Genomic DNA, 112,428 nt, shown 5'->3' with positions numbered 1-112,428 from the left:
CCCCCCCCCCCCCCCCCCCCCCCCCCCCCCGCGACCGTCGGCGCAGGCCGCACGAGCGGCGCAGCGCCACCCCCATGACGCGGGAGGGAACCCGTGTCGTACGACTACGGAGGCTCGATGTCCGCCCCACAGCTCACGCCCACCGACACCGCCGTCGGCGCACCGGAGGACTCCGGGTCGCCGCAGGGGCCGCGCAAGCGCCCGCGACGGGACCGCGACGGGTCGCACGCCCGCAACTACAGCCCCGGGTTCTTCGCCAAGCTGGCCCTCATGGCCGTCATCGACGCCCTGGGCGTGTACGTGGTCTGGTCCGCCTGGACCGCCGAGTCGTACGGGATCCTCGCCGCGTCGCTCGCGATGCTGATCGCGGCCAACTGGGTCTACTTCTCCAAGCGCGCCCTGCCGCTCAAGTACATCCTGCCGGGCCTGATCTTCCTGCTGGCCTACCAGATCTTCGTCGTGGCCTACACGGGCTACATCGCCTTCACGAACTACGGCACGGGCCACAACTCCACCAAGGAGCAGGCCATCGAGGCCCTGCTCGTCCAGAACGAGCGCCGCGTCGAGGGGTCGGAATCGGCCCCGCTCACGGTCGTCGAGGATGGCGGTGACCTCGCGTTCGCGATCGTCACGCCGGACGGCGACGTCCAGGTCGGCTCGGCCGAGCGTCCCCTGACGGTCGTCGAGGACGCGACGGTCGAGGCCGGGCGCGCGACCGAGGTCCCCGGCTACACGGTGCTCGAGCGCGGTCAGGTGCTCCAGCGGCAGGAGGAGGTCACGAACCTCCGCGTGCCGGTGTCCGAGGATCCGGAGGACGGATCGATCCGTACCCCCGACGCGATGACGGGGTACGTGTACACGTCGACGCTCGCGTACGACGACGCGAGCGACACCATGACGGACACCACGACCGGGACGGTCTACTCGCCGAACGACGACGGCCAGTTCGAGGCCGCGGACGGTTCGACGCTGACCGTCGGTTGGCGGGTCGGGGTCGGTTTCGACAACTTCGTGACGGCCTTCTCCGACGGGCGCTATGCGCAGCCGTTCCTCAAGATCCTGGTGTGGACGTTCGTCTTCGCGATCGGGTCCGTGGCGACCACGTTCCTGCTCGGTCTGTTCCTGGCGATCACGTTCAACGACGCCCGTATGCGCGGTCGCAAGATCTACCGCGTGCTGATGATCCTCCCGTACGCCATCCCGGGCTTCCTCGCGGCGCTGCTGTGGTCGGGTCTGCTCAACACACGGTTCGGCTTCGTCAACGAGGTGCTGCTGGGCGGCGCGGAGATCCCGTGGCTCACGGACCCGTTCCTCGCGAAGCTCGCGGTCCTGTTCGTGAACCTGTGGCTGGGCTTCCCCTACATGTTCCTGATCACGACGGGCGCCCTGCAGTCGCTGCCCTCGGACGTCATGGAGGCCGCGAAGATCGACGGCGCGGGCCGCTGGCGCACCTGGCGCTCGGTCACGCTGCCGCTGCTGCTCATCTCGACGGCTCCGCTGCTGATCTCGTCGTTCGCGTTCAACTTCAACAACTTCACGCTCATCTACATGCTCACCGGGGGTGGTCCACGCTTCGGGGACGCCTCGGTCCCGCTGGGGCACACCGACATCCTGATCTCGATGGTCTACCAGATCTCCGGGGTCGACGGCTCGGCGCCGAAGAACTTCGGGCTCGCGAGCGCGTTGTCGATCGTCATCTTCGTGATCGTCGGCACCATCTCTGCCCTGGCCTTCCGGAGCACCCGCAAGTTCGAGGAGATCAACTGACATGGCGACCACCTCTGTCTCCGCCTCCGCCGGCAAGCAGGCCGGCACGTCCTCGGACGGCTCGTCGGCTCCCCTGGGGCGCGCGCGCATGAAGCCCGGCCGGTGGTTCAGCGAGCTCGGCTGGCGCCACCTCGTGGGGCTCGTCGCGGTCGTGTTCGCGGGGTTCCCGCTGGTCTACGTCCTGTCGGCCTCGCTGTCGGAGAACGGCACGCTCACGGGCTCCAACACCCTCTTCGCGGAGGTGAGCACGGCCAACTACGCCGAGCTGGGCGAGTCGATGTTCTGGACGTGGATGGGCAACACGCTCGTCATCGCGATCGCGACCTCGGTCGGCACGGTGCTCATGGGCGCGGCCGCGGCCTACGCCTTCTCGCGGTTCCGCTTCACGGGGCGTCGCGCGGGTCTGACGTCGCTGCTCATCATCCAGATGTTCCCGCAGATGCTCGCGTTCATCGCGATCTTCCTGCTGCTGCTGAGCCTCGGCGACGTGGTCCCGGCGCTGGGCCTCGACAGCAAGCTCGCCCTGATCTGCGTGTACCTGGGCGGTGCGCTGGGTGTGAACACGTTCCTCATGTACGGGTTCTTCAACACGGTGCCGCGCGAGCTCGACGAGGCCGCGAAGCTCGACGGCGCGACGCACGCCCAGATCTACTGGACGATCATCCTGCGTCTCGTGGCGCCCATCCTCGCGGTGGTCGCGCTGCTGTCCTTCATCAGCACGTACGGCGAGTTCATGATCGCGCGCATCATCCTGACCTCGGAGTCCAACTGGACGCTCGCGGTGGGCCTGTACGGCTGGGTGTCGTCGTTGCGCGAGGCGAACTGGGGCCTGTTCACGGCGGGGGCGGTCATCTCGACGATCCCGGTCCTGGTCCTGTTCCTCTACCTGCAGAAGTACATCGTGGGTGGCCTGACGGCCGGCTCGGTCAAGGGCTGACCCGTGAGCACCACCAGGCCCGACGACGTCGCGCCCGCCGGCAGCGCCCCCTCGCCACGCGAGGTGGTCGCCCTGGCCCCGCACCACGACGGTTCCGAGGTCTACGTCCCCGGCGGCACGCCGTCGCTCGGGGACGTGGTCCCGGTCCGGGTGCGCGTGCCGCGAGCGCCCGGCGGTGAGGACGCGCAGGTGCGGGCCGTGTGGCTGCGGACCGTGCGCGACGGCGAGCCGCGCCTCTCGGAGGCCCGCCTCGAGCGCGAGGACGAGCACGAGTCCTGGTACGTGGCCGACGTCCTGGTCCACAACCCGGTCACGAGCTACCGCTTCTTCCTCGACGTGCCGGGCGGCTACCGGTGGCTCAACGGGCGCGGGGTCTTCGACCGTGACGTCCCGGACGCCGCGGACTTCCGCCTGACGATCCACCCGCCCGCACCGTCGTGGATGGGCGACGGGGTGGTCTACCAGATCTTCCCGGACCGGTTCGCGCGCTCGGCCGAGGCCGACGACCGGCCGCTCCCGGACTGGGCGCAGCCCGCAGGTTGGGACGACGAGCCGCTCGCGGGCGGCCCGGGCGTCGGGACGCAGTTCTACGGCGGGGACCTGCGGGGCATCGAGGAGCACCTCGACCACCTCCAGGCCCTCGGGGTGGGGACGGTCTACCTGACCCCGGTCTTCCCGGGGCGCTCCAACCACCGCTACGACGCGAGCACGTTCGACCACGTCGACCCGCTCCTGGGCGGCGACGAGGCCTACGCCTCGCTCTCCCGAGCCGTGCACGCGCGCGGCATGCGGCTGCTCGGCGACCTCACGACCAACCACACGGGCGCCGGGCACGAGTGGTTCGAGCGCGCGCACGCCGACGAGGCGAGCCCGGAGCGCGACTGGTTCTACTGGACGCCGGGCGAACCCGGGTACGTGGGCTGGCTCGAGCACGCGTCGCTGCCCAAGCTCAACTACGGCTCGCCCACGCTCGGGGCGAGGATGATCGACGGGCCGGGCTCCGTCGTCGGGCGCTACCTGCGCGAGCCCTTCTCCCTCGACGGGTGGCGCATCGACGTCGCCAACATGACGGGCCGGTACGCCGACGAGGACCGCACGCTCGAGATCGCCCGCCGCATCCGGGCGACCATGGCCGCGATCAACCCGGACACGGTCCTGATCAGCGAGCACTTCCACGACGCCTCGCTCGACCTGGCGGGCGACGGCTGGCACGCCAACATGAACTACTCGGCGTTCACGCGCCCGGTCTGGACGTGGCTCGCGCCGCACGACTCGACCGTCCCGTTCCTGGGGCTGCCCGTCACGACGCCGCGGCGCGGCGGGCGCAGCATGGTCGAGACCATGCGCGACTTCGACGCCGTCCTGCCGTGGTCGGTCACGTCGCGCCAGTGGAACATGCTGGGCTCGCACGACACCCCGCGCCTGCGCTCGATCGTGGGGTCCGAGATGGTCGAGGTCGCCGCGACGCTCCTGCTGACCTACCCCGGCACGCCCGTGATGTTCGCGGGCGACGAGGTCGGGCTCACGGGGATCAACGGCGAGCACGCGCGCGTGCCCATGCCGTGGGACCGTCCCGACCGATGGGACTCGGGCACGTTCGAGGTCTACCGCCGGCTCGTCGCGCTGCGTCGGGGGAGTCGGGCGCTGCGCGAGGGCGGCCTGCGCTGGCTCGTGGTCGACGACGACGCGGTGGCGTACCTGCGCGAGACGTCCGACGAGCGTGTGCTCGTCGTCGTGGCACGGGATGCGTGGACCGGGGCCCGCCTGCCGCGGCACCTGCTCGCAGGGGACGAGCCGGAGCCGCTGTACGGGGGCTTGTCGCTCGACGTGACGCCGGACGGGCTCGACGTCGCGGGCGACGGTCCGGGCGTCGGGGTGTGGCGCCTGGCCTGAGGCCTCCCGCCGGCAGACCTGTGAGCCTGCTGCCAGGCATCTGGCACGATGCGCGCACGACCCTCGACCGGATCGCTGTCCTCTCCGACGTCCACGGCACCCGGGGCCCGTCGGGCTCCAGCTCGTGCGGGTGCCCTACGACGTCGAGGCCGAGGTCGAGGTCGCGCAGCGGCTCGCGACGGCCACGGCCGACGTGCGGGAGGTCGAGCTGCGCACGGGGGTCTGCCGAGGGCTGTCGGCGCGGGCCGAAGAGGCCTGACGCCCCGCTCACCCGGGCGATCCTGTGTACGACGGCCGGGCGCGCGACGCCGATGGATAGGGTGGGTACCGTGCCCCACACCACGCCAGGAACCGCCCTCGGATACTCGGCCGCCGACGTCGAGCGGTGGCTGCCCGAGCCCCCCAAGAGCAAGGCCCGCACGCCCTTCGAGCGTGACCGCGCCCGGGTGGTCCACTCCTCGGCGCTGCGCCGCCTCGGGGCCAAGACCCAGGTCCTCGGCCCCGGGTCGGACGACTTCGTGCGCACGCGCCTCACGCACAGCCTCGAGGTCGCGCAGGTGGGGCGGGAGATGGGGCGCGCCCTGGGGTGCGACCCGGACGTCGTCGACACCGCGTGCCTGGCCCACGACCTGGGACACCCGCCGTTCGGGCACAACGGCGAGCGGGCGCTCGCGGAGATCATGGCGGACCACGGAGGCTTCGAGGGCAACGCCCAGACCCTGCGCCTGCTGACGCGCCTCGAGCCCAAGGTCTTCGCTGCGGACGGCACACCCGTGGGGCTCAACCTGACGCGCGCGAGCCTCGACGCGAGCGTCAAGTACCCGTGGCGGCGCGGTGAGGGGCCGCGCCGCGCGGACGGGTCCACGACCCACAAGTTCGGCGTCTACCCGGACGACGTGCCCGTCTACACGTGGCTGCGCGAGGGCGCCCCCGAGCACGTCAAGTGCATGGAGGCCCAGGTCATGGACCTGGCCGACGACATCTCGTACTCGGTGCACGACGTCGAGGACGCGATCGTGGGCGGCAAGCTCGACCTCGCCGTCCTGTCCGACCCCGACGAGCGGGCACGCGTCGTGGCCGCCGTCCGCGCCTGGTACGGCGACGCGTACACGGCGGACGAGCTCGACGCCGCGATCAGCCGCCTCGAGGCCACCGGGCACCTGACGCACGGCTTCGACGGGTCGCGCCGGGCGCTCGCGGCCCTCAAGGACTCGACGAGCCAGCTCATCGGGCGCTTCAGCGGGTCGGCGCAGGCCGCGACGCGCGAGGAGTACGGCGACGGCCCGCTCACGCGCTACTCGGCCCGCCTCGTCGTCCCGGAGACGACGTCCGCGGAGATCCTCGTGCTCAAGGGCATGGCCGTGGCGTACGTCATGGCGCCGCGCGAGGAGGAGCCCCTGCACCACCAGCAGCGGCAGGTCCTCGCGGACCTGGTCGAGGTCTTCATCGACAAGGCCCCGGACGCGCTCGAGGCGCCGTTCGCGGCGGACTGGATCGAGGCGCCCGACGACGCCGCTCGCCTGCGGGTCGTCGTCGACCAGGTCGCGTCGCTCACCGACGTGAGCGCGTACCAGCTGCACGAGCGGTGGGTCGGCGGGGCACGCTGAGCCCACCGCTCGGACCGGACCGGCGGCCCGCCGCCGCGCGACGGCCTCCGGTCAGCCCGCCGGCTGCTCGCTCATCCACGCGTCGCTCGCGCGCTGGACGTCCTCCGGCGTGACCGAGTCGGCGACCGTCGTGAAGTACCAGCGGTGCCCGTACGGGCACCGCACCGACGCCTGGCGGAAGCCCTCGAACCAGTCCGCGGGCTCGGACGTGCTCGTCGCGCCTGCGGCGAGCGCCCGGGCGTGGGCCGCGTCGGTGTCGGGCACGGGCAGCGTGAACGACACGGGCGTCGGGCCGTCGGGGTCCGGAGCCACGGAGCCCGCCCCGGGGAACTCCTGCGCGACCGTGAACGTCGAGAAGCCGGCCGCCGTGGGCAGGCGCAGGTCCGAGTGGATCACCGCGTCCCCGGCCGTGATCACGTCGTCGACCTCGGCGCCGAACGCCGCGACGTAGAAGTCGATCGCAGCCCGGGCGTCGGAGACGGCCAGGTTGGGGTGCAGGGCTGACATGTCCATGGTTCCTCCAGGAGTCGGTGCGGGGCCGGGCGCGCGGCGTGCGCCCGGTGACGTGCCGTCGATCCCATGCTCGTGTCGGTGCGCGGTGGCAGTCTTGGAGGAATGCGACACGAACCGGGCAGCGCCGCCGACGGGCCCGCCGCTCCTGGCAGCCCCGGCGTCCCGTCCACGACCTTCGGCGTGGTGGACCCCGCTGCCGCCCGCAGGGCGTTCGCCCTCGGACGCCTGCCCGCACCGACCGACCTGGCGGACCGCGTCGACTGGTTCTGGCTCGTGCGCTGGGACCTCGCGGCGGGGGAGTCGTTCACGCAGACCGTCATCCCGCACCCGTGCGTCAACCTCGTCGCCGAGGCCGGCGGGTTCGCAGCCCACGGCATCCCCGAGGGGCTGTTCGACCGCACGCTCGTCGGTTCCGGCGTCGTCGTCGCCGCGAAGCTGCGCCCCGGTGCGCTCGCCGTCCCCCGCGGGGCGTCTGTGCCGGCGTCGGGCGTCCTGGGGCCCGGCGCGGACGAGGCGGGGGAGCGCGCTCTCGCGCTCGCCGGGCGCGGCGACGACGAGGCCGCGGCCGACGTCCTGGCCCGGCTCCTGCGCGAGCGGCTGCCCCCCGACCCCGCACTGTCCCAGGTGTCGCGCGTCCTGGACGCCGTGACCTCCGGGGAGCTCGGCCCCCGGGCCCGCGTGGCCGACCTCGCCCGCGTCGCGGGCACCAGCACCCGCAGCCTCCAACGGCTCCTCGGGGAGCGGCTCGGGGTCGGGCCCAAGTGGGTCCTGCAACGCCACCGCGTCCACCTCGCGGCCGAACGCCTGGCCGCCGACCCCGGGCAGGACCTCGCGGCGCTCGCGGTCGACGTCGGGTACTACGACCAGCCGCACCTGGCTGTGGACTTCGTCTCCGTGACCGGTCACACCCCGGGCGCGTACGCCCGCCGGTGCGCGGAATCGCGGGCCCGGCTGCTGCTGCTCGCGTCGTCCTGAGCCGTACCCCGCGCGCCCGGCGCGCCACCGGGTGAGGGCCCTGCGCCCCACCCGGCCGGCGGGACCTACACTCGGTACGTGGCAGGTCTGATCCGACGCGAGGACGTCGACGCGGTGCGCGAACGCGCGAGGATCGACGAGATCGTGTCCTCGCACGTGACCCTCAAGCCGGCCGGTGTCGGATCGCTCAAGGGACTGTGCCCGTTCCACGACGAGCGCTCGCCGTCGTTCCACGTCCGCCCCCAGGTGGGGCGCTGGCACTGCTTCGGCTGCAACGAGGGCGGCGACGTCATCTCGTTCGTCCAGAAGATCGACGGCATGACGTTCACCGAGGCCGTCGAGTACCTCGCGGACCGCGCCGGCGTCCAGCTCCGCTACGAGGAGGGTGGGCCCCAGCGCCCGCGCGAGGAGCCCGGCAAGCGCCAGCGCCTGCTCGAGGCCCACCGCGTGGCCTCGCAGTACTTCTCGGAGCAGCTCTTCGCGCCCGGCGCGACCGTCGCGCGCACGTTCCTGGCCGAGCGCAGCTTCGACCGGGCCGACGCCGAGCGCTTCGGCGTCGGGTTCGCCCCGACCGGCTGGGACTCGCTGCTGCGGCACCTGCGGGGGCGCGGCTTCACCGAGGCGGAGCTCGTCGCGTCGGGCCTCATGAGCCAGGGGCAGCGCGGCATCTACGACCGCTTCCGCGGCCGCCTCGTGTGGCCCATCCGCGACGTCACGGGCGAGACCATCGGGTTCGGCGCGCGCAAGCTCTTCGACGAGGACCAGGGCCCCAAGTACCTCAACACCCCGGAGACCACGCTCTACAAGAAGTCCCAGGTGCTCTACGGGATCGACCTCGCCAAGCGCGAGATCGCCAAGCACAAGCGCGTCGTGGTCGTCGAGGGGTACACCGACGTCATGGCCGCGCACCTGTCGGGCGTCACGACGGCCGTCGCGACGTGCGGCACGGCGTTCGGCACCGACCACGCGCGCATCGTGCGCCGCCTCCTCGGGGACACGACCGCGGGCGGCGGGCTCCAGCTCGCGTCGGGCGCGTCGCTCGGGGGAGAGGTCGTCTTCACGTTCGACGGCGACGCCGCGGGCCAGAAGGCCGCCGTCCGCGCGTTCGGCGAGGACCAGCGCTTCTACGCGCAGACGTTCGTCGCGGTCGAGCCCAGCGGCATGGACCCGTGCGAGCTGCGCATGGCGCGCGGCCCCGAGGGCGTGCGGGCCCTCGTGGACGGGCGCCAGCCCCTGTTCGAGTTCGTCATCCGCACCACGCTCGCCACGTTCGACCTCGACACCGCCGAGGGTCGCGTGGCCGCGCTGCGCGCCGCCGCCCCGGTCGTCGCGGGCATCCGCGACACGGCGCTGCGGCCCGAGTACGCGCGCATGCTCGCCGGCTGGATCGGCATGGACTCGGAGTCGGTCCGGCGCGCGGTCTCCGCGGCGGGCAAGGCCGGGGTCCCGCAGACGCTCCCGGCCCCGGTGCGCCCCGCCCAGCCCGCGCCCGACGACGCAGCCCCCGTGGCGCCGTCGGGCCCCGTCTTCTCCGCGCCGGACCCGCGCGACCCCGTGGCCCGCCTCGAGCGGCAGGCGCTCGTCGTGGCGCTCCAGTACCCGCACTTCGTGCCCGCCGAGGAGTTCGACGCGTTCTCCGAGACGGCCTTCGCGACGCCCGCGTGGCGAGCCGTGCACGACGCGATCCGCGCCGCGGGCGGCATGGCCGGTGCGGCCGCGCACCCTGCCGGCCAGTGGGTCGAGCACGTGATCGAGCAGGCCCCGGAGACCGTGCGAGGCATCGTCAACCAGCTCGCGGTCGCGCCCCTGCCCGAGGACCGCGAGAACGTCATCCAGGGGTACGTGCAGGGCGTGATCAAGGCCTTCGTGGACCTGGGCCTCACGCGCCGCGTCGCGGACGCCAAGAGCCGCCTGCAGCGTCTCGACCCGGCCGCCGACCCCGACGCGTACGGCGCGGCCTTCGCCGAGCTGCTCGACGTCGAGAAGGAGCGCCGGGAGCTGCGCGAACGGGTCTGAGCCCCCTCCGCCTGCCGTTCCCAGGCGGGCGAGCGCCGAGCGCTCTGGGACGAAGATCACACTCCTCGTGCACCGTTCGCCCCGACCACGAGACCGGCAGCGGAGGGAAAACGCAGAAGGCCCCTGGCCGGTGTCTCCACCGATCAGGGGCCTTGCGTCCTGCTCCCGCGGTAGGACTTGAACCTACGACCGTCCGATTAACAGTCGGATGCTCTGCCAGCTGAGCTACGCGGGACCGCTCACCCGCCGATTTGCACCGGTTGGGCGACCGGAGAAAACTCTATCAGCATCAGAGGGGTAGTCCGGACATCGAGCGGACCCGGTCCTCCGCGGCGTCGATCACAGCCCGCGTCCGGGGGTCCTCCAGGTCCACCCCGGCCTCGGCGACGACCTGCGAGAAGAGCGAGCCGTCGGTGTCGCGCCGCACCGCGACCTTGGCGGAACGCCCACCGCCGAGCGCCACGACCTCCGCCAGGACCACCGACGACTGCACGCGCTCACGGACCGCCTGCGCCAGCGCGGTGCGACGGACGTCGGCGAGGTGCAGGACCAGGGGAGGGGCGCCGTCGACCCACTCGACCGTGAGCGACGCCGACCCCGGGTCGTAGCCCGCGCGGTCCACGTCGCACCACGGACGCGCCGACGCGGTGTCACCGGTCGTGGCCAGGACCGTGCGGGTCGCGACGGCCCACGAGCCGTCGGTGAGCTGCGCGGAAGCGAGCACCGCGTCCTTCGGGGCGAGATGCAGGGACCTGCGGGCGTCGTCGGGCAGGGAGCTACGGGCGAACAGAGCCATGCCCCACACGGTACTGCCCGTGCGCCCGCGAGGCCCCCGCCTGCCGGTACGCTTGTCCGCCGAGGGGCAGTAGCTCAGTCGGTCAGAGCATCGGACTCATAATCCGCCGGTCGTGGGTTCAAGCCCCACCTGCCCTACTCGTTCTCCCGGTGCTGGGCGCCCGGCCCGGGCCCGCAGGGTGCCGTTCCCCGGCGCCACGAGGAAGGAAGCGCGCATGAGGCGGTACCTGGCGGACCCCGGAGGCCGCAGTGCGGCAGCCTCGGGCGTCATCATCATGACGCTTGCCGTGTTCTTCGCGGACGCGTACCCGGTGGCGTGGATCGCACTCGGTGCCGTCTGGTCGTCCGTCACGGCTCTGACCGTGTGGTCGGTGCACCGCAGGGCGGTCGGCTGATACCGCGTCCCGGCGAGCGGCGCGTGGCGGCAGCGACCAAGGTCTCGGAGGCTGACAGCCACGAGCTCGAGGCCGTCGCAGCAGCGGCCGGGGTGGCGCAGTCCGACGTCCTGCGGGCGGGCATCGAGCTCGCTCTGCGAGGCGTCGAACGTGAGCGACTCGTCGCCTACCTGGAGGACGTCGGTCGCGAGAGCGCCAGCGGTGCACTCACCGCGGGACGGCGAGCACTGCTGGACGGTGCACCACATCGCTCGTGAGCCTGCCCTGGACGCTGCCACGGGCGGTCCGCGCTGCCGCCTGACGCCGCACGCTCGCCGGACGAGGACGGCAGCTCCACGCGCGCACGGGCCGTTCCCGGCGTTCCATGGAGAGCATGACCCTCCGCATCCAGCGCGTCTACGACGACCCCACGCCCGAGGACGGCTACCGCGTCCTGGTCGACCGGCTCTGGCCGCGCGGGGTCAGCAAGGAACGGGCGCAGGTCGACCGTTGGCTCAAGGAGGTCGCGCCCTCGAACGAGCTCAGGACCTGGTTCCACCACGACCGCACCCTCTTCGAGGAGTTCGCCGTGCGGTACCGCGCCGAGCTCGACGAGAACCCGGCCGTCGACGAGCTCCGGACGATCGTCGCCGAGCATCCCGTCGTGACGCTGCTCTACGGGGCGAAGGACGAGCAGGACAACCAGGCCGTGGTGCTGCGCGACTATGTGTCCATGACCAGCTGAGGGAGCCCCAGGATTCCGCGCGGCCGAGAACGGGGTTGAGGTCGCTGCGGGCGTCGGAACGACCTCAACGCCGTTCTCGGCGCCGCCCGTCAGTTGCCCCGTGAAACATCCCATACCTCCCGGTGGCCCGGATCGTCCTGTTCGCCGAGCGGGTCGTGGCGGATCGTGCCACGATGCGACGTCCGCTCGACCCGAAGGAGAAGCACCGTGCCAACCGGTACCAACCGCACCACGTCAGGGACCGCCCAGCAGCTCCAGCAGAGCAAGGGGCTGCGCGTCCTCGCCCGCACCGGCTACGCCGTCAGCGGCCTGCTGCACATCATGATCGGCATCATCGCCGTCCGAATCGCGACCGGCTCCGGCGGCGGGCAGGCGAGCGAGACCGGGGCGCTCCAGGAGATCGCCGGGACGACCGGCGGCGGATTCGTCCTGTGGTTCGCAGTCGTCGCGTTCGCAGCGCTCGGGATCTGGCAGGTCCTCGAGGCGGTCGCCGGGACCAACGGGGCCGCGAACGACCGGACCGCATATCGCGCCAAGGCTGCCGGCAAGGCCGCGCTCTACCTCGCACTGGGGGTGCTGACCCTGCAGATCGTCACCGGCTCGAGCAGCGGTGGCCAGAAGGACAGCCTCACGGCCTCCCTCCTCGCGAACGGTGCGGGACGAGCCCTGGTGGCCGCGGTGGGCGTCGGGATCGTCGTGGCCGGCGTCTACCACGTGGTCAAGGGGTGGAAGAAGCGCTTCCTGAAGGACCTCGAGGGCAACGCTCGCGGCCAGGTCGGCCACGCCGTCGTGGTCCTCGGTCGCGTCGGCTACATCGCCAAGGGCATCGCGCTCGGCGTCCTCGGCGCGCTCGTCGTGACCGCCGCCGTGACGGCCGACCCTGCCAAGGCGAGCGGCCTCGACGCCGCCCTCCGGACCATCGGCGAGCAGCCCTTCGGCGCCTTCCTCCTGACCGCCACGGGCATCGGGTTCGCGGCCTACGGGGTCTACTCGTTCGCGCGTGCCCGGTACGCCCGGATGTGAGACGGCCGGGGGCGACATGGAAGAATGGCGCCCATGGCGATGAGAGAGATCCGTGTGATCCCGGACCCCGTGCTCCGCACCCCGTGCGACGAGATCACCACCATCGACGACCGGGTGCGCTCGCTCGTCGCAGACCTGGTGGAGACCGTCGACTACGAAGGTCGGGCCGGCCTCGCCGCCAACCAGATCGGCGTCAACCTGCGCGCCTTCTCGTGGAACATCGAGGACGAGATCGGCTACATCCTCAACCCGAAGATCGTCGAGCTCTCGGACGAGATCCAGGACGGTGACGAGGGCTGCCTGTCGGTCCCGGGCCTCTGGTACCCGACGCGGCGCGCCTGGTACGCGCGCGTCGTGGGCATGGACCTCGACGGGAACGAGATCACGGTCGAGGGTACCGAGCTCATGGCTCGCTGCCTGCAGCACGAGACGGACCACCTCGACGGGATGCTCTACCTGGACCGTCTGGACCGCGCGGTCCGCAAGAAGGCCATGCGGGAGATGCGCGCCCAGCTCTGAGAACGCCCCCGGGACGGTGTCGTCCCCCTCCTCGCCGGCGTCACGGCGCCCTGTGAGGAGGGGGACGGCGCCGTCTGCCGACCGGGCGTCCGACCGTCGGAGCACACGGGCCGCGGGAGGGTGAATTCCACGGGAGGTGGGTCTGCCCTCGCGAACGGCCCGACACTCGGGCAGGATATGGCTCGTATACCGTTGGGCGTTCAGACATGATGGTTCACCCCTGGTGAGGACGTTGGGGAAGACGAAACCTCGACCTAGGGAGGAACGACATGACTGGTGCCATCACACGCGGTGTTCTTTTCGTGCACTCGGCGCCCCGGGCGCTGAGCCCGCACCTGGAGTGGGCCGCCGGGAACGTCCTGGGCGTGCGCGTCGCGCTGGACTGGACCGAGCAGCCTGCCGCGCGCGACCTCTACCGGGCGGAGCTCGCCTGGCAGGGCGCGCAGGGGACGGGCGCCCGCCTCGCCTCGGCGCTGCGCGGCTGGTCGCACCTGCGCTACGAGGTCACCGAGGACGCGAGCCACGGGGCCGACGGCGCCCGCTGGTCCCACACCCCTGACCTGGGCATCTTCCATGCCGTGACCGACGTGCACGGCAACGTCGTGATCCCCGAGGACCGGGTGCGTGCCGCGCTCGAGGTCTCGCACGACAACCGGGCCATGCGCGAGGCCCTGCACCTGGCCCTCGGCAAGGCGTGGGACGACGAGCTCGAACCCTTCCGTCACGCCGGTGAGGACTCCAACGTGCGCTGGCTCCACCGCGTGGGCTGAACCCGCCCGACCCCGTCACGGGGAGCCCGACGACCTCGTCGTCCGATGCCTGCCGGCTACTAGGACCCGGCAGGCATCGTCGTCTCCGGGGTCGGCCGCTCCGGGGCCCCCGCCCCGCCCGACCCGGCGGTCCCCTCGGTGCGGTGGCCCGCGGCGGCACCGACCGGCTGGAGGTCCGTGTCGGGGCCCACCGGGGCGACGGGCTCCGGCGGGGCAGCGCGCGGGCGACGGCGCACCCGGTCCCACCCGCGCCGCAGGACAGGGGCCAGACGGCGTTCGGCGGCCTGGTACGTCACGTCGCGGATGAAGATCGCGTCGATCGCGATCATGGTCATCGAGAAGTACATGAGGCCCATGAGCACCCCGATGCCCAGGTGCATGCCCGTGATCGCGACGAGCGCGAGGATTCGGGTGGACCGGCGCAGCAGCAGGAACGGGAAGAAGAGCTGCACGAACACCGCGCTGTAGCTGAGGATCGCGATGAGCACCCCCGACCGTCCCATGACCTCGGTGACCGCAGGCCAGGTCGAGAACTCGTCGAGCTGGAAGACGTAGTAGATCGCGGTGCCGTGCTGCCACATGCCGCCCTGGATCTTGTACATGGCCGAGGCCACGTAGACCACGAAGATCTGGAACGCGATGAGGACCACGCCGCCGTTGTGCAGCAGCGTCGCGAGCCACGCCCACGACGCGAACCGCGAGGGCCCGCCGGCAGCGGCGGCCGCGCGCCGCCGTCGGGCATCGAGGGACCACCGGCCCGACGTGTCCACGAAGAGCATGTACAGCAGGACCATGCGCAGGAGCTGGATGCCCCCGTCGCCGATGTACGCGTTGGTGCGGAACAGCGCGAGGTAGAGCACGAACAGCACGGGGATCACGATGCGCGAGCGCCAGCCCAGGACCAGCAGCACCGACAGGACGATCAACGCGACGTACTGCAGGTCGAAAGTCCAGGGCGGCGCCGACCCGTCGAAGAGGACGTCGAGCCACGAGGGGAACTCGTCGACCTCGACCCGCCCCTGCGCGAAGCTGCGGCCCGCGCCCCACGCGAGGCTGCGATCACCCCAGTTCGCCACGAGCTGCACCGCGATGATCAGCCCGAAGCCGATCCGGAGCACCGCGACGCCGTAGGACGCCTTGCGGGAGTCGAGCATCCACGACTCGCCCGCGGCCCAGGTGCTGCGCACCCAACCCGTCGCGCCCGCCACGAGCTCCCGCACCCCCAGGGTGCCGGTGTCCTCGCTCATGAGACCCACCCTCCGAAGACGCTGCTGAACCCGGCCCGGGCCTGAGAGGTGACCGGCGACGGGTCGCGCCAGCCCAGCCGGGTGAACTGCTCCTCGGGACGCTGGATCCCGGGCGTGAGCCGCTGCTCGAACGGCACGACCCCCTGCGTCGACGTGCTCATCTGGATCGCGACCAGGTCCTGGTCCGGCCACAGGTCCATCGCGGCGAGCGTGCCGAACTCGTAGAGCGAGTCCTCGGAGAGCAGGTACGCGTCCATGGTGCTCACGCTCATCCCCGTCCCCAGGAGGGCCCGCGTGAGGTCCTGCCGCCCGCTCTGCCCGTCGGCCGAGACGTGGTCCGAGTGGACGACGGCCTGCTGCTGGCCCTCGAGCGAGCTGTAGGACGTGGTGAAGAAGCGGTTCATGCTCACCGGGATGCGCCAGGTGCGGGTCGGCAGGATCTGGTGCCGCACCTGCTCGTTGAAGACGTCCCCCAGGTTGGCCCACTCGGAGACGGACTCGACGCCGGCCTCGTCCGTGGTCGTCGCGCGCACCCACACGCGCAGGTCGACCGACTGCGGGTCCGGCGCGAAGATCTGCCAGTTCTGCGCGAACAGGGGATACATGTGCCTGGACGTGACCGGCGAGGCCTTGTCGTTGATCGCCGACGTGGGCGCGGCCCAGAGGAAGGTCGAGAACATGTGGAACGCGACCAGCGCCGCCACGACGACCAGGGCGACGCGTTGCGCGACCGTGCGGGAACCCGCGGAGCTCACCGTGTACCTCCACATCGAGGACGGCCCGAACGACCGCGTTCGAGGAATGATAACCGGTGCTAACGATCCCACGGAATCCCCGCCGGGCAGGGCGACCGGCGGGCCCCGGGACGGCCGGCGGGCCGCCCCGGGGCCTTCACCGTCCGGACGCGGCGACGCCCGGCGGGCCGGAGCGGACCGAGGTCCACCCCACCCACCGGGCGTCGTCAGGTCCCCGGGCGCCGCGCCCGGGGGAAGGTCAGGCGTTCGTCACCACGAGGGCCACGTTGTGCCCGCCGAACCCGAACGAGTTGTTGATCGCGGCGATGTCGCCCGCGGGCAGCGTCGCCGGGGTGTCGCGCACCAGGGGGACCTGGAGCTCGGGGTCCGGCTGCGCGACGTTGATCGTGGGAGGAGCCAGCCGCTCGTGCACCGCCTTGACCGTGAAGATGGTCTCCAGGGCCCCCGCACCGCCCAGCAGGTGGCCGGTCATGGACTTGGTCGCCGACAGCAGGACGTGGTCCGCGTCGTCGCCCAGCACCGTGCGGATCGATCGGGTCTCGGTGAGGTCCCCGACCTTGGTCGAGGTCGCGTGGGCGTTGACGTGCACGACGTCGCGCGCCTCGACCTTCGCCTCGGCGAGCGCTCGGGTCATCGCGGCGACCTGACCGCGGCCCTCGGGGTCCGGCGAGGTGATGTGGTAGGCGTCGGCCGACAGGCCCACGCCGCCGATGCGGGCGTAGACGCGTGCACCGCGGGCGGCGGCGTGCTCGGCGCTCTCCAGCACCACGATGCCCGCGCCCTCACCGATCACGAACCCGTCGCGGTCGACGTCGTAGGGACGCGAGGCGCCCTGCGGGTCGTCGTTGCGCAGGGACAGGGTGCGCGAGGCGGCGAACGCGGCGATCGGCATGGGGTGGATCGTGGCCTCGGTGCCGCCGGCCACGACCACGTCCGCGCGACCTGCACGGATCATGTCGATGCCGTAGCCGATGGCCTCCGCACCCGACGCGCAGGCCGAGACCAGCGCGTGCGCACCGGCCTGGGCGCCGAACTCGAGCGAGACGTACGCCGCGGGGGAGTTGGGCATGAGCATGGGGACCGTCATGGGCAGCATGCGGCGCGCGCCGCGCTCCTTGAGCGTGTCCCAGCCCTCGAGGGTGGTCCAGATGCCGCCGATGCCCGACGACACGACCGCGCCCAGGCGCTCGCCGTCGACCTCGGGGCTGCCCGCGTCGGCCCAGGCCTCGCGCGCCGCGATCATCGCGTACTGCGTCGAGGGGTCCATGCGCTTGATCTCGGGGCGGGGGAGGACGTCCTCCGGCTTGACCTTGATCTGGGCGGCGAACGTCACGGGGATCTCGTAGCGCTCGGCCCAGTCGTTCTCGAGGGTGCGCGCGCCGGACTGACCGGCGAGGGCGGCGGCCCACGTGGAGGCCACGTCCCCGCCGAGCGGCGTGGTGGCGCCGAGGCCGGTGACGACGACTTCGCGGGGGGAGGTCATGGCAGCTCCAGGTGTCTGAGGGGGAAGAGGGAGGGGCGGGCAGGCCGGCGGTGCGTCGACCGCCGGCCCGCACCGGCCAGGTCCACGGGACCTGGCGCAGGTCGGCAGGTCAGGCCTGCGCGCCCGTGATGAACGACACCGCGTCGCCGACGGTCGCGAGGTTCTTGACCTCTTCGTCGGGGATGCGGACGCCGAACTTGTCCTCGGCGTGCGTGACGATCGTCATCATCGAGAGCGAGTCGATGTCGAGGTCGTCCGTGAAGGACTTCTCGGCGACGACGGCGTCCGTGGGGAGGCCGGTCTCTTCGCTGACGATCTCCGCCAGTCCAGCGAGGACTTCCTGCTCGGTGTAAGCCATGGGATTCTCCTTCTGAGGGGTACCGGGGCCGTCCGGCACCGGGAACTTGCAGTGGAACAGTGGGTCGTGCGTCGTCGTGCCCTGGTCGACCAGCGGGGCCGGCCGGGGGACGGACAGGATGATTCTCCCCTACGGGAGGACGATCACCTGCGCCGCGTAGACGAGGCCCGCGCCGAAGCCGATCTGCAGCGCGAGGTCGCCCGACCGTGCGAGCCCCTCCGCGAGCAGGCGCTCGGTCGCGAGCGGGATCGAGGCGGCCGAGGTGTTGCCCGTCTCGGCGATGTCGCGTGCGACGGCGACGGACTCCGGCAGGCCCAGCTGCTTGATCATCTGGTCGATGATCCGCATGTTGGCCTGGTGCGGGATGAAGGCCTGGACGTCCTGTGCGGTCACGCCCGCGGCCGCGAGGGCCTTCTCGGCGACCGGTGCCATCTGGAAGGCGGCCCACTTGAAGACCGTCTGGCCGTCCTGGCGCAGGGTGGGCCAGCCGAGCTCGGGGTGCTCGCGCAGGTCGGACCAGGCGTGGGTCTGGCGGATCGCGGGAGCCTTGCCACCGTCCGAGCCCCAGATCGTCGGGCCGATGCCCGGCGTGTCCGAGGGCCCGACGACCGCCGCGCCGGCGCCGTCGCCGAGCAGGAAGGAGATGCTGCGGTCGGTCGGGTCGACGAAGTCGCTCATCTTCTCGGCACCCACCACGAGGACGTGCTGGGCCGCGCCCGAGCGCACCAGGGCGTCGGCCTGCGCGATGCCGTACGCGTACCCCGCGCACGCGGCCGAGATGTCGTACGCCGCAGCGGGCGTCGCGCCGATCCGGTCCGCGAGCACGGCCGCGGCGGCCGGTGTCTGGTGGAAGTAGGTCGTCGTCGCGAACAGGACGGCGTCGATGTCCCCGCCCGTCAGCCCGGCGGCCGCGATCGCCTTGCGGGCTGCGGCCTCCGACAGGTCCAGCACGTCGACGTCGGCCCCCGCGCGGCGGCGCGTGACGATGCCCGTGCGCTGGCGGATCCACTCGTCGGACGAGTCGATCGGGCCCGCGAGGTCGTCGTTCGTCACGACGTTCTCGCCACGGACCCCGCCGATCCCCAGGATGCGCGAGTGCTCGGCGCCCGCGGCCTGCCGGATCGTCAGCCCGCTCACGCCGAGGGCTCCGCCGCGGCGCCCTGGACGGCCGAGCCGGAGGCGCCCGCGTCGCTGTGGCGCGCGATCAGGTCCCGTGCCTTGTCGATGTCCGCGGTCGACTTGACCGCGACCGTCTCCACGCCGGGGAGCGTACGGCGCGCGAGGCCCGTGAGGACCCCGCCCGGCGCGAGCTCGAGGACCGCGGTCACGCCGAGCGACGCGAGCGTCTCCTGGCACAGGTCCCAGCGGACCGGGGCCGCGATCTGGGCCGTGAGACGCGAGAGGACGTCGCCCTTCACGCCGAACAGGCCACCGGACTCCGCACCCGAGATGCTCGCGTACGAGGCGCCGTCGGCGTTCGAGAGGAGCGGCAGGCGCGGGTCCGTCGCGTCCCACCCGGCCGCGACCGGCGCGAACGCGTCGAGCGCGGACTGCATGAACGGGGTGTGGAACGCGCCCGCGACCTGGAGCGGGATGACCCGCGCCCTGGCGGGCGGGTTCTCCCCGAGCGCCGCGATACCCTCGAGCGAGCCCGCGGCGACGACCTGACCACCGCCGTTGACGTTCGCGGGCCACAGGCCCGCGGCCTCGATCGCGGCGAGGACCTCGTCGGCGTCGCCCCCCACGACCGCGGCCATGCCGGTCGGGGTCGCGGCCGCGGCCTCGGCCATGAAGCGGGCGCGGCGGGTCACCAGCCCCACGGCGGCGGCGTCCTCGAAGACCCCGGCCACGGCAGCGGCGGCGAACTCGCCGACCGAGTGGCCAGCGGTCACGTCGGCGACCTCGCACGTGTCCCGACCGTCGAGGATCGCGCGCAAGGCGATCAGCGAGGCGGACACGATGAGCGGCTGGGCCACCGCGGTGTCACGGATGGTGTCGGCGTCCGACTCGGTGCCGTGGGCACGCAGGTCGAGGCCGGACGCGGCGGAGAATGCGTCGAGCTGCGCGGGGACCCCGGGCAGCTCGAGCCAGGGGGCGAGCATTCCGGGGGACTGGGAGCCCTGTCCAGGGCACAAGACGGCTAGCACCCGTCAACTGTGCCAACCGGGGCGGTCCGTGTGACGTCACGACCCGCACCAACCTTGTCGGGGCCGTTTGTGCCGAACCTACAAGAACCGCGGCGCGGCCCCGTGCGCACGCACGGCCCGCCGCGTGCCGACCGTCACGGAGGGCCGTCGCTCAGCGGCCCGCCGGCCCCGAGGACAGCTGACCGAGTGCGAGCGCGACCTGGAGCACGAACGACTCGCGCGCGTCGAGCGGGTCCCAGCCCGTGATCTCGGCGACCTTGCGCAGGCGGTAGCGGACCGTGTTGGGGTGCACGTACAGGCTGCGCGAGGCGGCCTCGAGCGAGCGGCCCGTGCCGAGGTACGCCGAGAGCGTCTCGAGGATCGCGCCCGTGCTCTCCAGGAGCGGACGGTAGGCCTGGACGACGAGGGTCCGGCGGGCCGTGGTGTCGCCCGTCAGGACGCGCTCGGGCAGCAGGTCGTCCGCGAGGACCGGCCGCGGCGCCTGGGGCCACGCGGGGGCCGCGGCCAGACCCGCGAGCGCGGCCTGCGCCGAGCGGGCGGCGTCGTCGAGCGAGGGGACCGTGGGGCCGATGACGACGGGGCCCGGGCCGAACCGGGGGAGCAGCGACGCGGCCGCGGCCTGGAGGTCGCCCGCGCCGCCCAGGACCAGGACCAGGCGGTCGCCGTGGATCCCGACGAGCGCGTCCCCGGCGGCGCGCCGGGTCGCGCGGCGCAGCTCGGCCGTGCGCAGGTCGTCGAGGGCCGACGTCGCGGTACCCACCATGACCAGCGTCGACCCGTGCCCGCTCCACCCGAGCGCCGAGACGCGTGAGCGCAGCGAGTCGTCGCCGTCGCCGCGGATCAGGGCGTCGACGATGAGGGCCTCGAGGCGTGCGTCCCACGCCCCCCGGACCTCGGCCGCGCGGGCGTAGACCTCGGCCGCCGAGAACGCGACCTCGCGCGAGTAGCGCAGCACGGCCTCGCGCAGGTCGCGCTCGCCGCCCGGGATCGCGAGCCGGTCGGAGTAGGCCTCGACGACCTCGACCACGATCCGCACGAGCTGGAGGGTGTGCTGCAGCGAGATGGACCGGGTCAGCTCGGACGGGGCGGCGGCGAAGATCTCGCTGACCCCGTGCGGCGGAGAGGCAGGGTTGGCGTACCAGGTCACGAACGCCGTGATGCCCGACTGCGCGACCAGGCCCACGTACGACCGGTCCTCCGCGGGCAGCGCCCGGTACCAGGGGAGGTCCTCGTCGAGGCGTCGCAGGGCTGCGGCGGCCAGCATCCCGCTGCCGTCCCGAAGTCGCTGCAGGTTGTCGGTGTTCCCCGTGATCGGCACGTCCCGAGCATACGGCGTCCGGGCGGCATCGTTGTGGGGAGTCCACAAAACCTGACCGTGCGCTGTGTGGTCTTCCGGGGGCGAGCCGCACCGGAGCCGCTAGTGTCGATCCATGGCCCTGATGCCCCGACTCCGACAGCTCATGCGACGCCCGTCCTCGGCGTCGAAGGTCGGCGCGCGCCGTCCGACCAGCGCCGAGCGCCGCGGCGACACCGTGCACGAGGACGCGCTGCGGGCGATGCTCGTCGACGACCCCAACGACGAGAGGGCCTTCCAGGCGCTCGCGGAGATCGTCCGCCGCCGGGCGGCGGAGTCCCACGTGTCGGCCGACCCGCTCGCGGCCCCGGCCGACGAGAGCGAGAAGCAGCGCGCCGCCGACCTCGCGGTCTGGGCGCTCGCCGAGGAGCTCGCGGGGCACCCGCGCGGGTGGTACCCGCTGGTCGAGCTCGGCAGGCTCTCGCTCGACGACGACCAGGAGGCGGCGCTGCGACGCTTCGCGACCGCGGCCGAACGTGACCCGTCGGGGCTCGCGCTCGCCAAGAGCATGGAGATCCTGCGCGAGGCCGGGCTCCCCGTGGAGGCTCTGGGGCTCGGCGTGGGGCACTGGCGGGCCAAGGAGCACACGCCGGCGGCCGGGCGTGAGCTCGTGCTGTCGGCGATCGAGGCAGACCGCATCTTCGAGGCCAAGCACCACCTCGCCTCGCTCGGGCTCCACCCGGACACCGCGCTCGTGGCGCCGCTCCAGCACGAGCTCACCCTCGCGATCGCGCACGCGGAGCAGCACCGCTCGGGCACCTAGCCCGTCACCGGGCAGCCGCCCGACGCGCGCACGGGCCGCGCGGCCGGCCTGCACCCGCGTCGCCCGCCCCACGAACGCCGACGGCGCCGCTCACCTCGCGAGGTGAGCGGCGCCGTCGGGCACTACGGGCGGGGGGACGATCAGGAGTCGCCGCCCGCGTTGCCGGACGTGCCGGCGTTGACGTCCATCAGACGGTACTTCTCGATCGCCTGGGCAGAGGCCTCCGCGGGGACCTTGCCCTGCTTCGCGAGCTGCTGGAGCACGCGGACGACCACGGACGGGCCGTCGATCTTGAAGTGACGACGGGCCGCGGCACGCGTGTCGGAGAAGCCGAAGCCGTCCGCACCGAGCACCGCGTAGTCGCCCGGGACCCACTGCCGGACCTGGTCCGGGACGAGGTGGTCGTAGTCGCTCGTCGCGACGAACGGGCCCTCGGCGCCCTGGAGCTTGGCCGTCAGGTACGGCACGCGCGGCGTCGCGGCCGGGTTGAGGAACGCGTCCTGCTCGGCGGCCAGGCCGTCGCGGCGCAGCTCGTTCCAGCTCGTGACGCTCCAGACGTCGGCGGAGACGCCCCAGTCCTTCTCGAGGAGCTCCTGCGCCTCCAGCGCCCACGGCACGCCCACGCCCGAGGCGAGGATCTGCGCCTTGGGACCCGAGGCCTCGGACAACTTGATGCGGTGGATGCCGCGCAGGATGCCCTCGACGTCCACGTCCTCCGGCTCGACCGGCTGCTGCATGGGCTCGTTGTAGACCGTCAGGTAGTACATGACGTTCTGGTCGCGCCCGTCCTCGCCGTGACCGTCCTTGCCCGGCCCGTACATGCGCTCGATGCCGTCGCGCACGATGTGGCGGATCTCGTAGCCGTAGATCGGGTCGTACTGGACGATCGCCGAGTTGGTGCCGGCGAGCAGCGGCGAGTGACCGTCCGCGTGCTGGAGGCCCTCACCGGTGAGCGTCGTGCGCCCGGCCGTCGCGCCGATGATGAACCCGCGCGTGAGCTGGTCGCCCGCGGCCCAGAACTGGTCGCCCGTGCGCTGGAACCCGAACATCGAGTAGAAGATGTAGAACGGGATCATCACCTCGCCCTGCGTGGCGTAGGAGGTGCCGACCGACTGGAACGCGGCCGCGGAACCGGCCTCGTTGATGCCGGTGTGCATGATCTGCCCGGCCTCGGACTCCTTGTAGCTCAGCATGAGCTCGCGGTCCACGGCGAGGTAGTTCTGGCCCTGCGTGTTGAAGATCTTCGCGGACGGGAAGATCGAGTCCAGACCGAACGTCCGGGCCTCGTCCGGGATGATCGGCACGATGCGCTTGCCGATCTCCTTGTCCTTGATGAGGTCCTTGAGCAGCCGGACGAACGCCATGGTGGAGGCGATCTCCTGGTTGCCCGAGCCCTTCTTGAGGATCTCGTACGTCTTGTCGCCCGGCAGCGTGACCGGGGCCGGCGCGGCCCGGCGCTCGGGCACGTACCCGCCGAGCTGACGACGACGCTCCTGCATGTACTGGATCTCCGGCGCGTCGGCACCCGGGTGGTAGTACGGGGGCTCGTACGGGTTGGCGTCGAGCTCCTCGTCCGTGATCGGGATGCGCAGCGAGTCGCGCAGCGTCTTGAGGTCGGCCAGGCCGACCTTCTTCATCTGGTGCGTCGAGTTGCGTCCCGCGAAGCCCGACCCCAGGCCGTAGCCCTTGACCGTGTGCGCCAGGATGACCGTCGGCTGGCCCGTGTGGGCCGTGGCCGCCGCGTACGCCGCATACAGCTTGCGGTAGTCGTGGCCGCCACGCTTGAGCGCCCAGATGTCGTCGTCCGACATGTTCTCGACGAGCGCCTTGGTGCGCGGGTCGCGACCGAAGAAGTGCTCACGGATGAACGCGCCGCTCTCGGCGCGGTAGGTCTGGTAGTCGCCGTCGGGCGTGACGTTCATCAGGTTGACGAGCGCACGGTCCTTGTCGGCGTTGAGCAGGGTGTCCCACTCGCGGCCCCAGATGACCTTGATGACGTTCCAGCCCGCGCCGCGGAACTGCGCCTCGAGCTCCTGGATGATCTTGCCGTTGCCGCGGACCGGGCCGTCGAGGCGCTGCAGGTTGCAGTTGACCACGAAGTTCAGGTTGTCCAGGCCCTGCTGCGCGGCGAGCTGCAGCATGCCGCGGCTCTCCGGCTCGTCCATCTCGCCGTCGCCGAGGAAGGCCCAGACGTTCTGCTGGCTCGTGTCCTTGATGCCGCGGTTGTGCAGGTAGCGGTTGGTCCACGCCTGGTAGATCGCGGAGGCCGGGCCGAGACCCATCGAGACCGTGGGGAACTCCCAGAAGTCCGGCATGAGGCGCGGGTGCGGGTAGGACGGCAGGCCGCCGCCCGCGTGCGACTTCTCCTGGCGGAACCCGTCGAGCTGGTCGGCCGAGAGGCGGCCCTCGAGGAACGCGCGCGCGTACACGCCGGGGCTCGCGTGACCCTGGAAGTAGACCTGGTCACCGCCGCCCGGGTGGTCCTTGCCGCGGAAGAAGTGGTTCAGGCCCACCTCGTACAGCGTCGCGACCGACGCGTAGGACGAGATGTGCCCGCCGACCCCGATCCCGGGGCGCTGTGCACGCGTGACCATGACGGCGGCGTTCCAGCGGTTCCAGCTGCGGTAACGGCGCTCCATGGCCTCGTCACCGGGGAAGTACGGCTCCTCGTGCACACCGATGGTGTTGACGTAGGGGGTGTTGACCGACGTCGGGATCGCCACGTTGCGCTCGCGTGCCCGCTTGAGCATGTTGAGCAGGACGTAGCGCGCACGCGGGCCGCCGCGGTCGTCGATCAGTCCGTCCAGGGACTCGACCCACTCGCTCGTCTCAGCGGGGTCGATGTCCGGTACTTGGCTGAGCAGACCGTTGATCAGCGGTCCGGTCTCGTCAAACGAAGCCACCAGCAACCTCATATCTTGTTCGGAGCGGTATTCGGATTGAATCACGGCGCGGTACACCGTGCCCGCTCACCTCCAGCCACTCCTGCGGGGCGGGAGCAGCCGCTGGTGGCGACCGTGCCCTCCACACTGTCGGGTGGTCGAACCATTCTGTTACCCCGCGGCCTGGAAGTCACACCACAAGGGGGTCAAGAGAGCGTGATCTCCGTGACACAGGAGTGTGTGCGTCCGGTGAGCAGAGCGTGCAGGAGGGTGCCTCGTCGGGGTGCGCGGGACGTCCGCACGCCCGACGACGCAGCCCGCGCAGGGCGATCGAGGCACCTTCCAGGGTGCGTCGACGTTGTGCCGAGTGCAGAACCCCGCAACACTGGTGCAACTGCGCCGGTCGAGATGCCGCGTGCGACGCACCCGCTCTGCTGAGGCACGCGGGAGTGGCGTGGGCTACCTTTGCCAAGCAGGTCACAGATCATCGAGCAGTACGAAGAAGGGAAAGAGACACAAGTGGGAGCGACGCCGGACCCCCAGGGTGCAGGACGCCTGGGGTTCCTCTCTGGCCATGTGGTGCAGGAGTTCGGTTGGGGTGAGGACGTCGACGACGACCTCCGCGCCGAGATCGAGGAGCTCGTCGGCTCCGAGCTGGTGGACGAGGACTACGGCGACGTCACCGACGGTGTCGTGGTCTGGTGGCGTGAGGGCGACGGCGACCTGACCGACATGCTCGTCGACGTCCAGACCGTGCTCGACGACGGTGGGCTCATCTGGATCTTCACGCCCAAGGCGGGCCGCGAGGGCCACGTGGGGCACAACGACCTGCAGGAGGCCGCGACCACGGCCGGGCTGCACGCCACGAGCACCTTCGCGATCGCGCCCGACTGGTCCGCGACCAAGCTCGGCACGCGTGGTCGTGGGCGCTGAGCCTGCCCCGGGTGGCGCCCCGGCGCCCGAGCTGACGGTACGGCCGGGCGACCTCGCCCCGGACTTCACGCTCACCGACACGCACGGCACCCCGGTCCGCCTCGCAGACCTGCGTGGCGGTCCCGTCCTGCTCGTGTTCGTGCCGTTCGCGTTCTCCGGGACGTGCACGAGCGAGCTGTGCGAGCTCCGCGACAACATCGCGGAGTTCGAGACCGCGGGCGTCTCGCTCTACGCGATCTCGTGCGATCCCGTCTTCTCGCTCAAGGCCTGGGCCGCGCAGGAGGGGTACACGTTCGACCTCCTCTCGGACTTCTGGCCCCACGGAGAGGTGGCCCGTCGGTACGGGGTGTTCGACGACGCCGACGGCCTCGCGGTCCGCGGCAGCTTCCTGATCGACTCGGGCGGCGTCGTCCGGTGGTCCGTCGTGAACCCGCGCGGGCAGCGTCGGGACCTCGCGGGGTACCGGGCGGCGCTCGCGTCCCTCTGACGGTCGTTCCCTCGACGGGCGCGCCGCTGCCTCGTGCTGCGGTGCGCCCGTCGTGCGTCGGGGGCCCGTCGTTGGAGCCGGTGCGTCTCGGTCCACCGTGCGCCGGAGGTGCGCTCTGCTCCGCGCGCGGGGACCGCCGCCGTCGGGCACGTGATGCCCGATCTGCGACCGATGTGCCGAGTGGTGCCGGTGACCCGGTAGGCTGTGCACCGCTGTTCTGGGGCCTGTAGCTCAGTTGGTTAGAGCGCCACGCTTACACCGTGGATGTCGGGGGTTCGAGTCCCTCCGGGCCCACCCCAGCCCTCGCTCGGCGAGGGCACGCGAGGTCGAGCGATCACCAGGCTCCCTCGCCCCTCACCGCCGCCGGACCTCCCGCCGCCGGACCTCCCTTCGCCGGACCTCCCGCGTCCGGTCGTCGACGGGTTGCGGCTGCGGCGAGCGCCCCGGCAGCGTCACCCGGCCTCCCTCTACTGACAGCATCGACGCGTGTCGGTGGCTTCTCCTACTGTGACCGACGACGCCGTGCCGATGGAGCGCGGCGGCCCCCGGACCCCGGTCCGGCGGCCCGGAGCAGACGGTGGGACGCGTGTTCGAGAAGATCAGAGGGTGGCTCCAGGGAGACCACGACGGTGCGGTCGAGGGCGGCGGCACGTCGCCCGGTGCGGACCGGGCGGACGACGGGCGGCGGGGCGGGCCGTCGGCGAGGCTGGTCGACGGACTGAAGATCCTCGACGCGGACACCGAGGGCCTCGCGGCCCGCGCGGTCGCCTACGTCCACGCCGGCGACGGGCCCGAGCTCCTCACCGAGCTCTCCCAGCGCGGCGACGACGCGCTCGACCGCCTCCTCGACCGCCCCGCGACGCTGGGCAGGTGGTCGTACACGACCCAGGCCCAGGACCAGGCCATCAAGGAGCGCGTACCCGGCTGGACCGTGAACAAGGGCGTCACGGCCCGCAACAACCTCTACACCCTCACCGAGCCCGTCCGGATCGAGGCCCTCATCCGCCTGGGACGGCTCCTCGCCGCCGTCTCTCCCGACGTCTCGCGCACCTCGGACCGGCTCCCCGCCTGGTACGCGGCACTCCTGACCGACGTCGCCAAGTCCTGCAGCGGCCGACGCACGACGGGCAAGGGCGACAAGCCCGGCATCCGCGGAGGCTGGACCCCCGAGCTGCTCGTCGCGATCGCGCGAGAGGGCGGCGTCGCCGACGGACGCATCCCGGCCGCCGTCGTCTCCGCGATCTTCGACCGCCCCGCCACGGCCGACTACTACGGCGACCCGCTCGCGACGTTCGCGGCCCAGCCGGGAGTCGAGGAGTACCTGCTCGCCCACCTCCAGGAGACCAGCGACGCGACCGCCGCGCTGCGCGCGACCGGCAAGGTCGAGCTCCTCCGGTTCCTGCGCCCCCGGCCCGGCGTGCGCGACGCGTTCGTCGGGCTCGTCGCGCAGCTCGCGACCGACAACGCGAAGTCGGTGCGCGAGCAGGCGGCCGGCAACCTGGCGACCCTGCCCGCCGCCCACCAGGTCGAGCTCCTCGAACCTCTCCTGACCACGATGCCCGCGAGCCGCCTCCCCGGGCTGGTGACCCACCTCGCGGGCGTCGAGGGCGGGATCGACGCTCTCCGCCGCGCCCACGCTGCCGACCCCCGCGGTGCCCGCGGCACGCTCCTGTCGAACGCGGTCGAGCGAGCCACCGCCCTCGACGTCGAGTCCGGGGACGACGACGAACCGCTCGACGTCCCCCCGTTCACGCCGCTGCCCGACGTCGTCCTCGGCGAGGCGTTCGTGCGCTCGGCCCGTGACGCCGTCGACCGCCGCCTGGCCGCGGCCCGCAAGGAGCTCGACGACCTCGAGGCCCTGCCCCAGGCCGACGCCCAGAACTGGCGGCTCAGCAACGCGCGGGGATCCGTCAAGGACCTGTCGGTCATCACCGACGACCACCTCACGCAGGCCGCGCAGCACCTCTCGGGCGCCCTGACCAAGGTGCCCCCGCACAAGGTGCTCCTCGTGCTCCAGGCGCCCGCGATCCGCAGCCGTCTCGAGGGCCTGACCATGCTGCACGAGATCCGCCTCGCACGCGCGCACGGCGGCGGCAGGCAGCGGTACCCCTGGTACAGGCTGTACGGCACGACCGACCTGGCCGTCGACCTCCGGGTCCTGGCCGACGGCGTCGGTCGAGCAGGGGTCCAGGACACCGAGGAGGCCGTCGCGGAGCTCGTGTTCGACTCGTGGTTCGCCCGTGAGACGTTCGCGCCCGAGCACCTGTGGCCCTACTACGCCGAGCACCCGCGAGCGCTCGACACGCACCTGGGACTGCGGGCCCCGAGCACCGTCGTCACCTCGAGCCGCGTCGAACGGCTCGCCGTGGCGCTCACCGTGCTGAGCGGCTTCCCGTCCCTTCCCGGCCGCTATCTGCCGCGGCTCGCCGAGCTCGCGCTGGGCGAGGGCAGGACGCACCGCGTCGCCGCGCAGAAGGTGCTCGAGTCGCACGCCGGCGCTCGCGCGCTGGCCGAGCAGGGGCTGCGCGACGGCAAGACGGAGATCCGGGTCACTGCCGCCACCTGGCTGCAGCGGCTCGGCGACCCTGCAGCGATCCCGGCGCTGCGGGCGGCGCTCGCGACGGAGCGTCGCGAGGTGGCCCGCGCGGCGCTCCTCGGCACCCTCGAGTCCCTGGGCGACGACATCTCCGCCGAGCTCGCGCCCGCCACCCTGCTCGCCGAGGCGACCAAGGGGCTGAAGACCAAGGCCCCGGCGAGCATGGCGTGGTTCCCCGTCGACGGGCTGCCCGCCCTGCGCTGGGCCGCCGACGGCGAGCCCGTTCCCGCCGAGGTCGTGCGGTGGTGGGTCGTGCTCGCGGTCAAGCTCAAGGACCCGAGCGGACTCGGGCTGATCGCCCGCTACGAGTCGCTCCTCGACGACGCGAGCCGCGCGGCGCTCGGCCGCTTCGCCCTGGAGACGTGGATCGGTCGGGACACCCGGGGCCCCACGGCGGAGGAGTGCCGGGCCTACGCGGACAGCGAGGCGCAGGACCGCTACGACCGCTACCAGCGCTGGTACGAGCAGCACCCCCAGTACTACGAGGCCGAGGCGGCGCGCACCGTCGACCAGCACCATCAGGACGCGTATCGCGAGCACCAGTCGACCTACCTCGGCTCGGCCATCGCCGACAAGGGACTCCTCGCACTGACGGTCGGCATGCCCGGCGCCGAGCTCGCCCGAGCCGCGCAGCAGTACCTCACGGCGCACATCACCCGACGGGCCCAGATCGAGGCGCTCGTCCGGGCGCTCGCGGCCAACGGCGAGCCGGCCGCGGTCCAGCTCCTGCTGTCGGTCGCCCGGCGCCACCGCCAGGCCACGGTGCAGACGACCGCCCGGACGCTCGCGGAGGACCTGGCCGAGCGTCGTGGCTGGTCCGCGGAGGAGCTCGCCGACCGCACGGTGCAGACCGCGGGCTTCGAGGACGACGGGATCCTGCACCTCGACCTCGGGTCGCGCGAGTACGCGGCGCGCATCACGCCCACCTTCACGCTCGAGCTCACCAACGACGCGGGCAAGGTCGTCAAGGCGCTGCCCGCACTCCGCGCCGACGACGACCCCGACCAGGTCAAGGCGGCCAAGGCCCAGCTCTCGGCGAGCCGCAAGGAGCTCAAGGCCGTCGTCGCGCTCCAGACCCAGCGCCTCCACGAGGCCATGTGCACGGGCCGCGAGTGGCCGGTGGCGGACTGGCAGGAGTTCGTCGCAGGGCACCCGGTCATGTCGCGCCTCGCGGCAGGTCTCGTGTGGCTCGAGAATCCCGGCCCCGACCAGCGCGCCTTCCGCCCGGGTGACGGCGGGGCGCTGATCGACGTCGACGACGAGGACGTGACGCTCGCCGACGGCGCGACCGTGTCGGTCGCGCACGGCGTCCTGCTCGGCCAGGACGACGCCGGTCGCTGGCGCGAGCACCTGGCCGACTACGAGATCACGCCCCTGTTCGATCAGCTCGCGGTGGACGTCCCCGCGTTCGACGGTCAGGCGATCGCGATCGCCGACCGCAAGGGCTGGCTCACGGACAGCTTCACCGTCCGCGGCCGGGCGACCAAGCTCGGCTACACGCGCAGCCAGGCCGAGGACGGCGGGTGGTTCTCGGGCTACGAGAAGTCGTACCCGAGCGTGGGGATCACCGTGGTCATCGAGTTCACGGGGGCGTTCCTGCCCGAGGAGAACATCCCCGCGGCCCTCACCGAGCTCGTGTTCCGCCGCTCGGTCCGGGCCTACGGGCAGAGCGCCCAGGCGCGTCTGGCGGACCTGCCCCCCGCCCTCGTCGCGGAGTCCTACCGCGACTACCTGACCGTCGCTGCCGGTGGCAGCTTCGACGCCGACTGGGAGAAGAAGAGCGCATGGTGACCACGCACGGCACGACCGCGAGTACGGCGGGCACGGCAGGGCCGGCGAGCCCGCCGACCACCGGGGCCCACGACGGCGCGACGCCCGTCCTCGACCGCGGCCCCGCGCAGGAGATCCGCCCGCCCGCCGAGGTGCGGTTCGCGCACGAGCTCGCGGTGCTCGCGGCGGCGGACCGCTCCACGGGTGCGGAGCTGCCGCCCGGGTGGCGGCTCAGCCCGCGGGCCGTGCGCGCCTTCGTCGTGGGCGACGCCGAGCTCGGTGTCCGGCGGAAGTTCTACGGCGACGACCCGCTCGTGGACCGCGCCGTCGTGTCCCTGCTCGGGCGTCAGGGGCTCATGCTCGTGGGCGAGCCCGGCACCGCGAAGTCGATGCTGTCGGAGCTGCTCGCCGCGGCGGTCAGCGGGACGTCGAACCTCACGGTCCAGGGCACGGCAGGGACGACCGAGGACCACATCCGCTACTCGTGGAACTACGCGCTGCTCATCGCCGAGGGGCCCAGCGAGCGCTCGCTCGTACCGTCGGCCGTCCAGCAGGCCATGAGCGCGGGCAGGATCGTCCGGTTCGAGGAGATCACGCGTTGCGCCCCCGAGATCCAGGACACCCTGGTCTCGATCCTCTCGGAGAAGCAGCTCATGATCCCCGAGCTCGGGAGCGAGGCCAGGGTGTCCGCCCGCCCGGGCTTCAACGTGCTCGCGACCGCGAACCTCAAGGACCGTGGAGTCCACGAGATGTCGGCTGCGCTCAAGCGGCGGTTCAACTTCGAGACGATCAAGCCCCTCACGGACCGCCAGTTCGAGATCGACCTCATCGAGGCCCAGCTCACGGCCGAGCTCGGGCCGGCGGCAGACCGCCCACCCCTCGACAGGGACGTCCTGGACGTGCTCGTCACGGCATTCCAGGACCTGCGGACCGGTGCCACGAGCAACGGGGCGCCCGTCAAGCGACCCGAGACCGTGATGTCGACGGCCGAGGCCGTCAACGTCGCGGTCGCGGCCTCGCTCGAGGCCCGCTACCTCGGCGACGGGACGGTGACCCCCGCCGAGGTCGCGCGCCAGCTCGCGGGCGTGGCCTCCAAGGGGGACGAGGAGGACGCCCGTCGGCTCCGGCACTACGTCGACAACGTGGTGCGCGAGCGTGCGCGGCGCGACCCGCGCTGGAAGTCCTTCCTCTCGGCGGCGGAGTCCCTGTGGCAGTAGCACCCGTGCCGGTGCGGGCGGCCTGGGGGCTCGCGCCCGAGCGGATGCAGCGTGCGGTTGCGGGCGTCGAGGCGCTGCGGGACGAGGGCATCTACCTCGCCCCCGTCCGGCACCACAGCCCGGCGTGCGCGCTCGCGGTCGAGGCGCTCCTCGACGAGGTGCGTCCCGCCGTCGTGCTCATCGAAGGGCCTGAGGAGTACGGCCGGCTGCTGCCCGCGCTGCTCGACCCCCGCACGCGCCCTCCCGTCGCCGTGCTGAGCCTCGGGACCGACGGCAAGGGGGCGGGGTTCTACCCCCTCGCCGAGTTCTCGCCCGAGTGGGTCGCGCTGCGCACGGCCGACCGGCTGGGAGCACAGGTCGCGTTCGTCGACCGGTCCTGGGCCGCGCGCGAGGAGGCCGCCGCGCCGGGTGCGTCGGACGCGCCCGACGCACCGGGCGAGGACGAGGACGACGCGTTCGCCCGGACCCTGCAGTCCGAGCGCAACCTCGCGCACTCGCGGACCGTCGCGGCCATCGCGGAGCGTCTCGGGTGCCGCGACCACGACGAGGTGTGGGACCACCTGTTCGAGGCACGCACGCGCGAGCAGCTCACGGACTGGCGCGAGCTCTTCGACGACGTCTTCGCATGGGCGGCGCTCGCGCGCCTGGACTACGAGGAGGAGGTGCTCGACGCCGACGGGTCGTTCGCACGGGAAGCCCTCATGTCCGCCCGCGTCACCGAGCACAGGGCTCGGGTCGAGGGGCCCGTGGTCGTCGTGACGGGCGCGTTCCACACGCTCGCGCTCGTCGAGGCGCTCACCGGGGCGCCCGAGGGTGAGGCGGTCGTGGGCCGCCGTCCGGCAGGCGGCTACGGCGACCCGGCCGCCGCCGACGCCTGGCTGATCCGCTACGACCACGAGCGGCTCGACGGCCTGCGCGGATACGGCGCGGGCATGCCCTCGCCCGGGTACTACGAGCGTCTCTGGGCCGCGCACCGCGACCCCGCGGGGCTCTCGGCGCTCAGCACCGCGCTCCTCGTCGACGTCGCGGCGGCCGCCACGACCCGTGGCGCGCAGGTGAGCTTTGCCGAGGTGGCGTCGGCGGCCGAGCAGGCTCGTCGTCTCGCCGACCTGCGCGAGCGGCCGTGGCCGGGGCGCACCGACCTGCTCGATGCCCTCACCTCGTGCTTCGTCAAGGACGACGGCGGGCTCGACCTGGGCCTGGGACGTCCCCTCGGGCAGGCCGTCGCCGAGGTGTTCGGAGGCCGGGCACTGGGTGAGGTCCCGCCGGGGCTCGCGTCGCCACCGCTCGTCCGGCGCGCCCGGGAACAGGCCGAGGCGCTGCGGCTCGTCGTGACCGACTCGACGCCGCGCCGCACGCGCCTCGACGCCCGGCGCACGCCCCGGCACCGGGAGCGCCGGGCCTTCCTCGCGCTCATGGACTTCGTGGGGAGCGGGTTCGCGCACCAGGTCTCGGGTCCTGACCACGTCTCGGGCCGCGGTCTCGGGCTGCTGGTCGAGGAGTGGGAGTACGCCTGGACGCCGCTCGTCGAGGCCTCCCTGGTCGAGCTCTCGCACCAGGGGGCGACGCTCGAGGCCGTCGCGGTGCACCGCCTGCACCGGCTCGAGCACGAGCTCGCGACGACGGGCCGCTCGGCGCTCGGGGTCGCGCGACTCGTCGCGCAGGCCGTCGTCCTCGGGCTCACCGACCATCTCGACCGGCTCGTCGCTCTCCTGCGGTCAACGCTCGACGTCGACCCGTCGCTCGAGTCGGTCGTGGGCGGGCTGCACCGCCTGGTCGACCTGTGGGACGCGCGCGTCGAGCTCGGCCTGGACGAGCACGCCACCGAGCTGCTCGACCTGCTCGACCACGGCCTCGCGACCGTCGCCTACCTGGTCCCCGGCCTCGGGAAGGTCGACGCGGACGCGGAGCCCGCGGCCGTGGGGACGCTCGTGTCGCTGCGCGACCTCCTGCGGGAGGCGCGCCGTGCGGGCGATCGCCCCCGCGTGCCCGACGACGACGGCGCGCCGGTTCTCGCGGACACACCCGGTGCGGGCGCAGCGCCCGGCCGCAGCGCACGAGGAGGCGTCGAGCCCGTGCGCCGCGAGCTGGACCGCCTGCGCGAGGACCGCGGCACGGCCCCTGGAGTCCGGGGAGCCCTCGTGGGCCTCGCCGCCGTCGACGACGCCCTCGACGACGACGTGCTGGTCGCCGAGGTGCGCGCCCAGCTCAGCCCCGGCGCGGACCCGGTCGCCGCGGTCCGCTTCCTCGGGGGGCTGCTGCGGGTGGCCCCCGACCTCCTGCTGCACACCCCCGAGCTGTTCGACGCGGTCCACGCCGGGCTGCGAGACCTCGACGAGGCCGCGTTCCTGGCGGTCCTGCCGGACCTGCGTCGCGCCTTCACGTGGCTCAAGCCCGCCGAGACGCACCGGCTCGCGCAGCAGGTCGCCGAGCGCACGGGGACCCGCACCGAGCGGATCGACGTGCACCTGGCGGTGACCGAGCAGGATCTCGAGACGGGCCTCGCCCTCGAGCGCGAGCTCGCCGCGATGCTCGACCGCGACGGCCTCGGTGCGTGGGGCGGCGGCACGCGTCACGCGCACGCCGGCCGCGCGGGCCGCGCAGGCCCGGCCGCCGACCGGGTGCTCGACGACCAGGCCGACCACGACCTCGAGGAGAACCACCCGTGACCGCCCCGCACACCGACCGCGACAGCGCCCGCCGCCCCGGTGGCGGCACCGCCGTCCCCGTGACCGACCGTGTGGTCGCACCGGCGACCAGCCAGGTGACCGACCAGGTGGCCGCCCGCCGCTGGCGGCTCGTCCTGGGGCGCTACGCCGCCCAGGAGCTCCAGCAGGGACCGGGCGACGCCGGGATCGAACGTGCGCTGCAGTATCTCTACGACCGCGAGTACGTCCGGCGCGGCCACCGTCTGGGCAGGCAGCCGGGCGCGCGGGGCGGCGGAGGGAGCCTCGATCCCTCGGCGCTCAAGGCGCTCGACTGGCTCGGCCAGGCGCGCTCGCTCTTCCCGCGCGAGACGTTCGAGCGCATGCAGGTCGACGCGGTGAGCCGCTACGGGCTCACGGAGCTGCTCGCCGACCCGGCCGCCGCCGAGGCCCTCGAGCCGAGCCGCGAGCTCGCGACCGCGCTGCTGCAGGTCCGCGGCCGGCTCGACGAGCGCGCCGCAGCCGGGCTGCGGACGGTGATCGCGCGCGTGGTCGAGGACATCGTGCGGCGGTTGCGCCCGCAGTTCGCGACGGCCCTGAGCGGACGCAAGGACAGGTCGCGGCGCTCGATGCACAAGGTCAGCCAGAACTTCGACGGCAAGCGCACGCTCCAGGCCAACCTCTCGCGCTACGACCCCGGGTCGGGTCGGCTGATCGTCCAGGACGTGCGGTTCGTGTCCCGTGCGCGTCGCACGCTCACCTGGGACGTCGTGCTCCTCGTCGACCAGTCGGGGTCCATGGCGGCCTCGCTCCTGTACAGCGCGGTCTGCGCGGGCATCATGTCGGCCCTGCCGGGGATCACGGTGCGGCTCGCGGTGTTCGACACCAACGTGGTCGACCTGTCGCACCTCGCGCACGACCCGGTCGCGGTCCTCCTCACGGCCCAGCTGGGAGGCGGGACCGACATCGCCAAGGCCGTGCGCTACGCCGAGCAGCAGGTGACGACCCCGAGCCGCACGGTCGTGGTGCTCGTGAGCGACTTCGAGGAGGGCGGGTCGGTGGCCCAGCTCCTCGCGTCCGTCCGGCGGCTCGCGGAGTCGGGCGTCCGGCTGCTCGGCCTCGCGGCGCTCGACGAGTCCGCCGAGCCCGTCTACGACCAGGGCACGGCGCGTCGCCTGGCCGAGAGCGGCATGCACGTCGCCGCGCTCACGCCCGAACGGTTCGCCGAGTGGCTCGGGGAGGTGCTCGTATGACCCCGGCATGGTTGGCCGTGTTCGCGGGGTACGACGACGCCGCGCTCGTCGCGCTCGGCAACGCAGGCCTGCTGCGGCGCGCCCGCAAGGACCTCGCCGGGGGAGAGGTCTCGCTCGCGTCGGAGTCCCCGGACGAGGTCGTGGTCGCCTGCGGGTCAGCGGTGGTCCGGCTCGGGCCGAAGGGTCCGGTCGCCGCGTCGTGCTCGTGCCCGACGGCGGGAGTGTGCCAGCACGTCGTGGCCGCGTGCCTCTGGGCCCGCGAGCGGCCGGACGGCTCGTCGCCCGGCCCCGTCGCGGACGACGGCGGTACCGGGGCGGTGGACGGTGGAGCGGTCGGCGGTGGCGGTGGGCGCGGCACCCCCGCAGGGGCCGGACCTGCCGAGGCCGCCGATGCTCCCAGCCCTCTGGCCGCGCTCCTCGACCTGAGCCCGGCCGCGGTGTGCCGGACCGCGGGCAAGGTGGCCGTGCGGCGGGTCGTCGAGCGTCTGCCGAGCGTGCTCCTCGCGGGAGTGGCGGAGGGAGGGAACGGCATCACCGACGCGTGCGACCTCGCGATCGACGGCGCACGGCTCACGATCTCGTGGCCGAGCGGCGGCCCGTCGACCGACGTCGTGTTCGTCGCCCCCGCGGGGTACGGGGGCATGGTCGTCGCGGGGAGGTCGACCGCCGCCGACCAGGCCGCAGCCCGCCTCGAAGCGGTCGTCCGGGTCTTCGCGCGCGAGGGTCGCGCGTGGTCGTGGCCCCACGAGATCGAGGTCGAGCGATCGGGCGAGCTGACCACCGCCCAGCGGGCGGGGCTCGAGGAGGCGAGCGCCGTCGTCGGGCACGTGGTCGGTGCCGGGCTGTCCCACCTCGGTGCCGACGCCGCCGACGCGCTCCGAGGAGCCGCCGGACGGGCCCGGCTCGTGGGCCTCCTGCTGCTCCACCGGCTCCTGCTCGTCGCCGCAGGGCTCGTCGACGGGCTCGCGTCGCGCGACGACGACGTGACCGAGGCCGACGCGCTGGGCGCGCTCGCCGAGGCGTGGGCGCTCGCGGCCGCGCTCCGGGACGCGCCTGCCGGGGCACTGCCGGACCTGGTCGGCGCTCCGACCCGGCGAGGGCGCGGCACCAGGGCCGACGAGGACGACGAACGCCCTGGGCGCCTCGTGCCGCTCGGGGTGCGGTGGTGGCGCGCCGCGAGCGGGGCGCGCGGCATGACCCTCACGGCCTGGGACCAGGAGCACGGCGTGGTGCGCACGGCCACGGCCGCGCGGCCGTCGGGAGCAGACCCGGCGTTCCGCCGGGACGTGGACCTGCCGATGCTGTGGGGGTCCTCGGTCGCGAGCGTCTGTGCGGGACCGTTCACGCTCGAGGGCCCCGAGGTCCGCCCCGACGGGTCCCTCAGCGTCACCTCGCGCACGCGTCGCGTGGAGGGCGGGGGGTTCGACGTCGAGGAGCTGCGCACGATCGCCGGGCGGCTCCAGGACACCGCGACCACCGGGGAGGTGGGCTTCGGTCGAGCGGCCCGCCGGGTGCGCCTGGTCATGGTGCGCGAGACGGGGGCGGTCGGGGTCGAGGAGGTGCGGCGCGAGGTGACCTGGCCCGTCACGGCGGCCGACGGCACGACGCACGTCCTGCGCGTCGCGGTCGACCAGGAACGGAGCGTCGAGGCGCTGCTGTCGGTCGTCGCGTCGCGCCGACCCGTGGTCGCGGTCCTCGTCGAGCGCGAGCCGGGCGGGGGAGCGGACGAGCCCGTGGGCATCTTCCTGCGCGACGGCACGGGAGGGCTCGAGCTCTTCTCGCCCTCGATGTCGCCCGTGTACCGCACGGCGCCGGGCTGGACCGCGATGCGTCGCCTCACGGCGCGGATCGCGGCGTTGCGCAAGGCGTCGACGACCACGCACGTCGCCGAGCCCGTCGACCGAGGGCCCGTCGTGCGGGTCTGCGAGCCCGCGCTCGAGGTCGTCGACTCGCTCGGGGCGACGGGCCGCCGCCGCCTCACGGGATGGCAGCACGAGGCGCTCGCCACGCGTCAGCGCCTCGCCCGTGACCTCGGGATGGCGACCGTCGAACGAACCGTCGCGGACCTGCTCGCCGACCCCACGACGGAGAACGTGCTGCGGGCGAGGTTCGTGCTCGGTCGGGCGCTCGCGCTCACCGGACGGTAGGCCGGGCCACCAGGAAGGCGCCGGGCGGCGGACCGGTGCGGTGGGCGAGGTGTGTCAGACCCGCACGGCAGACTCTGCGTCGTGTACTCGGTCCCGCTCCGCACGTCGCCCGCCGACCCGGGCCTCGTCGACGTCCAGGACCTCGACGCCCGCGGCGAGCCCCTCGCCGCCCCGCGACGGACCCGCTGGCCCGACGCGGTCCCCGGGTCCGTCGCAGCCCCGGGCGGACCGCCGGCACCCACGACCCGGTGGGTCTGGGACGACACCAACCTCTGGTACCCGGCCGCCCTCGCAGCGGGCGCCCGGGTCGAGCGAGCCCACGACCTGCGCCTGTCCCGCGGCATCCTGCGGCGTTCCACCTTCACGGCCGCGACCGCGTTCGCGCAGGCGCCACGGGACGCGTGGGACGACATGCACCCCGTCCCGACGGCCCCCGTCCCGGGGATCGAGCGCCCCGACGCGCTCTTCGACCTCGGCGACCGTCGAACCGTCTCCCCGTCCGACCCCGTGGGGGAGGTGCGCCGCCAGCTCGAGGCCGTCGCGACGTCGTCGGGACCGGGCCGCCTGCGGCTGCTGCTCGCCGCGGAGTCCGCCGGAGCGCTCGCCGCCGCCGAGATGAGCCACGCAGGCCTGCCCTGGCGCGAGGACCTGCACGACGCGATGCTCACGGGGATGCTGGGGCCCCGGCCGCTGCTCGGGCTGCGCCCCGCACGGCTCGAGGCGCTGGCCGAGCAGGTGCGCGTGGCGCTCGACGCGCCGGCCCTCAACCCCGACTCGGCCCCCGAGCTGCTCAAGGCCCTCGAGTACGCGGGGGTCGGCGTGAGGTCGACCCGCAAGTGGGACCTCGAACGCGTCGACCACCCCGTCGTCGCGCCGCTGCTCGAGTACAAGAAGCTCAGCCGACTCCTCACCGCGAACGGGTGGAACTGGCTCGATACCTGGGTGCGTGGCGGGAGGTTCCGGCCCGAGTACGTCGTCGGGGGCGTCGTGACCGGGCGCTGGGCCGCGAACGGCGGGGGAGCGCTCCAGCTCCCGCACCAGGTCCGTTCGGCCGTGGTCGCGGACCCGGGCTGGAAGCTCGTCGTGGCCGACGCCGCTCAGCTCGAGCCCCGGGTGCTGGCCGGGCTCTCGGGAGACCTTGTCATGGCCGAGGCCGGCCGGGGTGGCGACATGTACCAGGGCATCGTCGACACGGGGGCGGTCGAGACACGGGCCCAGGCCAAGATCGGGATGCTCGGCGCCATGTACGGCGGCACGACGGGCGAGAGCGGGCTCATGCTGCCGCGTCTGGCCAAGGCGTTCCCCCGGGCCCTGGAGCTGCTCGAGCAGGCCGCACGGGCGGGCGAGCGCGGTGAGATCGTGACCACGCGCCTGGGGCGCAGCTCGCCCCCGCCCGGGTCGGGCTGGGAGGAGACGCAGGGCAGCGCGTACGACGAGTCCGCGTCGAGCGACGCCCAGTCCCGAGCCCGCAGCCAGACGCGTGCCTGGGGACGGTTCACCCGCAACTTCGTCGTGCAGGGGACCGCCGCCGAGTGGGCGCTGTGCTGGATGGCCTCGCTCCGGGGGCGGCTCGCCGCGATGCCCCAGGCCCGCACCTCGGGCAAGGCCCCCGCGCCCTTCACCGAGCAGCCGCACATGGTCTTCTTCCTGCACGACGAGATCATCGTGCACGCCCCTGCCGAGCTCGCCGAGCAGGTCGCCGACGAGGTCCGCGCCGCGGGGGCCGAGGCCGGGAAGCTGCTCTTCGGCGACTTCCCGGTCGACTTCCCGCTCACGGTCGCGGTCGTCGACGACTACGCGCAGGCCAAGTAGCGGATCGCTCCCGGGCGCGCGGTCAGTCCCGTCGCGGCTCTCCCGGGTACGTCCCGACCGACCAGAGGTTGCCCTCCGGGTCGGTCAGCACCAGCTCGCGGCTGCCGTAGTCGGTCCGGTGCAGCGGCGACACGATCGCGCCGGCTCGTGCCGCTCGTTCCGCGACCTCCTCGATCCCCGAGCCGCTGCCGTCCTCCCCGGCGACCACGTACCCGCCGAACGTCCCCGGCGGGCGCGACCACTCGGCGTCGGGCCTGAACGAGCCCAGCATGATGCCGCCGCCGGGTGGCCAGTCGAGCTGGGCGTGCGCGACGCGCCCGTCGTCGTCCATGACGGTGTTGCGCCGGAAGCCCACCACGTCGACCAGGAAGTCGATCAGCGCGGGTGCGTCGTGCGCCTGGAGCGTGGGCCAGACCTGTGCGGTGAGTGCTGTCGTGGTGTCCATGCACTCAGCCTGCGCGCGGTGCACCGCCCCCGGCTTGGATGTTTGCGCGCTCCTCGGCGAGCCACGCCGTCGGGCTCGCCCCCGCGAACGCGTGGAAGTCGCGCACCAGGTGCGAGTGGTCGGCGTACCCGGTGCGGGCCGCGATGGTCGCGAGGCTCGGGCCCGACGGCGCCAGGGACCTCGCGCGCACCGCGTCCCGCGCCGCGTCGAAACGGATCAGGCGGCACGCCGCTCCCGGGCTCAGTCCGAGCTCGGCCGCGAAGAGGGACGTGAGCTGGCGGGGGCTGAGCCAGACGTGCGCGGCGACGTCGGGCACCGACACCCGGCCACCCGCGCGGACGACGAACCGCCACGCCTCGGCGACCTCCGCACGGACCAGACCGAGGGTCGGGCTGCGGGACCCCCGGGCGCGCAAGAGCTCGCCGGTCACGAGCGCGAGACGCTCGTCCCACGAGGAGGTCCCGCCGAGCCGCTCGCGCAGGTCGCGCGAGAGGTGGCCGAGCACGTCGTCGGCGTCGGTCACGAGGCCCAGCTCGCCGGACGGCACGCCCAGCAGGTCCCGGCTCGCGAGCGGGTCGAGCGCGAGCTGGACCCCCTCCTGGTGCGCGGGCTGATGGATGTACGCGGGCACCGTGTGCAGGCCACCGACGAGCGACGCGTAGCGGTGCAGCGCGGCGTCCGGGCCCGGGCCGGTCGCGGTGGGGACCGGCCCGTCGAGGCTGATGACGACGGTCAGCCACGGCGAGGGCAGGCCGCGGTGGACCGCGGGGGCGTCCTCGGTGATCTCGTAGCCCAGCAGCGAGCCGACCGCCGCCCCCAGCGGACCCGGCGGGACGGAGCGCACGTAGTGCTGTCCCATCCCTCCACGGTAGGTCGCGGGGGCCGCGGGCGTCGCGCGCGGCGCCGGGCGGTCACCCGACCGTCGGGTGGGCACCGGCCGCAGGGGATCCCTGCGGCCGGTGCCCGGCAGGGCCGGCCGGTGCTGCGTCCGGCCTGACCGGCCCGTGCTCAGCGCCCGCCCTTGAGCGGGATCTTCACGAGCGTGCCGCCCGGGACGGGCTCGGGCGACGGGGCGGGTGTGGGGCGGTGCCGCGCGGAGTCGGTGGGTGAGAGCAGGCTCGTCCCGCCCGGCTCACCGGGCTCCTCGGGCCCGGTGGGGAGCCCCGCGAGCACGTCGGAGGTCACGTACAGCGCGGACGAGGTCCACTCGAGCGCACCCGGCATGACGATCTCGGCGAACGGCACCGGTGTCGTGGTGCCCTTGCGGATCACCGAGATGCGGCTCGCGAAGAGCTCGGCGACGTACACGTCCCCGCGCGGTGAGACCGCGAGGTTGGTCGCCGTGAGCAGACCGCCCGCGTAGAAGGAGACCTTCCCCCGCTGGCTCACGGTGTACACCGCTCCGCGGGCTCCGAGCGACGGGTCCTCGGGGCCGCCGGGCAGGAGCGAGACGAACAGGCGTCCGTCGGGGCCTCGTTCGACGTCGGTCGGGACGGGCTCGTCGTAGTAGGTGTGCCCGATCGTGCAGCCGGGCATCCCGGTCGCCGCGGCGACCTCGGCGGTCACGGCGAGCGGCTGGGCGGGCAGGACCGCGACCGTGCGGACCTTCCCGCGCCGGTCGACCGACCAGATGGCGTTCGCCCCGGCGTCGGCGACGTACGTGGTGCCGTCGATCGTCGTGGAGGCGTACGGGTGCGAGAAGACCTCTCCCGGGTGGCTCGGTCCGCCGACCTCGGGCGGCACCTGCGCCGCGCAGTCGGGGGACAGGTCGCGGAACCCGTACGTCACGCCACCGTCGGGGTTGGTGGCCTGCTCGTGGGCGCCGAGGTCCGCGACCGTGCGGACCTTCCCGCGCTTGTCGCGCTCCTTGAGGAGCACGCTCGAGCCGTCGGGGGTGCCCTCGGTGAACAGCACGCGGCGCCCGTCGGTCGAGACCGCGCTGATCTCCGAGCCCGGGACGGGGGCGGTGTAGACGTCCTGCTGACCGCGGCGGTTGACCTCGGTGAGGACCCCGCCGAAGTTCTGGGAGGCGTACAGCGAGCCGTCGTCGCCCACGCCCAGCGAGAGGGGGCCGAGGAGCCCGGTCGCGAGGGTCTGGGGGAGGCCGGGGGTCGGCAGGCCGCCACGGCCTCCGCCTCCGCCGTGCCGGTCGTCGTGCGCCTGGGCGGGGACCGCGCCGAGCGCGAGCGTCCCGACGAGGGCGAGCGCGATCCCGATCGTGCCGGTCCGCTGCGGCCTGCGCGACGTGCGCGGCCGTCTGATGCTCTGGGTCTTCCTGATCATCGGTTCTCTCCTCGGGCGCAGGACGTCTGCGTCGGGCGCCCGTGGTCTGGGCGGCGCTGAGGGGCAGGTGCGTCGTCGAGGACGGCCTGTGCGCCCGGCGCTCGCCGGTACGGGAAGTGCGGGTGACGTGCGGTGCGGTACGCACCGAGGGCACGGGACTGTCCGGTGCCGGTGGACGCCGGGGCGTCGTCGCGGGGTCCGGCTTCCCTGCCGGACACAGGTAGGGAGCGCTCCCATGACGGTTCGTGACAGTCGGCCCGGAGGCGCGGCGGATAGCCTGGTCCCGTGACCGCGCACCCCACGCTCGCCGACGTCGTCCGGACCCTCGAAGCGCTCTACCCGCCGTCGACCGCCGAGGGATGGGACGCCGTCGGGCTCGTCACCGGCGACCCGGCCCAGCCCGTGCGCAAGATCCTCTTCGCGGTGGACCCTGTCGCGACCGTCGCCGACGAGGCGATCGAGTGGGGCGCAGACCTCATCGTGACCCACCACCCGCTCTTCCTGCGGCCCGTGCACTCCATCGCCGCGACGACGTTCAAGGGATCGCTCGTGCACCGCCTCGTCCGCGAGGGGATCGGCCTGTACGTCGCGCACACCAACGCCGACGCCGCACCGCGCGGGGTCGCGGACGCGCTCGCGGACGCGATCGGCCTCGTCGACCGGACGCCGCTCGTCCCCGCCGCCGGACCGTCCGGGTCCGCCGGGCCCGACGACGGCGCGCACCCCGCCGAGACCGGCATCGGCCGCGTGGGCCGCCTCGAGGAGCCGACGACGCTGCGCACCTTCGCCGAGCGCGTCGCCGCCGCGCTGCCCCCGACCGAGCAGGGGGTCCGCGTCGCGGGAGACCTCGACGCGACCGTGAGCACCGTGGCCGTCGTCGGAGGCTCGGGAGACTCGCTGTTCGACGCGGTCCGCAGCGCGGGCGCGGACGTCTACGTCACCGCGGACCTGCGCCACCACCCCGCGTCCGAGCTGCGTGAGCGCGCCGAGTTCGAGGGGGGAGCCGCAGGCGGACCGTTCCTCGTCGACGTCGCCCACTTCGCGAGCGAGTGGCCCTGGCTGCGCTACGCAGCCGCCGACCTGACCGAACGGCTCGCAGATACGGGTACGGTGGATACCCGCGTGAGCATCCGCCGGACCGACCCCTGGACCGCTCGGATCGGCTCCGCGCACCGCGCCTGACACGGCGCCCCACAACTGCATCGAAAGGAACGCACCCTGTGAGCACTGCACCCCCCGAGGACCAGCGACGACTGCTGGAGGTCCAGGCACTCGACACCCGCCTGCAGCAGCTCACGCACAAGCGCGCCTCCCTGCCCTCGATCGCCCGCATCGCCGAGCTCGACGCGCAGATCTCCGACCTCAGCACCTCGCTCGTCGCCTCGCGCACCGCCGTGAGCGACCTCAAGCGCGAGCTCACCAAGGCCGAGGGCGACGTCGAGCAGGTCCGCAACCGCGCCGCCCGCGACCAGACCCGGCTCGACTCCGGACAGGTCGGCGCCAAGGACGCGCAGGCCCTCGTCGGTGAGCTCGAGTCCCTGGCCCGTCGCCAGGAGGTCCTCGAGGAGATCGAGCTCGGCGTCATGGAGCGGCTCGAGGCCCACGAGGACGCCCTCGCGAAGCTCGACGCCGCGAACGACGAGCTCGTCGCCGCCAAGACCGCTGTCGAGGCCGAGCGCGACGCCCAGCTCGCCGAGGTCGACGCCGAGGTCGCGAGCGTGACCGCGGCGCGAGCCAAGGCCGTCGAGGGCATCGACGCCGGTCTCGTCACCCTCTACGACCGGCTGCGCAACCAGCTCGGCGGACTCGGAGCCGCCGTGCTCAACGGTCGCCGCTGCGAGGGCTGCCGCCTCGAGCTCAACCCCTCCGACGTCGCCGCGATCAAGGCCAAGGGCCCCGAGCAGGTCGCGCGCTGCGAGGAGTGCTCGCGCATCCTGGTGCGGCTCGACGCCTGACGACGTCCTCCCGAGGCCCCGTCCCCTGTCTGGGGGGCGGGGCTTCGTCGTGTCGGAGGTGGGTGGTGTGGGTGGCCGGTGTGGGTGTGGGTGCGGGTGCCGTTGCCGGTGCTGGCGTGGGTGCGGGTGCCGGCGTGGGTGCCGAGAACGGGGTTGTGGTCGTTCTGAGGGTTTTGGCGGCCTCAAGCCCGTGGTCGAGGGCGCGGAACCTCGTGGTCGGGGGTTGGCGCGTCGACCTGACGGGCGCGGCGGGTGGTGGGGGTCGGCGGTGGGTCCGTCGGGTGGGTGGTGGGGGTTGTCGGTGGGGTGGGTGTGACGACTCGAGGTGCTCGTTCGGTGGGTGGTGGCTGCTGGATGTGAGCGGGACTGTGCTGGGTGGTTGTCCACAGTCCGGGATCGGGGGTTCCGGTGGGGTGGTTTGAGCGGTTAGGTTCGCTGGTGGTCGGGCGGTGCTGCCTGGTGCTGGTACCTATCGAGGGGGCTGGGGATGGGTTTGCAGGGGGTGTTCGCGCGGGTGCGTGGGCGTGGGTTCGTGGTGGGTGTGTTGCTGGTGGGGTTGTTGGCGGGGTGCTCGTCGGGGGCGCCGGTGGTCGAGCCGTCGCTGCCGGTGGTGAGCCAGGCGCCGAGTCCGGTGCCGAGTCCGTCGCCGACGGGGCCGGTGAAGCCTGAGCGGCCTGCGGACATGGAGCGTACGGACGAGGTCGGGGCTGCAGCTGCGGCGGTGTACTTCTTGGAGCTCTACCCGTACGTGAAAGGAACCGCTGATCTCGAAGAGTGGCAAGTCATCTCCTTCCCCGAAGGATGCGAGTTCTGCACAAACCTCGCGGACTCCGCAACGGAGATCGCTCGAGCGGAGCAGACTTTTATGGGCGGTGAGGTGGTGGCCCAGGCGTCCAAGGTCTATCCGCTCGACACGCTCTACGGTGCCTTTCCGCTGGACGTCAAGGTCGATCAAGCAAAGCTGTCCATCGTCGCCAAGGATGGAACAGTTGTCAGTGCTGAACCCGCGACCTCGGTCGTCCTGCGGGTTGTGGTGGCGCACGACGGCACGGCCTGGCGTCTGATGGATGTCGGCGAAGGGAATGCGTCATGAGGCATACATGGCTGCTCGCCGCCGCCATGGTGGCTTCATCGATAGCACCTTCTCCCGAACAAACCTCAACGCCCCCAGCCCGTGGCGGCGGAATCTCTGGCGAAGCGCGGGGTAGCGTCATCGATGTCGTCGCGACGGATGTGTCGGCTGATGGGTCGGTGCATCGGCCGAGGAATGCTGATGGTTCGCCGGCGTCGGTGGAGTATCGGCGGATGCCGGCGTCGATCTGCTTCACGGGGAACTTCCCCACGAGTCAGGGGCAGGTGGGGGCGTGTCGGACGGGGGAGTACGAGGGTGCGCTGAGCGTGACGTGCGCGGCGGGGCAGGTTGCGTTGGATCCGGTCTTTCGGCAGTCGTGGGTGAACGATCCTGACGGGTCGATCCGTGACGTGTCGGGGTGGGAGCTGGTGAACGAGGGGGACTGTCTGACGGGGGTGGATCTGGCCCCGTTGGCGGAGGCGGAGTTCGCTCGTCTGGTCATCGCGCCGTCGCCGATCACGGTGCAGCCTCCGGACGGGTGGACGCTGGTCAACGTCGAGACGATCACGTACACCACCCCTGCCCCGCAGAAGTTCGCGACGACCTTGTTGGGGATCCCGGTCACGATCGAGGCCGTTCCGGAGGATTATCGGTGGGACTACGGTGACGGGTCGGGGCCGGTGACCACGACGGATCCGGGTGCTCCGTTCCCGGACCAGAGCGTGTCTCATGTGTATACCGAGGAGGCGGTCGCGACGATCACGTTGGGCACGACGTGGGCCGGGCGCTTTCAGATCACCGGGACCGACACGTGGACCCCGATCGCGGGTACTGCTCGCACCACGAGCACCGCCCCGCCCCTGACCATCCACGAGGCCCGGGCCCGCCTGGTCACCGAGCCCCTCGACTGAACCCCCCAGACGGCACCCCCCAGACGGCGCCCGTGTTGCACCACCACCCGAGAACCCGACGACCAGCAGCACCCCGGCCCGGCACTCCAGGGACGTGCGAGTCCCCAGACGCCGCGGAGTGCGCCCGAGGTGCCGTCCCGGGGCGTCGTAGGCTGGGCGATCGGTCCTACCGACCAGTGGGACGCGGCGAGTCGTGGGCAGACGTGGAGGACGAGGCATGGGTAGAACGTTGATCGTGGAGGCCGACGGCGGGTCGCGCGGCAACCCCGGGCCGGCAGGCTACGGGGCGCTCGTCCGGGACGCCGCGACGGGTGCAGTGCTCGCCGAGCGGGCCCGCTACCTCGGGGTCGTCTCGAACAACGTCGCCGAGTACTCGGGGCTCGTCGCAGGGCTCGACGCCGCGCGGTCGATCGACCCCGAGGCGCGTGTCCTCGTCCGCATGGACTCCAAGCTCGTCGTCGAGCAGATGTCCGGACGCTGGAAGATCAAGCACGAGGACATGCGCCGCCTCGCCGCCGAGGCAGCCCTGATCCTGCCCGCGTCGCAGGTCACGTACGAGTGGGTGCCGCGCGCCGACAACTCCGACGCCGACGCCCTCGCCAACCAGGTCATGGACTCGCGTGGCGAGATCGCGCACGACTTCCCACCGTCGGACGGTGAACCCGCGACCGACCCGGAGCAGGCTGCCGCGGCCCCGACGATCGCGACGTCGGCTGTCCAGGAGTCCTCGGACGCGAGCGGCACCGACGGCGCAGACCGCGAGACCGGCACCGCCGCTGCGGCCCCCGGCTTCGACACCCCCGCGCGGCCCTCGGGCGCCCGGGCACGGTTCGACGGCGCCGAGCCGTTGACCGTCGTCCTGGTGCGCCACGGTCAGACGCCGCTGACCGTCGCGGGCGCCTACTCGGGGTCGTCGGTCCCCGGCCCGTCGCTCACGGCACGCGGCCGGGTGCAGGCGGCGCAGGCGGCGGACCTGGTCCATCGCATCGGTCGGGACCGCTGGACGGATCTGCCCAAGCCCTCGGAGATCGTGGCGTCCCCGATGGTCCGCGCGCAGGAGACCGCCCGGGCGGTGAGCCGCCGCCTGGGGCTGCACGTCACGACCGACGAACGGTTCGCCGAGGTCCACTTCGGGGAGTGGGAAGGACTCACGGCCGGGCAGATCGCCGAGCGGTGGGAGGGGCATCCCGAGCGCTGGCTCATGTCGGGCACCGAGGTCGCTCCGGGGGGCGAGTCGATGGCCGACGTCGGCGACCGCGTCTGGGCGGGGTTGCAGGACCTCCTCGCGCGCGGCACGGGCCGGACCGTGGTCGTGGTGGGCCACGCGGTGCAGGTGCGTGCCGCCGTCGGGCGGGCGATCGATGCGCCGCCCTCGCGCTGGGCGGGCTTCCGGGTCCCGCCGGGGTCGGTGAGCATCGTGCGGCTGTGGGCGGACGGCGCGACCGAGCTCACCGTGGTCGGGTGCCCGAGCGAGCCCTGAAGCCCTGTGCCGAGAACGAGGTTGAGGTTGCCAGAAGGCCGCCGACGACCTCAACCTCGTTCTCGACCGTGGGGGCAAGGCGTCAGGAGACGACGAGCTCCAGCGTCGACGCCCCGCGCGCCCCGGGGAGCAGCGTCGCGTCGAGCAGCGCGGTCCCGACCAGCTCATAGGCGGCCTTGAGCAGGTCCTCGGCCGTGTGCACCGGGTCGGGGCGCGTGAGCAGGTGCCCCGTGAGGACGCCGCGCGTGTGCTTGGCGTTGTGCGAGACGACGCTCCTCCTGCCGTCCAGCTCGCGCAGGACGCGCACCGCGACGTGCTCGGCCCCGGCGGGCACCTTCCACGCCGCCGCGTACGGCGCGGACCGGCAGTCGATCACGACGTCACCGGTCGCGCGGGCGTCGAGCGCCCCGGCGAGGTGCGGGCGCCAGGTCGGAGCGAGCGCACCGAGCGGCGGGAGCCGGGTGCCCATCGACAGCCGGTAGGCGGGGATGCGGTCGCCGGGGGAGACCGCGCCCCACAGCGCCGACACGATCCGCACCGAGTCCTCGGCCCGCGCCGCGGCGGCGGGAGCCAGGTCGGCCAGGCCCGCGGCCGCATACAGGACGCCGCTGTACACCTGCGCGGCCGGAGCGGCGGGAGCCGTCGCGAGCGACACGTTGCGCGCCACCTCGTCGGCGAGCCCGCTGCTCACACCCAGCACGTCGAGCGCGTCACGTCGCCTGCTCGCGGCGACGAGCGCCCGCAGCACGGCCTTGCGGTGCCCGGTGAGCGACGGCGAGCTGAGGGACGCGAGGTCGAGGGGAGCGCCGTCGTCGGGCACGGACTTTCCCTCGGAGGGCGGCAGGAGCAGAAGCACACCGTCACTCTAGGGCGGGCGCGACGGCCCCCAGGCCCGACGCGGGCGTGGCGATGGTCACCCGTGGCGCGCCCCGACCCCCGGCACTAGGTTGTGCCGCATGGTCCAGGTCAAGATCTACGGCACCCGCACGGTCTGGGAGATGAAGCGCGAGGACATCTCCGACGCGATCCACCGGGCGGTCGTCGGCGCCTGGGGGCTGCCCGAGGACAAGCGGTTCCACCGCTTCCTCCTCCTGGAGGACGGCGACCTGGTCGCGCCGCAGCGCAGCGATGCGTACCTCGTGATCGAGGTCGTGTGCTTCACGGGTCGCTCGCGCGAGGCCAAGCGGGCCCTCATCGCCGCGATGTTCGACGACGTCGCGCCCTTCCTGGGGCTGGCGGCGGACGACCTCGAGGTCGTCATCCTCGAGAGCCCGCCCGAGAGCTGGGGGATCCGCGGCAAGAGCGGTGACGAGCTCGCGCTGGGCTACCGCGTGGACGTGTAGGCTGCGTGAGCGGATGAGTCGGTCAGACGGCCGCGTCGGCGCCCTCGTGGCGTCGCCGAGGAACGTCCGGGCTCCACAGGGCAAGGTGGTGGGTAACGCCCACCCGGGGTGACCCGCGGGACAGTGCCACAGAGAACAGACCGCCTCCCACGACTCCGGTCGCGGGCGGTAAGGGTGAAACGGTGGTGTAAGAGACCACCAGCGGGCCAGGTGACTGGTCCGGCTAGGTAAACCCCACCTGGAGCAAGGTCAGACAGACTGTGTTGGAGGGCGGCCCGCCCGATTCTCTGGTGAGAAGCACAGTCGGGTAGACCGCTGGAGGCGTGCGGCAACGTACGTCGTAGATGGATGGCCGTCACCCGCGCGGGGGCAACCGCGCGCGGGGACAGAACCCGGCGTACCGACCGACTCATCCGCCCTGTCATCCACCTCACCCGGTCAGTAGGCTGGCGGGATGAGGATCGTCGAGTGCTTGTCCCCTCTCGGGGGGCAGTGGCAGGGCGTCCATCGTCAGCGCCTCCTCCCGACGGACGAGTTCGTCGCGTCGGCCGCCACCGCGTCGGTCTCTGTCACCGCGCGCGAGTTCGTGTCGTTCGCGTACACGTGGTCCGACGGCGACGCGCCGCAGGAGGGGCTCCTCCTCCTGAGCGGCGGCTCGGGCGAGGAAGGGGTCTCGGCGGTGTGGCTCGACTCGTGGCACTCGTCGCCCGCGTGGATGCTGTTCAGCGGGACGGTGGGTGACGACGGCGTCGTGCGGCTCACGGGAAGCTACGCGGCTCCCGAGGGCCCCGACTGGGGTTGGCAGATCTTCGTCGCACCGGTCCCGACGGGCGGCGGGCGCATGACGATGCTCAACCTGGTGCCGGGCGAGGCCGCGTACGAGGCGGTCGAGGCCGTCTACGACCGGCGCGCCTGAGCCGTCACTCGTCGGAAGCGCGCGCCCGCCGCACCAGGGCGAGCGGCAGCGCGACCCACAGCAGTGCGAAGACCACGAGCGCCCCGATGGCCGCGGCCACGGCCGCCCCGGGCCCGACGACGACGTCGAAGATGAGCAGCACGGTCCCGGTGACGACGAGGGCGAGCACCACGAGTCCCACGCGTGCGAGCCGGTCGGCCGACGTCACGAGCCGCGCCTTGAGGTGCTTGCGGAAGAGCATGCGGTGCAGGGACACGGGGGCGACGAGCAGTCCCGTCGCGAGGACCGAGAGGACCACGAGGCACAGGTAGATGTTCACCTGGACGGGGTCGAGCTCCCCGAATCGTTGCTGGAACGGCAGGGTCAGCAGGAATCCGGTGAGGATCTGCACGCCCATCTGCGTGACGCGCAGCTCCTGGAGCAGCTCGGCCCAGTTCCGGTCGGCCCGCTCGTCGTCGGACTCGTCCCGCGTGTCGTCCTGGCCCGCTCCGTCGTTCACGCGGCAGCCCCGGTCAGTGGTTCCGCAGGGCGTCGATCAGCTCGCCCTTGCGCATGGTCGAGCGGCCCTCGACGCCGACCTCCCGTGCGCGCCGGCGCAGCTCGGCGACGCTCCACTCCTCGTACGCGGGCGACGAACCGCCCTTCGCTCCGACCGTGCTCCGGGACGACGCCGCGGCGGCGTTGGCGATCCGCGCGGACTTCTCCTTCGAGTTCCCCTCGTCGCGCAGGGACTCGTACAGCTCCTTGTCCTTGACGGACGGGCCAGGGTCGCGTCTGGGCATGGTGACCACCTCTCGCGTCGGGTGCGGCTGGTCGTCCGACCGTACGACGGCGTCGCACCGCTTGCGCGGGAAGGTGCACCCGGGGAGAAGTGTGACCTGCGTGACCAATATGACCAGGAGGTAGATATGCCCTCAACCGCACCTGGCGGCCCCCCAGGTAAAGCGATTCCCAGAATGCTGTCATGCGGGCACCTCTTGGGGGTACCCTGGCTCTGTTGGCGGCACCCAAGCGTCGGGCGCCGAGAACACGACGAGCGGGGGCTCAGGACTCATGACTCCGAGCAGGACGACGACGACAGGCGGGATCACGCTCTTCGAGCAGCCCGAGACCAGCGTGGTGGACATGTGGGGCGAGATCGACGTCGCCCTGCGCAGCGAGGCGAGCGCAGCGTTGGCGAACGCCCTCGACCGGGACGTTCCCGTGGTGATCGACACCTCGAAGGTGACGTTCATGGACTCGACCGGGATCGCGTTCCTGGTGCAGTTCTACACGATCGGCAGCGAGGAGGGGCTCCAGGTGAGCCTGCGCAACCCGCCGACGGTCGTCACGGACGTCCTGGAGATGCTGGGCGTGATCGAGATCTTCCCGGCCCTGCCGAACCACCAGGTCGACCACCCGTCCGAGGACCGGCACCAGACGGCCGTCTGACCGGTCGGCGCGCCCGGGCCGAACCGGCCCCGCGCGCCCGGGCCGCACCGGCCCCGCGCGCCCGCACGACACGGGGTCGCCCGGGCACGCGGCACGGCGGCTACGCCAGCCGGGCCCCCTCGGCGGCGAGGGCTGCTGCCCCCACGATGCCGGCCGCATTGCGCAGCTTGGCGGGGATGATCGGCGCCTTGAGCTTCAGCAGCGGCAGGAAGTTCTCGTGGTGCTTGGAGACGCCGCCACCGACCACGATGAGGTCGGGCGAGAAGAGCATCTCGACGACGTCGAAGTAGCGCTGGAGCCGTTCGGCCCACTCCTCCCAGGAGAGGTTCTCGCGGTCGCGGGCCGAGTCCGCGGCGCGCGACTCGGCGTCGAACCCGTCGATCTCGAGGTGCCCCAGCTCGGTGTTGGGCACGAGGATCCCGTCGACGACGAGCGCGCTGCCGATGCCCGTGCCGAGGGTCGCGACGAGGACGGTCCCGCGCGTGTCCTTCGCGGCCCCGTAGCGGACCTCGCCGATCCCGGCGGCGTCCGCGTCGTTGATGGCGACGACGTGGCGCCCGGTCTCCTCCTTGAGGAGCGCGGGGAGGTCGACGCCCTTCCACGACTTGTCGAGGTTCGCGATGAACCCGATCACGCCGTGGTGGAGCGGGCCGGGGAAGGCGACGCCGATGGGCACGTGGTGCGGCAGGTCGTACTCGTCGACGAGCTCCGCGATGACCTGGGAGACGGCATCCGGCGTGGAGGGCTGCGGCGTCGGGATGCGGTGGCGTTCCTCGGCGAACTCGCCCGTCGAGAGGTCGACGGGGGCACCCTTGATGCCGCTGCCGCCGACGTCGATCCCGAACGCGAGGCCGTGGTGGTGGTGTGAGTGCTTGCTCATGGCAGGGTCAGGATCTCCGCTCCGTCTTCGGTGACGACCAGGGTGTGCTCGAACTGGGCGGTCAGCGACCTGTCCGCGGTGACCACGGTCCACCCGTCGTCCCACATCCGCCACTCGGGGCCGCCCAGCGTGAGCATGGGTTCGATCGTGAAGACCATCCCTGGTTCGATGATGGTGTCGTGGTCGGGGGCCGCGTCGTAGTGCGGGATCACGAGGCCCGAGTGGAAGGCCTCCCCGACGCCGTGACCGGTGTACTCGCGCACCACACCGTACCCGTGGCGGTGCGCGTACTTCTCGACGACACGGCCCAGGACGTTGACCTCGCGCCCGGGGCGCACGGCCTTGACGGCCCGGTCGAGGGCCTCGCGCGTGCGCTGCACGAGCAGCGCGGCCTCCTCGCTGATCTCCCCGACCGCGAACGTGGCGTTGTTGTCGCCGTGGACGCCGCCGATGAACGCCGTGATGTCGACGTTGACGATGTCGCCCTCGACCATGACGGTCGAGTCGGGGATGCCGTGGCACACGACCTCGTTGAGGGACGTGCACAGCGACTTGGGGAACCCGCGGTAGCCGAGCGTCGACGGGTAGGCGCCGTGGTCGAGGAGGAACTCGTGCCCGATCCGGTCGAGCTCGTCGGTGCTCACGCCCGGCGCGACGTGCGCCCCGACCTCGGCGAGGGCCTGGGCCGCGATGCGGCTCGCGACCCGGATCCGTTCGATCGTCTCGGGAGCCACGACGTCGTCGCCCGTGAAGGGCCGCGGGCCGGGGTTGCCGACGTACTCGGGTCGCGGGATGGAGCGCGGCACGGCGCGCGGCGGTGAGACCGTCCCGGGGACCAGGGGTCCGCGCGGGGCCGTCAGGAGGGGAGAACCGGGCATGGCGCCAGTCTACGGAGCCGCGCCCGGGCGGCTCGCCCGACGAGTCGGGGGAGTGTGCGGCAGGATCGTCCTATGACGAACGAGCGATTCTCCGACGACGGCGACCCGGCGACCGAGGAGCAGTACTACTACGACACCCGGACGGGCGAGGTCTCGAAGGGCCCGCAGTCCGCGTGGTCCTCCCGCATGGGCCCGTACCCGACGCGTGAGGCGGCGGCCAAGGCGCTCGAGCTGGCGCGGGCCCGCTCGGAGGCGTGGGACGAGGAGGAGCGGGAGCGCGAGCAGGACCGCTGACCCGGTCCCGCCCGACGGCGTCGCTCACCCGGGTGCACGGGAGCACCCTGGGTGAGCGACGCCGTCGGGCAGGGGAGGGCTACTTCTCGAAGCTGTGCGCGGCGTCCGGGAACGAACCGCCCTTGACCTCGGCCGCGTAGTCCTGCGCGGCACGGCCCAGGGCCGCGCCGATCTCCGCGAACCGCTTCGCGAAGCGCGGCGACCACTCGGTCATCCCCGCGAGGTCGGTCCAGACGAGCACCTGGCCGTCGCACTCGGGGCCGGCGCCGATGCCGATGGTCGGGATGCGCACGACCTCGGTGACGCGCGCGGCGACCTCGACCGGGACCATCTCGAGGACCACGGCCACGGCGCCCGCGTCGGTCACGGCGACGGCGTCCTCGCACAGGCGCTCGGCGGCGTCGTCCCCGCGGCCCTGCACGCGCGGCCCGCCCAGGATGTTCTCCGACTGGGGCGTGAAGCCCAGGTGCGCGACGACGGGGATGCCCGCGTCGGTCAGCGCTCGGATCTGCGCGGCCGAGCGGCGCCCGCCCTCGAGCTTGACCGCGTGCGCACCCGTCTCCTTCATGATGCGCACGCCCGTGGCGAGCGCCTGCTCGGGCCCGGCCTCGTACGAGCCGAACGGCAGGTCCACGATCACGAGCGCGCGCTGGGCGGCGCGCGCGACACCGCGTGCGGCGGGGATCATGTCGTCGACCGTGACGGGCAGCGTGGTCCGGTGCCCGTGCATGGTGTTCCCGATCGAGTCGCCGACGAGGAGCATGTCGATGCCTGCCTCGTCGAAGATGCGGGCCGTGACCGCGTCGTACGCGGTGAGCATCGTGAGCTTCTCGTGGCGCGCCTTGGCCTCCGCGAGGTGGTGGACGCGGAAGCGCTTGACGGGCGAGGCCGGGGTCTGGCCGGGCTGGGTGTGTGCGGACATGCTCTCGTCTCTCCAGGTCGTACGGCCCGCCGGTGGTCGGGGGCCGGTCGTTCGGGATGCGGTGCGGGGTGGCGCCGGCCGTCTCGGCGGCGGACCGGGTGAGCCGTCGGGCTACTCGACGGGCTCGCGCCAGCGGGACGTGACAGGCAGGCGGCGGTCGCGGCCGAACGCGAGCGACGTGACCTTGGGGCCGAGCGGGTACTGGCGCCGCTTCCACTCGGCGCGGTCCACCAGGGTCACGACCTTGTCCACGACCTCGGGGTCGAACCCGCGTGCGAGCAGCTCGGCGCGCCCCTCGGCGTGCTCGATGTACGCGTCGAGGACCTCGTCGAGCAGGTCGTAGGGCGGCAGCGAGTCCTGGTCGGTCTGTCCGGGGCGCAGCTCGGCCGAGGGCGGCTTGGTGATCGACGACTCGGGGATCGGGGGGATCTCGCCCGCGTCGAGCGCGGCGTTGTTGCGCCAGCGGGCGAGAGCCCACACGCGCGACTTGTCGACGTCCTTGAGCGGCGCGAACCCCCCGATGCTGCCCGCGTCGTAGATGGTCGCGTACCCGACCGCGAGCTCGGACTTGTTGCCCGGCGCGATGACGAGGTGACCCTCACGGTTGGAGATCGCCATGAGGACCACGCCGCGGACCCGCGCCTGCAGGTTCTCCTCGGCGACGCCCTCGAGCGCGAGCTCGCCCTGGAACGCCTCGACCATGGGGGCGATGGGCTGCACGCGGTAGTCGGCGCCGAGGCGCTTGGCGAGGTCGGCGGCGTCGTCCAAGCTGTGCTCCGAGGAGTAGGTCGAGGGCATCGAGACGCCGACGACGTTCTGCCCGCCGATCGCGTCGGCCGCGATCGTCGCGGACAGCGCCGAGTCGATCCCGCCCGAGACGCCCAGGACGATCGACCGGAAGCCGTTCTTGCGCACGTACCCGGCCAGGCCCGTGACGCACGCCCGGTACACCTCCTCGTCGGGGTGCAGCGGGGCCGCGGTGCGGCCCGCGGGGTAGGGGACCTCGCCCGTGGCGGGGTCGCGCTCGGCCAGGTCCCACAGCAGCAGGTCCTCGACGAACTGCGGCGACGAGGTGAGCAGCGCGCCGTCGGGTGCGACCACGAACGACCCGCCGTCGAACACCAGGTCGTCCTGGCCGCCCACCATGTTGACGTACGCGACCGGTGCGCTCGTCTCGCGTGCGCGCCGGGCCGCGAGCTCGGTGCGCACGTGCCCCTTGCCCTCCTCGTAGGGCGACCCGTTGAGGACGAGCAGCAGGTCGAGCCCGTGCCCGGCCTCGTCCAGGCCGCCGAGCGTGGTGACGGGCCCGCCGTCCTGCCAGATGTCCTCGCAGATCACGATGCCGACGGAGCGGCCCGCGATCTCCAGCACCAGGGGCTCGGTGCCGGGGGCGAAGATGCGGAACTCGTCGAACACGCCGTAGTTCGGCAGGTGGTGCTTGTCGTAGGACGCGACGACCTTCCCGTGCTGGATCACGACCGCACGGTTGGTCGGGAGGTCGGCGGGAGCGCCCGACACCTCGCGCTCGGCCCCCTCCGCGCCCTCGGGGAGCGCGCTCTCAGACGTGCCCACGGTGCCCAGGACGACCGTCACGTGGCCCAGCCCCTCGCGCTCGAGCTGGGCTGCGACGTCGGCGGCCGCGTCCCAGGCCGCGCGACGGAACGACGCGCGCAGCGCGAGGTCCTCGACCGGGTAGCCCGTGAGCGTCATCTCGGGGAACGCCACGAGGTCGGCGCCCTCGGCGGCCGCCCGCCGGGTCCACTCGAGGACCGCCGCCGTGTTCTGGTCGATCGCTCCGACGCACGTGTCGATCTGTGCGAGGGCGATCCGCAGGTCTGCCATACCCGTCAGCCTATGCGAACCCGCCGGTCAGGTGCCCATCCGCACCCCGAGCTGCGCAGGTCGTGGGACGCTGGGGACACGCCGTCCGCGTCCGGACGCGACGTAACCCGCTCGTCACACTCTTCAGGCAGGATGTAGCCCATGGACAGGCAGCAGGAGTTCGTGCTCCGCACGGTCGAGGAGCGCGACATCCGCTTCATCCGTCTCTGGTTCACCGACGTGCTGGGGATGCTCAAGTCGGTCGCCGTGGCCCCCGCGGAGCTCGAGTCCGCGTTCGCGGAGGGCATCGGCTTCGACGGCAGCTCGATCGAGGGCCTCACGCGCGTGTACGAGGCCGACATGATCGCGCGCCCCGACCCCACCACGTTCCAGGTGCTCCCGTGGCGCGGGGAGCGGCACGGGACCGCGAGGATGTTCTGCGACATCCTCACGCCGGACGGCGAGCCCTCGCTCGCGGACTCGCGCAACGTGCTCAAGCGCGCGCTCGCCAAGGCGAGCGACAAGGGGTTCACGTTCTACACGCACCCCGAGGTCGAGTTCTACCTCTTCAACCACCCGGCCGACGCGTCGTCGCCGCTCGTCCCGGTGGACCAGGGCGGGTACTTCGACCACCTGGCGCGGGGATCGACGCACGACTTCCGCCGCGCGGCGATCACGATGCTCGAGTCGATGGGCATCTCGGTGGAGTTCTCCCACCACGAGGCCGGCCCCGGCCAGAACGAGATCGACCTGCGCTACGCCGACGCCCTGACCACGGCAGACAACCTCATGACGTTCCGCACGGTCGTCAAGGAGGTCGCCCTGGAGCAGGGGGTCTTCGCGTCGTTCATGCCCAAGCCCATGGCGGACCAGCCGGGGTCCGGGATGCACACGCACCTGTCGCTGTTCGAGGGCGACCGCAACGCGTTCCACGAGCCCGGCGCGCAGTTCGAGCTGTCGAAGACCGCGCGCTCGTTCATCGCGGGCCTGCTGGTGCACGCCGCGGAGATCACCGCGATCACGAACCAGTACGTGAACTCGTACAAGCGCCTGTGGGGCGGGGCCGAGGCCCCGAGCTACGTGTGCTGGGGTCACAACAACCGTTCGGCGCTCGTGCGCGTGCCCATGTACAAGCCGGGCAAGGGCAACTCGAGCCGCATCGAGTACCGCGCCCTCGACTCCGCGACCAACCCGTACCTGGCGTACGCCGTCATCCTCGCGGCAGGGCTCAAGGGCATCGAGGAGGGCTACGAGCTGCCCGAGGAGACCGAGGACGACGTGTGGGAGCTCACCGACGCCGAGCGTCGTGCGCTCGGCATCAAGCCGCTGCCGCAGTCGCTCGACGCCGCGATCCAGATCATGGAGACGTCCGAGCTCGTCGCCGAGACCCTGGGCGAGCACGTGTTCGACTTCGTGCTGCGCAACAAGCGGCAGGAGTGGGACGCGTACCGCTCGCAGGTCACGCCGTTCGAGCTGAAGCGGTTCCTCCAGGTCCTGTGAGGCACTCGCCCCGGTCCGTCGGGTCCCGGTGGTCGTCGTGACCGCGGGGCCCGACGGCGTCGCGCGCCCGGGCAGCGTCGGCTCGCCGGGCGGTTCGCGCCGCCCCACGGTGACCTCGCGACTGCGCAGGCTCGGGTTCACCGACGTCACCCGCTCGGCGTCGCTGCTCGACGACAAGGACCTCGGGGCCGTCGTGGGCCCCCTGCCCGAGGACGTGCTGGTCGCGCTCGGCGCGACCGCCGACCCGGACCTGGCGCTGCTCCAGCTCGCGCGGCTCTCGACCGCGGTCGGCGGGGACGAGGGCCTGTGCCGGGCGTTCCGCGAGGTGCTCACGAGCGCCCCGGGGACCGGGGACGCGACCGAGCCTGCCGACCCGTCGGTCCCGTCGGGTCGGGACCGCCTGCTCGCGGTGCTCGGCGCCTCGGTCGCGCTCGGCGACGAGCTGGTGTCCCACCCGGACCTGCTGGCCGTCGTCGCGGACCCCACGGCGGGCACGGGCGTCGACGCGGGGGCCGTCCGGGCCGAGCTGCTGCGCGCCGTCGCGGCCGACCCCGACGCCCACCAGCCCGTCGCGGCCCTGCCCACGCCGGCCGCGACGGCCGCCATGCGGCGCGCCTACCGTGCCCGGCTGCTGCGGATCGCCGCGACCGACCTCACGTCGACCGAGCCGCTCACACGCATGCCGGCCGTCGCGGCGGCGCTCGCGGACCTCGCGGCAGCGGCGCTCGAGGCCGCGCTCGCGATCGCGCGCTGCGAGCTCGACGACCACGGGGCGGGGGTCCGGCTCGCGGTCATCGGCATGGGCAAGTGCGGGGGGCGCGAGCTGAACTACGTCTCGGACGTCGACGTGGTCTACGTGGCCGAGCCCGCCGAGGGCTTCGACGAGGAGTACGCGACGACCGTCGGCGCGCGCCTCGCGACGGGCCTCGCGCGCGCGTGCCAGGGGACGTCGTCGGAGCCGCCGCTGTGGCCCGTCGACGCCGCGCTGCGCCCCGAGGGCAAGAACGGACCGCTCGTGCGCACGCTCGCGAGCCACGTCGCGTACTACGAGCGCTGGGCCAAGACGTGGGAGTTCCAGGCGCTGCTCAAGGCGCGCCTGGTCGCGGGCGACCACGAGCTCGGCGCGGCCTACCACGACGCGATCAACCCGTTCGTGTGGTCGGCCGTGACGCGCGAGAACTTCGTCGAGGACTCCCAGGCGATGCGCCGCCGCGTCGAGGACCACGTGCCCGCCGCGGAGGCCGACCGCCAGCTCAAGCTCGGCAAGGGCGGGTTGCGCGACGTCGAGTTCACGGTCCAGCTCCTGCAGCTCGTGCACGGGCGCGCCGACGACACGATCCGCAGCCCCAGCACGCTCACGGCGCTCGCGGCCCTGGCGGCGGGCGGGTACGTGGGGCGCGAGCACGCGGCGCGTCTCGCGGTCTGCTACCGGTTCCTGCGCTCGCTCGAGCACCGCATCCAGCTCTTCCGGCTGCGCCGCACCCACCTGATGCCGACGGGCGAGGACGACCTGCGCCGTCTGGCCCGGTCGGTGGGCATGCGCGCCGAGGGCGCCGACGGCCTGCTCGAGCGCTGGCGTGCGACGCGCCGCGAGGTGCGTGCGCTGCACGAGGAGCTCTTCTACCGGCCGCTGCTGCCGGCCACCGCCCAGCTCTCCGCCGAGGAGGCGAGCCTGGCCCCGGAGGCCGCCAAGGCGCGCTTCCAGGCGATCGGCTACCGCGACCCCGCGGGCGCGCTGCGCCACGTCGTCGCGCTCACCGAAGGGGTGAGCCGGCGGGCCGCGATCCAGCGCCAGCTCCTGCCCGTGATGCTCGGGTGGTTCGCCGAGGGCGCCGACCCGGACGCGGGGCTGCTGAACTTCCGCAAGCTGTCCGAGGAGCTCGGCTCGACGCACTGGTACCTCAAGCTGCTGCGGGACTCGGGGTCGGCCGCGTACCGTCTCGCGACGCTGCTCTCGAGCTCGCGGTACATGGCCGACGCGCTCTCGCGCTCGCCCGAGTCCGTGGCCTGGCTCGCCGACGACGCGGACCTGCTGCCGCGCGGGGCCGGACGCCTCACGAAGGAGGCCGACGCGATCCTGACGCGCGCCGAGGTCGCGATCCCTGCGGCGACCGCGCTGCGGGCCGTGCGCCGCCGCGAGCTCGCCCGCACGGGGGCTGCGGAGATCCTGCGGGTCGTGAGCCCTGTCGACGCCGCGCGGGCCATCTCGGACGCGGCCGACGTGACGCTCGTGGGTGGGCTGCGCGTGGCGCAGTTCGTCGCGCGCCAGGAGCTGGGCGTCGCGGGCCCCGACGAGGACCCGGCCCGGTGCGCGATCATCGCGATGGGGCGCCTCGGCGGGCGCGAGATGGGCTACGGCTCGGACGCGGACGTCATGTTCGTGCACGAGCCCACGGAGGGCGCGAGCGACCGCGAGGCCCAGGCGTTCGCGCTCGTCGTCGCGACCCGGCTGCGCTCGCTGCTGGGCGACATGGGGCCCGAGCCCGGGCTGCCCGTCGACGCCGACCTGCGCCCCGAGGGACGCAACGGCCCGCTCGTGCGCTCGTTCGCGTCGTACGCCGAGTACTACGACCGCTGGTCCGCCGTGTGGGAGTCCCAGGCGCTGCTGCGGGCCCGTCCGGCTGCGGGGGACCCTGGGCTGGGCGAACGGTTCGTGGCCCTGGTCGACCCCTTGCGCTACCCGTCGGGCGGGCTCGACCCGGCGGCCGTGCGCGAGGTGCGACGCATCAAGGCGCGCGTCGAGTCGGAGCGGCTGCCGCGCGGCGTCGACCCGTCGCGGCACCTCAAGCTCGGCCGGGGCGGGGTCTCCGACGTCGAGTGGACCGTCCAGCTCCTCCAGCTCCAGCACGCGCACGAGGTCGCGGGCCTGCGCACGACCTCGACGATCGACGCCCTGGAGGCCGCCGCGGACGCGGGCCTGGTGACGCCCGACGACGCAGCGACCCTGGGGGAGTCGTGGCACCTCGCGTCGTGGTTGCGCAGCGCGCTCGTGCTCTGGTCGGGGCGCACCGGCGGCCCGTCGGCCGACGTGCTGCCCCACGAGATCCGGGCGCTGACCGGCCTCGCCCGGGTGATCGGGGACGAGGAGTCGGGGGCCGAGCTCGAGGAACGCTACCTGCGCACCGCGCGGCGCGCGCGGGCCGTCATGGAGCGGGTGTTCTACGGCGAGGACTGAGGCGTCGCGCCGACGCCCCGGACCTGCCGGTCGCCAGGGACCGGCAGGTCCGGGCGCTCAGGCCAGGGCCTTCGCCTTGAGCGTCGCGAACTCGTCCTGGTCGATCACCCCGGAGTCGAGCAGCGCCTTGGCATCGGCGATCTGGGTCGCTGCCGAGGACTGCGAGCCGGAGACGTCCCTGATGTAGGCGTCGGTCTGCGCCTTGGCCTGGGACATGTCCTGCATCTGGCGCTCGGCCATCCCGCGGCCCCGGGCGATGACGTAGACCAGCGCGGACACGAACGGGAAGACGACGAGGGCGACGATCCACAGCGCCTTCCACCAGCCGCTCAGCTCGTGGTCGCGGAAGAGGTCGGCGAGGATCCGGAACAGGATCATCAGGTACATGAAGAAGAAGAACCACCAGACCATCAGCCAGAACCAGTCCATGAAGCTGTCCATGCGAACTCCTCCTCAGGTGGGTGCCGGTCAACCGGCGAGGATCTGAGCCTTCTGCGCCTCGAACTCGGCAGGGCTCAGCACTCCCTGGTCGCGCAGCGTGCCGAGCTGCGTGAGCTGGGCGATCTTGGCGTCCATGCCGGTCGGGGCCTGTGCGGGCGCCGGGGGCGGTGCCGCGTACGTCGGCTGGGGCGCCTGCTGGGGCGGCGGCTCCTCCTGGGCGGCCCAGCGTCCGGCCTGCCGGCGGGAGACGCGGTTGGAGACGGCGGTCGCCGTGCCGGCGACGACGGCGGTGCGTGCGACTCCTCGGATGAGTCCCATGGTGCTTCCTCTCGGTCGGACGGGTCGTCAGCTGGTCGTCTCGGCGGCGTCGAGCGCTGCGAGGACCGCCTGCACCGGGATCCGCCCGCTCGCGACGAGCTGGGCGCCGCCACGGCGCAGGGCCGAGGCGAACGGTGCCGCCCAGACGTTCTCGTACACGAGCACGGCGGCCGTCCTGCCCGGCTCGACGGCCTCCGCGGCCTCGGCGAGGTCCTCGTGCCCCAGGAGTCCCGACTGGGCTCCCGAGAAGATCTCGAGCCCCGTCGAGCCGTCGGCGAGCTCGTCGAGCTCGAGGCCCGTCACGGTCCCGTCGTCCTCCTTGCGCAGCACGAGCAGGTCGAGGACGCGGACGATCCCGCGGTCGACGAGGTCGACGAGCAGGGGGAAGGCCTCTCCCGTCATCGCGTCGGACGTGAACTCCACGACGAGGTAGTCGATGGGGCCGGTGTCCTGGGCGTCGTTCGGGTCCTGGGTCATGGGTCTCGGTCCTCTCCTCCGGGGCCCCTCCCCGCCGCCCGGACGTCCGGAGCCGGCGGAGGGAGGGCGCACGTGTCGTCCCGCGCTCCTGCCAGCATCCGACGAACCGCGCGTCGGCGTCGTCATGCAGACCGCATGAACTCGGGGCCGCCGGGCCGGCGCGTCCTCGTCCGGCCGGAGGCCCCGGTCGTCGCAGGACGCCCGGCGACGACCGGGGCGGACACGGATCATGTGATCGGCGTGATGCGGGTGGTCGGGCCGCGTGCGGCAATGGGAGGACGTGACCCGGGCGACAGGATGGCCAGACCGTGGACTACACCGACCGACTTCGACGCTTCGCGATCAACGACTCCCGGCTCGAGGAGGACCTGGAGCTCGAGTCGACCGTGCTCGAGCCCCGGACCGTCGCCCTGATCCGGCTCGCTGCTCTCGTCGCGGTGGGCGGGGCCGAGCCGACCTACGGCAGCGAGGTCGACGAGGCCGTGACGGCGGGGGCGACGACCGCGGAGATCGTCGACGTCCTCGCGGCGACCATCCCGATCGTCGGGCTGCCGGCCGTGGTCGCCGCGGCACCCAAGCTCGCCCTCGCCCTGGGCTACGACCCGTTCGACGCACGCGAGCCCGGGTGAGGGGTCACGAGCCCAGCAGTCCTCTGTCGACGGCGCGCTCCACGGCCGCGCTCCGGCTCGAGACGCCGAGCTTGCGGTAGATCGAACCGATCTCCGAGCTGGCGGTGTTGCGCGACACGAAGAGCCGCTCGCCGATCTCCCGGATCGTCAGGTGCGTCTGGAGGTAGGGCAGGAGCCGCAGCTCCGCCGGGGTCAGGGGCGGGCCGGGGACGGTCGATGCGGTCGCGTGCCCGGCCGCGTCGAAGGACTTGCGCAGGTCCGCGACCTCGTCGACCAGCACGCCGAGCGCCGGACGGCGCAGCAGGACGTCGTCGATCTCTCGCAGGAGGTGGCGGACGGCTGCGACGTCGGCCGTGGCCCAGCTCGTGCGCGCGAGCCGGAGGCGCACGCGCACCGCGAGCGTCGGGAACGCGTACGTGCTGAACGTCCTGGCGCGCATCCCCCGCGTGAGGAGGTCGACGGTCCGTGCGTGGTCGTGGGTGTGGAGGGCCAGACGGGCGGCCGCGGCGTACCCCAGGGCGCTCGTCGGGTAGTCCTCCGTGCGGTGGGCCTCGATCGTCGCGAGCGCCTGCCGGACGCGCTGCTCGGCGCTGTCCCACCGGCCGTGGTCCATGTCGAGGTCCGCGAGCTGCGCCTGCGCGTGCACCAGGGTGTCGGCGTCCTGCAGGGCGTCCGCGGCCTCGACGCAGAGCTCGAGGTCGCGGGCGGCCGACACGTCGTCGCCGGTCAGGCGGTGCGCGTCCCCGCTCAGCACGAGGGCCGTGCCGCGCCACGGTCCCCACCCCGGCTCGGAGTCCAGGGCCAGGCGGGCGTCGTCGAGCATCCGCTGCGGGCCGTCCGGGCAGCGCAGGGCCCGGAACGCCGCACGGGCCGGGGCGAACGCGGCCGCGCCCTCGGTGGGCCCGCTCTCGGACGACGCCGCGTCCGCGACCGCCCCCCAGCGCTCGGCGGCCGCGGCGTGCCCCTCGTAGACCGCGACGTACCCGGCGAGCACCGCGAGGGGCGGGTGGCTGCGGATCGTGCCGTCGCCCAGGAGGCCGAGCCAGCGGTCGACGGTCGAGATCTGCCCGGCCTGGACGAGGGGCACCACGACGCGGGCCACGAGCCGGGCGGCTCGGTCGCGTCCGCCCGTCGCGAGGAGCTGCTCCACGGCGCGGGCCGGTGCCCCGTGGGCCTCGTACCAGTCGGCGGCCCGGCCGCGCAGGGTGTCGGCGAGGTCCGGCTCGGTGGTCAGGAGCTCGTCGAGCAGGAGCTCGCGGAACAGGGCGTGATAGCGGAACCAGCGGCGGTGCCGGTCCAGCGGGACGAGGAACAGGTGCGCGGACTCGAGGTCGCGCAGGTGCCGCAGCGAGGAGGTCTCGCCCAGCACCGCGTCGCACAGGGGAGCCGTGAGGTCGTCGAGGACCGCAGTGCGGCGCAGGAACCGCCGGGTCTCGTCGGGGAGCCGACGGAGCGCCTCGCGCTGCAGGTAGTCCGCGACGCAGGGGTCGGTGCCCGTGAGGGATGCGGCGTCGGCCCCTTCGTCGCGGGCGACCAGGGCCGCGAGGTGCACCCCGACGGGCCACCCCTCGGTCCGGGCCGTGACGGCTGCCGCGACGGCCGGGGCGATGGGCACGTCGGTGGCGGCGAACACGTGCGCGGTGCCCTCGACGTCGAGGGCGAGGTCGAGCGCCCCGAGCTCGACGGTCTCGTCGGCGGCCCGCAGCCTCGCGAGGTGGGGCTGCGCGTCGCGGCTCGCGGCGACGAGCTGCGACCCGTCGGGGATCCCGGCGACCACGACCCCGAGCACGTCGTGGCACGCGGGGGACCGCAGCTCGTGCAGGTCGTCGAGCACCAGCACGAACGGGGTCGGGGCGGCCCTCAGGACCGAGGCCAGGCGCGGGGCGGCCCGTCCGAGCAGCGACGGGTGCGGGGCCGTCGTCCGTCCGTCGTGGTCCGGTCCGCCGAGGCCCTGGCGGGCGAGGGCCTCGGTCAGCACCGACAGGAGGACGGGCGGGTCGTCGTCGAACCGGTCGAGCGTGATCCAGACGACGGGGCGAGGGTCGCGCTCGGCCCACTCGGCGAGCAGCGTGGTCTTGCCGTAGCCCGGGGGAGCCGTGATCCCGACGACCCGCCGACCGCTCGCGCGCGCCGCGTCGATCAGGTGGGCACGGCTCACGACCGGGGCGCCTGACCGGGGCGCTGCGAGCTTGGCGTCGAGGAGCAGCCGGTCGAGCTCCGCGGTCGCCGGCGCCGCCCTCGGCTCCTCGATCACGTCTCCACGATAGGGCGAGGCCGGGCCCCGCGCCCGGCAACCCGGAGCTGGCACACGGGCCAGGCGGGCATGGTGCTTGCACGGACTCGGCAGCGACGCCGCCTTCCGCGTGTGGGGGTATGCCCCAGGGATCTGACCCCCGTCGTCGCCTGCCTGCGGCGCCGTGACACCACGTCGTCAAAGAACTGACACCAGACCTCTTGCGATGACACCACGGATGGTGTCATAGTGGCGTCATGGAACTCACGAGATACGTCGACGAGCTGCAGCACCAGCTCGCCACCGCAGCCGCCGCCGGCGGGGACGAGGCGCGAGAGCTCGCCGACCGGCTCTCGGCACCGCTCGACGCCGCGGTCCGGCTCGTCCTGCTCGAGGCACTGTCGACCGCGGCCACCGAGATCACGGCCGAGCTCGCACCGGGCGCGGTCGACGTCCGGCTCCGAGGACGTGACCCCGAGTTCATCGTGACGCCCGCACCCGCCTCGGCCTTCGAGGACGCCGCTCCCGCCATCGTCGCCCCTGCCCGCCCCGCGGCCCTCGACCCCGACGACGTCAGCACCTCCCGCACGACGCTCCGCCTGCCCGACCAGCTCAAGGCCCAGGTCGAGGAAGCGGCTTCCCGCGAGGGCGTGTCCGTCAACACCTGGCTCGTGCGCGCGGTGGCCGCCGCGCTCGCCCCCGCCGCCCCGTCCCGCAGCACGACCCGCACCACCGCCCGGACCCCCAGCGCGACCGGCCGCGTGACCGGTTGGGTGCGCTGACGCACCACCTGACACCACCACATCCCCGCGCCCCGCCACCACGGGGCGGACACGCTCACCCCTCCGGAGGATCCGTCATGCCCACTTTCGCCGCCCCCACCCCCGTCCCGGTCCTCGTCGACGTCCCCTTCGGCAACCTGTACGTCGTCGCCGGGGACCGGGACGACGTCGTCGTGACCGTCCTGCCGGCCGACCCCGGCAAGTCCGGCTCGGTGAAGGCCGCTGAGGAGACGCGCGTCGAGCGCGACGGCGACGCGATCACGATCGTCTACCCCAGCTCCTGGAAGCAGTACGTCCTGCCGTTCGCCTCCGGCGGCGCGAAGGTCACCATCGAGCTCCCCGTCGGGTCGGACCTGCGCGGCAAGGCCGGCTCCCTGTACGCCGAGGGCAGGCTCGGGTCGGTCGACCTGAACCTCAACGGCGGCAACGCCCGCCTCGACGACGTCGACCGGCTCGACATCAAGGTCTCGGCCGGCTCCCTCACCGTCGGCCGCGCCGCGGGCCCTACCAGCGCCGTGGTCTCCGCCGGCGGCCTGCGCATCCGCGAGGTCGATGGCGACGCGGTCGTCAAGGTCCCGAACGGCACGACCGAGATCGGACGGACCTCCACGAGGCTGCAGGTCAACGGTGCGCACGGCGAGATCTCGATCGGCCGGTCGCTGGGCGAGACCGTCGTCCGGTGCGCTCACGGCAACATCCGGGTCGAGCAGGCCGCCAGCGGGAGCCTGACGCTCGCCAGCTCGTACGGCTCGATCGAGGTCGGTGTCCCCGAGGGCACCGCCGCGTGGCTCGACGCAGGCTCGCAGCACGGCGAGGTCCGCAACCTCCTGGAGGACGTCGCGGGCCCCGACGAGAGCGACCTGACGGTCGAGGTGCGCGCCAGCACCAGCTACGGCGACGTCGTCGTGCGCCGCCCGCACGCCTGACCGAGCCGGTCCTGCACCAGGCAGCCCGGCACGGACGGTCCCACCGACGTCTCGCGCCCCGCCCGACGCCGCACGCCCCACCCGCTCGTCCATCACCGTCGAAGGAGAAGCTCATGACCACCTCAGTCCGCGGACCTGCGATCGAGGTCGCCGGCCTGCGCAAGTCCTACCGCTCGAAGTCCGGCACGCAGCTCGTGCTCGACGGGGTCGACCTCGTCGTCCCCGCAGGGACGATCACCGCGCTGCTCGGCCCGAACGGCTCGGGCAAGACGACGACCGTCGGGGTCCTGTCGACCCTGCTCGCCGCCGACGCCGGCACGGTCCGCGTCGCAGGCCACGACGTCGCCCGCGCACCGGACGCCGTCCGAGCGTCGATCGGCGTCACCGGGCAGATCACCGCGGTCGACGAGCTGCTCACGGGCACCGAGAACCTGCGGCTCATGGCCGACCTCAACCACCTCGGCACGGCAGCCGGCCGTCGTCGGACGACCGACCTGCTCGAGCAGTTCGGGCTGGCCGAGGCCGCGGGCAAGCCCGTCGCGACCTACTCGGGCGGCATGAAGCGCAAGCTCGACCTCGCGATGACGCTCGTCGGCACACCGTCGGTCGTGTTCCTCGACGAGCCGACGACGGGCCTCGACCCGCGGAGCCGCCGCACCCTGTGGGACGAGGTGCGCGCGCTCGTCGAGCGCGGCACCACGATCCTGCTCACCACCCAGTACCTCGAGGAGGCCGACCGGCTCGCCGACTCGGTCGCCGTCCTCCACGACGGGCGCATCGTCGCCGAGGGCACTCCTGCCGAGCTCAAGTCCGTGCACGACGCGGGCTCGCTCGACGAGGTCTTCCTGGCCCTCACCGAGCCGCCCACCGACGACGAGGCCGGCACCGACGCCGCCCCCGCCGGTCCGACACAGGACAAGGAGAACGTCCGATGACCACCATCGCCACCACCGCCCCCACCACCACGGCACGTCCCCGTCCTGTCGCCGACGTCCTGACCATGCTGCGCCGCAGCCTGCTGCGCGCGGTGCGCTACCCGGGCCTGACGGTCTTCCTCGTCGGCGGTCCGATGGTCATGCTGCTGCTGTTCGTCTACGTCTTCGGCGGTGCCTTCGGCGGTGCCTTCGGCGCCGGCGTGGCCCCCGGGATCACCCCCGGTGCCGACGGGCGGGCCGCCTACCTGGACTACATCACCCCCACGCTCCTGGTCATCACGGTCGTCGGGGGAGCGACGTCGGTCGCGGTGAGCGCCGCGATGGACGCCGCGAGCGGGATCATGTCGCGGTTCAAGACCATGGCGATCTCGCCGGGGTCCATCCTCTCGGGGCACGTCCTCGGTTTCGCCGTGCAGGCCATGATCGCGGTGGTCCTCGTGCTGGGCGCCGCGATCGCCATGGGCTACCGTCCCGGGGCGGACGCTCTCGACTGGCTCGCGCTGGCCGGCCTGCTCGTCCTGCTCGGGATCTGCCTGGACTGGCTGTGCGTCGCCATGGGGCTCAACGCGCGCAGCGTCGAGACCGCGAGCAACACCCCCATGATCCTGCTGCTCCTGCCGTTCCTCGGCAGCGGGTTCGTGCCCGTCGAGACCATGCCGACCGCCGTGCGCTGGTTCGCCGAGCACCAGCCGTTCACGCCCGTCATCGACACCGTGCGTGGGCTGCTCGGGGGAGGGGCCGGGCTCGACGGGTCCACGGTCGTGCAGGCCGTGGCGTGGTGCGTCGTGATCGGCGTCGCGGGCTACGTCTGGGCGCGGGCGCTGTTCCGCCGCGAGCGTCGCCTCTGAGACGCACCTGCCCCTGCTCGGCGACGAGCGGGAGCGTGAAGGACCTCCGGGTCCGTCCGGGCCGCGAGGGCCGGGCGCCGGGGGTCCTTCACGCTGTCAGGCGTCCTCCACGCACGTCGAGCCGATGTGGTCGACGCGCCTGGCCCGCGGCCCCAGGGCGGCCCGCACGCGCTCGCGCTCGGCCTCGAACATCGCGGGCCCGGCCGGTCCGGTCGCGCACCGTCGCAGCCCACGCGTACGCCCCGTCCCGCCTCATGCGGGGCGGACGACCAGGGACTGCGCGAGGGCGCCGATCGATCCCTGCTCGTCGTGGAGGGTGCTCCGGGTCAGGCCTGCCCCGGTGGGGCCGAACGTGACGGTCGTGTCGAGACCGAGCCAGCCACTGCCCGGCGCGCGGTGCAGGTGCGCCGTGAGGTCGACGTTCGGGAACGCGACCTCCCGGGGGTGCGCGCGGACCGACATGCCGTTCGCGGCGTCCAGCAGACCGGCCGCGCGGGCGAGCGCACCGACGTCCTCTCCCTCGACGAGGCCGTGGTCGGTGCGGGCCCAGACCGTGGCGCGGCCGGGTTCGACCAGGCTGCGGCGGACCTCGATGGACTCGATGAATCCTCCGGGCCACACGGTTGCCGGGTCCCAGGGCGGCGTCGCCCCCGGTTCGGCGAGCGGTCCGGGCGCGCCTCCGGCGAGCGCCGCGGTGTCGGAGGTCCGGGTGAGCCAGGCCCGCAGGGTGATCACGCAGCGGCCGTCGCACAGCAGCTCGGCCTCGACCAGCTCGACGGTGCGGCCCGGGCGCAGCACCCGGACCCGGGCGTCCAGCGTGAGGAGGGGGTAGGGGCCCCAGATGTCGTAGGACAGCCGGGTCGGTGCGAGGTCGTCGCGACCACGGGCGGCGCGGTCCGTCTCGACGACGTGGGCGAGCAGGCCCAGCGACGGTGCGACGTGCTGCTCGTCGGTGCGCCAGGCGCCTCCGACGTGCTCGGTCGGGTCGAACGTCGTCGCGCCGGTGCGACGGAAGTACGCCATGGATCTCCTCGTGGTCGGCCCTGCCCCGAGCGGGTGCGCGCGGTCGTGGCGTCCTTCCTACCACCCCGTGCGGCTCGCCGGCCGCGGCCGACGCGTCTCCCTGGGAGCCCCACGGCAGGCGGCGGCGGGTGTGACGGGCCCCACAGGGCGACCGTGCCCCTCGACGGGTGGCCCCGGACGGCCCGTCCTAGGCTCGACCGATGGCCGACGAAGAGTCCCACGACCCGACCGTGTGCGTGCTCGCGCTCACCCCGCTCCTGGCGATCGAGATCGAGCCCGCCGGGCCGCACGAGACGTCGCCCGAGGTGCACGTGCACCCGGGAGGGCAGGGGCTGTGGCTCGCGCGCATGGCGTACTCCCTGGGAGCGCACGCGATCGTGTGCGGCCCGTTCGGCGGCGAGACGGGGACGGTCGCCGCGCACCTGGCGCGCGCCGAGCACCTCGACCTGCGCGTGACGTCGACGGGAGCCAACGGCGCCTACGTCCACGACCGGCGCAGCGGCGAGCGCACCGAGGTGGTCGCGATGGACCCGTTCCCCCTGAACCGGCACGAGGTGGACGACCTCTACGGCACCGTGCTGGTCTCGGCCCTCGACGCCGCGGTCACCATCCTCACCGGCTCGAGCACCGCGGTGGGCGTCCCGCCGGACTTCTTCGGCCGCCTCGCCCGTGACCTGCACGCGTCCGAGCGTCAGGTCGTCGCGGACCTGTCGGGCGCGCAGGCGCGCGCGGTCGCGCAGGAGCCCGGCGCCGTGCTGAAGATCAGCCACGAGGAGATGGTCGAGGGAGGCTTCTCGTCCGACGACAGCGAGAAGGCGCTGCGTGCCGCGGCCGACGAGATGCTCGCCGCCGGCCCGCGCGCCGTGATCGTCTCGCGTGCCGAGGCGCCCTCGCTGCTGATCACGCGCGAGCACAGCTACACGGTGCAGAGCCCGTCCGTCACGACCGTGGACCATCGCGGGGCGGGCGACTCGATGACGGCGGGGATCGCCGTCGGGCTCGCCCGGGGCCTGGACCTGCCCGACGCCGTCCGGCTCGGGGCCGCCGCGGGGGCCCTCAACGTGACCCGGCGCGGCCTGGGCACGGGGCACCGCGACCAGATCGAACGGTTCGCGCACCGCGTCACGGTGCGCGAGACCGACTGACGGACCGACCGGCACAGGAGGCCAGCCATCATGCGTGCACTCATCACCAACGACGACGGGATCGACTCCCCGGGCCTGGCGGTGCTCGCCGGCGCCGCGCTCGACGCGGGTTACGAGGTCGTCGTCGCCGCGCCCGCACGGGAGTCCTCGGGCGCGAGCGCGTCGCTCCTGGGGGCCGAGCAGGACGGTCGGCTCGCGGTCGAGCCGCGACAGGCTCCGGGACTGCCCGACGGCGTGACGTCCCTCGCGGTCCGGGCCGCCCCCGCGCTCATCGCCTTCGTCGCGGCCTACGGCGGGTTCGGCGGCAAGCCCGACCTGGTCCTGTCCGGGGTGAACAAGGGGGCGAACACGGGCAACGCGATCCTGCACTCCGGGACGGTGGGGGCCGCGCTGTCCGCGACGACCCACGGCATCGCGTCGATCGCCGTCTCCATGGACGCGGCCGAGCCGAGGCACTGGGAGACCGCGCGCCTCGTCACGGACCACGTCGTCGAGTGGGTGGGGCGCACCCCGATGGGCCGACGGGTCCTCAACGTCAACGTGCCCGACTGCGAGCCCGACCGGCTCAAGGGGCTGCGCCAGGCGCCGCTCGCGACGTTCGGCCTGGTGCAGGCGCGCATCCACGAGGACGACGACCGGAACCTGACGCTGCAGTACTCCGGCACCGAGCGGCACTCCGAGCCGGACTCGGACACCGGGCTCCTGACCCGGGGGTGGGCGACCGCGACGCTGCTGCTCGCGCCGTACGCCGACGCGAGCCTCGAGGTCCCGGACCTGCCCGTGCCGTGACCTCGGCCCGGCCTGGCGCGACGGACGGCTCCGGTCAGCCGTGCACGGCGGACACCTCGCCCGTCGCGCGCCCGGGGTCGTGGAGGTACTCGTCGACGAGGGTCCGCCGCTCGTCCGCGGGGCGGTCGTCGCCGAGCCGAACGAGATGGGCGGCAAGGGTACGGACCGGCACGTTGTGGGTGTTCGAGGTGCTGCGCAGGAGCGCGAACGCCTCGTCGATCGTCACACCGTGGGTCGCCGACACGATCCCCTTGGCCTGGTCGATCGCGCCCCGGTGGGCGAAGGCCGCCCGGAGGTGGCCGTCCGCGAGGCCTGCTGCGCGCTCGGCGACCGGCGCGGTCGCGTCGACGACGTAGCCCATGAGCTCGACGACCTCGCCCGACTGCGGGTCGCGCCGCCCCTGCCCGACCATCACGACGACCCGCTCCTCCCCGCGCGCGTCCATGATGCGGTGCGTGCTGTGGAACGGGCGGCCGGACACCGTGGCCGACTCCAGGAGCCGGCGGACGCGCTCACGGTCCTGGGGGTGCTTGTGCGCCAGGACGAGGTTCGTGGTGGGCACGACCTCGTGCGGCTCGAACCCGTGGATGCGGAAGGTCTCGACGGACCACCACCAGCGTTCGCTCGTCAGGTCGTGGCGCCACTGGCCGGTGCCACGGGAGCCTTCAGAGCGTTCCGGGGAGGCAGCGGGGGAGACGGTGGAGGCCCTGCTGGCCGTGCTGGCCGTGGCGGTGCGGTGCGGTGCGGGGGTGCGGTCGTCGATCGACATGACGGGGCGTCTCCTTGGGGGGAAGGAAGCGTGAGGCTGCCGCCTGACTCGCCGACCGTACCTGCGGCTCGCGGACTTCTCTCGCTGGGCAGGTCCTCTGAGGGGTACGTCACGTCCGCCTGCCTCGGGTGGCCTGGGGCAGACCGGGCCGGGCGCGACCCGTGGGGTGCGCGTCGGCCGCTCCGGTGGCGAGTGCGGTGCACTGCCGCCTAGGTTCGAAGGAGGTCAGGAAGTGGCCGACCGGGAGCCCAGGTGCACCGCGCCGCTCGACCTGTCCTCCCGGTGACCGATGCGCGAAGGGCTCACGTCCTTCGTCTGTCACCATCGCGGACCGGCAGGGTCGGGCCGACCGCGAGGAGGATCCCCATGGACACGTCCCCCCGCAGCCAGCGCCCCGAGCCGGCACCCGACGACCCGCGCAAGCCGGACTCCCCGACGGACCTTCGGGGCCGGTCGTGGAAGCACGCCGCGCTCACGACGGCCCGGCAGTTCTCGCGGGACCAGTGCCTCGACCTGGCCGCCGGCCTGACCTACTACGCGGTGCTGGCCTCCGCACCGGCCCTCCTGGCGGTCCTGTCGCTGCTCGGTCTGGTGGGGGACAGCGAGAAGATCGTCGACCAGGTGCTGGACATCGCGGCCTCGGTCGTGCCCGCCGACGCGATGACCACCCTCGAGCCGCTGGTCGAGCAGATCGCGGGCGGGAGCGACAAGGCCGGTCTGGCGCTCGTCGTCGGCGTGGTCGTCGCGCTCTGGTCGGCCTCCGGGTACGTCGGGGCGTTCGGCCGGGCGATGAACCGCATCTACGAGGTCGAGGAGGGCCGCCCGGTCTGGAAGTTGCGTCCGGTGATGCTGCTCGTGACCGCAGCGGTGGTGCTCATGGCGGTCCTGGTCGTCGTAGCGCTGGTCCTGTCCGGTCCCGTGGCCCGCGCGATCGGGGACGCGATCGGGCTGGGGTCCGCAGCGCTCACGGCCTGGAACATCGCCAAGTGGCCCGTGGTCCTGCTCCTGGTCGTCCTCATCGTCGCAGTGCTCTACCACTCGACTCCCAACGTGCGGCAGCCGCGCTTCCGGTGGCTGAGCGTGGGCGCCGTCGTCGCGATCCTCGTGTGGATCCTCGCGTCGGTCGGGTTCGGGTTCTACGTCGCGACGTTCTCCTCCTACGACTCGACCTACGGGGCCCTGGCCGGGGTCATCGTGTTCCTGCTGTGGCTGTGGATCACGAACCTCGCCCTGCTCTTCGGTGCCGAGCTGGACGCGGAGCTCGAGCGGGCACGCGAGCTGCAGGGAGGCATCCCGGCCGAGGAGACGATCCAGCTCCCGCCCCGCGACACGCGGGCGAGCGAGAAGCGTCGGCAGAAGCTCCAGCAGGACGTCGAGCGGGGGCGGGAGATCCGGACGGCGGCCCAGCGGTCGTCGGAGGACGGACCCGGGCGGCACGACGAGGCCCCGGGCGGGGACCGGCCGAGGACCTGACCGCCCGGCAGCGGCACCGACGGTGAGGTACCAGCGCACGACGACCGCGAGCGAGAGGACGAGGACATGCGAGCACTGACCTGGCAGGGCAGGGAGAAGGTCTCGGTCGAGGACGTCCCCGACCCACGGATCCAGGAAGCGACCGACGCGATCGTCCGGGTCACGTCGAGCGCGATCTGCGGATCCGACCTCCATCTGTACTCGGTGCTGGGGATGTACCTCGACCCCGGGGACGTCCTGGGACACGAGACCATGGGCGTCGTCGAGGAGGTCGGTGCGCATGCCACCCGGCTCAAGGTGGGCGACCGTGTGGTGATCCCGTTCGGGATCGCGTGCGGTACCTGCTGGATGTGCACCCACGGAATGCAGTCGCAGTGCGAGACCACGCAGGTGCGGTCCCAGGACAAGGGGGCGGCGCTCTTCGGGTACACGAGGCTCTACGGGCAGGTCCCGGGCGGCCAGGCCGAGTACCTGCGCGTGCCGCAGGCGCACTACGGCCCGGTCGTCGTGCCGGACGGCGGACCGGACGAGCGGTACCTGTACCTCTCGGACGTGCTGCCCACGGCATGGCAGGCCGTCGAGTACACGGCGGTGCCACCGGGAGGGACCGTCGCGGTGGTAGGGCTCGGGCCGATCGGCCAGATGGCGGCCCGGGTCGCACGTCACCGGGGTGCCGGGCAGGTCATCGGGCTGGACCTCGTGCCCGAGCGGTTGGCCATGGCGAGGCGGCACGGCATCGAGGTCGTCGACGTGTCGGTCGTGGACGACGTCGCCGGGGCCGTGCGTGAGCTGACCGGCGGCCGCGGCGCCGACGGCGTGATCGACGCCGTCGGGATGGAGGCGCACGGCTCGCCGGGGGCGGCGCTCGCGCAGCGGGCCGCAGGCGTCCTGCCGGATGCCGTCGCGGGGGCGATCAACGAGCGGGTGGGCGTCGACCGGCTGGCCGCCCTGCTCACCGCGATCTCGCTCGTGCGTCGCGGCGGGACCCTGTCGATCTCGGGCGTGTACGGCGGGGCCAAGGACCCGCTGCCTCTCATGGAGCTCTTCGACAAGCAGATCACGCTGCGCATGGGACAGGCGAACGTCCGGCGGTGGGTCGACGACCTGCTGCCCCTGGTGTCGGACCCGGGCGATCCCCTGGGCGTCCTGGACCTGCGCACGCACCGACTCTCCCTCGAGGACGCGCCGCGCGGTTACGACCTCTTCCAGAAGAAGACGGACGGCTGCATCAAGGTCGTCCTGGATCCCACGGTGCGGCCCTCCGCGAAGGAGCAGAAAGAGGCCGGCTCATGACGGGCGGGCTCGACACTCGCCTCCTTGCGATCTACCTCAACGACCACGTCGCTGGTGCGACGGTCGGTGTCCAGCGGGTCCGGCGCATGGCGACGGTCTACGACGGGACGGTCGTGGGGGCGACCGTCACGCCGCTCGTGGCCCAGCTCCAGGAGGAACGGGACTGGCTGATCGCGTGCCTGCAGCGTCTGGAGATCCCCGTGCGGACCTACAAGGTGCTCGGAGCATCCGTGGCCGAGCGCGTCGGACGACTCAAGCTCAACGGACGCGTCCGCTCGACGTCTCCGCTGAGCGCTCTGCTCGAGGTCGAGCTGCTCCGCGGTGCGATCACGGGCAAGGCGAGCGGCTGGCAGACCCTGCGTGCGCTGGGGCCGCAGCTCGGGTTCTCGCCGGAGCGGCTGACGGAGCTCGACGGGCTGGTCGAGCGCGCCTTCCAGCAGTTCACGACTCTCTCCGAGCTGTTGGACGTGCTGCACGGGGGCGTCTTCCGGAGGCGAGGCGCGCGGCCCACCGGTCCCAGGGAGGACTGACCGACCAGTTCACCGCGAGCGTGCGCCAGGCCCACCGGAAGCGACGCCTCAACGAGGCGCGCGACTCGAACGTCCGGCCCGAGACCCCGACGACGAGCCGGCGGTCGAAGCGCACCCGCGCCGTGCTCCCCAGCGCGAAGCTGAGGTCGGCGTCGTCGTGCACCAGGGGGTCGTCGCGGTGCACCCGGTCGCGGACGCCCTCCCAGGCGCTGACCCGGAGCGCCATGTTCGAGCCCCACAGGGGAACGTTCGCGATCGCGGCCCGCATGCCCCAGAAGTACCCGCCCATGTAGAACGTGCGCGCGAGGCACGCACGGGCAGCGGGGAGGTCGTAGAACGCGCCGGGACCCGTGAGCGCGACGAGCTCAGGGTCGCGCTCGAACGCCGCGTGCACCCGCCGCAGCCAGTCCGGCGGCGGGACGGTGTCGGCGTCGCAGCGCACGATCACACCCTCCCGTACAGCGTCGTAGCCGGTCGAGGCGGCTGCCGGGATGCCCGGAGCGGGCTCGTGGAGCACCTGGGCACCTGCGCGGCGCGCCACGGCGGCGCTGTCGTCGGTCGACGCGTTGTCGACCACGACGACCTCGTCGGGGAGGCGAACCTGCTGAGCGAGTGCCTCGAGGCACCGTTCCAGGTGCCGCGCGTCGTCCTTCACGGGGATGACGACGGTCAACGACAGATCGCCCGTGGCGCCACGCACGCTCATGAGCGTCTCACCAGGAGGAGACCGGCCACGAACGCCCCGATCCCACCGGCCACGAGATCGCCCAGCGTATCGAGGTATCCGACGTCGATCGAGGGGTCCACGTACCGTGCCCCCGCCCACTCGCCGACCTCCCAGAGCAGCGCCAGCAGCACGCCGAGGGCCGTGGCGGTGACCACGGCACCGGTCCGGGGACGACGCAGGGTCGGGCCGGCTGCACGGGCACCGGCGTCGGGCCCCGCGAGGAGGGGGCCGGGGGTCGGCAGGCATCCCAGGAAGACCAGGACCGCGTAGGCGAGCACCGTCAGGGCGGCCGTCGCCAGCAGGTGCATCACCAGGTCGAGCCAGGAGACCCGGGCGTAGAGGTCGAGCAGCGCGATCCAGGCGGCGACGCTCAGGACGACCCCGACCAGCGGATCGACCACGCCCTGGAGGCCGACGGCGCGAGGGAGCACGGTCCCGAGCAGGACGAGCGAGAGCAGGGCGACCGCCACCGGTCCGTAGAGCGCACCGCCGACCGGGATCGCGAGGCCCGCCAGCACGCGCACCACGTCACCGACGACGGTCGTCGTGGTCGATCCGCGCAACGACGAGGTGGTGTTCACCGAGCAAATCTAGCGATGTGCGTGGAGGCTCGCGCGGCGTCGACCGCGAGCACCCGCCTCAGGGGCCACGGAGGACGAAGGCGGTCCCGCACGTGCGTCGGGTGCCCTTCAGGGGCTGGGTAGCTGCTCCCCTCATGGCGTGACGACAGCCAGGTGCAGAACCGGCGACCGGCGACGGGGCCGTGCCGGCGCGGTCCTGGACGCCTCCTCCCGTCCGGGCGCGACGCCATGGCGCGCGAGACGCGGTGGCCCGGGAGGCGCCGTCGGGCCGGGCCGTTCAGCCCGCCTGCGCGCCAGGGACGAGGTCCTCGCGCAGGTGCCGTGCATAACCACCCGGGGTGCGGCCGACCGAACGGCCCGACGTGAGGACGCAGCCGTCGTCGGCCGCCACGACGCGAGCGCCCACGGCACGGGCCCGCGCCACGAGGTCGACGTCCTCGTGCTCGGCGAGGGCGGGGAAGCCGCCCGCCGCGCGGTAGACGTCGCCGCGGACTCCGAGGTTCGCGCCGTGGACGTGACCGTTCGCGTGGCCCACGGGATGCGTCGCGAGCCAGGCCGCGCGCTGCGCGGGGGAGAGGTCGTCGAAGTCCGGGCGCACCGTGCCGACCACGAGGTCCGCGCCACGCTCGGCGAGCGCGACCTGGTGCAGGAGCCAGTGCGGCGGGACCGCCGAGTCGGCATCGGTGCTCGCGATCCACGACCGCTCCGGACGCCCCCGCCCGAGCAGGGCGCTCGCGGCCCGGACACCCTCCCTGCGGGCTGCACCCACCCGCCGGTGCCGTGTCTCGACCACCGTGAACGGGGACGACCGGGCGATCCGGGCCGACCCGTCGGTGCAGGCGTCGAGGACGACCACGACCGCGACCGGCACGACCGGCCGCTCGGCCCGCAACCGCGCCACGGCACCCTCGAGCGCGCCCAGGCAGCGAGGCAGCAGCTCCTCCTCGTCGTTCACGGGCACGACGACGGCCACTCGCGTCACACGGTCCGGTGCGCTCATGCCAGGCCCGCCTCGCGCGCGACCGACAGCGCCGGCGGCCTCGAGAAGACCTCCAGGACGAAGTCCTCCTCGACGTGCCGCACCAGGAGTGCGAGGTCGGCGCGCGCGCGAAGAGCCGCGTGCACGTCGTCGCCGCCCAGGGGGTACTCCGGGACCGGGTGACGCCAGTGGCAGGCGACGAGGACACCGTCCTGCGTCAACGAGCCCACGGCACGCGAGAGCGCGACCTCCAGGTCCTGCGCGCCGTAGTAGTACCCGACCTCGGAGAGCACCACGAGGTCGAACCGGTCCGCCGGCCACTCGTGAGGGGTCTCGAGCCGCAGCAGCTCGGCCCGGTCGCCGAGGCGCTCGCGGGCGACCGCGAGGGCGGCCTCAGCCACGTCGACGCCCACCATCCGGTCGCAGCGGTCGGCGAGGTCCGCGGTCAGGACCCCCGTCGAGCAACCGATCTCGAGGCCCGCCCGGAAGCGGCGACGCGGTAGCGCGGCGAGCGTCACGGCTCGCTTGCGCTCTTCGTACCACCGGGACTCGAAGCCCCAGGGATCGGTGCGGCCACGGTAGAAGTCGTCGAAGAACCGGGCCGGCAGGCTCGTGACCGCGCGCGAGCCGGCTGACCCGGCCGTCGGTCCCGGTCCTGCTGACAGGCTGAGGTCCTCGACGAAGACCTCGACGTCACGGTCTGCGTGGCGGAGCATCTCCGGGCCGACCGTGGCCGCGTCGCGCGGGTCCGGCGACAGCGGTTCCACCTGGGTCCGGTGCGCGGCCAGCGCTCGGACCTTCGCGGCGCGTTCCTCCGGTGCGAGCGGCAGAACCCGCATGTGCTCCGTGCCCTGCGGTTCGTCGGCCTCCGCCCAGTGCCACCACCAGACCGGGTACTCCAGGAGACGCGCGCCCCGTTCGCCTGCGACGGCGGCCGCCACCTCGCCGGCGATGCGGTGGTCGCGGTGGCCGTCGCCGCGCCAGGGCGCGCACAGCACGACGGGTGACGGGCTCTCCCCGTCCCCTCCCGGACCCGCGCCGACGCCGGTCGAGGCCATGAGCCCGGACAGGCGACGGTGCAGATCGTCGCGCCGCTCGCGCAGGCCCCCGTCCGGCAGACCCAGGAAGACCACGGTCGCACCGGGCGCCACCTGGTCCACGGCATCCAGGAGCTCCCGGCGTCGCAGGCGCGCGAGCGCCTCCGGGGAGAACGTCGGCGAGCCGGGGTGCGAGCCCTCGCCGTCGGTCGCGACGACCACCGTGACCGCTGCTCCCTGGTGCGCGAGCCGTGCCAGGAGGCCGCCGGCCCCCAACGACTCGTCGTCGGGGTGCGCGGCGAGCACGACGAGGTCACGCACCGTCTGGGGGAGGTCGAGAGGCGGCAGCCGGTCGAGGAGGCCGCCTGCCCGCCAGGCCTGCTCGGTCGTGCCGACGTCGCGATGGTCGAACGTCACCACGGAGACCGCCCGCTGGCCAGGAGGTCGCGGCCGAGCGAGGCGTCGTCGCGCTCGGCGTGGTGCTGGCGGACGTAGAGCTGGAGATCGGCGAGTCGGCGGGCGTACGCCTCGTCGGTGGTCATGGGACCTGGGCCGAGGGCGTGGGAGCACCGCTGCACGGTCTCCTCGACCGCGCGCGCGACGACGCCGCGCACCCTGCGGGCGAGCACCCCCGGGGCCACACCGGGGTCCACGTCGCCGTCGACGGCACGGCTCGCCTCGGCGAGCACGGTGCGGGCGCCCGTGAGCGCGACGTCGACCGCCCCGAGGTGGGCCAGGACGAGCTGGTCGGGCTCGCGGCGGCCGGTCGAGGCGTACAGCTCGCGGGCGAGCCCCACGGCCCCGCCCCACCAGCAGGCCGCGACGCCGATGCCGCCCCACGCGAAGCCGGGGCGGTCGAGGTACCAGCCGGGGCCTCCGACCGGGACGGCCGCGGCGCCGTCGAACCGTACGGGCGCACTGACGATCTCCGGGAACCCGCGCGCGACCCATGGGCCGTCGTGCGGCTCGACGCCTGGCGCCCGCAGCCCGACGGCGAACAGCCGCCGCCCGTCCGTCGTCCACGCGGTCACGAGCGCGTGCGTGAGCGTCGCCGCGAGCGAGCACCACGGCTTGACGCCCGTGAGCCGCCAACCGTCCGCACCCTCGCGGGCCTCGAGGCGCACGCCTGGTCCTTCGGCGGCGAAGACCCCCCAGGTGCTGCCCTCGCCGACGCCGATCGACGCCAGGTCCACGGCGCCCGGGGCCTGCGCCAGGATCGTGAGCGCGTCGAGGTGCGGTTCGAGGACGCGGGCGACCCCGACGTCGGCCGCGGCGGTCGAGGCGAGCAGCTCCCACAGGTCGAGCGTGCGCCCGGCGCCCGGGGACGGTGCGGTACGGCCGACGTCGGATGCCCAGGTCAGGGCTGCCGCGACGTCGCCGCTCATCGCGGGCACGGGGCCGATGGCCTGGACCAGCGGTCGTGCATGGTCCGTGTCGCCTCGCGACGGATCGAGGACGACGACGTCGGACGGTGTGGTCGGTGATGCGGTCGAGCGGGGGGCGGCGTGCGGATCGGTCAAGGTGGTTCCTGTCGGCTCGGGGACCTCCGTAGTCAATCGCGGGGCCGGACCACCCGCACGGCGGGCGTCGTGGACCGGCCGGGTGGTCCGCGGCGTCAGAGGTCGGCGGGGTCGTCCGTGACGTCGGTGAAGGCGACGTCGACGGCGACGGCGTCTGCCGGGGGAGCGAGCTCGCCGAGGATCTCGGTCAGCCGGGCGACCGTGCCGTCCCGGATCGTGGCGGCGAGGCGCAGGAGGGGTTCGTCGAACGCGGCGAGGGCCTCGATCGTCACGGTCGTGAGCTGGTCGGCGTCGTCGGTCGAGCAGGTGATGGTCAGCGGTGCGACCCGGGGCACGGCGGCCACGGTCTGGCGAAGGGCCGCGACCAGGACGTCGGCGGACACGACGTAGTCGACGGTGCCCGTGGCACCGGCAGTGCGTCCGCGGACAGGGGCCGACGGGCGGAACGCGGAGAGAGCCCGCAGCAGCGCGCTCTCGCGGGTGGCGACCCACCCGTGGTCGGTGTGTCGACGCAGAGCCTGGGTCGCGCGCACGAGGACGGCGTCGTCGTTCATCGCCATCCCTCCATCGCTGCCGCCAGGTGGGCGCGGGCTCGGTGCAGGAGCCCTCGCACGACGTCGTGCGAGGTGCCGAGGATCTCGGCGATCTCGGCGTAGTGCAGTCCTTCGACCTCCCGCAGGAGCCAGCACGACCTCTGCAACGGTGGCAGATCGAGCAGGGCGATGTCGAGGGCTGCGACGAGCGCGGCGTCCACGGCCCCCTGGTCGGGCGGGCGTGCCACGGTCTCCACGAGGTCTTCGGGGAGGGGGTCGGGCTGGCGCGCGGCGCGCGTCCGGTGCCGGTACGCCTGGCGGGTCGCGATCCCGAACAGCCAGGTGCGGGGCGTGGACTCGCCCCGGAAGTCCGGGATCCCTGTCCATGCCGCGACCAACGTGTCCTGCACGCAGTCGGCGGCGACCTCCGGGTCGAGGACCATGCGTCGCACGTACCGGTAGAGCGCGGGCCCGTGGCGGTCCACCAGGACGGTGAACGCCTCAGGATCGCGCAGGGCCGCCCTGCGTGCGAGCGCCACGTCGGAGACGGACGCCCCCGCGCCGTCGGCCTCCCTCGACGTGTCCACCTCTCCGACGATATCCACGGCCGAGGCGCTCGCCAGTCGTGAGGACGCGTCGAGTGTGACGTAGATCACACCCGGAAGGGTGTGACGAAACCGCTCGCCGCCGGCACCCACTTCCGACACGCCGCACACCCGGTCCCCGAGAGCGGCGGCCGCCGAGCACGAGGAGTCGACGATGAGTGAGCAGAGCACGTCCGCCACGGGTCCATCCACCTCAGGTTCCCCCACCCGGGACAGCGGGCCGGCAGCGGCGTCCGGAGGTGAACGAACCTCGGCCCTGGCGTCCGACCACGGCAGCACGACGATCGCCGACCAGGTCGTCGCCAAGATCGCGGGCATCGCGACCCGCAACGTCCAGGGCGTCTACGCGGTCGGCGGAGGAGCTGCCCGAGCGTTCGGGGCGATCCGCGAGTACATCCCCGGCACGGGGAGCGACACCACCTCCGGCGTCCACGTCGAGGTCGGGGAGCGCCAGGCTGCGGTCGACCTCGACCTGGTCGCCGACTACGGCGTCTCGATCGCCGACCTGGCCCAGGCCGTCCGGCGGAGCGTCATCACCTCGATCGAACGCATGACGGGACTCGAGGTCACCGAGGTCAACATCGACGTCAACGACGTCCACCTGCCCGGCGACGACACGGACTCGAGCAGCGACCGGCGCGCCCAGCGTGAGCGGGCGTCCGGCGAGGGCGACGACGAGGAGGGCGGCGGGCGAGTCCGATGACGAGTCCTCCGGGACCGTCGAGGCCGCCGTCCGCGGGCGGCCCCTCGCACGAGGCCGTCCCGACCCCGCGAGACGTGGTCGCCGCTCACGGTGAACCGCACGAAGGCGACGTGCCCGGGGGACCGGTGGCCCCGCCGTCGGGAGGCCCCGCCCCCGCCCAGGGGGCCGCGCCCGGCGCGGGTCCCCACCCGCGCGGCGACGGCGACGGTGACAGCGACAGCGACCTGGCCGACCGGGTCGTGGCCAGGGTGCTCGCGGTACCGGGAGTCGTACGCCTGCACCCGGGAGTCCTCGGCGAGGTCGCCACGTACCTGCCCGGGCGCGCCGTGCCCGGGGTGCGGCTCCGGCCCGACGGGACCGAGGTCCACGTCGTGGTCTCCACCGCACGCCCGATCCCGCCCGTCGCGCGGGACGTCCACGAGGCCGTGCGCCCGCTGGTGCGGCAGCCAGTTCGCGTCTACGTCGAGGACCTCGAGTCCCCGCCTCATCGCCGTCCGTCCGCTGAGCGGGCGCAGTCCTAGGAGAGCCCATGTCCGTGTCCACGACCGGCCTGTTCGCCGGCATCCTGCTGGCCCTCGCCGCGATCCTCGGCGGCTTCTGGGGATTCGTCCTCGCCGTCGTGCTCGGCGGGGTCGGATGGCTCGTCGCCGCCCAGATCGAGGGGCGCATCGACCTGGCCGCCGCGTTCCGTGGTCGACGCCATGTCTGACCCGACGCCGGTCGGCGCGCCCGCCGGTACGCCCCTCGGCGAGCCGGCCGCCCGGACCCAGGCGCTGCGGCCCGCCCCGCAGCGCGGGTCGCTGCGGGTGGCCGACAAGGTGGTCGAGAAGGTGACCCGCGCGGCGGTGCTGGGCGTGCCCGGGGTCGCGCCCGTCGCGACGACCGCGGGGACCGTGGGGCGGGCCCTGGGACGCAGCTACCCGCACGTCGCCTGCTCACGGTCCGGCGACAGGGCACGAGTCCGGCTCGAGGTCGCCCTCGTGTGGCCCTCCCCGGCCGCGGACGTCGTGCGGGCGGTGTGCGCAGCGGTGAGCGACCAGCTGCTGACCTTCGCCGGGGTGCACGTCGACGAGGTGCGGACGACCGTGGCACGGATCGTCGACCCGTCCGACGTCGAGACGTCCGGTCCGACCAAGGAGCCGCGAGTCCGATGAGCGCACCCGCTGCACAGCATGCCCAGGACGACCAACACACCCGGCACGTGCCCGCCCCGGCGAGGGCACCCCGCGCCGCGCTCGTCCTGACCTCCTGGGCGTTCGTCCTGGCGATCGTGCTGCTGGCGGTCGCTGTCCTCGCCGGCCAGGCCGCGTTCGTCGCGCTCCGGGGGCAGGGGACCAGCTGGTTCGACTCCCTCCTCGAGTCCCTGGACGGCCTACGGCCCGAGGCGTGGGTCGGGGTGGTGGGAGCAGTGCTCGCCCTGGTCGGTCTCTGGTTCCTGTGGCAGGCGATCCGCCCCCGCCCCCGGACGACACGGCGCGTGTCCGCAGCGAGCGGCATCCATCTGCGGGCGGCCGACATCGGGCGCTGGGTCGACGCCACGGCCCGCGACGTGCCGGGAGTCCTCGGCGCGAGCACGTCGGTCACGCGCCGCGCGGTTCGCGTCACGGTCCGCACGACCGGGTCGCCGGACATCCTCGACGACGTCCGCGACGAGGTCGCCCGCCAGCTCGGGGCGCTCGAGCAGCCGCCCGCCCTGACCGTCCTCGCGAGCGACGGGGGACGGCCATGAACAGGACCGTCCTCCGGCTCGACCGCGCACTGCTCGCCCTCGCGGGCCTCGTCCTGCTCGTCGTCGGCGTCGGCGCCGTCCTGTGGACCACCGGGACCCTGTCGCAGGTCGTCGACGGCGTGCCCGACGCGCTCGACACGGGTGGTGTCGCGCAGGCCACGGCCCAGCCGTGGTGGCCGTACGCCACCGGTGCGGTCGCCGTGGTCCTCGCCGTCGTCGCCCTGTGGTGGATGCTCGCGCACCTGCCCGCGCGCTCCGTCCCCGAGCAGGACCTGCCGGGCTCGACCCGCACGGCCCGCCTGCGGATCTCGCGGGGCGCCGTGGCCGACGCGACCGCCCACGCCGCCCGTCAGCTCCCCGAGGTCAACCGGACGAGCGCCACCCTGCGCGACGAGGGGCGGGAGCTCGTCCTCAGCCTGCTCGTCACGGTCGACCCGGCCACCGACCTGCCCGCTCTCGCCGGGCGGCTCGACGACGTCCTGGCCGACGCCGCGGTGGTCCTCCCCGACGGGCGCCTCCGGTCCCGCACGACCCTGCGGATCAGGACGCGTCGCCGCGCGGACCGCTCGGCCCGCGTGGAGTAGTCCTGCCGGATGCAGGCGCGGGCTCGCGCGCCGCTGGTCTCAGTCGACGGTCGCGGGCGGCACAGGGCCGCGCGTGACCGCGACGACGGCGACGTCGTCCTCGCGACCCGCGTCGTCGAAGACCGAGACCAGGCGCTCGCACATCGCCGTCGGGCCCACCCCGGCGTTCTCCCCGGCGATCACGGCGAGGCGGTCGAGGGCGTCGGCCAGCGAGGCGCCGCGGCGCTCGACGAGCCCGTCCGTCACGAGCACCAGCAGGTCACCGGAGCCCAGGACGTCACGGTGAGCGGGACGCACGTCCGGGTTCGGCAGACCGAGGAGGCGCGAGCCGGCCTTCGCGACCACCACCGACCCGTCCGTGCGCACGACGAGCGCCGGGAGGTGGCCGGCGTCGGTGATCTCGACCGCGCCGGTGCGTGGGTCGAGCACGCTCACGCAGACCGTCGCGTACTCGGTGTGGTCGTGACGCAGCGCCTCGTTGAGGAGGTTCAGCGCCGTCTGGGCGTCGTGCCCCTCGCGGAGGTAGGCGCGGAGGGTCAGCCGCACCTCTGCCATGACCATCGCGGCGCGCAGCGAGTGGCCCTGGACGTCGCCGATGACCACCGCGACCCTGCCGTCGGGCAGGTCGAACGCGTCGTAGAAGTCTCCCCCCACGTCCAGACGGGCGTCGGAGGCCTCGTAGCGCGCGGCGACGTCCACCCCGCCGCCCACCTGCAGGCTGGACGGCAGGAGCGCCCGCTGCAGGGCGAGCGCGATGCGCTGCTCCTCGGCGAACGTCCGCAGGTTGGAGAGCGCGACCGTCGCGGCCTCGGCGAACCGACCGGCGACGCCCTTCTCCTCGTCCGAGAGGGAACCGTCGCCCTCGCCGACCTGGATCCCGAGGCCCCCGACGAGCGCGCCGCCGCTGTCGACGAGCCACATGGTCCACCACCGTGACGGGTCGATCCCCGCCTCCCGCAGCAGAGGCTGCCAGGGAGCCGGGACGTCGTCGGGCTCGAAGACCATGGGCAACCCGTCGCCGGGCGCGACCACGGGATGCGTACCGCGCCCGCGGACCAGGGCGGAGCGTTCGGCCGCGCAGACCGAGCGCAGCACGACCCCCGTGTCGGCGACGACCATCGCGACGACGACGCGTCCCAGCACGGCGCACGCGCCACGGGCCGTGTGGTCGACGATCGCCTCGTACGAGCGCGCCTCGTGGAGGGGCACGAGGGCGTTCGCGAGCGCCTCGAGCCGTCGCGCCCGCCGTCCGGCCCCGCGCTGCGCGTCGTGCCGACGGCACAGGGCGCTGATGGTCGCGAGGAACTCGTCGCGGTCGAGCGGCTCGGGCAGGTAGGCGTCCGCGCCACCCTCGAGACCCGCGGTGCGGGAGGCCGCGTCGACGGCCGTCGCCGAGACGTGCAGGACGGGGATGTGGGCGGTGGCCGGGTCGGCCTTGAGCCGCCGGCAGACCTCCCCGCCGGGGATGTCCGGGAGGTTGACGTCGAGCACCATGGCGTCGATCTGCGACGTGGTCCGCACGAGCGCTTCGCTCCCCGTCGCCGCCTCGATCACCTCGAAGCCCGCGCGGCGGAGCCAGCTCGCCATGACGTAGCGGTGCGCCGCGGTGTCGTCGACCACGAGCACCGTGCGGGCCGGGCTCATCGGCCCTCCTTCGCGCGCCGCAGCGTCGCGACGAGGTGGTCGCGGGAGATGCTCGCCTTGGGGAGGAACAGGACCCCGGCGAGGTCCTCGCGCGGCGGCAGGGTGGCGCTCGACATGAGCACCGTCGCGGTCGCCGGGTGCAGGTCACGGATCCTCGCCCTGAGCGCCGGGCCGTCCATGCCGGGCAGACGCACGTCCAGGAGGGCCAGGTCGGCCGCGCCGTCGTGCAGGAGCGCGAGTGCGTGCGCGGCGTCGTGCGCGACGCTCACCCGCGCGGCGTCGCCCTGCAGCAGGGCGACGAGGACGGACGCGAACGCCCTGTCGTCGTCGACGACGAGCACGTGCCCCAGGTCGTCCGTCGGGGGAGCGGCGTCGACGGGCAAGGCCCCGGCAGGGGCGTCCTGGGGCCTCTCGTCGAACGGGAGCGAGGGCAGGCGGAGGGTGAAGGTGCTCCCGCTGCCGAGCCGCGAGGACGCCTCGAGGGTGCCGCCCAGCGCCTGCGCCGCGCGTCGGGCGTAGGGAAGGCCGAGCCCGGTGCCGCGCACCGAGGGCTGCAGCCGGTTCGGGACCTGGACGAACTCTTCGAACACCGACTCCACCTGCTCCTCGGGGATCCCGAGGCCCGTGTCCCGGACCTCGAACCGGACCAGGTCGCCCTCCGTCTCCGCCGTGAACTCGATGCAGCCCTCGTCGGTGAACTTCGCCGCGTTCGCCAGGAGGTTGCGCAGCACGCGAGCGACGAGGCGTCGGTCCGTCACGAGAGGGAGCCGGTGCGTGGCGACCGTCCGCAGCGTCACGCCGGGGCGCAGCAGCGGGAGGGTCGTGCCGTGCAGCTCGTCGAGCAGGCGTGGCACGTCGACCAGGGCGGGCTCGACGTCCTCGTGGCCGGCTTCCGCCCGGGCCAGGTCGAGCAGCTCGTCGACGAGCTGGAGCATGGTCGTCGCGCTCTCGCGCAGGAAGGTCACCTGCTGGGCCTGGTCCGCGTCGAGGTGGGAGTCCACGAGCAACGACGTGAGCCCGAGGATCGAGTTCACGGGCGAGCGCAGCTCGTGGCTCACGTTGCGCAGGAACCGGGTCTTGGCCTCGTTCGCCGCGGTCAGCTCGCGCCCACGCTCGTCGAGCTCGGCGTAGAGCGCGACGACCCCCGTGTTGGTCTCCTCGAGCTCGGACGAGAGCTGGTCGTACATCGCGAGCACGCCCCGGTTGGTCTCCTCGAGCTCGTCGTTGAAGCGCCGCAGCTCTTCCTTCTGGTGGGTCAGCTCGTCCAGGGTCCGCACGAGCTCGCTGTTCTGCACCCGGAGCTCGTCGAGGGCGTCGGCGACGTGGGCCGCGGCGGTGGAGCGTCGCACCGCGGCGAGCCAGGCCTCGTCGATGCGCGCGGTCGTCCCGAGCGGCTTGGTCAGGACGACCCGGGCGCCCGTCGGATCGATCTCGAGCCCCTTGACGAGGCGTCGGGCGGCAGGCACACCACCGTCGCTCGAGTCGCCGTCGAGCACGAACGGCACGTCCGGCGTGAACTCGGCGCGCAGGGTCGCGTGGGGGACGCCGGGGATGACCGCGATGACGACGTCGGCGATCCCTGTCGAGACCGCTGCCCGGCCGATCTCCGAGAGCGCGGTCGCGACCCGCACCTGGTCCTGGGTGTCCATGCCGAGCTGGCGGCAGATCTCGCGCCCGGCGCGGCGGAGCGCGAGGACGTCGGCGTCGGAGCGGAGCTGGGTCACGAGGAGGGGCATGGTCACTGCTCCAGCCCGGTGACGGGCAGCACCGCCACGCAGGAGTCGTCGGGGCGGACGGCGTTGTCGCGGTGCAGGACACCGGAGATCACGAGCGGGGAGCGGGTCGCGAGCCCCGGGTAGTCGGCGAGCGACCAGCGGTTGGTGAGCCCGTCGCTGTGCAGCACGACGACGTCGCCCCGCTCGACCGGGTACGTCGTCTCCCGGAGGGGACGCCCGGGCACGCCCGCGATGCCGGGGTGGCTGACCAGGCCGCGCGTTCGTGCGCCGTGGACGGTCCCGGAGATGTTCCCGAGACCCGCGTGGCGCAGCACCCCGCCGTTCACCTGGGCGACCGAGACGGCGGCGCCGCGCGTACCGGGCAGGGCTCGGTGCACGCGTTCGAGGAGTACCACCGGGGGGCCGGCGGGCGCATCGAGGAAGGCGCGCACGGCGGCGCCCGAGGCGGCCGCGGCCAGCGAGCCGTGGCCCAGCCCGTCCGCGACCATGAGCGTCGGCACGCCGTCGTCGTGCCGGACGGCGAACGCGTCGCCGCACGCCTCCTGCCCGGTCATGGCCCGGGTCACACCCGTCGGCGGGGCGGGCGACACCGACGGTCCGGCGTGCTCGGCGAAGGTCGCCGCGATGACGGTCCCTTGCCCGGGAGCGGTCCACGCGTCCCACGACGACGCGAGGCGCGGCAAGGTGCCCAGCCCGATGCCGAGGGTCCCGCTGCTCGAGACGCCGTCGCGCATGGCCGCCATGATGTCGCGCATGCCGGGACCCGAGTCCACGGCGAGGGTCTCGAGCTGCGCCTGGTCCCCGGTGCGGCGCACCCGGACCAGCACGGCACCCGAGCCCGCGTGCCGGCACTGGTTGGTGGCCAGCTCGGAGACCACGATCCCGATCTTCGCGGACCGGTCCTCGTCGAAGCCCAGGTCGCGTGCGGCGGAGGTTGCCGCGCGGCGGACCCGGCCGACCGCGGACGGGTGGTCCACGGTGTACCAGGTGCCGTTCTCGACGATGCTGCGACGCTCGTCGACGCCGCTCGCCGCCGTCATCGGGACCAGGTCGCGATCTCGACGCGAGTGCCTGCGCCCGGAGCGGTGTCGATCGCGAAGTGCTGCACGAGCCGCCGTGAGCCGGACAGACCGAGCCCGAGCCCGCTCCCGCTGGTCCACCCGTCGGTCAACGCCAGGTCGAGGTCGGGGATGCCCGGGCCGTCGTCCTTGAAGACCGCGCGCACGCCGGTCCGCACGCCGTCGACGGCGAGCTGGACCTCGGCGTCACCGCCGCCGCCGTAGACGAGGGTGTTGCGCGCGAGCTCGCTCGCGGCCGTGACGAGCTTGGTCTGGTCGACCAGGGAGAGGCGTGCCTGCTGGGCGAGCGCTCGGACGAGCTGGCGCACCTTGACGACGTCGGAGTCCGTCCGGATCGGTACGTGCTCGACCGTCGTCGTCGGCGCGCTCATCCCTCCTCGCGCTCGACGGCCCCGAGCAGCACGTCCTCCGGGAACTGCTCCACGGGGGCGAGGAGGGCCAGGGCGCGCTCGACGTCGAGCGCCGTGCGGACGTCGCCGAGGGAGAGCCCCAGCTCGACCATGGTGATCGCGACCGCCGGTCGCATGCCGACGACGACCGTCGTCGCGTCGAGCACGTGCGAGATGCCCGCGATCGACGCCAGCATCCGCCCGATGAACGAGTCGACGATCTCGAGGCCCGAGATGTCGATGATGACCCCGCGCGCACCCGTGTCCGTGATCCGTTCGGCGAGGTCCTCCTGGAGCCGCAGCGCGGTGTCGTCCTGGAGGTCGATCTGGATCGAGACGAGCAGCGTCGAGCCGATCTTGAGGATGGGGACGCCGTCGGTCATGCGGGGAGCCCGACCTGCCGAGCCGCACGGGTGGCGCGCAGCGCGTCGACGAGGGCGTCGGCGAGGGTGGCGCGCGTGCGGATGTCACCGAACTCGATGCCGAGGGCGACGATGGTCTGGGCGATCTGGGGCCGGATCCCGCTGATGGTGCACTCGGCGCCCATGAGACGGGCAGCGACCACGGTCTTGAGCAGGTGCTGGGCGACCTGGGTGTCCACGGCGGGGACCCCCGTGATGTCGATGATCGCGTGCTCGCTGCCCGTGTCGACGAGCGTGTTCAGCAGCTTCTCCATGACGACCTGGGCGCGGGCCGAGTCCAGCGTGCCGACGAGCGGCACCGCCACGATGCCCTCCCAGAGCTTCACGACGGGCGTCGAGAGCTCGAGCAGCTGCTCGGCCTGCTCCGCGATGATCGCCTCACGGGCGGCGGCGAACGTCTCGAACGTCAGGAGGCCGAGCTGGTCGACGAGCCGGAGCAGCGGCGTGATGTCCACGCCGGCGGACGCCAGCGGGTACAGCCCTTCCTTGAGGGCGAAGATCCCGATCGCCGTCTCCCGGGGGGTGAACCCCAGCCGGGCGCGCGTCGCCGAGACGTCCGCGAGGATGCCGCGGAGCTGGTCGAACGCAGGGTCGGCCAGTGCGATCCCACCGGACCGGAGGCCGTCGAGCAGCGCGTCGAGGATCTCAGCCTGCTCGCGGTCGAGCTCTCCCCGCGAGGTGCGGCCGTGGAGCTCACGGGCGGCTGCGTCGAGCCACACACCGCGTACGCGCTCGGCGTGCGCGGCCAGTGTCTGGGCGAGGGTCTCGGGTGCAGCTGTGGCGACGTCGGCCATCGACAATTCCTTCCAAGAGTCTGCCTCCCGCTCAAGGTCTCCAAGCAGTGGCGAGGGCCAAGTGTACTCAGGAGCAACCACCTCTGAGGACGACGCGTGACCCGTGGGCGCCCCGCTGAGACACGCGGCGGCCCGATCCTGGCTCGTTAGCCTTGACGCGTGAGCCTCCCTGACGATCCCGGTCTCCCGCTCGAACGCCCGTACGATCCCAGCCCGGCACCGGAGGGGGGCGTCGACGCTGGGGCGCAGCCTCCCACGGACAGCGTGGCCCCTCGGCGACGCGTCGGCGGGTGGGGGCTCCCCAGGCTCGACTCGCTCGTGCCGGACCGTCTGGCAGACCGGGCACGAGCGGCCCGTGCGGCGGTCGAGGCCGCGCACGCGAGCGTCGAGGCGGCGCGCGAGACCGTGCGCGAGACCGGACGACGGCTGCGTACCCCGGGGGCGATCCTCGGGCCACCGGTCCCCGCCGGGGGTGTCCCCACCGCGCCTGTGCACCCCGTTCACCGCGGAGCGGTCGAGGTCGCCGCACTCCTGCCACGGTCCCTCGAGCTCCCGGTCCGCGAGGCAGTGGGGGCGCTCGCCCCCCTCGGCTGGACCGGGGAGCTCTTCCTCGTCGGCAGCGAGCCACTGCGGGTCGTCGTCCGACGTTGCCCGCTGGCGCGGATGTCGACGGGGCAGATCGCCAGCGGCGTCGTCGATACGCTCATGGACGTCTCGGCGTCGAGCGACGACCCTCGGACGGTCGAGCTGCTCGACGCCGACGGACAGGTCCTGCTCCGCAGCACGCCCGGCGCGCGTCGGCACCGGGGCGGTGCGTGGACCCTTCGCCACGTGACGCTCGCGGACGGCAGTCCTGTCGCCAAGATCACGCGGGCGACGCGAGGGGCGCGCGTCCGCGACGTCGTCGTCGCCGGTCCGATCGGTGAGGTGACGGCGGTGACGGAGGCGTGGGACACGACCCGACGTCGCCACGCCGGACGGGTGTGCCGCGGGCCCGTCGAGCTCGCGTCCGTCCGCGAGCACGCAGGCGGACGATCGCTCACGATCAGTGCTCTCGACAGCGACGCCGACGCCCTCCTGGTGTGGGCCGCCGTCCTGTCCTGGTGGGGCGCCGCCTGACGCGGCCAGCCCGGGTGGAGGTGCCGCTCGCCGTGGACACGGGTCGGCCGCGGGCCGGCTCCGCCTGACCGGTGCCCGCGCCAGGCCGGACCCGTGGTGGCACACTCGTACAGGTGTCAGACCAGCCCTCCGCACCGACCCGTCCTGCGCCGCTCCCGCGCCGCCGACCCGCGCCGCCGACGACCGCGCGCCCGCTCCCGCGCCGGAGGGCGACGCCGCCTGCGCCGGACACGTTCGTCCGGGTCGTGACGGTCGCGGACGTCCAGGTGTCGAACCCCGCCGCAGTCCTCGCGGCAGCCGCCGCGGTGGGATGGTCGCCCGGAGCGGGATCGGACGCAGAGCGGCTGCGGTCCGCCCTCGAGCATCTCGCCGCGGATCGAGCGGCGCTCGACGGCGCCCGCGTGCTGGCCACCTCGTCCACGGCGCAAGCGCTCGATCTCACGGCTGGAGATGCGCTCGCGGACGAGTCGCCAGAGCTCGCTGCGTGGGTCAACGCGCAGGCAGGCTGACCCCGCCGGCAGGCTGACGCGCCGGGCTCCTCCGTGTGCGTCACGGCGCACGGGGCAGCAGGGGCCTCGGGTGCCACCAGGAGGATCAGGACCACGACCCGACCGTGGGGCGGGGCGCGCCCTTGACAGTAAGATGTCAGGTCTGCCAAGGTTCGCCAGGACGATTAACAAATGGGGGGCTGTGCACTGAACCGCACGTTCGCACGGGGCCTACGTCACGCACCGACGCTGCTCGGAGGATCGGGTCTGCCGGCAGGCGTGCTCGAGGAACGCCCGGCGAAGAGCATCGTTCAGCGTCGCGTGGCCGCAGCACGGACGCTGGACACGTGGTGAGCGCCGTCGAGCTCGTCCGAGGCCCCCGCTACGGACATCCGAACCTGACCCAGGGTCATCGGTCCGCCAGCGGGAACGGTGGCTTCTCCCCGTGATGAACGTCGATCTGCCTGGATGGGCACGGGTCGGAGCCGCCACCCTCGCCGTCGTCGTGCTCGCCTCTGGCTGCGCGAGCGACAGCGTCCCTGTTCCTCCCGGACTGGAGACGTGCGCACCCCGGTGGGAGCCTGTCGCATCAGGCGACCTGCCGGACGCCGGCGCGGCGAACCCCGCCGCGACGCTGGCGTCCGGCAGCTTCACCGAGGGCGCGCACCTCTCCACCGAGGGCGCGGCGAAGCTGACCGAGGGCAAGGACTACTCGCTGTCGCTCACGATCACGATGACCGAGTTCCGCGGACGACTGGCGCCGCGCGTCGAGACCGTCGGCGAGGACTGCTCGTTCGTCGCGACGTACGGCACCGAGCTCGAGGGCGATGCACTCCTGCCGGAACAGACCGACCTGGTCCACATGTCCGGAGAGGGCGCCGTCGTCTTCGGAGAGGTCAGTACCGGTGCGCCCGGGCAGGTCTCGACCTTCACCCGGCGCGGGGACCGTCTGGCCTGGCTCGAGACCCGCAGCACCAACCTCGACGAGTTCGACTGGCGGGTACGTGCGACTCGGATCGGCGACGACGCCCCGACCCTCGTCGCGGACTACCGCGACTTCTACCCGGGTGGTGCGACGCCACGGATCATCGGGATCGATCCGTACCTGTCCATGAGCACGAGCAGGCTCGCCTGGAACGCAGCCTCGAAGGCGGGCGGGTCGAGCGATCTCCTGAGCGCGGGCCTCGCCGGAGACGGCGATGTCGAGGTGCTCGCCGAGAACGGTCATCGTTCACGCAGGTGACGCCGATGGCATCTACTTCGCGAGGTCCCAGGAACAGGGGGACCGGCTCGCGTCGGAGATCGTCTTCTCCCCGGACAGCGGGGGCCAGCAGACGCTTGCGACCATGACGACCCCGGTGGACCGTCCCATCATCGCGATGACGGTCTCACCCGAGGTCCTCGTCTGGGCGGTGGCGTCAGGATCCGAGCCGGACGGGATGACCACGGTCGATGCTCAGCTGTACGTCATGGACCGGACGACGCAGGTCACCACGATCATCGACACCGGCACGGACTGGTTCGGCCCGGTCTCGTTGTCCGGAGACGTCCTCGCATGGGGCGCAGGTTCCGGGAACGGGGACACCGGCGAGTACCTGCACTACGTCGGGACGAACGCGATCTACAAGCTCGTCGACGCTCCGGGCCTGAGCGACGTCGTGGTGCGCGGCGACGTCATCGCCTGGCGGTCGTCGACGGCCGGCATCGCTGCCTTCAACCTGGGCAGGCTCACGCCGGCGGGATGAACGCGGGCCCCTCCACTTCGCCGGCCACTCGTCGGGGAAGGGCCACGACGACGTCCAGGTGCACCGTCGTCACGGGCTCGGACGCCGGCGCCTGTCGTCCCCTGCGGCAAAAGTGTGGCACCCCGGTCGCCACGTCGGGCGGCCGGGGTGCCATCACTGCAGGTCAGGAGCTCGCGACTACCACCGCGAGCACCGACGATCAGAGGTCGTAGTACAGCTCGAACTCGTGCGGGTGCGGGCGCAGGCGGATCGGGTCGACCTCGTGCTCGCGCTTGTAGGTGATCCACGTCTCGATGAGGTCGGGTGTGAAGACGTCACCGACCGTGAGGAAGTCGTGGTCGGCCTCGAGGGCGTCGAGGGCTTCCTCGAGCGAGGCGGGAACCTGCTGGATCGCTGCGTGCTCCTCGGGGGGCAGCTCGTAGAGGTCCTTGTCGACGGGCTCGGGCGGCTCGATGCGGTTCTTGATGCCGTCGATGCCTGCGAGGAGCTGTGCGGCGAACGCCAGGTAGGGGTTGGCCGTCGGGTCGGGGACGCGGAACTCGACGCGCTTCGCCTTGGGGTTGTTGCCCGTCACGGGGATGCGGATGCACGCGGAGCGGTTGCGCGCCGAGTAGACCAGGTTGACGGGGGCCTCGTAGCCGGGCACCAGGCGACGGTAGGAGTTGACCGACGGGTTGGTGAAGGCGAGCAGCGCGGGCGCGTGCTTGAGGAGGCCGCCGATGTACCAGCGGGCGAGGTCGGACAGGCCGCCGTAGCCCTTCTCGTCGTAGAACAGCGGCTCGCCGTCCTTCCAGAGGGACTGGTGCGAGTGCATGCCCGAGCCGTTGTCGCCGAAGATGGGCTTGGGCATGAAGGTCGCGGACTTGCCGGCCTCCCAGGCGACGTTCTTGATGACGTACTTGAACTTCATCAGGTCGTCGGCCGCTGCGGTCAGCGTCGAGAAGCGGTAGTTGATCTCCTGCTGGCCGGCGGTGCCCACCTCGTGGTGCGCGCGCTCGACGTCCAGGCCGACCTGGTCGAGGACGGCGCACATCTCGTCGCGCAGGTCCGCCATCTGGTCGTTGGGGGAGACAGGGAAGTAGCCGCCCTTGTAGCGGGTCTTGTAGCCGAGGTTGCCACCCTCCTCGACGCGGCCGGTGTTCCAGGCCGCCTCCTTGGAGTCGAGGTGGTAGTAGGACTCGTTCTGGCTCGTCTTGAACCGGACGTCGTCGAAGATGTAGAACTCGGCCTCGGGGGCGAAGAACGCGGTGTCGGCGATGCCGGTGCTGCGCAGGTACGCCTCGGCCTTGAAGGCGACGTTGCGCGGGTCGCGGGAGTACGCCTCGTCGGTGAAGGGGTCCACGATCGAGAAGTTCACGATGAGCGTCTTGCGCTTGCGGAACGGGTCGATGTAGGCGGTCGTCACGTCGGGGATGAGCTTCATGTCCGACTCGTGGATCGCCTGGAAGCCGCGGATCGAGGACCCGTCGAACATCATGCCGTCCGTGAAGGCGGACTCGGCGAACTGCGAGATCGGGATGTTGAAGTGCTGCATCACGCCCGGCAGGTCGCAGAACCGGACGTCGACGAACTCGACGCCCTCGTTCCGGGTGAAGGCGATTGCCTCCTCCGCGTTCTTGAACATCCGTAACTCCTTGGTAGTGGGTCCTCTGGCCGTACCTCCAGTGGCGCCTCGAACCTAGGCCCCAGGGGTTTCCCGACCGTGTACCGAATGTTTCGGCGGTGTTACGCACCGGCGTGCCGTGTGACATCGGCGAGACGGCGTGCGGCGGGACTCCCAGAACCAGGACGAACCGGACGGGCGCCGGAGCCCTCCTCCGCGGCACGTAGGCTGGTGCCGTGGTGTCGCGTGAAGATGTGGGTTCCTGGCTCGAGGGTACGCCGACCGGCGGGGAGAACGACCGGGGTGGTCGGCTCGGCCTGCCGCCCGACGGTCCGGGCTCGTTGGCGACGGTCGGCCGTCGCGTGGTCGCGCTCGTCATCGACTGGGTGCTGTGCCTGCTCATCAGCTTCCTGCTCTTCGACGAGAACCCGATGGCGACGCTCGCGGTCTTCGCGCTCGAGAACCTGCTCCTGGTGAGCACGCTGGGCTACACGATCGGCCACCGGGTCATGGGCCTGCAGGTGCGGGTCCTGGGCGGTGAGGGCCGCATGGTGGGCCTGTGGCGCGGGTTCGTGCGCACGGGCCTGCTGTGCCTGCTCATCCCGGCCGTGGTCTGGGACGGCGACGGCCGCGGCCTGCACGACAAGGCCGCGGGCACGGTCATCGTCCGCGCCTGACGCGGGCCCGGCTGCACTGCCCGCCGTACCGGCACGGTGCCCGACGGCGTCGCTCCCGTCCGCGCGCCGCTCCGGTTCGACCCGGGGTTCCTCCGGGTGTCCACCCGACCAGCGTGTGCCGCCAGGAGAGCCTGTGCCGCCAGGAGAGCCTGTACCGCCGACGTGCTGCGGCAGGATCTCTCGTGGTCCGTAGCCCGTGGCGGGATCCGCGATCGGTGAGCCGTGCTCCCGCTCGCCGCGGCGCCGTCGGGTGAGTCTGGCAGCCGCGGCCGCGCTGACCTCGCTGTCGGAGGCTGCGCAAGGGCGTGTCCACCCCCTGACCGCGAGTCCGCCTCCGGGCACGACCGTCCCCTGACGCCGACAGCCCGCCGACGGAGGACCGTCGACGGGCTGCCGGTGCGGGCAGAGCAGGCTCAGCGCCCGCGCATGCCCTTGCGGTCGGGACGGGCGCGCGTGGGGTCGATGCCCTTGGGGATGGGGAGCTTGGCGCCGCCCAGGGCGCGCAGGCGCTTGCTGACCTCGGCCGTCTCCGGCTTGGTCAGCGTGGGGCGCAGCTTCTGGACCGTGCGCGCGAGCTTCTTGAGCGGGACCTGGCCCTCGCCGTTGCCGCACTGGATCGTGGTGACCGGGACGTTGGGCAGGACGCGCGTGATACGACGCTTCTCGCCGTCGAGCAGCTTGGCGACGCGGTGCGTCGGGCCCTCACCCACGAGGACCACGCCGGCGCGACCGACGCCGCGGAACACGAGGTCCTGCTGCGGGGTCAGGGCGACGGGCTCGTCGTCGAACGTCCAGCCGCGGCGGATGGTGCCGAGCGCGGCGCGCGCGGCACCGGGCTGGCCGTCGATGCGGCTGTAGGCCGCGGTCTCGGCGCGACGCGTCAGGACGAACAGCGAGCCGAGGAACGCGAACGGCAGACCCACGATGAGGGTGTACACCCACGGGCCCCAGGCCAGGCCGATCCCGATCGCGACCGCGAGGATGCCGACGAACACGCCGAGCATGATCCACGTGACCGCCGGGTCCTCGGCGCGCGTCATCTTGTACGCGTCCCAGACCTGGTGGTACCAGCGCTGCTTCTTCTGCTTCTTCGGCTTGGTGCCGTCGACCCCGGTCGAGGGGGCGGTGCTCTTGTTGCGGGCCATGGTGCCTCAGTCTAGTGGTGGCGGAGAGTGCTCCGGTGAACGGGCGGGGACGGCGGCGAGCCGGACCCCACCCCCCGATTCTCTCGCACGTCGGCGGGGGAGAGGGAGCAGGGACCGGCTCGCTGTCGGGCAGGCCCGGACCGGGCTGGTCGTGGTCCGGAGGGAGGTCAGCGGGCCAGCAGGCTCGCCGCCTCCTGACGGGCCGTCGTGGGCTCGGTCAGGTGCGCGAGCGCAGCGGGGATCTCCATGCCGCGACGCTTCATGGCCTGGCCCCACAGCCGCCCCGCGCGGTACGAGGACCGGACCAGCGGTCCGGACATGACGCCCAGGAAGCCGATGCGCTCGGCCTCGTCCGAGAGCTCGACGAACTCCTCAGGCTTGACCCACCGTGCGACCGGGTGGTGACGCAGCGACGGGCGCAGGTACTGCGTGATGGTGATGAGGTCGCAGCCTGCGTCGTGGAGGTCCTGCAGGGCCTCCTTCGCCTCGTCGATCGTCTCGCCCATCCCGAGGATGATGTTCGACTTGGTGACGAGACCGGCCTCGCGGGCCCGCGTGATGACCGACAGCGACCGGTCGTACCGGAAGCCCGGGCGGATCTGCTTGAAGATGCGCGGCACGGTCTCGACGTTGTGCGCGAGCACCTCCGGGCGCGACTCGTTGACCGCGTCGAGCAGCTCGGGGATCGCGTTGAAGTCCGGGATGAGCAGCTCGACACCCGTGCCCGGGTTGAGCGCGTGGATCTGCCGGACGGTCTCCGCGTAGAGCCAGGCGCCCCCGTCGGCCAGGTCGTCGCGCGCGACGCCCGTGATGGTCGAGTAGCGCAGGCCCATGGCCTGGACCGACTCCGCGACGCGGCGCGGCTCGTCCGCGTCGAAGTCGGCGGGCTTGCCCGTGTCGATCTGGCAGAAGTCGCAGCGACGCGTGCACTGGTCGCCGCCGATGAGGAAGGTCGCCTCGCGGTCCTCCCAGCACTCGAAGATGTTGGGGCAGCCGGCCTCCTCGCAGACCGTGTGCAGACCCTCCTTGCGCACCAGGCCCTTGAGCTCGGTGTACTCGGGTCCCATGGTCGCCCGGGTCTTGATCCACTCGGGCTTCTTCTCGATGGGGGTTGCGGCGTTGCGGGCCTCGACCCGCAGCATCCGCCGCCCTTCAGGTGCGATCGTCACGCGTCTCTCCCAGTCCTTGGTGGGCTGTGGCCCCCCTGGAGTCGTGCCCGGTTTCGGGTGAAAGTCAGACTACGCCAGGAGCCTCGTCGAGGCGGGGGGTGTCCACGGGGCCCCGGTGGGAGCGCAGCGACAACCCGGTGACGACCAGCAGCACGGCGGCCACCGCGGGCAGGGCGAAGGCCGCCGCGGTCCCGACGTCCTCGGCGACCTGACCGCCGACGCTCGCGCCGAGCGCGACGCCCACGACGTTCGCGCTCGCGAGCATCGTCATCGCGGCGCCGCTGCGGCTGCTCGGGCTGAGGTCGCCGCCGACCGTGAAGATCGTGACCATGACGGGCCCCACGAACAGGCCCAGGAGCGCGAGGGCGCCGATCAGCGTGCCGAGCGACCCGCTGCCGCCCGCGACGAACGTCAGCAGAGCGGTCACCGTCAGGCCCGACGCGAACGAGACCCAGCGCGACCGTGCACCGAACCGTGCGGGCAGGGCGACGACGGCGAGCGCCGTGATCGCCGACCCGAAGCCGAGCACCGCGTAGACCAGGCCCGCCTGCTCCTCGGCCCCCGCGTCGCGCATGAACGACGTGACGGCCGTCTGGGTGCTGCCGAACAGCATGCCCATCGCGAGCATCCCCAGGACCGGGACCAGCACACGGCGGAAGAGGCCGACGAACGACCCGTGGGCGTCGTGGCCCGCAGCGGACTGCGCCGCGGGCGAGGGCGCCGGGGCGCCGGGCGTCGCGGTGGGGTGCAGCGCGAACGCCAGGCCGAACACCGCGCACACCGCGGCCGCGAACAGCATCGCGGCCTGCGGGGACCACACGCTCGCGAGGATGCCGACCAGGGCGGGGCCGAGCACGAACCCGATCTCGTCGGCCGTGCTCTCGTAGCCCATCGCGGCGAGCAGGGTCCGCGGGCGGTGCTGGGTCATGGCGATCCAGCGCACGCGCGCGAGCGGGCCGATCTGCGGGGCGAACGCGCCCACGAGCGCGGCCGCACCGAGGATCACGCCCGAGGGTGCGCCCACGGTCGCGGCCTGGACGAGCGCGACCACCGCCAGGACGTCCAGGGGCACGACGACGAGGAGCACCCTGCGCTGCCCGACCCGGTCTGCGACGGAGCCCTGGGTGGGGCCCCCGAGCGCGGTACCGACCGCGGCCGCGGCGCTCGCGAGACCGCCGAGGGCGAGCGAGCCGGTGGTCGTCGAGACCAGGAGCAGCGTGCCGATCGTGATCATCGAGAACGGCAGGCGGGCGAGGAAGGCGACGGGCAGGAACGCCTTGCCGGCGAGGCGGGGGAGCTCGCCGTACGTGGCGAGGGTCCCGCGACGGGGCTCGGTGTCCGGGGGCGTCGTGGGGGAGCCGGTGGCTCCCGGGGTGGTTGCGGGCGCGCCGGGTGCGGGGCGCGCGGGCGCGAGGGGACTGGGAGTGCGGGTCATGAGGGTCCTTCAGGGGTCCATCGATCAGCGCACCGACCCACCCGTACTCCGGTTGCGCAGCGATTCCCTTGAGGTGAGACCCATTCTAGCGGCGACGGGCGCGGAACGGGAGGGGGCCGCGCCGCGGGCACACCTGCGGCGCCGTGCCCGGTGCCGGGTCCAGGTCTGATGCAGGCCCGGTTCAGGCCCGGACGGTGTCCGCCTGCGTCGGTGGGACCACGGCCGTGGCGGCGAGCAGCGGCACCAGGTGCTCGCGCAGCGCCTCGACGAGGAGCGGGGTGGCCTCGGCGATCGTGACCTGCCGCCCGGTCTCGAGCGTCAAGGAGGTCACGTCGGCGTCGGCGATGCCGCACGGCACGATCCGGGAGAACTCCCCGAGGTCGGGGCAGCAGTTGAGCGCGAGGCCGTGCATGGTCACGCCGCGCGCGACGCGCACGCCGATCGCGCAGACCTTGCGCTCGCGGCGGGCCGCCGTCGCGGCGAGCCACACGCCGCTGCGCCCCTCGACGCGGTGCGTCGTGAGGCCCAGCGCGGTGCACACGTCCATGACTGCGGCCTCGAGCGCGCGCACGTAGGCGACGACGTCGACGGGCTCGGCGAGCCGGACGACCGGGTAGGCCACGAGCTGGCCCGGGCCGTGCCAGGTGATCTTCCCGCCGCGGTCGACGTCGACGACGGGTGTGCCGTCGTCGGGCCGGTCGGCGAGGTTGGTGCGTCTGCCCGCCGTGTACACGCTCGGGTGCTCCACGAGGATCACGGTGTCCGGGCTGATGTCGTCCACGACCTCCTGGTGGACGTGGCGCTGGAGGTCCCAGGCGTCCTGGTAGTCGGTCAGGCCCGGCCCCTCGGTGCGCAGATGCATGCGGTCAGGCTAGTCCTCGCCCGGGCGCGGGTGGGCCTCGACCATGGTGATGAGGATCTCACGCAGCGTCGCGATCTGGTCCTCGGTCAGGCCCCGGGTGCTGAGCTGCTCGGCGGGTCGCGGGTTCGCGGCGGCGAAGGCGGCCGTGCGGCCGGTCGGAGTGATGGCCACGGCGCGGCGGCGCCGGTCCGTCGGGTCGTCCTCGCGGGTGATGTACCCCGAGCGTTCGAGGCGGGCCAGGACGCGGCTCATGGTCTGCTCGGTGATGTGCGACTCGGCTGCGAGCTGACGCTGGGTGCGGGGGCCGGCAAGAAGGTGGAGGAGGACGGGCATCGAGGCGTGGTTGAGGTCCCAGCCGTCGAGGTGGTGGTTCCACTCGCGCTCGATCCGACGGGTCACCGCCGACAGGAGCCGGCCTGTCGGCCAGTCCTTCGGTTCCCTGCTGACCGGGTTGCTGTCCACTTGCTTCTGAGACCTCCGTCGTCAATAGTACTCAGCATGCTGAGTAATCGCTGGAGTGGTGTGCTCCGAGGCCTGGTCATTGTCGCAGTGCTTGGCGTGTGGCTCGCCATCGGCGCGCTCGGAGGGCAGGCGCAGGGCAAGCTCAGCACCGTCCAGACCAACGACTCGGCAGCCTTCCTGCCCTCGAGCGCCGAGTCCACGCGCGCCGCGGAGAAGGCCCAGGCCTTCGTGTCCGACGAGTCCCTGCCCGCTCTCGTCGTCGCCGTCCCGACCGACGGGGGTGCGGTCACGCCCGAGCAGCTCGCTGCCCTCCGGGCCGTCGCGGCCGACCTCCCCGGCCTGCCCCTGCCCGGCGCCGGACCGGACGACCCGCAGACCGTCGGTGACACGCTCACCGCGGACCCCGTGGTCGTGCCGTCCGAGGACGGCGAGGCCGCCATGATCGTCGCGTCGCTCGACGCGGCCCAGACCTCGGACCTCATGGCCGACGACGAGCGCGTCAACAACGTCGTGATCGCCGAGATCCGCGCCGAGCTCGAGACCGCGCTCGCCGACTCGGGCCTCCAGGCCTGGGTCACGGGCCCCGCCGGCTTCGTGGCGGACCTGGTCAACGCGTTCGGCGGGATCGACACGGTCCTGCTGATCGTCGCGCTCGGCGCCGTGCTGATCATCCTCGCGGTCGTCTACCGCTCGCCGATCCTGCCGTTCATGGTGATCCTCACCGCCGTCTTCGCGCTGTGCCTCGCGGGCCTCGTCGTCTACCTGCTGGCTGACGCGGGCACCCTGACCCTCAACGGCCAGGCCCAGGGCATCCTCTCGATCCTCGTCGTGGGCGCCGCGGTCGACTACTCGCTGCTCGTCGTGGCGCGCTACCGCGAGGAGCTGCGCGTCGTCGAGAGCCCGTACACCGCGGTCCGCCGGGCGCTGCGCGCCTCGATCGAGCCCATCGCCGCCTCGGCCGGGACCGTGATCGCCGGCCTGCTCTGCCTGCTGCTCTCCGACCTGGGTTCCAACCGGAGCCTCGGCCCCGTCGGGGCCATCGGCATCGCGGCGGCCTTCCTCGGTGCGCTCACCTTCCTGCCGGCGCTGCTCGTGATCGGCGGCAGGCGTTCGCGCGGCATCTTCTGGCCGCGCAAGCCCGCCTACGACCCGGCAGCGGCGGACGAGGTCGAGGGGTCGACCACCTCTCCGGTGGCCCCGCCGGCGAGTGGTCAGGGCGCCCCTGAGGGTGCACGCGACCTCGCGCTCGCCGCGAGCCACGACGTCGAGGTGCACGTCGCGGGCCACGGGATCTGGTCCCGCGTCGCGAGCTTCGTGGGACGACGCGACCGCGCGGTGTGGATCGTGACGACCCTCGTCCTCGCTGGCTGCGCCGCGTTCGTGCCGACTTTCCAGGCCGAGGGCACGAGCGATTCCGACGTGTTCCTGACCCAGGTCGACTCGGTCGACGGCGAGCAGGTGCTCGAGGAGCACTTCGGCGGCGTCGGCGTGCAGCCCGCGATCGTCGTGGCTCCCGAGGGCGACCTCGACGCCGTGCTCCAGGCCGCGACCGGCACCGACGGCGTGGCCTCGGCCGCAGCGGTCACCGAGGGCGGCACGGGCGGTGCGCCCGGCGCCCCCGCGCAGGGACCGCCGCTCGTGATCGACGGCGACGTGCGCATCGACGTCGTGACCGAGGACCCGAGCGACACCAACGCCGCGACCAGTACCGTCGCCGCGCTGCGCGACGCGGTCCACGAGGTCTCGCCCGAGGCGCTCGTGGGCGGTGCCAGCGCCGAGCGCCTGGACACGCAGATCGCGGGAGACCACGACCTGCGCGTGATCGTGCCCGTCGTCCTGGTCGTGATCCTGCTGATCCTCATGCTGCTGCTGCGCTCGATCCTCGCGCCGGTCCTGCTCATGGCGGCCAACGTGCTCTCGTTCGGTGCGGCGCTGGGCGTGTCGGCGATCGTCTTCAACCACGTGCTCGACTTCCCCGGTGCCGACCCGACCGTCCCGCTCTACGCGTTCTGCTTCCTCGTGGCGCTCGGCGTGGACTACTCGATCTTCCTCATGACCCGCGTCCGCGAGGAGTCGGCGATCATCGGGACACGGCGAGGCACGCTGCGTGCGCTGGCCGTCACGGGGTCGGTCATCACGTCGGCCGGCGTCGTGCTCGCGGCGACGTTCGCGGCGCTCGGCGTGATCCCGCTGCTGTTCCTCGCCCAGCTCGCGTTCATCGTCGCGTTCGGTGTCCTCGTCGACACCCTGATCGTCCGCAGCCTGCTCGTCCCGGCACTGGTGCACGACGTCGGACGGGTCGTCTGGTGGCCGGGTGCGCTGCGGCGCAGCGCACCCTGAGAAGCCGCGGGCCCGGGCGGGCCGCCTCGCGTCAGGCGGCTCGCCCGGGACTCGCACCCCGGTGGCCCGGGACCCGCGCCGTCAGGGGACGACGGGCAGCGGCTCTGACGGGCAGCGGTCGAGGACGGTGGCCATCGCCTCGTGCTCGGACGGCGTGACCCACAGCTCGTACTCGGCCTTCACGGCGACCTGCCGCGCGATGTAGGTGCACCGGAACGCGTGGTTGGGCGGCAGCCAGGCCGACGCGTCGCGCGCGCCCTTGGACTGGTTGGCGGACCCGTCGGAGGCGAGGAGGTTGAGGGGGTCGTTCGCGAAGCGCAGCCGGGTCTCGTCGTCCCACGACTGGGCGCCCTTGCGCCAGGCGTCCATGAGCGGGATCACGTGGTCGATCTGGACGGCCGAGCTGGTCTTGTTGCCGCGCACGAAGCTGATGGTCTCGCCCGTGTACGGGTCGGCGAACGTGCCGGTGCGCACCTCGCAGGCCTTGTCCCGGGTCGAGTACGTGAGGTCCGTGAGGTCGCGGGCCAGGATGTCGTTGCGGGTGTCGCACCCGTTGCCGTCGACGTCGGCCCAGGCTGACCCGAAGTTCTCCCGCTCGTAGCCGGTCGAGGCGGCGACGCCCTTGACCTCGAGCGTCTCGAGGGCCGCGAGGGCCGTCCCGGTCGCCGGTGCCTCGTTGGCCTCGATCGTGGGTTGGCTCACCGCGTTGGCGATGACGATCCCCAGCGCCAGGGCGATGAGGATGGTGCGGAGGGCGCGGCGCAGGCGCGCACTCCTTCTGCTCTTCGAGCTCGTGCTCTGGGTGCTCAAGGGACGACGACCTTCCCGAACTCGGACACATGCCGAGAACGACAGTTCCAGGAGGATTCGTACATTCTGCCAGCCTTCCGGAGTGCTCCGGGACGGCGGCTAGATTGGTCGCCATGAGTGGAACCACTGGGCAGGAGCGCAATCCCGGCACGGCGCGGGTCGGGCTGGTCGGGTACGGCGGGGCGGGCCGGGGCATCCACGCGCGCCTGGCCCGCGAGGCCGGCCTCGTGGTGACGGCGGTCGTGGCCAGGAACCCCGAGCGTCGCGCCGCGGCGGAGGAGGACTGGCCGGGGGTGCGGCTGCACGAGGACCTCGCGGGTCTGCTCGGGGACCACGCGGCCTACGACGTGGTGGTGGTCGCGAGCCCCTCCGCGCTGCACGCCGAGCACGCGGCGCAGGTCGCGGCCGCGGGCGTCCCGTTCGTGCTGGACAAGCCCATCGCTCTCGACGGCGCGCAGGCCGCGGACGTCGTGGCGACGGCGGCCGCCGCGGGGACGCCGTTCACGGTGTTCCAGAACCGCCGCTGGGACCCCGAGCAGCTCACGCTGCGGTCGGTGCTCGCGTCGGGCGAGCTGGGGCGCGTGCACACGTTCGAGCGGCGCTGGGAGCGGTGGCGTCCCGTGCCGCAGCAGCGCTGGAAGGAGAACGACCCCGTCGGGGGTGGGCTGCTGCTCGACCTGGGTCCCCACCTCGTGGACTCGGCCACCCAGCTGTTCGGACCCGTCCGGTCGGTCTATGCCGAGCTGCGTGCCCTGACGACCCCGACCGAGGACGACGTGTTCCTGACGCTGCACCATGCGCCGTCGGACGGGCACGAGGTGGTCAGCCGGCTCTGGGCGGCCTCGGTCGTGGGGGCCCCGGGACCGCGCACCCGCGTGCTGGGAGACGCCGGCGCCTACGTCGTGACGACGTTCGAGAACGACGCCTCGCCGTTCGAGGTGTTCGACGACGCGGCCCCGGACGGAACCGAGGGGTGGGTCACGCGAGGGCGGGACCGGCACCCGGTGCCCCGCGCGCCGGGGGGCCATGCCGACTTCTACCGCGCGGTGGCCGAGTGGCTGGACGGCGGACCCGTGCCCGTCGACCCGGCCGACGCGGTGCGGACCGCGCACGTGCTGGACGTGGCCCGCGAGAGCGCGCGCAGCGGGCGACGGCTCGACGTCTGAGCAGCGGGCGGCGCCGGACGTGCGGCGCCGCACCACGGGCGGTCCTGTGGACAACCCGTCGGCACGGTGCGCGCTCTGCTGAGATGGGGCCATGTCGAGCGTTCGCGCGTCCCGGTCCTCCCGCTCGGACGGTCGGGGTGCGACCGACCCGTCGGCGCCACCGCCCGTCGTCTCCGACCTCCTGGCACGTCGGGGGTGGCTCGTCGTCGAGCCGGACGAGCGGGACGGCCCGGCCGGGGTCCGGCGCTGGGTCGTGGTCGACGGTGCGGGCCGGTACCTGGACGTCGGGCTGGTCCCGGTGCCGGCCGGACCTGCGGCACGGGCGCGGCTCGTCGAACGGCTCGACGCGCTGCGGCGGCTCGACCACGAGCACCTGGCGGTCGTCGAGGAGATCGTGGAGGCGGACGCCGAGCACCTCGCGCTCGTCTCGCGGCGCCCCCCGGGTGGGGCCCTGGAGCTCCTGCTGGGCTGTCGGGGGCCGCTCGAGGCGGGCGAGGCCGTGACGCTGCTCGTCCCTCTCGCGCAGGCGCTGGCGGTGCTGCACGGGTCGGGGCTCTCGTACGGCGGGGTGGACGTGGCGGACGTCCTGGTCGACGGCGGCGGGCGGCCCGTGCTCCGGCTGCCGCTGGACCTGTGCGCCCTGCCTGCGCCCGAGGACGTGCGGACGCTCGCGGAGCTCGCCGCCGGTGTCCTCCCGCCGCCGGACACCGCGGCCGCTGCGGGCGTGGTCGGGGCCAGCCCGCCCGACGCGGGCCTCGCTGCGCTGCACGCCGAGCTCGCCGCCGCCCGCCGGTCCGACGCCCGCACGAGACCCGAGGTCGGGACCTTCGCAGCGGCCTGCTACGAGGCGGCCCCTCCGACCCCGATCACGGTGCCGGACCCAGCCCGCCTCGCGGCGGCCGCCGTCGCCGCCCGGCAGGGTGCGGCTCGTGCGGGCCGGCGTCCAGCGGGGCAGGAGCGGGCCGGGGACGTCCCCGCGGTCCCTGCGCGCCGGGGTCCCGGGGGAGGAGACCGCACGGCTCGCCGGCGCACCGGATCACGGTCGGGCGTGCCCGTGCGTCCCGCGCGTGGTGCCCGACGACGGAGCGTGGGCGCGGGCGCCGACCTGCACCCCGGTCTGGTCGCAGGCCTCGTCCTGCTGACCTGCGCGCTGCTCGTCGCGGGAGGGCTGGTCGTGCGCTCGCACCTCGTGGGCCAGCAGGGAGCGCGGCCGGGGGCCTCGGGGGCGCCGGCCGTCGAGGGAGCGCCCGCCGGCTCACCGGGCGACGCGACCCTGCGCGGTGAGGACCCGGCCGCGGCTGCCGCCGACCTCACCGAGCGCCGTGTCGCGCTCCTCGCGGGAGGCGGCTCGCCGGACGAGGTCCTGGTGCCCGGCTCGCCCGCCGCGGCGGCCGACGCCACGCTCCTCGACCGCATCGCGACGTCGGGGGTCGTCATCGAAGGGGCCGTCGCCTCGGTCGACGAGGCGCGGGTCGTCGACCGGGTGACGGACGCGGGCGCCGGGGGCGAGCGGTCCCCGGGGCCGGGCGGCGACCTCGGCCCGCGCCTGGGGGACGAGGTGCAGGTCGAGGTGACCTACTCCGTGTCCGAGCACACCCAGCGGGCGGCCGACGGCACGCGGACGACGGTGCCCGAGGCCACGCCCTCCAGGGCTCTCCTGACCCTGCGGTGGACCGACGCCGGCTGGCGGGTGAGCGAGGTGGGGTGAGGCGAGGGGTGGGGCGAGCTCACCCCGAGACGACCCACTCGGCGGCGGACGCCAGGTCGGGGTGCTCGAACGTGAAGCCGCTCGCCTCCAGGACCCGCGGCAGCGCCCGCTGCGACCCCAGGACGTCGGACGCGAACTCCCCGAGCGCGACCTTGAGCGCGACCGACGGGACGGCCAGCGCCGCCGGCCGGTGCAGGGCCTCGGCGAGCGCACGGGTGACCTCGGCGTTCGTCGCCGGCTCAGGCCCCGTGAGGTTCACCGGGCCGTGCACGTCGGACCCGAGCAGGTGCAGCACGGCCGAGACGTGGTCGCGCAGCGTGATCCAGCTCCAGTACTGCCGACCGCTGCCGAGCCTCCCTCCCACGCCCCACCGCAGGAGGGGCAGCATGCGGCCGAGCGCGCCGCCGTCGGGCGCCATGACGATGCCCGTGCGCAGGTGAGCGACCCGCACCCCCGCGTCCTGCGCAGGGCGCGTCGCGGCCTCCCACTCGGTCACGACGCGCGCCAGGAAGCCCGTGCCCGGCCCCGAGGTCTCGGTGAGCACCTCGGCGCCCCGGTCGCCGTAGTAGCCGACCGCGGTGCCCTGGAGGAGGACGGGAGGGGGAGCGTCGAGGTGGGCGAGCGTCCGGGCGATCAGGCCGGTCGTGCGTGTGCGGGACTCGAGGATGGTGCGCTTGTACTCGGTCGTCCACCGGTGGTCGCCGACGCCCGCGCCCGCGAAGTTGACCACGGCGTCCGCGCCCTCGAGCGCGCGGGGGTCCAGGGCGTCCTCGTCCGGGTCCCAGAAGATCTCGTGCGCTGCCTGGGGAGGGCGGCGCACCAGGCGACGTACCGTGTCGCCGCGCTCGCGCAGCCGTTCGAGGAGCTCCGTACCGATGAGACCGTGCGACCCGGCCACGACGATGTCCATGCGACCACGGTACGGCTCCGACGCGCTACGTGCGCCACCCGTGCCGCACGTCGCCCGCGACCGGCGGATCGTGAGCCCGCGGACGCTGCAGGCCCCCCGACCCGGACGGGTCGAGGGGCCTGCGGCGTGGTGGGGCTCAGCGGGCTCCGAGGGTCAGAGACCGACCTCGGACTCGAAGGCGCCCTCCTCGATGCGGTTCTTGATCGCACCCAGGAAGCGGGCTGCATCCGCGCCGTCGACCAGGCGGTGGTCGTACGACAGGAAGATGTAGCTCATCGACCGGATCGCGATCGACTCGTTGCCGTCCGCGTCGGTCACGACGACCGGGCGCTTGACGATCGTGCCCGTGCCCAGGATCGCGACCTGGCCGCCCGGGACGATCGGCGTGTCGATCAGCGCGCCACCGGAACCGGTGTTCGTGATCGTGAACGTCGCGCCACCCAGCTCGTCCGGTGCGACCTTGTTGATGCGGGTCCGACCCGCGAGGTCCGCGATCTTGCGGGCGAGACCGGCGAGGTTGAGGTCACCGGCGTCCTTGATGACCGGCACGACCAGGCCGCGCTCGGTGTCGACCGCGATGCCGACGTTCTCCTGCGGGTGGTAGACGACCGAGTCGCCCTCGATGCTCGCGTTGATCTTCGGGAAGGCCTTGAGGGCCTCGACCGCGGCGAGCGTGAAGAACGGCAGGAACGTGAGGTTGGCGCCCTCGCGAGCCTTGAAGTCGTTCTTGGCCCTGGCACGCAGCTTGGCGACCTTGGTCACGTCGACCTCGACCACCGTGGTGAGCTGTGCCTGCGTCTGCAGGGCCTCGACCATGCGCGTCGCGACGAGCTTGCGCAGGCGCGACATCTTCTCGGTCGTCCCGCGCAGGGGCGACACGGCCGGGACGCTGGGGGACTTGGGCGCGGAGCCCGACGGCGCAGCGGCAGCGGGTGCGGGAGCAGCCTTGGCAGCCTCCGCCTTGGCGGCCGCCTCGAGGACGTCCTCCTTGCGGATGCGGCCGCCGACGCCCGTGCCCGTGAGGGTCGAGACGTCGACACCCTTCTCCGCCGCGAGCTTGCGCACGAGCGGGGTCAGGTACGAGCCGCCGGTCGAGCCCGACGTGGCGCGCGAGGCCGGGGCCGCGGGAGCGGCGGGAGCCTCGGCGGCCGGAGCCGGAGCCGGAGCCGCGGCGGGAGCCGGGGCGGCCTCGGGAGCCTTCTCGGCGGGTGCCGGTGCAGGTGCCGGTGCAGGTGCCGAAGCGGGTGCCGGTGCCGGAGCGGGGGCCGCCTCGGGGGCCGGTGCCGGTGCTGCGGCGGCCGGGGCCGCCGCACCCGAGCCGACGATCGCGAGGACGGTGCCGACCTCGACGGTCTCGTCCTCCTGGACCAGGATCTGCTGGACGGTGCCCGCCACGGGGGAGGGGACCTCGGTGTCGACCTTGTCGGTCGAGACCTCGAGCAGGGGCTCGTCGACCTCGACGGTCTCGCCGACGGCCTTGAGCCAGCGGGTGACGGTTCCCTCGGTGACGGACTCGCCCAGCGCGGGGAGCTTGATCTCCTCGCCGCCCGAGGCGGCGGGCGCCTCGGCAGCGGGGGCGGCCTCGGCGGCGGGTGCCTCCTGAGCCGGTGCCTCCTGAGCCGGTGCCTCCTGAGCCGGTGCCTCCTGAGCCGGTGCCTCCTGAGCCGGTGCCGGCTCGGCGGCCGGAGCCTCCTGAGCGGGCGCAGGCTCGGCGGCCGGGGCCTCTGCGGCAGGCGCGGCCGAGCCGGAGCCGGACCCGATCACGGCGAGGTCGGTGCCGACCTCGACGGTCTCGTCCTCCTGGACGAGGATCTGCTCGAGCACGCCGGCGAACGGCGACGGGATCTCGGTGTCGACCTTGTCGGTCGAGACCTCGAGCAGGGGCTCGTCGATCTCGACGCTCTCACCGACGGCCTTGAGCCAGCGGGTGACGGTTCCCTCGGTGACGGACTCGCCCAGTGCGGGCATCTGCACGTTGTCAGACATGACCTCTCGGGTCTCCTTCGATCGTTGGGTCAGTTGTGGGCGTGCAGCGGCTTGCCGGCGAGGGCCAGGTGGGCCTCTCCGAGAGCCTCGTTCTGCGTGGGGTGCGCGTGGACCAGGGCGGCGACGTCCTCGGGGTACGCCTCCCAGTTCACGATGAGCTGGCCTTCGCCGATGAGCTCGCCGACGCGGGCGCCGACCATGTGCACGCCGACGACGGGGCCGTCCTTCTGGCGGACGAGCTTGACGAAGCCCGTGGTCCCGAGGATCTTGCTCTTGCCGTTGCCGGCAAGGTTGTACTCGAGCGTCTCGACGCCGTCTGCGCCGTGCAGCTCCTTGGCCTTGGCCTCGGTCAGACCGACCGACGCGACCTCCGGCTCGCAGTACGTCACGCGGGGGATGCCCGACTCGACGATCGGCGTCGGGTCGAGGCCCGCGATCTGCTCGGCGACGAAGATGCCCTGGGCGAAGCCGCGGTGCGCGAGCTGGAGCCCGGGGACGATGTCGCCGGCGGCGTAGATGTTGCCGACGCCCGTGTGGAGGCGCTCGTCGACGATCACGAAGCCGCGGTCCATGGTGATGCCCTGGGCCTCGAAGCCGAGGTCCGCGGTGCGGGGGCCACGGCCCACGGCGACCAGCAGCAGGTCGGCGTCGAACGTCTTGCCGGACTCGAGCGTCACGTGCACGCCCGAGTCGTCCTGGGTGACGCCCGAGAAGCGGTCGCCCAGCGTGAAGCCGATGCCGCGCTTGCGGAACGCGCGCTCGAGCGCCTTCGACAGCGACTCGTCCTCGTTGGGGACGAGGTGCGGGAGGGCCTCGATGATCTGCACCTCGGCGCCGAACGACTTCCAGACGCTCGCGAACTCGACGCCGATCACGCCGCCGCCCAGGACGATCGCGGTCTTGGGCACGTAGTCCAGCGTCAGCGCCTGGTCGGACGTGATGACGCGGCCACCGATCTCCAGGCCGGGCAGCGAGCGGGCGTAGGACCCCGTGGCGAGCACGACGTTCCTGCCCGTGTAGCGCTGGCCCGCGACCTCGACCGTGTCCGCGGCGACGAGCGTGCCGTGGCCCTCGACGACCGTGATCTTGCGCGACTTGATCAGGCCCTGGAGGCCCTTGTACAGCCCGGCGATGACGCCGTCCTTGTACTTGTTCACGCCGTTCATGTCGATGCCCTGCAGCTGGCTCAGCACGCCGTACGCGCTGCCCTCGCGGGCGTTGTCGGCGAGCTCGGCCGCGTGCAGCAGAGCCTTCGTGGGGATGCAGCCGTTGTGCAGGCAGGTCCCGCCCAGCTTGTGTGCTTCGACGAGAGCGACGTCCAGGCCGAGCTCGGCGGCACGCAGCGCCGTGGCGTAACCGCCGCTGCCTCCGCCCAGGACGAGGACGTCGAAAGGTGTGCCGGTCTCGGCCACGTGCAGCTCCTTAAGGCATACGAAAAGAGGGAGAGCAATGTTCTCGTGACATCTTGGCACTTCGGTCACCCGTACCCCAATCGGAACGCACGGTACGGCGTGTGATGCTCAAGACAGCCGCACGCCCCGCCCCGGCCGGGTCCGCCGCTCGTCGAGGCACGGCGGAAGTCGGGGGCGATCCCAGGAACGCACCAGGTGGAGCAAGTACCCTTCCTCCATGTCCAGGCTGTCGCAGCTCTTCTCCCGCAAGCCCGCGAACGGCGCCGGCGCCCCGGCGGGCGCCCCGTCGACGGCCGACCAGCGCCGTGCGACCCTCGAGCACCTCGCCGACTTCGCGCGCACGCGCGTCGGGGTCGAGGCGTACATCGAGCCACCGACGAACGACACCCCCACGACGCTCATGCTCATCGCGACCACGGGGGAGTGGACCAGGCGTCGGGTCCCCGACGCGAAGGCCGCGCGCAAGGTGGCCGAGCAGCTCCAGCTCCCGGTCTACGACGTGAACTTCACGGGGTACCCCCAGCGCATGCGCGACTGGAACTCCAAGCAGCGCCGGCGCTGAGCGCACGCCCCGCCCCGCGCCGGACCCCGGCACACGACAGGACGGGCGCGACCTCGAAGGTCGCGCC

107 protein-coding genes, 3 tRNA genes and 1 other RNA gene are annotated in these 112,428 nt (G+C 73.3%); 61 read left to right on the top strand and 50 right to left on the bottom strand.

Annotated elements, in window-relative coordinates:
• The first annotated feature begins 117 nt into the window (after positions 1-117).
• The 5 genes from H9623_RS12470 (at position 118) to H9623_RS12455 (ending at position 6,204) form a co-directional block, all read left to right on the top strand.
• Entirely contained in the window at positions 118-1,767 is a 1,650-nt protein-coding gene (locus tag H9623_RS12470) for an ABC transporter permease subunit (RefSeq protein WP_193720366.1), read from the top strand.
• A gap of 1 nt (position 1,768) precedes the next feature.
• Positions 1,769-2,704: a sugar ABC transporter permease gene (locus H9623_RS12465; protein ID WP_193720365.1), complete on the top strand. Its 936-nt coding sequence runs from the start codon at positions 1,769-1,771 to the stop codon at positions 2,702-2,704.
• A gap of 63 nt (positions 2,705-2,767) precedes the next feature.
• Positions 2,768-4,597: a glycoside hydrolase family 13 protein gene (locus H9623_RS12460; RefSeq protein WP_193720373.1), complete on the top strand. Its 1,830-nt coding sequence runs from the start codon at positions 2,768-2,770 to the stop codon at positions 4,595-4,597.
• A 130-nt stretch (positions 4,598-4,727) separates the two neighbouring features.
• Positions 4,728-4,856: a hypothetical protein gene (locus tag H9623_RS19820; protein WP_265332941.1), complete on the top strand. Its 129-nt coding sequence runs from the start codon at positions 4,728-4,730 to the stop codon at positions 4,854-4,856.
• 52 nt (positions 4,857-4,908) lie between these two features.
• On the top strand, positions 4,909-6,204 hold the full coding sequence (locus tag H9623_RS12455; protein WP_193720364.1) for a deoxyguanosinetriphosphate triphosphohydrolase: 1,296 nt from the start codon (positions 4,909-4,911) through the stop codon (positions 6,202-6,204).
• Positions 6,205-6,255: 51 nt separating this feature from the next.
• Here H9623_RS12455 and H9623_RS12450 read toward each other — a convergent pair whose 3' ends face one another.
• On the bottom strand, positions 6,256-6,717 hold the full coding sequence (locus tag H9623_RS12450) for a VOC family protein (RefSeq protein ID WP_227748589.1): 462 nt from the start codon (positions 6,715-6,717) through the stop codon (positions 6,256-6,258).
• A gap of 102 nt (positions 6,718-6,819) precedes the next feature.
• On the opposite strand from H9623_RS12450, the gene H9623_RS12445 reads away from it, so the two are divergent.
• Entirely contained in the window at positions 6,820-7,692 is an 873-nt protein-coding gene (locus H9623_RS12445) for a helix-turn-helix domain-containing protein (RefSeq protein ID WP_193720362.1), read from the top strand.
• A gap of 78 nt (positions 7,693-7,770) precedes the next feature.
• Positions 7,771-9,708: a DNA primase gene (dnaG, locus tag H9623_RS12440; protein ID WP_193720361.1), complete on the top strand. Its 1,938-nt coding sequence runs from the start codon at positions 7,771-7,773 to the stop codon at positions 9,706-9,708.
• Positions 9,709-9,870: 162 nt separating this feature from the next.
• Here the strand turns inward: dnaG and H9623_RS12435 are convergent.
• Together H9623_RS12435 and H9623_RS12430 are read right to left on the bottom strand one after the other, a co-directional pair.
• Positions 9,871-9,943: transfer RNA gene (locus H9623_RS12435), tRNA-Asn, on the bottom strand.
• 54 nt (positions 9,944-9,997) lie between these two features.
• The gene (locus tag H9623_RS12430; protein ID WP_193720360.1) at positions 9,998-10,504 is read right to left on the bottom strand and encodes a hypothetical protein; all 507 of its coding nucleotides are present in this window, start codon (positions 10,502-10,504) and stop codon (positions 9,998-10,000) included.
• A gap of 63 nt (positions 10,505-10,567) precedes the next feature.
• Here H9623_RS12430 and H9623_RS12425 point away from each other — a divergent pair.
• From H9623_RS12425 to H9623_RS12395, 7 genes are all read left to right on the top strand, one after another.
• Positions 10,568-10,641, top strand: a tRNA-Ile gene (locus tag H9623_RS12425).
• A gap of 77 nt (positions 10,642-10,718) precedes the next feature.
• Positions 10,719-10,898, top strand: a complete 180-nt coding sequence (locus H9623_RS12420; protein WP_193720359.1) for a hypothetical protein — start codon at positions 10,719-10,721, stop codon at positions 10,896-10,898.
• A 23-nt stretch (positions 10,899-10,921) separates the two neighbouring features.
• Positions 10,922-11,155, top strand: coding sequence for a hypothetical protein (locus tag H9623_RS12415; RefSeq protein ID WP_193720358.1), 234 nt, complete (start codon positions 10,922-10,924; stop codon positions 11,153-11,155).
• 116 nt (positions 11,156-11,271) lie between these two features.
• A complete protein-coding gene (locus H9623_RS12410) occupies positions 11,272-11,622 on the top strand; it encodes a DUF488 domain-containing protein (protein ID WP_193720357.1) in 351 nt (116 codons plus the stop codon).
• 207 nt (positions 11,623-11,829) lie between these two features.
• Positions 11,830-12,645, top strand: a complete 816-nt coding sequence (locus tag H9623_RS12405; RefSeq protein WP_321575426.1) for a DUF1206 domain-containing protein — start codon at positions 11,830-11,832, stop codon at positions 12,643-12,645.
• 33 nt (positions 12,646-12,678) lie between these two features.
• Complete coding sequence (def, locus tag H9623_RS12400) at positions 12,679-13,164, top strand: peptide deformylase (RefSeq protein WP_193720355.1); 486 nt, start codon at positions 12,679-12,681, stop codon at positions 13,162-13,164.
• 269 nt (positions 13,165-13,433) lie between these two features.
• Positions 13,434-13,934 carry a DUF3145 domain-containing protein gene (locus tag H9623_RS12395; RefSeq protein ID WP_193720354.1) on the top strand — a complete coding sequence of 167 codons (501 nt, stop codon included), beginning with the start codon at positions 13,434-13,436 and terminating at the stop codon, positions 13,932-13,934.
• Between the two features lie 59 nt (positions 13,935-13,993).
• Here the strand turns inward: H9623_RS12395 and H9623_RS12390 are convergent, their stop codons facing one another.
• From H9623_RS12390 to H9623_RS12360, 7 genes are all read right to left on the bottom strand, one after another.
• The gene (locus H9623_RS12390; RefSeq protein ID WP_193720353.1) at positions 13,994-15,181 is read right to left on the bottom strand and encodes an HTTM domain-containing protein; all 1,188 of its coding nucleotides are present in this window, start codon (positions 15,179-15,181) and stop codon (positions 13,994-13,996) included.
• Positions 15,178-15,936 carry a DUF5819 family protein gene (locus H9623_RS12385; protein WP_193720352.1) on the bottom strand — a complete coding sequence of 253 codons (759 nt, stop codon included), beginning with the start codon at positions 15,934-15,936 and terminating at the stop codon, positions 15,178-15,180. Before H9623_RS12385 ends, H9623_RS12390 begins: the two co-directional genes overlap by 4 nt.
• Before the next feature lie 238 nt (positions 15,937-16,174).
• Positions 16,175-17,419, bottom strand: coding sequence for a beta-ketoacyl-ACP synthase II (fabF, locus tag H9623_RS12380; RefSeq protein ID WP_193720351.1), 1,245 nt, complete (start codon positions 17,417-17,419; stop codon positions 16,175-16,177).
• Positions 17,420-17,528: 109 nt separating this feature from the next.
• The gene (locus tag H9623_RS12375) at positions 17,529-17,777 is read right to left on the bottom strand and encodes an acyl carrier protein (protein WP_193720350.1); all 249 of its coding nucleotides are present in this window, start codon (positions 17,775-17,777) and stop codon (positions 17,529-17,531) included.
• A gap of 129 nt (positions 17,778-17,906) precedes the next feature.
• Positions 17,907-18,914 carry a beta-ketoacyl-ACP synthase III gene (locus H9623_RS12370; protein WP_193720349.1) on the bottom strand — a complete coding sequence of 336 codons (1,008 nt, stop codon included), beginning with the start codon at positions 18,912-18,914 and terminating at the stop codon, positions 17,907-17,909.
• Positions 18,911-19,924 (bottom strand): ACP S-malonyltransferase, encoded by a 1,014-nt coding sequence (locus H9623_RS12365; RefSeq protein ID WP_193720348.1) that lies wholly within the window; start codon positions 19,922-19,924, stop codon positions 18,911-18,913. Before H9623_RS12365 ends, H9623_RS12370 begins: the two co-directional genes overlap by 4 nt.
• 151 nt (positions 19,925-20,075) lie before the next feature.
• Positions 20,076-21,188 carry a PucR family transcriptional regulator gene (locus H9623_RS12360; protein WP_193720372.1) on the bottom strand — a complete coding sequence of 371 codons (1,113 nt, stop codon included), beginning with the start codon at positions 21,186-21,188 and terminating at the stop codon, positions 20,076-20,078.
• A gap of 166 nt (positions 21,189-21,354) precedes the next feature.
• Between H9623_RS12360 and H9623_RS12355 the strand changes: the two genes are divergently transcribed.
• Positions 21,355-22,041 carry a hypothetical protein gene (locus H9623_RS12355; RefSeq protein WP_193720347.1) on the top strand — a complete coding sequence of 229 codons (687 nt, stop codon included), beginning with the start codon at positions 21,355-21,357 and terminating at the stop codon, positions 22,039-22,041.
• A gap of 140 nt (positions 22,042-22,181) precedes the next feature.
• Here the strand turns inward: H9623_RS12355 and aceE are convergent, their stop codons facing one another.
• On the bottom strand, positions 22,182-24,944 hold the full coding sequence (gene aceE / locus H9623_RS12350) for a pyruvate dehydrogenase (acetyl-transferring), homodimeric type (protein WP_193720346.1): 2,763 nt from the start codon (positions 24,942-24,944) through the stop codon (positions 22,182-22,184).
• A 498-nt stretch (positions 24,945-25,442) separates the two neighbouring features.
• Here aceE and H9623_RS12345 point away from each other — a divergent pair, with 498 nt between their 5' ends.
• The 9 genes from H9623_RS12345 to H9623_RS12305 all read left to right on the top strand — a co-directional run bounded on the left by H9623_RS12345 (position 25,443) and on the right by H9623_RS12305 (position 39,783).
• Positions 25,443-25,856 (top strand): DUF3052 domain-containing protein, encoded by a 414-nt coding sequence (locus tag H9623_RS12345; RefSeq protein ID WP_193720345.1) that lies wholly within the window; start codon positions 25,443-25,445, stop codon positions 25,854-25,856.
• Positions 25,846-26,343 (top strand): peroxiredoxin, encoded by a 498-nt coding sequence (locus tag H9623_RS12340; protein WP_407671907.1) that lies wholly within the window; start codon positions 25,846-25,848, stop codon positions 26,341-26,343. The genes H9623_RS12345 and H9623_RS12340 overlap by 11 nt, the downstream gene beginning before the upstream one ends.
• 220 nt (positions 26,344-26,563) lie before the next feature.
• Positions 26,564-26,637: transfer RNA gene (locus tag H9623_RS12335), tRNA-Val, on the top strand.
• A gap of 292 nt (positions 26,638-26,929) precedes the next feature.
• Positions 26,930-30,730 (top strand): DUF4132 domain-containing protein, encoded by a 3,801-nt coding sequence (locus H9623_RS20030; RefSeq protein ID WP_193720344.1) that lies wholly within the window; start codon positions 26,930-26,932, stop codon positions 30,728-30,730.
• Entirely contained in the window at positions 30,724-31,926 is a 1,203-nt protein-coding gene (locus H9623_RS12325; RefSeq protein ID WP_193720343.1) for an ATP-binding protein, read from the top strand. The genes H9623_RS20030 and H9623_RS12325 overlap by 7 nt, the downstream gene beginning before the upstream one ends.
• Positions 31,917-34,595: a DUF5682 family protein gene (locus H9623_RS12320; protein WP_193720342.1), complete on the top strand. Its 2,679-nt coding sequence runs from the start codon at positions 31,917-31,919 to the stop codon at positions 34,593-34,595. The genes H9623_RS12325 and H9623_RS12320 overlap by 10 nt, the downstream gene beginning before the upstream one ends.
• A complete protein-coding gene (locus tag H9623_RS12315) occupies positions 34,592-35,824 on the top strand; it encodes a VWA domain-containing protein (protein WP_321575425.1) in 1,233 nt (410 codons plus the stop codon). The genes H9623_RS12320 and H9623_RS12315 overlap by 4 nt, the downstream gene beginning before the upstream one ends.
• Positions 35,821-37,971, top strand: a complete 2,151-nt coding sequence (locus H9623_RS12310; protein ID WP_193720341.1) for a hypothetical protein — start codon at positions 35,821-35,823, stop codon at positions 37,969-37,971. Before H9623_RS12315 ends, H9623_RS12310 begins: the two co-directional genes overlap by 4 nt.
• 81 nt (positions 37,972-38,052) lie before the next feature.
• On the top strand, positions 38,053-39,783 hold the full coding sequence (locus tag H9623_RS12305) for a bifunctional 3'-5' exonuclease/DNA polymerase (RefSeq protein ID WP_193720340.1): 1,731 nt from the start codon (positions 38,053-38,055) through the stop codon (positions 39,781-39,783).
• 22 nt (positions 39,784-39,805) lie between these two features.
• Here H9623_RS12305 and H9623_RS12300 read toward each other — a convergent pair whose 3' ends face one another.
• From H9623_RS12300 to H9623_RS12290, 3 genes are all read right to left on the bottom strand, one after another.
• Complete coding sequence (locus H9623_RS12300) at positions 39,806-40,228, bottom strand: VOC family protein (protein WP_193720339.1); 423 nt, start codon at positions 40,226-40,228, stop codon at positions 39,806-39,808.
• Between the two features lie 4 nt (positions 40,229-40,232).
• A complete protein-coding gene (locus H9623_RS12295) occupies positions 40,233-41,087 on the bottom strand; it encodes a helix-turn-helix domain-containing protein (protein ID WP_193720338.1) in 855 nt (284 codons plus the stop codon).
• A 149-nt stretch (positions 41,088-41,236) separates the two neighbouring features.
• Positions 41,237-42,511 carry a ScyD/ScyE family protein gene (locus H9623_RS12290; RefSeq protein WP_193720337.1) on the bottom strand — a complete coding sequence of 425 codons (1,275 nt, stop codon included), beginning with the start codon at positions 42,509-42,511 and terminating at the stop codon, positions 41,237-41,239.
• A 285-nt stretch (positions 42,512-42,796) separates the two neighbouring features.
• Between H9623_RS12290 and H9623_RS12285 the strand changes: the two genes are divergently transcribed.
• The 5 genes from H9623_RS12285 (at position 42,797) to H9623_RS12265 (ending at position 47,929) form a co-directional block, all read left to right on the top strand.
• Positions 42,797-43,693 (top strand): Nif3-like dinuclear metal center hexameric protein, encoded by an 897-nt coding sequence (locus H9623_RS12285; RefSeq protein WP_193720336.1) that lies wholly within the window; start codon positions 42,797-42,799, stop codon positions 43,691-43,693.
• A 38-nt stretch (positions 43,694-43,731) separates the two neighbouring features.
• A complete protein-coding gene (locus H9623_RS12280; RefSeq protein WP_193720335.1) occupies positions 43,732-44,466 on the top strand; it encodes a zinc ribbon domain-containing protein in 735 nt (244 codons plus the stop codon).
• 487 nt (positions 44,467-44,953) lie between these two features.
• Positions 44,954-45,559: a DUF6318 family protein gene (locus tag H9623_RS12275; protein ID WP_193720334.1), complete on the top strand. Its 606-nt coding sequence runs from the start codon at positions 44,954-44,956 to the stop codon at positions 45,557-45,559.
• Positions 45,556-46,449, top strand: a complete 894-nt coding sequence (locus H9623_RS12270) for a hypothetical protein (RefSeq protein WP_193720333.1) — start codon at positions 45,556-45,558, stop codon at positions 46,447-46,449. The genes H9623_RS12275 and H9623_RS12270 overlap by 4 nt, the downstream gene beginning before the upstream one ends.
• Before the next feature lie 217 nt (positions 46,450-46,666).
• Positions 46,667-47,929, top strand: coding sequence for a bifunctional RNase H/acid phosphatase (locus H9623_RS12265; RefSeq protein WP_193720332.1), 1,263 nt, complete (start codon positions 46,667-46,669; stop codon positions 47,927-47,929).
• Positions 47,930-48,011: 82 nt separating this feature from the next.
• On the opposite strand, the gene H9623_RS12260 is transcribed toward H9623_RS12265, so the two are convergent.
• Entirely contained in the window at positions 48,012-48,785 is a 774-nt protein-coding gene (locus H9623_RS12260) for a YaaA family protein (RefSeq protein WP_193720331.1), read from the bottom strand.
• Between the two features lie 100 nt (positions 48,786-48,885).
• On the opposite strand from H9623_RS12260, the gene H9623_RS12255 reads away from it, so the two are divergent.
• From H9623_RS12255 to H9623_RS12245, 3 genes are all read left to right on the top strand, one after another.
• Positions 48,886-49,272, top strand: coding sequence for a tautomerase family protein (locus H9623_RS12255; protein ID WP_193720330.1), 387 nt, complete (start codon positions 48,886-48,888; stop codon positions 49,270-49,272).
• A 14-nt stretch (positions 49,273-49,286) separates the two neighbouring features.
• Positions 49,287-49,688: RNase P RNA component class A (rnpB, locus tag H9623_RS12250), an RNA gene on the top strand.
• 38 nt (positions 49,689-49,726) lie between these two features.
• Positions 49,727-50,188 (top strand): DUF1579 family protein, encoded by a 462-nt coding sequence (locus H9623_RS12245; RefSeq protein ID WP_193720329.1) that lies wholly within the window; start codon positions 49,727-49,729, stop codon positions 50,186-50,188.
• 4 nt (positions 50,189-50,192) lie between these two features.
• On the opposite strand, the gene H9623_RS12240 is transcribed toward H9623_RS12245, so the two are convergent.
• Both H9623_RS12240 and H9623_RS12235 read right to left on the bottom strand, forming a co-directional pair.
• Positions 50,193-50,687 carry a DUF6328 family protein gene (locus tag H9623_RS12240; RefSeq protein WP_193720328.1) on the bottom strand — a complete coding sequence of 165 codons (495 nt, stop codon included), beginning with the start codon at positions 50,685-50,687 and terminating at the stop codon, positions 50,193-50,195.
• A 13-nt stretch (positions 50,688-50,700) separates the two neighbouring features.
• The gene (locus H9623_RS12235; RefSeq protein WP_193720327.1) at positions 50,701-50,970 is read right to left on the bottom strand and encodes a DUF7218 family protein; all 270 of its coding nucleotides are present in this window, start codon (positions 50,968-50,970) and stop codon (positions 50,701-50,703) included.
• A 271-nt stretch (positions 50,971-51,241) separates the two neighbouring features.
• On the opposite strand from H9623_RS12235, the gene H9623_RS12230 reads away from it, so the two are divergent.
• Positions 51,242-51,619 (top strand): STAS domain-containing protein, encoded by a 378-nt coding sequence (locus H9623_RS12230; protein ID WP_193720326.1) that lies wholly within the window; start codon positions 51,242-51,244, stop codon positions 51,617-51,619.
• 100 nt (positions 51,620-51,719) lie between these two features.
• Here the strand turns inward: H9623_RS12230 and ppgK are convergent, their stop codons facing one another.
• Positions 51,720-52,499, bottom strand: coding sequence for a polyphosphate--glucose phosphotransferase (gene ppgK / locus H9623_RS12225; RefSeq protein WP_193720325.1), 780 nt, complete (start codon positions 52,497-52,499; stop codon positions 51,720-51,722).
• Positions 52,496-53,377 (bottom strand): type I methionyl aminopeptidase, encoded by an 882-nt coding sequence (gene map, locus H9623_RS12220; RefSeq protein WP_193720324.1) that lies wholly within the window; start codon positions 53,375-53,377, stop codon positions 52,496-52,498. Before map ends, ppgK begins: the two co-directional genes overlap by 4 nt.
• Positions 53,378-53,449: 72 nt before the next feature.
• Between map and H9623_RS12215 the strand changes: the two genes are divergently transcribed.
• Entirely contained in the window at positions 53,450-53,671 is a 222-nt protein-coding gene (locus H9623_RS12215; RefSeq protein WP_193720323.1) for an SPOR domain-containing protein, read from the top strand.
• Between the two features lie 79 nt (positions 53,672-53,750).
• Here H9623_RS12215 and panB read toward each other — a convergent pair whose 3' ends face one another.
• Both panB and H9623_RS12205 read right to left on the bottom strand, forming a co-directional pair.
• Positions 53,751-54,593 carry a 3-methyl-2-oxobutanoate hydroxymethyltransferase gene (gene panB / locus H9623_RS12210; protein ID WP_193720322.1) on the bottom strand — a complete coding sequence of 281 codons (843 nt, stop codon included), beginning with the start codon at positions 54,591-54,593 and terminating at the stop codon, positions 53,751-53,753.
• A 111-nt stretch (positions 54,594-54,704) separates the two neighbouring features.
• The gene (locus H9623_RS12205) at positions 54,705-56,435 is read right to left on the bottom strand and encodes an NAD+ synthase (RefSeq protein WP_193720321.1); all 1,731 of its coding nucleotides are present in this window, start codon (positions 56,433-56,435) and stop codon (positions 54,705-54,707) included.
• A 141-nt stretch (positions 56,436-56,576) separates the two neighbouring features.
• Here H9623_RS12205 and H9623_RS12200 point away from each other — a divergent pair, with 141 nt between their 5' ends.
• Together H9623_RS12200 and H9623_RS12195 are read left to right on the top strand one after the other, a co-directional pair.
• Positions 56,577-57,914 (top strand): glutamine synthetase family protein, encoded by a 1,338-nt coding sequence (locus H9623_RS12200; RefSeq protein ID WP_193720320.1) that lies wholly within the window; start codon positions 56,577-56,579, stop codon positions 57,912-57,914.
• Between the two features lie 37 nt (positions 57,915-57,951).
• Positions 57,952-61,089 carry a bifunctional [glutamine synthetase] adenylyltransferase/[glutamine synthetase]-adenylyl-L-tyrosine phosphorylase gene (locus H9623_RS12195; protein WP_193720319.1) on the top strand — a complete coding sequence of 1,046 codons (3,138 nt, stop codon included), beginning with the start codon at positions 57,952-57,954 and terminating at the stop codon, positions 61,087-61,089.
• A gap of 57 nt (positions 61,090-61,146) precedes the next feature.
• On the opposite strand, the gene H9623_RS12190 is transcribed toward H9623_RS12195, so the two are convergent.
• Genes H9623_RS12190 through H9623_RS12180 form a run of 3 tightly spaced genes read right to left on the bottom strand, consistent with a single transcriptional unit; the run spans position 61,147 to position 62,325 of the window.
• Positions 61,147-61,530, bottom strand: coding sequence for an SHOCT domain-containing protein (locus H9623_RS12190; protein WP_193720318.1), 384 nt, complete (start codon positions 61,528-61,530; stop codon positions 61,147-61,149).
• A gap of 27 nt (positions 61,531-61,557) precedes the next feature.
• On the bottom strand, positions 61,558-61,848 hold the full coding sequence (locus H9623_RS12185; RefSeq protein WP_193720317.1) for an SHOCT domain-containing protein: 291 nt from the start codon (positions 61,846-61,848) through the stop codon (positions 61,558-61,560).
• Between the two features lie 27 nt (positions 61,849-61,875).
• The gene (locus H9623_RS12180) at positions 61,876-62,325 is read right to left on the bottom strand and encodes a DUF6325 family protein (protein ID WP_193720316.1); all 450 of its coding nucleotides are present in this window, start codon (positions 62,323-62,325) and stop codon (positions 61,876-61,878) included.
• A gap of 308 nt (positions 62,326-62,633) precedes the next feature.
• Here H9623_RS12180 and H9623_RS12175 point away from each other — a divergent pair, with 308 nt between their 5' ends.
• Complete coding sequence (locus tag H9623_RS12175; protein ID WP_193720315.1) at positions 62,634-62,954, top strand: carboxymuconolactone decarboxylase family protein; 321 nt, start codon at positions 62,634-62,636, stop codon at positions 62,952-62,954.
• 4 nt (positions 62,955-62,958) lie between these two features.
• Here the strand turns inward: H9623_RS12175 and H9623_RS19815 are convergent, their stop codons facing one another.
• Positions 62,959-65,208, bottom strand: a complete 2,250-nt coding sequence (locus H9623_RS19815) for an AAA family ATPase (protein WP_193720314.1) — start codon at positions 65,206-65,208, stop codon at positions 62,959-62,961.
• Positions 65,209-65,444: 236 nt separating this feature from the next.
• On the opposite strand from H9623_RS19815, the gene H9623_RS12165 reads away from it, so the two are divergent.
• From H9623_RS12165 to H9623_RS12150, 4 genes are all read left to right on the top strand, one after another.
• A complete protein-coding gene (locus H9623_RS12165) occupies positions 65,445-65,969 on the top strand; it encodes a histidine kinase (protein ID WP_193720313.1) in 525 nt (174 codons plus the stop codon).
• 77 nt (positions 65,970-66,046) lie between these two features.
• Positions 66,047-66,895, top strand: coding sequence for a DUF4097 family beta strand repeat-containing protein (locus H9623_RS12160; RefSeq protein WP_193720312.1), 849 nt, complete (start codon positions 66,047-66,049; stop codon positions 66,893-66,895).
• A 113-nt stretch (positions 66,896-67,008) separates the two neighbouring features.
• Entirely contained in the window at positions 67,009-67,830 is an 822-nt protein-coding gene (locus H9623_RS12155) for an ABC transporter ATP-binding protein (protein ID WP_193720311.1), read from the top strand.
• A complete protein-coding gene (locus tag H9623_RS12150) occupies positions 67,827-68,678 on the top strand; it encodes an ABC transporter permease (protein ID WP_193720310.1) in 852 nt (283 codons plus the stop codon). The genes H9623_RS12155 and H9623_RS12150 overlap by 4 nt, the downstream gene beginning before the upstream one ends.
• Positions 68,679-68,930: 252 nt before the next feature.
• Here H9623_RS12150 and H9623_RS12140 read toward each other — a convergent pair whose 3' ends face one another.
• Positions 68,931-69,701, bottom strand: coding sequence for a thioesterase family protein (locus H9623_RS12140; RefSeq protein ID WP_193720308.1), 771 nt, complete (start codon positions 69,699-69,701; stop codon positions 68,931-68,933).
• A 200-nt stretch (positions 69,702-69,901) separates the two neighbouring features.
• On the opposite strand from H9623_RS12140, the gene H9623_RS12135 reads away from it, so the two are divergent.
• Both H9623_RS12135 and surE read left to right on the top strand, forming a co-directional pair.
• Entirely contained in the window at positions 69,902-70,846 is a 945-nt protein-coding gene (locus H9623_RS12135) for a 1-phosphofructokinase family hexose kinase (protein ID WP_193720307.1), read from the top strand.
• Positions 70,847-70,876: 30 nt separating this feature from the next.
• Positions 70,877-71,635 (top strand): 5'/3'-nucleotidase SurE, encoded by a 759-nt coding sequence (gene surE / locus H9623_RS12130; RefSeq protein WP_193720306.1) that lies wholly within the window; start codon positions 70,877-70,879, stop codon positions 71,633-71,635.
• Positions 71,636-71,669: 34 nt separating this feature from the next.
• Here surE and H9623_RS12125 read toward each other — a convergent pair whose 3' ends face one another.
• The gene (locus H9623_RS12125; RefSeq protein ID WP_193720305.1) at positions 71,670-72,404 is read right to left on the bottom strand and encodes a PAS and ANTAR domain-containing protein; all 735 of its coding nucleotides are present in this window, start codon (positions 72,402-72,404) and stop codon (positions 71,670-71,672) included.
• Positions 72,405-72,770: 366 nt separating this feature from the next.
• Between H9623_RS12125 and H9623_RS12120 the strand changes: the two genes are divergently transcribed.
• The 3 genes from H9623_RS12120 (at position 72,771) to H9623_RS12110 (ending at position 75,700) form a co-directional block, all read left to right on the top strand.
• Positions 72,771-73,877 carry a YihY/virulence factor BrkB family protein gene (locus tag H9623_RS12120; RefSeq protein WP_193720304.1) on the top strand — a complete coding sequence of 369 codons (1,107 nt, stop codon included), beginning with the start codon at positions 72,771-72,773 and terminating at the stop codon, positions 73,875-73,877.
• Between the two features lie 66 nt (positions 73,878-73,943).
• Complete coding sequence (locus H9623_RS12115) at positions 73,944-75,170, top strand: zinc-dependent alcohol dehydrogenase (RefSeq protein ID WP_193720303.1); 1,227 nt, start codon at positions 73,944-73,946, stop codon at positions 75,168-75,170.
• The gene (locus tag H9623_RS12110; protein WP_193720302.1) at positions 75,167-75,700 is read left to right on the top strand and encodes a hypothetical protein; all 534 of its coding nucleotides are present in this window, start codon (positions 75,167-75,169) and stop codon (positions 75,698-75,700) included. Before H9623_RS12115 ends, H9623_RS12110 begins: the two co-directional genes overlap by 4 nt.
• Here H9623_RS12110 and H9623_RS12105 read toward each other — a convergent pair.
• From H9623_RS12105 to H9623_RS12075, 7 genes are all read right to left on the bottom strand, one after another.
• Complete coding sequence (locus H9623_RS12105) at positions 75,612-76,406, bottom strand: glycosyltransferase family 2 protein (protein WP_193720301.1); 795 nt, start codon at positions 76,404-76,406, stop codon at positions 75,612-75,614. The two genes, H9623_RS12110 and H9623_RS12105, sit on opposite strands and share 89 nt — an antisense overlap.
• Entirely contained in the window at positions 76,403-77,008 is a 606-nt protein-coding gene (locus H9623_RS12100; protein WP_193720300.1) for a hypothetical protein, read from the bottom strand. Before H9623_RS12100 ends, H9623_RS12105 begins: the two co-directional genes overlap by 4 nt.
• A gap of 277 nt (positions 77,009-77,285) precedes the next feature.
• The gene (locus tag H9623_RS12095; RefSeq protein ID WP_193720299.1) at positions 77,286-78,008 is read right to left on the bottom strand and encodes a glycosyltransferase; all 723 of its coding nucleotides are present in this window, start codon (positions 78,006-78,008) and stop codon (positions 77,286-77,288) included.
• Positions 78,005-79,441: a PIG-L family deacetylase gene (locus H9623_RS12090; RefSeq protein WP_321575424.1), complete on the bottom strand. Its 1,437-nt coding sequence runs from the start codon at positions 79,439-79,441 to the stop codon at positions 78,005-78,007. The genes H9623_RS12095 and H9623_RS12090 overlap by 4 nt, the downstream gene beginning before the upstream one ends.
• Positions 79,438-80,544, bottom strand: a complete 1,107-nt coding sequence (locus H9623_RS12085) for an acyl-CoA dehydrogenase family protein (protein ID WP_227748587.1) — start codon at positions 80,542-80,544, stop codon at positions 79,438-79,440. The genes H9623_RS12090 and H9623_RS12085 overlap by 4 nt, the downstream gene beginning before the upstream one ends.
• 95 nt (positions 80,545-80,639) lie before the next feature.
• Complete coding sequence (locus H9623_RS12080) at positions 80,640-81,098, bottom strand: hypothetical protein (protein ID WP_193720297.1); 459 nt, start codon at positions 81,096-81,098, stop codon at positions 80,640-80,642.
• On the bottom strand, positions 81,095-81,664 hold the full coding sequence (locus H9623_RS12075) for an RNA polymerase sigma factor (RefSeq protein ID WP_193720368.1): 570 nt from the start codon (positions 81,662-81,664) through the stop codon (positions 81,095-81,097). Before H9623_RS12075 ends, H9623_RS12080 begins: the two co-directional genes overlap by 4 nt.
• A 172-nt stretch (positions 81,665-81,836) precedes the next feature.
• Here H9623_RS12075 and H9623_RS12070 point away from each other — a divergent pair, with 172 nt between their 5' ends.
• The 6 genes from H9623_RS12070 to H9623_RS12045 all read left to right on the top strand — a co-directional run bounded on the left by H9623_RS12070 (position 81,837) and on the right by H9623_RS12045 (position 84,698).
• On the top strand, positions 81,837-82,385 hold the full coding sequence (locus H9623_RS12070; RefSeq protein WP_193720296.1) for an Asp23/Gls24 family envelope stress response protein: 549 nt from the start codon (positions 81,837-81,839) through the stop codon (positions 82,383-82,385).
• Between the two features lie 110 nt (positions 82,386-82,495).
• Positions 82,496-82,906, top strand: a complete 411-nt coding sequence (locus tag H9623_RS12065) for an Asp23/Gls24 family envelope stress response protein (protein WP_227748586.1) — start codon at positions 82,496-82,498, stop codon at positions 82,904-82,906.
• Positions 82,907-82,914: 8 nt separating this feature from the next.
• A complete protein-coding gene (locus H9623_RS12060) occupies positions 82,915-83,094 on the top strand; it encodes a DUF2273 domain-containing protein (RefSeq protein ID WP_193720295.1) in 180 nt (59 codons plus the stop codon).
• A complete protein-coding gene (locus H9623_RS12055) occupies positions 83,087-83,539 on the top strand; it encodes an Asp23/Gls24 family envelope stress response protein (protein WP_193720294.1) in 453 nt (150 codons plus the stop codon). Before H9623_RS12060 ends, H9623_RS12055 begins: the two co-directional genes overlap by 8 nt.
• A complete protein-coding gene (locus H9623_RS12050; protein WP_193720293.1) occupies positions 83,536-84,114 on the top strand; it encodes a DUF6286 domain-containing protein in 579 nt (192 codons plus the stop codon). Before H9623_RS12055 ends, H9623_RS12050 begins: the two co-directional genes overlap by 4 nt.
• On the top strand, positions 84,111-84,698 hold the full coding sequence (locus H9623_RS12045; protein ID WP_193720292.1) for a hypothetical protein: 588 nt from the start codon (positions 84,111-84,113) through the stop codon (positions 84,696-84,698). Before H9623_RS12050 ends, H9623_RS12045 begins: the two co-directional genes overlap by 4 nt.
• A 39-nt stretch (positions 84,699-84,737) precedes the next feature.
• On the opposite strand, the gene H9623_RS12040 is transcribed toward H9623_RS12045, so the two are convergent.
• The 6 genes from H9623_RS12040 to H9623_RS12015 are packed head-to-tail and all read right to left on the bottom strand — an operon-like array spanning position 84,738 to position 90,762.
• Complete coding sequence (locus H9623_RS12040; RefSeq protein WP_193720291.1) at positions 84,738-86,342, bottom strand: fused response regulator/phosphatase; 1,605 nt, start codon at positions 86,340-86,342, stop codon at positions 84,738-84,740.
• Positions 86,339-88,078 carry an ATP-binding protein gene (locus tag H9623_RS12035; protein WP_193720290.1) on the bottom strand — a complete coding sequence of 580 codons (1,740 nt, stop codon included), beginning with the start codon at positions 88,076-88,078 and terminating at the stop codon, positions 86,339-86,341. Before H9623_RS12035 ends, H9623_RS12040 begins: the two co-directional genes overlap by 4 nt.
• A 2-nt stretch (positions 88,079-88,080) precedes the next feature.
• Positions 88,081-89,118 (bottom strand): ATP-binding SpoIIE family protein phosphatase, encoded by a 1,038-nt coding sequence (locus H9623_RS12030; protein WP_193720289.1) that lies wholly within the window; start codon positions 89,116-89,118, stop codon positions 88,081-88,083.
• Positions 89,115-89,528, bottom strand: coding sequence for an ATP-binding protein (locus tag H9623_RS12025; RefSeq protein ID WP_193720288.1), 414 nt, complete (start codon positions 89,526-89,528; stop codon positions 89,115-89,117). Before H9623_RS12025 ends, H9623_RS12030 begins: the two co-directional genes overlap by 4 nt.
• Positions 89,525-89,929 carry an STAS domain-containing protein gene (locus H9623_RS12020; RefSeq protein ID WP_193720287.1) on the bottom strand — a complete coding sequence of 135 codons (405 nt, stop codon included), beginning with the start codon at positions 89,927-89,929 and terminating at the stop codon, positions 89,525-89,527. Before H9623_RS12020 ends, H9623_RS12025 begins: the two co-directional genes overlap by 4 nt.
• The gene (locus H9623_RS12015; protein WP_193720286.1) at positions 89,926-90,762 is read right to left on the bottom strand and encodes an STAS domain-containing protein; all 837 of its coding nucleotides are present in this window, start codon (positions 90,760-90,762) and stop codon (positions 89,926-89,928) included. Before H9623_RS12015 ends, H9623_RS12020 begins: the two co-directional genes overlap by 4 nt.
• A gap of 159 nt (positions 90,763-90,921) precedes the next feature.
• On the opposite strand from H9623_RS12015, the gene H9623_RS12010 reads away from it, so the two are divergent.
• From H9623_RS12010 to H9623_RS11995, 4 genes are all read left to right on the top strand, one after another.
• On the top strand, positions 90,922-91,881 hold the full coding sequence (locus H9623_RS12010) for a hypothetical protein (protein WP_193720285.1): 960 nt from the start codon (positions 90,922-90,924) through the stop codon (positions 91,879-91,881).
• A gap of 113 nt (positions 91,882-91,994) precedes the next feature.
• Complete coding sequence (locus H9623_RS12005) at positions 91,995-92,390, top strand: hypothetical protein (RefSeq protein ID WP_193720284.1); 396 nt, start codon at positions 91,995-91,997, stop codon at positions 92,388-92,390.
• A gap of 424 nt (positions 92,391-92,814) precedes the next feature.
• Entirely contained in the window at positions 92,815-93,612 is a 798-nt protein-coding gene (locus H9623_RS12000; protein WP_193720283.1) for a hypothetical protein, read from the top strand.
• A 103-nt stretch (positions 93,613-93,715) separates the two neighbouring features.
• Positions 93,716-94,114, top strand: a complete 399-nt coding sequence (locus tag H9623_RS11995) for a hypothetical protein (protein ID WP_193720282.1) — start codon at positions 93,716-93,718, stop codon at positions 94,112-94,114.
• 199 nt (positions 94,115-94,313) lie between these two features.
• Here H9623_RS11995 and glnA read toward each other — a convergent pair whose 3' ends face one another.
• A complete protein-coding gene (gene glnA, locus H9623_RS11990; RefSeq protein WP_193720281.1) occupies positions 94,314-95,738 on the bottom strand; it encodes a type I glutamate--ammonia ligase in 1,425 nt (474 codons plus the stop codon).
• Positions 95,739-95,953: 215 nt separating this feature from the next.
• Here glnA and H9623_RS11985 point away from each other — a divergent pair, with 215 nt between their 5' ends.
• The gene (locus tag H9623_RS11985) at positions 95,954-96,394 is read left to right on the top strand and encodes an RDD family protein (protein ID WP_193720280.1); all 441 of its coding nucleotides are present in this window, start codon (positions 95,954-95,956) and stop codon (positions 96,392-96,394) included.
• A 413-nt stretch (positions 96,395-96,807) separates the two neighbouring features.
• Here the strand turns inward: H9623_RS11985 and H9623_RS11980 are convergent, their stop codons facing one another.
• The 5 genes from H9623_RS11980 to H9623_RS11960 all read right to left on the bottom strand — a co-directional run bounded on the left by H9623_RS11980 (position 96,808) and on the right by H9623_RS11960 (position 101,467).
• On the bottom strand, positions 96,808-97,539 hold the full coding sequence (locus H9623_RS11980; protein ID WP_193720279.1) for a DUF4191 domain-containing protein: 732 nt from the start codon (positions 97,537-97,539) through the stop codon (positions 96,808-96,810).
• A 167-nt stretch (positions 97,540-97,706) separates the two neighbouring features.
• Positions 97,707-98,708 (bottom strand): lipoyl synthase, encoded by a 1,002-nt coding sequence (gene lipA / locus H9623_RS11975; RefSeq protein WP_193720278.1) that lies wholly within the window; start codon positions 98,706-98,708, stop codon positions 97,707-97,709.
• A 64-nt stretch (positions 98,709-98,772) separates the two neighbouring features.
• Complete coding sequence (locus H9623_RS11970; RefSeq protein ID WP_193720277.1) at positions 98,773-100,143, bottom strand: MFS transporter; 1,371 nt, start codon at positions 100,141-100,143, stop codon at positions 98,773-98,775.
• A 181-nt stretch (positions 100,144-100,324) separates the two neighbouring features.
• Positions 100,325-101,005 (bottom strand): lipoyl(octanoyl) transferase LipB, encoded by a 681-nt coding sequence (lipB, locus tag H9623_RS11965; RefSeq protein ID WP_193720276.1) that lies wholly within the window; start codon positions 101,003-101,005, stop codon positions 100,325-100,327.
• Between the two features lie 9 nt (positions 101,006-101,014).
• The gene (locus H9623_RS11960) at positions 101,015-101,467 is read right to left on the bottom strand and encodes a MarR family winged helix-turn-helix transcriptional regulator (protein ID WP_193720275.1); all 453 of its coding nucleotides are present in this window, start codon (positions 101,465-101,467) and stop codon (positions 101,015-101,017) included.
• A gap of 36 nt (positions 101,468-101,503) precedes the next feature.
• Between H9623_RS11960 and H9623_RS11955 the strand changes: the two genes are divergently transcribed.
• On the top strand, positions 101,504-103,807 hold the full coding sequence (locus H9623_RS11955; protein WP_193720274.1) for an MMPL family transporter: 2,304 nt from the start codon (positions 101,504-101,506) through the stop codon (positions 103,805-103,807).
• An 81-nt stretch (positions 103,808-103,888) separates the two neighbouring features.
• Here the strand turns inward: H9623_RS11955 and H9623_RS11950 are convergent, their stop codons facing one another.
• The gene (locus H9623_RS11950) at positions 103,889-104,617 is read right to left on the bottom strand and encodes an HNH endonuclease family protein (protein ID WP_193720273.1); all 729 of its coding nucleotides are present in this window, start codon (positions 104,615-104,617) and stop codon (positions 103,889-103,891) included.
• A gap of 113 nt (positions 104,618-104,730) precedes the next feature.
• On the opposite strand from H9623_RS11950, the gene H9623_RS11945 reads away from it, so the two are divergent.
• Complete coding sequence (locus H9623_RS11945; RefSeq protein ID WP_193720272.1) at positions 104,731-105,783, top strand: Gfo/Idh/MocA family protein; 1,053 nt, start codon at positions 104,731-104,733, stop codon at positions 105,781-105,783.
• A gap of 91 nt (positions 105,784-105,874) precedes the next feature.
• The gene (locus H9623_RS11940; RefSeq protein ID WP_193720271.1) at positions 105,875-107,491 is read left to right on the top strand and encodes a protein kinase family protein; all 1,617 of its coding nucleotides are present in this window, start codon (positions 105,875-105,877) and stop codon (positions 107,489-107,491) included.
• A 19-nt stretch (positions 107,492-107,510) separates the two neighbouring features.
• Here the strand turns inward: H9623_RS11940 and H9623_RS11935 are convergent, their stop codons facing one another.
• The 3 genes from H9623_RS11935 to lpdA all read right to left on the bottom strand — a co-directional run bounded on the left by H9623_RS11935 (position 107,511) and on the right by lpdA (position 111,799).
• Positions 107,511-108,401 carry a TIGR01777 family oxidoreductase gene (locus H9623_RS11935; protein WP_193720270.1) on the bottom strand — a complete coding sequence of 297 codons (891 nt, stop codon included), beginning with the start codon at positions 108,399-108,401 and terminating at the stop codon, positions 107,511-107,513.
• 153 nt (positions 108,402-108,554) lie between these two features.
• Complete coding sequence (sucB, locus tag H9623_RS11930; RefSeq protein WP_193720269.1) at positions 108,555-110,387, bottom strand: 2-oxoglutarate dehydrogenase, E2 component, dihydrolipoamide succinyltransferase; 1,833 nt, start codon at positions 110,385-110,387, stop codon at positions 108,555-108,557.
• A 29-nt stretch (positions 110,388-110,416) separates the two neighbouring features.
• Complete coding sequence (lpdA, locus tag H9623_RS11925) at positions 110,417-111,799, bottom strand: dihydrolipoyl dehydrogenase (protein ID WP_193720268.1); 1,383 nt, start codon at positions 111,797-111,799, stop codon at positions 110,417-110,419.
• Positions 111,800-112,016: 217 nt separating this feature from the next.
• Here lpdA and H9623_RS11920 point away from each other — a divergent pair, with 217 nt between their 5' ends.
• Positions 112,017-112,361, top strand: a complete 345-nt coding sequence (locus tag H9623_RS11920; protein WP_193720267.1) for an oxidoreductase — start codon at positions 112,017-112,019, stop codon at positions 112,359-112,361.
• Positions 112,362-112,428: the final 67 nt, after the last annotated feature.

This window comes from Oerskovia douganii (genome assembly GCF_015142735.1).
In the GTDB taxonomy this organism is placed as follows: domain Bacteria; phylum Actinomycetota; class Actinomycetes; order Actinomycetales; family Cellulomonadaceae; genus Oerskovia; species Oerskovia douganii.
This window is presented reverse-complemented; position numbering and strand designations above follow the sequence as displayed.

Coding starts and splice junctions, on each gene's coding strand:
- H9623_RS12470 (WP_193720366.1), top strand. CDS start 118: ATGTCCGCCCCACAGCTCACGCCCACCGACACCGCCGTCGGCGCACCG.
- H9623_RS12465 (WP_193720365.1), top strand. CDS start 1,769: ATGGCGACCACCTCTGTCTCCGCCTCCGCCGGCAAGCAGGCCGGCACG.
- H9623_RS12455 (WP_193720364.1), top strand. CDS start 4,909: ATGGATAGGGTGGGTACCGTGCCCCACACCACGCCAGGAACCGCCCTC.
- H9623_RS12450 (WP_227748589.1), bottom strand. CDS start 6,717: ATGGACATGTCAGCCCTGCACCCCAACCTGGCCGTCTCCGACGCCCGG.
- H9623_RS12445 (WP_193720362.1), top strand. CDS start 6,820: ATGCGACACGAACCGGGCAGCGCCGCCGACGGGCCCGCCGCTCCTGGC.
- H9623_RS12430 (WP_193720360.1), bottom strand. CDS start 10,504: ATGGCTCTGTTCGCCCGTAGCTCCCTGCCCGACGACGCCCGCAGGTCC.
- H9623_RS12420 (WP_193720359.1), top strand. CDS start 10,719: ATGAGGCGGTACCTGGCGGACCCCGGAGGCCGCAGTGCGGCAGCCTCG.
- H9623_RS12410 (WP_193720357.1), top strand. CDS start 11,272: ATGACCCTCCGCATCCAGCGCGTCTACGACGACCCCACGCCCGAGGAC.
- def (WP_193720355.1), top strand. CDS start 12,679: ATGGCGATGAGAGAGATCCGTGTGATCCCGGACCCCGTGCTCCGCACC.
- H9623_RS12395 (WP_193720354.1), top strand. CDS start 13,434: ATGACTGGTGCCATCACACGCGGTGTTCTTTTCGTGCACTCGGCGCCC.
- H9623_RS12390 (WP_193720353.1), bottom strand. CDS start 15,181: ATGAGCGAGGACACCGGCACCCTGGGGGTGCGGGAGCTCGTGGCGGGC.
- fabF (WP_193720351.1), bottom strand. CDS start 17,419: ATGACCTCCCCCCGCGAAGTCGTCGTCACCGGCCTCGGCGCCACCACG.
- H9623_RS12375 (WP_193720350.1), bottom strand. CDS start 17,777: ATGGCTTACACCGAGCAGGAAGTCCTCGCTGGACTGGCGGAGATCGTC.
- H9623_RS12360 (WP_193720372.1), bottom strand. CDS start 21,188: ATGCTGGCCGCCGCAGCCCTGCGACGCCTCGACGAGGACCTCCCCTGG.
- H9623_RS12355 (WP_193720347.1), top strand. CDS start 21,355: ATGGCCCTGATGCCCCGACTCCGACAGCTCATGCGACGCCCGTCCTCG.
- H9623_RS12325 (WP_193720343.1), top strand. CDS start 30,724: ATGGTGACCACGCACGGCACGACCGCGAGTACGGCGGGCACGGCAGGG.
- H9623_RS12310 (WP_193720341.1), top strand. CDS start 35,821: ATGACCCCGGCATGGTTGGCCGTGTTCGCGGGGTACGACGACGCCGCG.
- H9623_RS12300 (WP_193720339.1), bottom strand. CDS start 40,228: ATGGACACCACGACAGCACTCACCGCACAGGTCTGGCCCACGCTCCAG.
- H9623_RS12295 (WP_193720338.1), bottom strand. CDS start 41,087: ATGGGACAGCACTACGTGCGCTCCGTCCCGCCGGGTCCGCTGGGGGCG.
- H9623_RS12290 (WP_193720337.1), bottom strand. CDS start 42,511: ATGATCAGGAAGACCCAGAGCATCAGACGGCCGCGCACGTCGCGCAGG.
- H9623_RS12275 (WP_193720334.1), top strand. CDS start 44,954: ATGGGTTTGCAGGGGGTGTTCGCGCGGGTGCGTGGGCGTGGGTTCGTG.
- H9623_RS12270 (WP_193720333.1), top strand. CDS start 45,556: ATGAGGCATACATGGCTGCTCGCCGCCGCCATGGTGGCTTCATCGATA.
- H9623_RS12265 (WP_193720332.1), top strand. CDS start 46,667: ATGGGTAGAACGTTGATCGTGGAGGCCGACGGCGGGTCGCGCGGCAAC.
- H9623_RS12255 (WP_193720330.1), top strand. CDS start 48,886: ATGGTCCAGGTCAAGATCTACGGCACCCGCACGGTCTGGGAGATGAAG.
- H9623_RS12245 (WP_193720329.1), top strand. CDS start 49,727: ATGAGGATCGTCGAGTGCTTGTCCCCTCTCGGGGGGCAGTGGCAGGGC.
- H9623_RS12235 (WP_193720327.1), bottom strand. CDS start 50,970: ATGCCCAGACGCGACCCTGGCCCGTCCGTCAAGGACAAGGAGCTGTAC.
- H9623_RS12230 (WP_193720326.1), top strand. CDS start 51,242: ATGACTCCGAGCAGGACGACGACGACAGGCGGGATCACGCTCTTCGAG.
- ppgK (WP_193720325.1), bottom strand. CDS start 52,499: ATGAGCAAGCACTCACACCACCACCACGGCCTCGCGTTCGGGATCGAC.
- map (WP_193720324.1), bottom strand. CDS start 53,377: ATGCCCGGTTCTCCCCTCCTGACGGCCCCGCGCGGACCCCTGGTCCCC.
- H9623_RS12215 (WP_193720323.1), top strand. CDS start 53,450: ATGACGAACGAGCGATTCTCCGACGACGGCGACCCGGCGACCGAGGAG.
- panB (WP_193720322.1), bottom strand. CDS start 54,593: ATGTCCGCACACACCCAGCCCGGCCAGACCCCGGCCTCGCCCGTCAAG.
- H9623_RS12205 (WP_193720321.1), bottom strand. CDS start 56,435: ATGGCAGACCTGCGGATCGCCCTCGCACAGATCGACACGTGCGTCGGA.
- H9623_RS12200 (WP_193720320.1), top strand. CDS start 56,577: ATGGACAGGCAGCAGGAGTTCGTGCTCCGCACGGTCGAGGAGCGCGAC.
- H9623_RS12190 (WP_193720318.1), bottom strand. CDS start 61,530: ATGGACAGCTTCATGGACTGGTTCTGGCTGATGGTCTGGTGGTTCTTC.
- H9623_RS12185 (WP_193720317.1), bottom strand. CDS start 61,848: ATGGGACTCATCCGAGGAGTCGCACGCACCGCCGTCGTCGCCGGCACG.
- H9623_RS12180 (WP_193720316.1), bottom strand. CDS start 62,325: ATGACCCAGGACCCGAACGACGCCCAGGACACCGGCCCCATCGACTAC.
- H9623_RS12165 (WP_193720313.1), top strand. CDS start 65,445: ATGGAACTCACGAGATACGTCGACGAGCTGCAGCACCAGCTCGCCACC.
- H9623_RS12160 (WP_193720312.1), top strand. CDS start 66,047: ATGCCCACTTTCGCCGCCCCCACCCCCGTCCCGGTCCTCGTCGACGTC.
- H9623_RS12155 (WP_193720311.1), top strand. CDS start 67,009: ATGACCACCTCAGTCCGCGGACCTGCGATCGAGGTCGCCGGCCTGCGC.
- H9623_RS12150 (WP_193720310.1), top strand. CDS start 67,827: ATGACCACCATCGCCACCACCGCCCCCACCACCACGGCACGTCCCCGT.
- H9623_RS12140 (WP_193720308.1), bottom strand. CDS start 69,701: ATGGCGTACTTCCGTCGCACCGGCGCGACGACGTTCGACCCGACCGAG.
- H9623_RS12135 (WP_193720307.1), top strand. CDS start 69,902: ATGGCCGACGAAGAGTCCCACGACCCGACCGTGTGCGTGCTCGCGCTC.
- surE (WP_193720306.1), top strand. CDS start 70,877: ATGCGTGCACTCATCACCAACGACGACGGGATCGACTCCCCGGGCCTG.
- H9623_RS12125 (WP_193720305.1), bottom strand. CDS start 72,404: ATGTCGATCGACGACCGCACCCCCGCACCGCACCGCACCGCCACGGCC.
- H9623_RS12120 (WP_193720304.1), top strand. CDS start 72,771: ATGGACACGTCCCCCCGCAGCCAGCGCCCCGAGCCGGCACCCGACGAC.
- H9623_RS12115 (WP_193720303.1), top strand. CDS start 73,944: ATGCGAGCACTGACCTGGCAGGGCAGGGAGAAGGTCTCGGTCGAGGAC.
- H9623_RS12110 (WP_193720302.1), top strand. CDS start 75,167: ATGACGGGCGGGCTCGACACTCGCCTCCTTGCGATCTACCTCAACGAC.
- H9623_RS12105 (WP_193720301.1), bottom strand. CDS start 76,406: ATGAGCGTGCGTGGCGCCACGGGCGATCTGTCGTTGACCGTCGTCATC.
- H9623_RS12095 (WP_193720299.1), bottom strand. CDS start 78,008: ATGAGCGCACCGGACCGTGTGACGCGAGTGGCCGTCGTCGTGCCCGTG.
- H9623_RS12080 (WP_193720297.1), bottom strand. CDS start 81,098: ATGAACGACGACGCCGTCCTCGTGCGCGCGACCCAGGCTCTGCGTCGA.
- H9623_RS12070 (WP_193720296.1), top strand. CDS start 81,837: ATGAGTGAGCAGAGCACGTCCGCCACGGGTCCATCCACCTCAGGTTCC.
- H9623_RS12060 (WP_193720295.1), top strand. CDS start 82,915: ATGTCCGTGTCCACGACCGGCCTGTTCGCCGGCATCCTGCTGGCCCTC.
- H9623_RS12055 (WP_193720294.1), top strand. CDS start 83,087: ATGTCTGACCCGACGCCGGTCGGCGCGCCCGCCGGTACGCCCCTCGGC.
- H9623_RS12050 (WP_193720293.1), top strand. CDS start 83,536: ATGAGCGCACCCGCTGCACAGCATGCCCAGGACGACCAACACACCCGG.
- H9623_RS12045 (WP_193720292.1), top strand. CDS start 84,111: ATGAACAGGACCGTCCTCCGGCTCGACCGCGCACTGCTCGCCCTCGCG.
- H9623_RS12040 (WP_193720291.1), bottom strand. CDS start 86,342: ATGAGCCCGGCCCGCACGGTGCTCGTGGTCGACGACACCGCGGCGCAC.
- H9623_RS12035 (WP_193720290.1), bottom strand. CDS start 88,078: ATGCCCCTCCTCGTGACCCAGCTCCGCTCCGACGCCGACGTCCTCGCG.
- H9623_RS12030 (WP_193720289.1), bottom strand. CDS start 89,118: ATGACGGCGGCGAGCGGCGTCGACGAGCGTCGCAGCATCGTCGAGAAC.
- H9623_RS12025 (WP_193720288.1), bottom strand. CDS start 89,528: ATGAGCGCGCCGACGACGACGGTCGAGCACGTACCGATCCGGACGGAC.
- H9623_RS12020 (WP_193720287.1), bottom strand. CDS start 89,929: ATGACCGACGGCGTCCCCATCCTCAAGATCGGCTCGACGCTGCTCGTC.
- H9623_RS12015 (WP_193720286.1), bottom strand. CDS start 90,762: ATGGCCGACGTCGCCACAGCTGCACCCGAGACCCTCGCCCAGACACTG.
- H9623_RS11995 (WP_193720282.1), top strand. CDS start 93,716: ATGACGACCCCGGTGGACCGTCCCATCATCGCGATGACGGTCTCACCC.
- glnA (WP_193720281.1), bottom strand. CDS start 95,738: ATGTTCAAGAACGCGGAGGAGGCAATCGCCTTCACCCGGAACGAGGGC.
- H9623_RS11980 (WP_193720279.1), bottom strand. CDS start 97,539: ATGGCCCGCAACAAGAGCACCGCCCCCTCGACCGGGGTCGACGGCACC.
- H9623_RS11970 (WP_193720277.1), bottom strand. CDS start 100,143: ATGACCCGCACTCCCAGTCCCCTCGCGCCCGCGCGCCCCGCACCCGGC.
- lipB (WP_193720276.1), bottom strand. CDS start 101,005: ATGCATCTGCGCACCGAGGGGCCGGGCCTGACCGACTACCAGGACGCC.
- H9623_RS11955 (WP_193720274.1), top strand. CDS start 101,504: ATGCTGAGTAATCGCTGGAGTGGTGTGCTCCGAGGCCTGGTCATTGTC.
- H9623_RS11945 (WP_193720272.1), top strand. CDS start 104,731: ATGAGTGGAACCACTGGGCAGGAGCGCAATCCCGGCACGGCGCGGGTC.
- H9623_RS11940 (WP_193720271.1), top strand. CDS start 105,875: ATGTCGAGCGTTCGCGCGTCCCGGTCCTCCCGCTCGGACGGTCGGGGT.
- H9623_RS11935 (WP_193720270.1), bottom strand. CDS start 108,401: ATGGACATCGTCGTGGCCGGGTCGCACGGTCTCATCGGTACGGAGCTC.
- sucB (WP_193720269.1), bottom strand. CDS start 110,387: ATGTCTGACAACGTGCAGATGCCCGCACTGGGCGAGTCCGTCACCGAG.
- H9623_RS11920 (WP_193720267.1), top strand. CDS start 112,017: ATGTCCAGGCTGTCGCAGCTCTTCTCCCGCAAGCCCGCGAACGGCGCC.